The organism is Lentibacillus populi (genome assembly GCA_014642895.1).
Taxonomy (GTDB): domain Bacteria; phylum Bacillota; class Bacilli; order Bacillales; family Amphibacillaceae; genus Lentibacillus_C; species Lentibacillus_C populi.
In genome coordinates this window covers 1-115,343 of sequence record BMJD01000007.1, presented here as the reverse complement: position 1 = coordinate 115,343, position 115,343 = coordinate 1, and the positions used below count along the sequence as shown (strand labels likewise).

Annotated in this window: 107 protein-coding genes and 3 pseudogenes (1 of these 110 running past the window's edge); 80 read left to right on the top strand and 30 right to left on the bottom strand. The window is 40.2% G+C overall.

What is annotated here, in order from left to right; all coding sequences use genetic code 11:
* The 4 genes in view from IEX12_RS07080 to rfbA are tightly spaced (at most 6 nt apart) and all read right to left on the bottom strand, a layout consistent with a single transcriptional unit that may run on beyond the window.
* Positions 1-266 carry the 5' portion of an N-acetyltransferase gene (locus IEX12_RS07080; protein ID WP_102414832.1) on the bottom strand. 418 nt of this gene lie to the left of the window's left edge, so only the first 266 of its 684 coding nucleotides appear in the window; its start codon is at positions 264-266; its stop codon lies beyond the left edge, outside the window.
* A gap of 6 nt (positions 267-272) precedes the next feature.
* On the bottom strand, positions 273-1,226 hold the full coding sequence (locus IEX12_RS07075) for a glycosyltransferase family 2 protein (RefSeq protein ID WP_088052835.1): 954 nt from the start codon (positions 1,224-1,226) through the stop codon (positions 273-275).
* The gene (rfbB, locus tag IEX12_RS07070; protein ID WP_102414833.1) at positions 1,205-2,239 is read right to left on the bottom strand and encodes a dTDP-glucose 4,6-dehydratase; all 1,035 of its coding nucleotides are present in this window, start codon (positions 2,237-2,239) and stop codon (positions 1,205-1,207) included. The genes IEX12_RS07075 and rfbB overlap by 22 nt, the downstream gene beginning before the upstream one ends.
* Positions 2,232-3,164, bottom strand: a complete 933-nt coding sequence (rfbA, locus tag IEX12_RS07065; protein ID WP_102414834.1) for a glucose-1-phosphate thymidylyltransferase RfbA — start codon at positions 3,162-3,164, stop codon at positions 2,232-2,234. Before rfbA ends, rfbB begins: the two co-directional genes overlap by 8 nt.
* 951 nt (positions 3,165-4,115) lie before the next feature.
* Between rfbA and IEX12_RS07060 the strand changes: the two genes are divergently transcribed.
* From IEX12_RS07060 to IEX12_RS07000, 13 genes are all read left to right on the top strand, one after another.
* Complete coding sequence (locus IEX12_RS07060) at positions 4,116-4,589, top strand: hypothetical protein (RefSeq protein ID WP_088052838.1); 474 nt, start codon at positions 4,116-4,118, stop codon at positions 4,587-4,589.
* 64 nt (positions 4,590-4,653) lie between these two features.
* The gene (locus IEX12_RS07055) at positions 4,654-5,604 is read left to right on the top strand and encodes a threonine ammonia-lyase (RefSeq protein WP_102414835.1); all 951 of its coding nucleotides are present in this window, start codon (positions 4,654-4,656) and stop codon (positions 5,602-5,604) included.
* 142 nt (positions 5,605-5,746) lie between these two features.
* On the top strand, positions 5,747-6,601 hold the full coding sequence (locus IEX12_RS07050) for a glycosyltransferase family protein (RefSeq protein WP_102414836.1): 855 nt from the start codon (positions 5,747-5,749) through the stop codon (positions 6,599-6,601).
* A 107-nt stretch (positions 6,602-6,708) separates the two neighbouring features.
* Entirely contained in the window at positions 6,709-6,906 is a 198-nt protein-coding gene (locus IEX12_RS07045) for an alpha/beta-type small acid-soluble spore protein (RefSeq protein ID WP_286170974.1), read from the top strand.
* Positions 6,907-7,028: 122 nt separating this feature from the next.
* A complete protein-coding gene (locus IEX12_RS07040) occupies positions 7,029-7,778 on the top strand; it encodes an alpha/beta hydrolase (protein ID WP_102414837.1) in 750 nt (249 codons plus the stop codon).
* Positions 7,779-7,837: 59 nt separating this feature from the next.
* Positions 7,838-8,788 carry a dipeptidase gene (locus tag IEX12_RS07035; protein WP_102414838.1) on the top strand — a complete coding sequence of 317 codons (951 nt, stop codon included), beginning with the start codon at positions 7,838-7,840 and terminating at the stop codon, positions 8,786-8,788.
* Between the two features lie 98 nt (positions 8,789-8,886).
* Entirely contained in the window at positions 8,887-10,104 is a 1,218-nt protein-coding gene (fdhA, locus tag IEX12_RS07030) for a formaldehyde dehydrogenase, glutathione-independent (RefSeq protein ID WP_102414839.1), read from the top strand.
* Between the two features lie 615 nt (positions 10,105-10,719).
* The gene (locus IEX12_RS07025; RefSeq protein ID WP_088052844.1) at positions 10,720-11,550 is read left to right on the top strand and encodes an MIP/aquaporin family protein; all 831 of its coding nucleotides are present in this window, start codon (positions 10,720-10,722) and stop codon (positions 11,548-11,550) included.
* Positions 11,551-11,568: 18 nt separating this feature from the next.
* Positions 11,569-13,062, top strand: a complete 1,494-nt coding sequence (gene glpK / locus IEX12_RS07020) for a glycerol kinase GlpK (protein WP_088052845.1) — start codon at positions 11,569-11,571, stop codon at positions 13,060-13,062.
* 148 nt (positions 13,063-13,210) lie between these two features.
* The gene (gene dhaK / locus IEX12_RS07015; protein WP_102414840.1) at positions 13,211-14,203 is read left to right on the top strand and encodes a dihydroxyacetone kinase subunit DhaK; all 993 of its coding nucleotides are present in this window, start codon (positions 13,211-13,213) and stop codon (positions 14,201-14,203) included.
* An 18-nt stretch (positions 14,204-14,221) separates the two neighbouring features.
* A complete protein-coding gene (gene dhaL / locus IEX12_RS07010; RefSeq protein ID WP_230856227.1) occupies positions 14,222-14,842 on the top strand; it encodes a dihydroxyacetone kinase subunit DhaL in 621 nt (206 codons plus the stop codon).
* Positions 14,843-14,848: 6 nt separating this feature from the next.
* Positions 14,849-15,220, top strand: a complete 372-nt coding sequence (gene dhaM, locus IEX12_RS07005; RefSeq protein ID WP_088052847.1) for a dihydroxyacetone kinase phosphoryl donor subunit DhaM — start codon at positions 14,849-14,851, stop codon at positions 15,218-15,220.
* Positions 15,221-15,397: 177 nt separating this feature from the next.
* Positions 15,398-15,943 carry a glycerol-3-phosphate responsive antiterminator gene (locus tag IEX12_RS07000; protein WP_088053557.1) on the top strand — a complete coding sequence of 182 codons (546 nt, stop codon included), beginning with the start codon at positions 15,398-15,400 and terminating at the stop codon, positions 15,941-15,943.
* Positions 15,944-16,193: 250 nt separating this feature from the next.
* On the opposite strand, the gene IEX12_RS06995 is transcribed toward IEX12_RS07000, so the two are convergent.
* Positions 16,194-17,891 (bottom strand): M3 family oligoendopeptidase, encoded by a 1,698-nt coding sequence (locus IEX12_RS06995; protein ID WP_102414841.1) that lies wholly within the window; start codon positions 17,889-17,891, stop codon positions 16,194-16,196.
* 149 nt (positions 17,892-18,040) lie between these two features.
* Between IEX12_RS06995 and IEX12_RS06990 the strand changes: the two genes are divergently transcribed.
* Both IEX12_RS06990 and IEX12_RS06985 read left to right on the top strand, forming a co-directional pair.
* Positions 18,041-18,271, top strand: a complete 231-nt coding sequence (locus tag IEX12_RS06990; protein WP_102414842.1) for a DUF2164 domain-containing protein — start codon at positions 18,041-18,043, stop codon at positions 18,269-18,271.
* Between the two features lie 309 nt (positions 18,272-18,580).
* Positions 18,581-20,140 (top strand): FMN-binding glutamate synthase family protein, encoded by a 1,560-nt coding sequence (locus IEX12_RS06985; RefSeq protein ID WP_088052850.1) that lies wholly within the window; start codon positions 18,581-18,583, stop codon positions 20,138-20,140.
* 100 nt (positions 20,141-20,240) lie between these two features.
* On the opposite strand, the gene IEX12_RS06980 is transcribed toward IEX12_RS06985, so the two are convergent.
* From IEX12_RS06980 to IEX12_RS06970, 3 genes are all read right to left on the bottom strand, one after another.
* Entirely contained in the window at positions 20,241-21,452 is a 1,212-nt protein-coding gene (locus IEX12_RS06980; protein WP_102414843.1) for a dicarboxylate/amino acid:cation symporter, read from the bottom strand.
* Between the two features lie 277 nt (positions 21,453-21,729).
* Positions 21,730-22,584 carry a CvfB family protein gene (locus IEX12_RS06975; RefSeq protein ID WP_102414844.1) on the bottom strand — a complete coding sequence of 285 codons (855 nt, stop codon included), beginning with the start codon at positions 22,582-22,584 and terminating at the stop codon, positions 21,730-21,732.
* A 576-nt stretch (positions 22,585-23,160) separates the two neighbouring features.
* On the bottom strand, positions 23,161-23,358 hold the full coding sequence (locus IEX12_RS06970) for a DUF2188 domain-containing protein (protein ID WP_102414845.1): 198 nt from the start codon (positions 23,356-23,358) through the stop codon (positions 23,161-23,163).
* A gap of 80 nt (positions 23,359-23,438) precedes the next feature.
* Between IEX12_RS06970 and IEX12_RS06965 the strand changes: the two genes are divergently transcribed.
* The 4 genes from IEX12_RS06965 to IEX12_RS06955 all read left to right on the top strand — a co-directional run bounded on the left by IEX12_RS06965 (position 23,439) and on the right by IEX12_RS06955 (position 25,927).
* Positions 23,439-23,792 carry a CHY zinc finger protein gene (locus IEX12_RS06965; RefSeq protein ID WP_308777465.1) on the top strand — a complete coding sequence of 118 codons (354 nt, stop codon included), beginning with the start codon at positions 23,439-23,441 and terminating at the stop codon, positions 23,790-23,792.
* A 301-nt stretch (positions 23,793-24,093) separates the two neighbouring features.
* Positions 24,094-24,333, top strand: a complete 240-nt coding sequence (locus IEX12_RS06960) for a ferredoxin family protein (RefSeq protein ID WP_088052855.1) — start codon at positions 24,094-24,096, stop codon at positions 24,331-24,333.
* 149 nt (positions 24,334-24,482) lie between these two features.
* Complete coding sequence (locus IEX12_RS23675) at positions 24,483-24,881, top strand: Na+/H+ antiporter NhaC family protein (protein ID WP_308777464.1); 399 nt, start codon at positions 24,483-24,485, stop codon at positions 24,879-24,881.
* A gap of 38 nt (positions 24,882-24,919) precedes the next feature.
* Complete coding sequence (locus IEX12_RS06955; protein ID WP_308777471.1) at positions 24,920-25,927, top strand: Na+/H+ antiporter NhaC family protein; 1,008 nt, start codon at positions 24,920-24,922, stop codon at positions 25,925-25,927.
* A gap of 465 nt (positions 25,928-26,392) precedes the next feature.
* Here the strand turns inward: IEX12_RS06955 and ytaF are convergent, their stop codons facing one another.
* Entirely contained in the window at positions 26,393-27,016 is a 624-nt protein-coding gene (gene ytaF, locus IEX12_RS06950; protein WP_155555288.1) for a sporulation membrane protein YtaF, read from the bottom strand.
* 301 nt (positions 27,017-27,317) lie between these two features.
* Here ytaF and IEX12_RS06945 point away from each other — a divergent pair, with 301 nt between their 5' ends.
* Positions 27,318-28,133, top strand: coding sequence for a ZIP family metal transporter (locus IEX12_RS06945; protein WP_155555289.1), 816 nt, complete (start codon positions 27,318-27,320; stop codon positions 28,131-28,133).
* Between the two features lie 122 nt (positions 28,134-28,255).
* On the opposite strand, the gene IEX12_RS06940 is transcribed toward IEX12_RS06945, so the two are convergent.
* Positions 28,256-29,122: an alpha/beta hydrolase gene (locus IEX12_RS06940; RefSeq protein ID WP_188724847.1), complete on the bottom strand. Its 867-nt coding sequence runs from the start codon at positions 29,120-29,122 to the stop codon at positions 28,256-28,258.
* Positions 29,123-29,621: 499 nt separating this feature from the next.
* Here IEX12_RS06940 and allC point away from each other — a divergent pair, with 499 nt between their 5' ends.
* From allC to IEX12_RS06885, 11 genes and pseudogenes are all read left to right on the top strand, one after another.
* Positions 29,622-30,869 carry an allantoate deiminase gene (gene allC / locus IEX12_RS06935; RefSeq protein ID WP_155555291.1) on the top strand — a complete coding sequence of 416 codons (1,248 nt, stop codon included), beginning with the start codon at positions 29,622-29,624 and terminating at the stop codon, positions 30,867-30,869.
* 45 nt (positions 30,870-30,914) lie between these two features.
* Positions 30,915-32,645: an acyl-CoA synthetase FdrA gene (gene fdrA / locus IEX12_RS06930; protein WP_188724846.1), complete on the top strand. Its 1,731-nt coding sequence runs from the start codon at positions 30,915-30,917 to the stop codon at positions 32,643-32,645.
* A gap of 24 nt (positions 32,646-32,669) precedes the next feature.
* Entirely contained in the window at positions 32,670-33,935 is a 1,266-nt protein-coding gene (locus IEX12_RS06925; protein WP_188724845.1) for a YlbE family protein, read from the top strand.
* Between the two features lie 102 nt (positions 33,936-34,037).
* Positions 34,038-34,976 carry a carbamate kinase gene (gene arcC / locus IEX12_RS06920; RefSeq protein WP_188724844.1) on the top strand — a complete coding sequence of 313 codons (939 nt, stop codon included), beginning with the start codon at positions 34,038-34,040 and terminating at the stop codon, positions 34,974-34,976.
* A 51-nt stretch (positions 34,977-35,027) separates the two neighbouring features.
* Positions 35,028-35,792 carry a (S)-ureidoglycine aminohydrolase gene (allE, locus tag IEX12_RS06915; protein ID WP_188724843.1) on the top strand — a complete coding sequence of 255 codons (765 nt, stop codon included), beginning with the start codon at positions 35,028-35,030 and terminating at the stop codon, positions 35,790-35,792.
* A gap of 215 nt (positions 35,793-36,007) precedes the next feature.
* Positions 36,008-37,058, top strand: a pseudogene (allD, locus tag IEX12_RS06910) (ureidoglycolate dehydrogenase).
* 41 nt (positions 37,059-37,099) lie between these two features.
* A complete protein-coding gene (gene allD, locus IEX12_RS06905) occupies positions 37,100-38,149 on the top strand; it encodes an ureidoglycolate dehydrogenase (RefSeq protein ID WP_155555297.1) in 1,050 nt (349 codons plus the stop codon).
* A gap of 433 nt (positions 38,150-38,582) precedes the next feature.
* On the top strand, positions 38,583-39,986 hold the full coding sequence (locus IEX12_RS06900; RefSeq protein ID WP_188724842.1) for an NCS1 family transporter: 1,404 nt from the start codon (positions 38,583-38,585) through the stop codon (positions 39,984-39,986).
* 232 nt (positions 39,987-40,218) lie between these two features.
* Positions 40,219-41,574, top strand: a complete 1,356-nt coding sequence (gene allB / locus IEX12_RS06895; protein WP_188724841.1) for an allantoinase AllB — start codon at positions 40,219-40,221, stop codon at positions 41,572-41,574.
* Between the two features lie 50 nt (positions 41,575-41,624).
* Positions 41,625-42,959, top strand: a complete 1,335-nt coding sequence (locus IEX12_RS06890) for an allantoinase (RefSeq protein WP_188724840.1) — start codon at positions 41,625-41,627, stop codon at positions 42,957-42,959.
* Positions 42,960-43,187: 228 nt separating this feature from the next.
* On the top strand, positions 43,188-43,571 hold the full coding sequence (locus IEX12_RS06885) for a RidA family protein (RefSeq protein WP_188724839.1): 384 nt from the start codon (positions 43,188-43,190) through the stop codon (positions 43,569-43,571).
* A gap of 399 nt (positions 43,572-43,970) precedes the next feature.
* Here the strand turns inward: IEX12_RS06885 and IEX12_RS06880 are convergent, their stop codons facing one another.
* The gene (locus IEX12_RS06880) at positions 43,971-45,635 is read right to left on the bottom strand and encodes a PucR family transcriptional regulator (protein WP_188724838.1); all 1,665 of its coding nucleotides are present in this window, start codon (positions 45,633-45,635) and stop codon (positions 43,971-43,973) included.
* Positions 45,636-45,904: 269 nt separating this feature from the next.
* Between IEX12_RS06880 and IEX12_RS06875 the strand changes: the two genes are divergently transcribed.
* The 3 genes from IEX12_RS06875 to IEX12_RS06865 all read left to right on the top strand — a co-directional run bounded on the left by IEX12_RS06875 (position 45,905) and on the right by IEX12_RS06865 (position 51,166).
* Positions 45,905-46,849: an oxamate carbamoyltransferase subunit AllH family protein gene (locus tag IEX12_RS06875; RefSeq protein WP_188724837.1), complete on the top strand. Its 945-nt coding sequence runs from the start codon at positions 45,905-45,907 to the stop codon at positions 46,847-46,849.
* Between the two features lie 120 nt (positions 46,850-46,969).
* Complete coding sequence (locus tag IEX12_RS06870; protein WP_230856192.1) at positions 46,970-48,307, top strand: uracil/xanthine transporter; 1,338 nt, start codon at positions 46,970-46,972, stop codon at positions 48,305-48,307.
* Between the two features lie 687 nt (positions 48,308-48,994).
* Positions 48,995-51,166 carry a DNA topoisomerase III gene (locus tag IEX12_RS06865; protein WP_188724836.1) on the top strand — a complete coding sequence of 724 codons (2,172 nt, stop codon included), beginning with the start codon at positions 48,995-48,997 and terminating at the stop codon, positions 51,164-51,166.
* Between the two features lie 339 nt (positions 51,167-51,505).
* On the opposite strand, the gene IEX12_RS06860 is transcribed toward IEX12_RS06865, so the two are convergent.
* On the bottom strand, positions 51,506-52,072 hold the full coding sequence (locus tag IEX12_RS06860) for a DJ-1/PfpI family protein (RefSeq protein ID WP_102414849.1): 567 nt from the start codon (positions 52,070-52,072) through the stop codon (positions 51,506-51,508).
* Between the two features lie 527 nt (positions 52,073-52,599).
* Here IEX12_RS06860 and IEX12_RS06855 point away from each other — a divergent pair.
* The 7 genes from IEX12_RS06855 to IEX12_RS06820 all read left to right on the top strand — a co-directional run bounded on the left by IEX12_RS06855 (position 52,600) and on the right by IEX12_RS06820 (position 59,489).
* Positions 52,600-53,445, top strand: a complete 846-nt coding sequence (locus IEX12_RS06855; RefSeq protein WP_102414850.1) for a sugar phosphate isomerase/epimerase family protein — start codon at positions 52,600-52,602, stop codon at positions 53,443-53,445.
* Positions 53,446-53,677: 232 nt separating this feature from the next.
* Positions 53,678-54,916 carry a pyridoxal-phosphate-dependent aminotransferase family protein gene (locus IEX12_RS06850; RefSeq protein ID WP_102414851.1) on the top strand — a complete coding sequence of 413 codons (1,239 nt, stop codon included), beginning with the start codon at positions 53,678-53,680 and terminating at the stop codon, positions 54,914-54,916.
* Positions 54,917-55,448: 532 nt separating this feature from the next.
* On the top strand, positions 55,449-55,955 hold the full coding sequence (gene uraD / locus IEX12_RS06840) for a 2-oxo-4-hydroxy-4-carboxy-5-ureidoimidazoline decarboxylase (protein WP_102414852.1): 507 nt from the start codon (positions 55,449-55,451) through the stop codon (positions 55,953-55,955).
* 50 nt (positions 55,956-56,005) lie between these two features.
* Positions 56,006-56,974: a factor-independent urate hydroxylase gene (gene pucL / locus IEX12_RS06835; protein WP_102414853.1), complete on the top strand. Its 969-nt coding sequence runs from the start codon at positions 56,006-56,008 to the stop codon at positions 56,972-56,974.
* Positions 56,971-57,324 carry a hydroxyisourate hydrolase gene (gene uraH, locus IEX12_RS06830; RefSeq protein WP_102414854.1) on the top strand — a complete coding sequence of 118 codons (354 nt, stop codon included), beginning with the start codon at positions 56,971-56,973 and terminating at the stop codon, positions 57,322-57,324. The genes pucL and uraH overlap by 4 nt, the downstream gene beginning before the upstream one ends.
* Positions 57,325-57,696: 372 nt before the next feature.
* Positions 57,697-59,061, top strand: coding sequence for a nucleobase:cation symporter-2 family protein (locus tag IEX12_RS06825; RefSeq protein ID WP_188724834.1), 1,365 nt, complete (start codon positions 57,697-57,699; stop codon positions 59,059-59,061).
* Between the two features lie 98 nt (positions 59,062-59,159).
* Positions 59,160-59,489 carry a deaminase gene (locus IEX12_RS06820; protein WP_286170963.1) on the top strand — a complete coding sequence of 110 codons (330 nt, stop codon included), beginning with the start codon at positions 59,160-59,162 and terminating at the stop codon, positions 59,487-59,489.
* Positions 59,490-59,639: 150 nt separating this feature from the next.
* Here the strand turns inward: IEX12_RS06820 and IEX12_RS06815 are convergent, their stop codons facing one another.
* Both IEX12_RS06815 and IEX12_RS06810 read right to left on the bottom strand, forming a co-directional pair.
* Positions 59,640-61,283 carry a PucR family transcriptional regulator gene (locus tag IEX12_RS06815; protein WP_188724833.1) on the bottom strand — a complete coding sequence of 548 codons (1,644 nt, stop codon included), beginning with the start codon at positions 61,281-61,283 and terminating at the stop codon, positions 59,640-59,642.
* A 377-nt stretch (positions 61,284-61,660) separates the two neighbouring features.
* Complete coding sequence (locus tag IEX12_RS06810; protein WP_102414859.1) at positions 61,661-61,945, bottom strand: hypothetical protein; 285 nt, start codon at positions 61,943-61,945, stop codon at positions 61,661-61,663.
* A 173-nt stretch (positions 61,946-62,118) separates the two neighbouring features.
* Between IEX12_RS06810 and IEX12_RS06805 the strand changes: the two genes are divergently transcribed.
* The 6 genes from IEX12_RS06805 to IEX12_RS06780 all read left to right on the top strand — a co-directional run bounded on the left by IEX12_RS06805 (position 62,119) and on the right by IEX12_RS06780 (position 67,244).
* Complete coding sequence (locus IEX12_RS06805) at positions 62,119-62,910, top strand: MBL fold metallo-hydrolase (protein WP_188724832.1); 792 nt, start codon at positions 62,119-62,121, stop codon at positions 62,908-62,910.
* A 273-nt stretch (positions 62,911-63,183) separates the two neighbouring features.
* On the top strand, positions 63,184-63,528 hold the full coding sequence (locus IEX12_RS06800) for an SCP2 sterol-binding domain-containing protein (RefSeq protein ID WP_155554989.1): 345 nt from the start codon (positions 63,184-63,186) through the stop codon (positions 63,526-63,528).
* A 110-nt stretch (positions 63,529-63,638) separates the two neighbouring features.
* The gene (locus IEX12_RS06795; protein WP_188724831.1) at positions 63,639-64,691 is read left to right on the top strand and encodes an acyl-CoA dehydrogenase family protein; all 1,053 of its coding nucleotides are present in this window, start codon (positions 63,639-63,641) and stop codon (positions 64,689-64,691) included.
* Positions 64,663-64,992 carry a hypothetical protein gene (locus IEX12_RS06790; RefSeq protein ID WP_188724830.1) on the top strand — a complete coding sequence of 110 codons (330 nt, stop codon included), beginning with the start codon at positions 64,663-64,665 and terminating at the stop codon, positions 64,990-64,992. The genes IEX12_RS06795 and IEX12_RS06790 overlap by 29 nt, the downstream gene beginning before the upstream one ends.
* A 27-nt stretch (positions 64,993-65,019) precedes the next feature.
* A complete protein-coding gene (locus tag IEX12_RS06785; RefSeq protein ID WP_188724829.1) occupies positions 65,020-65,523 on the top strand; it encodes a DUF6114 domain-containing protein in 504 nt (167 codons plus the stop codon).
* Positions 65,524-65,603: 80 nt separating this feature from the next.
* Positions 65,604-67,244 carry a coiled-coil domain-containing protein gene (locus IEX12_RS06780; RefSeq protein WP_155554992.1) on the top strand — a complete coding sequence of 547 codons (1,641 nt, stop codon included), beginning with the start codon at positions 65,604-65,606 and terminating at the stop codon, positions 67,242-67,244.
* A gap of 38 nt (positions 67,245-67,282) precedes the next feature.
* On the opposite strand, the gene IEX12_RS06775 is transcribed toward IEX12_RS06780, so the two are convergent.
* The 5 genes and pseudogenes from IEX12_RS06775 to IEX12_RS06755 form a co-directional block, all read right to left on the bottom strand.
* Entirely contained in the window at positions 67,283-69,346 is a 2,064-nt protein-coding gene (locus tag IEX12_RS06775) for a thioredoxin domain-containing protein (protein ID WP_155554993.1), read from the bottom strand.
* Positions 69,347-69,595: 249 nt separating this feature from the next.
* Positions 69,596-70,201 carry an ATPase gene (locus IEX12_RS06770; RefSeq protein WP_102414874.1) on the bottom strand — a complete coding sequence of 202 codons (606 nt, stop codon included), beginning with the start codon at positions 70,199-70,201 and terminating at the stop codon, positions 69,596-69,598.
* Positions 70,201-70,395, bottom strand: a complete 195-nt coding sequence (locus tag IEX12_RS06765) for a hypothetical protein (protein WP_102414875.1) — start codon at positions 70,393-70,395, stop codon at positions 70,201-70,203. The genes IEX12_RS06770 and IEX12_RS06765 overlap by 1 nt, the downstream gene beginning before the upstream one ends.
* A gap of 214 nt (positions 70,396-70,609) precedes the next feature.
* Positions 70,610-70,777 (bottom strand): annotated as a pseudogene (locus IEX12_RS06760) (DUF255 domain-containing protein); the annotation flags it as partial.
* Positions 70,778-71,047: 270 nt separating this feature from the next.
* Positions 71,048-71,251, bottom strand: coding sequence for a hypothetical protein (locus IEX12_RS06755; RefSeq protein ID WP_102414877.1), 204 nt, complete (start codon positions 71,249-71,251; stop codon positions 71,048-71,050).
* A gap of 241 nt (positions 71,252-71,492) precedes the next feature.
* Here IEX12_RS06755 and IEX12_RS06750 point away from each other — a divergent pair, with 241 nt between their 5' ends.
* Positions 71,493-73,799, top strand: a complete 2,307-nt coding sequence (locus tag IEX12_RS06750; RefSeq protein WP_188724828.1) for a DEAD/DEAH box helicase — start codon at positions 71,493-71,495, stop codon at positions 73,797-73,799.
* A 445-nt stretch (positions 73,800-74,244) separates the two neighbouring features.
* Here IEX12_RS06750 and betA read toward each other — a convergent pair whose 3' ends face one another.
* Positions 74,245-75,930, bottom strand: a complete 1,686-nt coding sequence (betA, locus tag IEX12_RS06745; protein ID WP_188724827.1) for a choline dehydrogenase — start codon at positions 75,928-75,930, stop codon at positions 74,245-74,247.
* A gap of 208 nt (positions 75,931-76,138) precedes the next feature.
* Entirely contained in the window at positions 76,139-77,608 is a 1,470-nt protein-coding gene (betB, locus tag IEX12_RS06740; protein WP_155554995.1) for a betaine-aldehyde dehydrogenase, read from the bottom strand.
* A 258-nt stretch (positions 77,609-77,866) separates the two neighbouring features.
* Between betB and cudC the strand changes: the two genes are divergently transcribed.
* Together cudC and IEX12_RS06730 are read left to right on the top strand one after the other, a co-directional pair.
* Positions 77,867-78,430 (top strand): choline uptake/conversion transcriptional regulator CudC, encoded by a 564-nt coding sequence (gene cudC, locus IEX12_RS06735; protein WP_188724826.1) that lies wholly within the window; start codon positions 77,867-77,869, stop codon positions 78,428-78,430.
* 34 nt (positions 78,431-78,464) lie between these two features.
* Positions 78,465-79,361, top strand: a complete 897-nt coding sequence (locus IEX12_RS06730) for a glycine betaine ABC transporter substrate-binding protein (protein ID WP_088052875.1) — start codon at positions 78,465-78,467, stop codon at positions 79,359-79,361.
* Between the two features lie 223 nt (positions 79,362-79,584).
* On the opposite strand, the gene IEX12_RS06725 is transcribed toward IEX12_RS06730, so the two are convergent.
* Positions 79,585-80,106: a type 1 glutamine amidotransferase domain-containing protein gene (locus IEX12_RS06725; RefSeq protein WP_155554997.1), complete on the bottom strand. Its 522-nt coding sequence runs from the start codon at positions 80,104-80,106 to the stop codon at positions 79,585-79,587.
* A gap of 85 nt (positions 80,107-80,191) precedes the next feature.
* Here IEX12_RS06725 and IEX12_RS23325 point away from each other — a divergent pair.
* Positions 80,192-80,363, top strand: a pseudogene (locus IEX12_RS23325) (winged helix-turn-helix transcriptional regulator); the annotation flags it as partial.
* Between the two features lie 164 nt (positions 80,364-80,527).
* A complete protein-coding gene (locus tag IEX12_RS06715; protein ID WP_188724825.1) occupies positions 80,528-81,637 on the top strand; it encodes a glycerol dehydrogenase in 1,110 nt (369 codons plus the stop codon).
* 335 nt (positions 81,638-81,972) lie between these two features.
* Here IEX12_RS06715 and IEX12_RS06710 read toward each other — a convergent pair whose 3' ends face one another.
* On the bottom strand, positions 81,973-82,122 hold the full coding sequence (locus IEX12_RS06710) for a hypothetical protein (protein ID WP_188724824.1): 150 nt from the start codon (positions 82,120-82,122) through the stop codon (positions 81,973-81,975).
* A 159-nt stretch (positions 82,123-82,281) separates the two neighbouring features.
* Complete coding sequence (locus IEX12_RS06705) at positions 82,282-82,701, bottom strand: YmaF family protein (protein ID WP_188724823.1); 420 nt, start codon at positions 82,699-82,701, stop codon at positions 82,282-82,284.
* Between the two features lie 209 nt (positions 82,702-82,910).
* On the opposite strand from IEX12_RS06705, the gene IEX12_RS06700 reads away from it, so the two are divergent.
* A complete protein-coding gene (locus IEX12_RS06700) occupies positions 82,911-83,366 on the top strand; it encodes a flavodoxin domain-containing protein (protein ID WP_188724822.1) in 456 nt (151 codons plus the stop codon).
* A gap of 88 nt (positions 83,367-83,454) precedes the next feature.
* On the opposite strand, the gene IEX12_RS06695 is transcribed toward IEX12_RS06700, so the two are convergent.
* The gene (locus tag IEX12_RS06695) at positions 83,455-84,096 is read right to left on the bottom strand and encodes a C39 family peptidase (protein ID WP_188724821.1); all 642 of its coding nucleotides are present in this window, start codon (positions 84,094-84,096) and stop codon (positions 83,455-83,457) included.
* A gap of 514 nt (positions 84,097-84,610) precedes the next feature.
* Between IEX12_RS06695 and IEX12_RS06690 the strand changes: the two genes are divergently transcribed.
* The 10 genes from IEX12_RS06690 (at position 84,611) to IEX12_RS06645 (ending at position 89,703) form a co-directional block, all read left to right on the top strand.
* Complete coding sequence (locus tag IEX12_RS06690) at positions 84,611-84,916, top strand: DUF4176 domain-containing protein (RefSeq protein ID WP_188724820.1); 306 nt, start codon at positions 84,611-84,613, stop codon at positions 84,914-84,916.
* Positions 84,917-84,934: 18 nt separating this feature from the next.
* A complete protein-coding gene (locus tag IEX12_RS06685; RefSeq protein ID WP_188724817.1) occupies positions 84,935-85,306 on the top strand; it encodes a hypothetical protein in 372 nt (123 codons plus the stop codon).
* Positions 85,303-85,587, top strand: coding sequence for a hypothetical protein (locus IEX12_RS06680; RefSeq protein ID WP_188724819.1), 285 nt, complete (start codon positions 85,303-85,305; stop codon positions 85,585-85,587). The genes IEX12_RS06685 and IEX12_RS06680 overlap by 4 nt, the downstream gene beginning before the upstream one ends.
* The gene (locus IEX12_RS06675; protein ID WP_188724818.1) at positions 85,559-85,726 is read left to right on the top strand and encodes a hypothetical protein; all 168 of its coding nucleotides are present in this window, start codon (positions 85,559-85,561) and stop codon (positions 85,724-85,726) included. The genes IEX12_RS06680 and IEX12_RS06675 overlap by 29 nt, the downstream gene beginning before the upstream one ends.
* Positions 85,727-85,744: 18 nt before the next feature.
* Positions 85,745-86,116, top strand: coding sequence for a hypothetical protein (locus tag IEX12_RS06670; protein WP_188724817.1), 372 nt, complete (start codon positions 85,745-85,747; stop codon positions 86,114-86,116).
* Positions 86,113-86,439, top strand: a complete 327-nt coding sequence (locus tag IEX12_RS06665; RefSeq protein WP_188724816.1) for a hypothetical protein — start codon at positions 86,113-86,115, stop codon at positions 86,437-86,439. The genes IEX12_RS06670 and IEX12_RS06665 overlap by 4 nt, the downstream gene beginning before the upstream one ends.
* 4 nt (positions 86,440-86,443) lie before the next feature.
* Complete coding sequence (locus tag IEX12_RS06660; protein ID WP_188724815.1) at positions 86,444-86,797, top strand: hypothetical protein; 354 nt, start codon at positions 86,444-86,446, stop codon at positions 86,795-86,797.
* Between the two features lie 44 nt (positions 86,798-86,841).
* Positions 86,842-88,149 carry a pre-toxin TG domain-containing protein gene (locus tag IEX12_RS06655; protein ID WP_188724814.1) on the top strand — a complete coding sequence of 436 codons (1,308 nt, stop codon included), beginning with the start codon at positions 86,842-86,844 and terminating at the stop codon, positions 88,147-88,149.
* A 269-nt stretch (positions 88,150-88,418) separates the two neighbouring features.
* Positions 88,419-88,847, top strand: coding sequence for an SMI1/KNR4 family protein (locus IEX12_RS06650; RefSeq protein WP_188724813.1), 429 nt, complete (start codon positions 88,419-88,421; stop codon positions 88,845-88,847).
* A 688-nt stretch (positions 88,848-89,535) separates the two neighbouring features.
* Complete coding sequence (locus IEX12_RS06645) at positions 89,536-89,703, top strand: hypothetical protein (protein WP_188724812.1); 168 nt, start codon at positions 89,536-89,538, stop codon at positions 89,701-89,703.
* Between the two features lie 84 nt (positions 89,704-89,787).
* On the opposite strand, the gene IEX12_RS06640 is transcribed toward IEX12_RS06645, so the two are convergent.
* The 4 genes from IEX12_RS06640 to IEX12_RS06625 are packed head-to-tail and all read right to left on the bottom strand — an operon-like array spanning position 89,788 to position 94,118.
* Positions 89,788-90,648 carry a MurR/RpiR family transcriptional regulator gene (locus tag IEX12_RS06640; RefSeq protein WP_188724811.1) on the bottom strand — a complete coding sequence of 287 codons (861 nt, stop codon included), beginning with the start codon at positions 90,646-90,648 and terminating at the stop codon, positions 89,788-89,790.
* 13 nt (positions 90,649-90,661) lie between these two features.
* Complete coding sequence (locus IEX12_RS06635; protein ID WP_188724810.1) at positions 90,662-92,125, bottom strand: PTS transporter subunit EIIC; 1,464 nt, start codon at positions 92,123-92,125, stop codon at positions 90,662-90,664.
* A gap of 32 nt (positions 92,126-92,157) precedes the next feature.
* A complete protein-coding gene (murQ, locus tag IEX12_RS06630) occupies positions 92,158-93,057 on the bottom strand; it encodes an N-acetylmuramic acid 6-phosphate etherase (protein ID WP_188724809.1) in 900 nt (299 codons plus the stop codon).
* Complete coding sequence (locus tag IEX12_RS06625; protein WP_188724808.1) at positions 93,054-94,118, bottom strand: DUF871 domain-containing protein; 1,065 nt, start codon at positions 94,116-94,118, stop codon at positions 93,054-93,056. The genes murQ and IEX12_RS06625 overlap by 4 nt, the downstream gene beginning before the upstream one ends.
* Before the next feature lie 541 nt (positions 94,119-94,659).
* On the opposite strand from IEX12_RS06625, the gene IEX12_RS06620 reads away from it, so the two are divergent.
* The 12 genes from IEX12_RS06620 to IEX12_RS06565 all read left to right on the top strand — a co-directional run bounded on the left by IEX12_RS06620 (position 94,660) and on the right by IEX12_RS06565 (position 108,899).
* Positions 94,660-95,652 (top strand): N-acetylglucosamine kinase, encoded by a 993-nt coding sequence (locus IEX12_RS06620; protein ID WP_188724807.1) that lies wholly within the window; start codon positions 94,660-94,662, stop codon positions 95,650-95,652.
* Between the two features lie 548 nt (positions 95,653-96,200).
* A complete protein-coding gene (locus IEX12_RS06615) occupies positions 96,201-97,502 on the top strand; it encodes an ABC transporter substrate-binding protein (protein WP_188724851.1) in 1,302 nt (433 codons plus the stop codon).
* Positions 97,503-97,578: 76 nt separating this feature from the next.
* Positions 97,579-98,472 carry a carbohydrate ABC transporter permease gene (locus IEX12_RS06610; RefSeq protein WP_102414892.1) on the top strand — a complete coding sequence of 298 codons (894 nt, stop codon included), beginning with the start codon at positions 97,579-97,581 and terminating at the stop codon, positions 98,470-98,472.
* A gap of 37 nt (positions 98,473-98,509) precedes the next feature.
* Entirely contained in the window at positions 98,510-99,352 is an 843-nt protein-coding gene (locus IEX12_RS06605; RefSeq protein ID WP_088052892.1) for a carbohydrate ABC transporter permease, read from the top strand.
* Positions 99,353-99,900: 548 nt separating this feature from the next.
* Positions 99,901-101,637: a TcaA 3rd/4th domain-containing protein gene (locus tag IEX12_RS06600; protein ID WP_155555005.1), complete on the top strand. Its 1,737-nt coding sequence runs from the start codon at positions 99,901-99,903 to the stop codon at positions 101,635-101,637.
* A 218-nt stretch (positions 101,638-101,855) separates the two neighbouring features.
* The gene (locus tag IEX12_RS06595) at positions 101,856-103,442 is read left to right on the top strand and encodes an ATP-binding protein (protein WP_155555006.1); all 1,587 of its coding nucleotides are present in this window, start codon (positions 101,856-101,858) and stop codon (positions 103,440-103,442) included.
* Position 103,443: 1 nt separating this feature from the next.
* A complete protein-coding gene (locus tag IEX12_RS06590; protein WP_155555007.1) occupies positions 103,444-104,130 on the top strand; it encodes a response regulator in 687 nt (228 codons plus the stop codon).
* 218 nt (positions 104,131-104,348) lie between these two features.
* The gene (locus IEX12_RS06585) at positions 104,349-105,332 is read left to right on the top strand and encodes a tripartite tricarboxylate transporter substrate binding protein (RefSeq protein ID WP_155555012.1); all 984 of its coding nucleotides are present in this window, start codon (positions 104,349-104,351) and stop codon (positions 105,330-105,332) included.
* Positions 105,333-105,395: 63 nt separating this feature from the next.
* Entirely contained in the window at positions 105,396-105,848 is a 453-nt protein-coding gene (locus IEX12_RS06580) for a tripartite tricarboxylate transporter TctB family protein (protein ID WP_155555008.1), read from the top strand.
* A 36-nt stretch (positions 105,849-105,884) separates the two neighbouring features.
* Positions 105,885-107,396, top strand: a complete 1,512-nt coding sequence (locus IEX12_RS06575; protein WP_102414897.1) for a tripartite tricarboxylate transporter permease — start codon at positions 105,885-105,887, stop codon at positions 107,394-107,396.
* A gap of 231 nt (positions 107,397-107,627) precedes the next feature.
* A complete protein-coding gene (locus IEX12_RS06570; RefSeq protein WP_102414898.1) occupies positions 107,628-107,867 on the top strand; it encodes a hypothetical protein in 240 nt (79 codons plus the stop codon).
* A 108-nt stretch (positions 107,868-107,975) separates the two neighbouring features.
* Positions 107,976-108,899, top strand: a complete 924-nt coding sequence (locus IEX12_RS06565) for a DMT family transporter (RefSeq protein ID WP_102414899.1) — start codon at positions 107,976-107,978, stop codon at positions 108,897-108,899.
* A gap of 45 nt (positions 108,900-108,944) precedes the next feature.
* On the opposite strand, the gene IEX12_RS06560 is transcribed toward IEX12_RS06565, so the two are convergent.
* Positions 108,945-110,279: a short-chain fatty acid transporter gene (locus tag IEX12_RS06560; RefSeq protein WP_088052900.1), complete on the bottom strand. Its 1,335-nt coding sequence runs from the start codon at positions 110,277-110,279 to the stop codon at positions 108,945-108,947.
* A gap of 204 nt (positions 110,280-110,483) precedes the next feature.
* Here IEX12_RS06560 and IEX12_RS06555 point away from each other — a divergent pair, with 204 nt between their 5' ends.
* The 5 genes from IEX12_RS06555 to IEX12_RS06535 form a co-directional block, all read left to right on the top strand.
* Complete coding sequence (locus IEX12_RS06555) at positions 110,484-111,206, top strand: GntR family transcriptional regulator (RefSeq protein WP_102414900.1); 723 nt, start codon at positions 110,484-110,486, stop codon at positions 111,204-111,206.
* Between the two features lie 199 nt (positions 111,207-111,405).
* On the top strand, positions 111,406-112,542 hold the full coding sequence (gene ald / locus IEX12_RS06550) for an alanine dehydrogenase (protein WP_188724850.1): 1,137 nt from the start codon (positions 111,406-111,408) through the stop codon (positions 112,540-112,542).
* Positions 112,543-112,695: 153 nt separating this feature from the next.
* Positions 112,696-114,051, top strand: coding sequence for an aminotransferase (locus IEX12_RS06545; protein ID WP_188724849.1), 1,356 nt, complete (start codon positions 112,696-112,698; stop codon positions 114,049-114,051).
* 65 nt (positions 114,052-114,116) lie between these two features.
* Complete coding sequence (locus IEX12_RS06540; RefSeq protein ID WP_188724806.1) at positions 114,117-115,058, top strand: selenium metabolism-associated LysR family transcriptional regulator; 942 nt, start codon at positions 114,117-114,119, stop codon at positions 115,056-115,058.
* 32 nt (positions 115,059-115,090) lie between these two features.
* Positions 115,091-115,343, top strand: a 253-nt coding sequence (locus IEX12_RS06535; protein ID WP_286170958.1) for a thiamine pyrophosphate-binding protein, incomplete at its 3' end; no start/stop codon positions are given.

Here is a 115,343-nt window from a genome sequence, read left to right as displayed (position 1 = left end):
TTTGCATAATCTTTGGAAATGGATGTGCCTTCCCGGTCAAAAGCGACCAAATTTTCCTTTTCGCAAACTGGCTCAATTAATGTGTCCATATAATAAAAGTCATGCTTTAAAATTTGTTCCGGGTTCTCCATTGGATTTACTTTAATCGTGTAATGCCCCTCATATTGATCAGTTTCCTTTAGCGCTTCCTCCGACACGGAAGTAACCTCATACGTTGGGATCCGAAAATTCCGTTCATCCCACGGGGTCGGGCGTAAGTATTCCATTAGTGATCAGCTCCGTTCGTTATGTAATTCATCTGTCGTTTCACGAATAAGATAAAGTGGTCTGCCTTTTGTTTCATTAAATACTTTTCCAATATACAACCCAAGCACACCGATATTGAAAAAAATCAGTCCGCCGATGAAAAAAATCGATACCATCACACTGGTCCAGCCCTGGACAGGTTTAGCAAGAAAAAAATATCGGGCAAATAAATACACTCCGTACAAAAACGAAACAAACGAAATCAAAAAACCAAATTGAATGGATAGTCGGAGCGGTTTATTGGATTGGGATATGATCGCATCTGTTCCAAGTGTGATTAACTTTTTAATGTTATAAGATGATTTCCCCTCTTTTCTGGCATTATGTTCGACCTCTACAGATCCCGTTTTATAGCCCATCCATTGGATAAATAATGGAAAGAACCGATTCTGTTCCCTCATGCACCGAAAGCCTTCCACTACTTTTTTCGAACTGATGCTGAAATTGGCGATGGTATGATCCGAATTTCGTCCGGTAAAAAAATCGTAAATACGATAAAAAAGCTGGGATGATTTACGCTTAATCCATTTATCCTTCCTTACTGTACGATTGCCAAAAACGACTTCATACCCCTCAAGTGCCTTGTGGTATAAGGTTGCTATTTCCTCTGGCCGATCCTGTAAATCACAATCCATCACCACAACCCAGTCACCATTCGTATGATCGAGTCCAGCCGTGATGGCATGATGCTGACCAAAGTTACGAGCCAGATCAATTCCTTTAATCCGGTCATCGTTTACGCTGAGCTGTTTGATCGTTTCCCATGCATGATCGGGACTTGCGTCATTGACTAAAATAATCTCAAGTCGGGCTGGTATGGCTTCAATTGTTTTTTTGATGCGATTACATAGTTCAATTAAACAGGCCCTGCAGCCATAAACAGGGATGACAACGGAAATTAGTGGGTTACTTTTTCCCATTTGTTCACATACCATTCTACTGTTTGTCTGATTCCCTGCTCGAACGTCATTACTGGTTTCCAGCCCAATGTTTTTCTTGTTTTCGTGTCATCAACAGCATACCTGCGATCATGTCCGGGGCGGTCCTCTGTATACGTAATTAAATCGGCAAAGTACTCAATCGATGCACGTGCCTTGATGTCGGGTTTCAGTTGATCAAGAATTTGACAAATCTTTATTGCAACTTCAATATTCGTCAACTCGTTCCCGCCACCAATATTATACGTTTCCATCGTGTTCCCATGATGGTAGACAAAATCAAGTGCCTGGCAGTGATCGGTCACATAAAGCCAATCACGAATATTTTTCCCATCACCGTAAATTGGGATGGACTCCAGGGAGAGTGCTTTTGCGATGATGGTCGGGATCAGTTTTTCCTCGTGTTGTCTTGGCCCGTAATTGTTGGAACTGCTTGAAATGACAATGTTCATCCCATACGTATAGCCAAAGCTTTTGACAAGCAAATTGGCACTGGCCTTTGACGCGCTGTATGGATTGCGCGGATTATATGGTGTTTGTTCATTAAATTTCCCGGTTTCATCAAGTGATCCATATATCTCGTCGGTCGAAATTTGGTGAAAACGTCGCTCATGAAGTACGCCTAGTCTCTCCCAGGCATTTCGGGCAGCTTGCAGAAGTACCGTTGTTCCAACAACATTTGCTTCAACAAATTGTTTGGCATCCTGAATAGATCTGTCAACATGTGATTCCGCAGCAAAATGGATAACACCTGAAATAGGGAAATCTGAAAAAATAGACTTTACTAATTGCTCATCTGCAATATCACCATTGATAAAATGATAATTTGGCAGATCTTTTATCTCATTAAGGTTTTCCGTCGATCCGGCGTATGTCAGCTTATCAATATTGACGAGCTGATATTCCGAATGTTCTTGTAAAAAATACGTAATGAAATTGGATCCAATAAATCCTGCTCCACCAGTAATGAGGATAGTTGGTTTTTGGTTATTCATTTTCGACCAGTCCTAACATTGGGTTACGGTCGATGGCTTCCCAATATTGCTGTGTATGCTTGCGGTTAGCAATTTCCAGCAAATATTTACCATAATCGTTTTTTTCCATCGACTTCCCTTTTTGGTATAATATTTCTTTTGGTATATATCCCATATAATAAGCGATTTCTTCAAGGCAAGCCAACTTAAATCCTTGACGTTGCTGAATATTTCTTACAAAAGCTGCGGCCTCAAATAGTGATTCATGTGTCCCGGCATCCATCCAAGCAAAGCCTCTTCCTAACAATTGAACGTTAAGCTGTCCGCGTTTCAAGTATTCCCTGTTCAAATCGGTAATTTCTAATTCACCGCGGTTAGAGAACCGAAGTTTACGAGCTAGGTCAACCGCACGATGATCATAAAGATATAATCCGGTGACAGCGAAATCGGATTTCGGTTCCGCAGGTTTCTCTTCAAGAGAAAGTACCTTTTGCTGATGGTCAAATTCAACGACGCCAAACCGCTCCGGATCCTTTACCCGATAACCGAAAACCGTTGCATGCTGATGATGTTTGATTGCATTCCGAAGCATTGTTGTAAACCCTTGACCGTAAAAAATGTTATCGCCAAGAATTAGTGCGACATTGTCTTTTCCAATGAAATCCTCCGCTATCATGAATGCTTCGGGAATGCCATTTGGTTCCTCCTGTTCCTGATAGGTAAGTGAAATGCCCAATGTTGAGCCGTCTCCGAGCAGTTCCTCAAATCTGGGGCGGTCACATGGCGTACTGATAATCATGATGTCTTTTATGCTGCCTAACATTAATACCGATAATGGATAATAAATCATTGGTTTATCAAAAACTGCCAAAAGATGTTTATTGATACTGTTTGTAGTTGGCGATAATCGGCTTCCACTTCCACCAGCCAGTATAATGCCCTTCATGGATACCATCCCTTTGCTTTTTTAATACGTGCGTATAGTCCATACCTCTTAACAAGCTATTACCTTTTTCATCGAAAGTTAATCTTACAATTTTGTTTCAATTTGATTAGCTCAAGTTTCAGCTAGAATGCCTATGGCAATATTTCATTTTTTATTTGGTTACTACATCCTTGTTTGGCTTAATTAAAAAAATGTGTTATTTCCTTATAGCGCGTTTCAAAAAGTCGCTAATGAGAAGATCGACTAAAAACGCCACCTCAATAGCCAACGGATACTAGCATTTCGCGTAGGTTATCAGAAAGTCGAGGCGCAGCGCAGCTCGAGCATTGGGCTTGTTATAGGAGGTGCTGATTTCTGCGCTTGGCGAAAGAGGGCGGTTTTAGCAGAAGAATCTATATCGCCAGCGCCCGAGTTCGCCACCTGCCATTTGGTGACTTTTGAGTATCCTTTTTATACTACTTATGTAAACCCTGCCAGCAATTATCTATTTCAGACTAAACAGTAGAGGGAAAATTGAAAAATGTCAACTAAAACAGCATATTTCAGTAGGTTACTACATTTCCAAATTGAAAATTAAATCCGTTATATCAACGGTTACGGGGCGTTATATACCTTGCTTTGGACCGATCACAAGATTTATTTGGAATTAAGGTAGCGTAAAAATACCAAAAATTTAGAGGGGAAAAATAAGTCATCATTTTCATTTATAGTTGAAATTATAAGAAAAAAATGATGGCCGATTTGGCCGATTTAGGTTTAATAGGCTAACAGGTACAGTAGTGTTTGGAACTAAAGGTGGTGGTTTTGCATAGTTTTTTCATACTGTGTTCCAATGTTTGGGAAGTAATAATCCAGCATTTTTGCGGTAACCGTTTCAGGCATAACGTTATACTATTTGCTTCGGTAGTTGAATAAGAATATAGAGGACATATGATGAGGAGACGATTGGGTATGAACAAACATCGTCAGGGCATGGGACTGGTTATTCTGCTGCTTGCTATTGTTGTTATTTGGATTACAGCATATTTTTACCTCCACAAGTCTCCAGAAGACATGGCGGTTGCAGCAGTTGATACATTTTATACATACGAAAAGAATGGGGCATTCTCCGATTCATGGGCAATGTTTCATCCGCAAATGAAGGAGAAGTTTGATAAAGTACAATACTTGCAAATTCGCCCACACGTGTTCATGAATGACTTCGGTGTTACAACGTTTACATATACACTTGGGGAACCGGAAGAAGTGAAGGATTGGCAAATGGAGGAGGGAGCGGAACCGATTGACCTTGCATATAAGGTAACGGTAACACAGTCATTCGGTGGAAAGTTCGGCAACTTTAGTATTATTCAGGATGTATATGTGACGGCCGTCGATGAAGAGTGGGTAGTGCTTTGGGATTATCGGGACAGTCCTGGCAAATAAATTGCTCAACCAAGACAAAATATTCTAAACTAAATATTATAGTAAAAACAGGAGGCTGGAAAACATGATAACGATAACCGAAATCCACCAGGCACGCGGACAAATTTCAGATATCATCAATGAAACACCTATCATCACTTCCAAACAATTATCTTCGTTATGTGGAAATAACGTGTATCTTAAGGGAGAACATTTGCAGAAAACGGGTGCTTTTAAAATCAGAGGAGCGACAAACAAAGTGAAGCAAGCTGTTAAAGCTGGAGCAACCTTTGTGACGGCTGCTTCATCCGGAAATCATGGCCAGGCAGTAGCATACATTGCTGATATTCTTGGCATTGATGCAACCATTGTTGTACCCGAGGATGCAACTAAAAGTAAAATTGCTGCCATTCAAGGATACAACGGAAAGATTGAAAAATGTGGTTTTACATCAGCAGAACGACTGCCCCGGGCTCAGGAATTAGCACGGCTCGCAAATGGTGTTTTTGTTCCACCATATGATGATCCATTAATTATTGCCGGACAAGGAACGATTGGACTGGAAATACTGGAACAATTGGATGATGTAGATGTAGTTGTCGTTCCGATCGGAGGAGGTGGATTGATTTCCGGTATCTTAACCGCGATAAAAGAAACGAGGCCGCAAGTAACAGTAATTGGAGTCGAACCGGAAATGGCAAATGATACATATTTATCGCTGGAAAAAGGAGAGATTACTGCTATTCCGGAAACAAGAACGATTGCAGACGGTCTCAGAACAAGTCAGCCAGGTGATAGGACGTTTCCGATTGTACAAAAGTATTTGGATGAATTAGTGCTTGTCAGCGAACATGAAATACGGCAGGCCATGTTCTTTGTGCTGGAAAGAATGAAGCAGCTAATCGAGCCATCAAGTGCGGTCTCTGTCGCTGCTGCAATGTTTAATAAATTACATACACAGGGGAAAAACGTTGTATGTGTACTTTCGGGGGGAAATGTAGATGTCGGTAAATTGAGCAGAATTTTACCTCAATGAGGATTATCCAGTTTCAACATTTTTTATGAAATAGCTAAAAATAGGACAATCTTATCTGTCAGCGTAAACTATCGCAGAGTATAATGATAATAATTCTAAATATTGTAATTCGGGTAATAACTATATTTTGGGGAGTGATCCAATGTCCCAGAAACTTGCCGTGGCAATCCTTCATGGAGCAGGAACACCCGAAACAGATTTTGCGGAAGAAATGATGCGTCTAATTGCCAAAGATTTTACGAAAAAGCTTCATCTGGACAATGCCGAACAAGAGCTGGAGTTTGAACCTGTGTTTTGGTCGGTTGTATTTGCGGATGAACAGGCCGCCCTTTGGAAGCAAGTACAAGAAAATGCCAATTTACATTATGATCGGTTGAGACGGTTTACAATTGAATTCCTTGGTGATGCGATTGCCTATCAGCCAACTGTCAGCGGCGATCAAAACTATGATAAGGTGCACGCGATATTCGCGGAATCCCTTTCACGTCTGAAAAACAGGGCGGGCTCAACTGCACCGTTATGTGTGATCAGTCATAGTCTTGGCAGTATCGTTGCAAGTAATTATTTTGCTGACCTGCAGTTCAGACAAGAGAAAATCGGCATGCGGACGAAGCAGCGGATGAATAATACCCCTTTGGAAAAAGGGGAAACGCTGTCACTCTTCTATACAATGGGAAGTCCGCTGGCGTTATGGTCAGTACGTTATGTTGATTTCGGATCACCAATTCATGTACCTTCCCCTTTATTAAAACAGTATCATGCTAATGTCCAAGGGGAATGGCTTAACTTTTACGATAAAGATGATGTGCTGGCATATCCTTTGAAATCAATAAATGAAATGTATGATACGAATGTAACGAAGGATGTAGCAGTAAATGTCGGGGGGATGTTTACAAGCTGGAATCCTCTATCACATAGCCGCTATAACGAAGACGATGATGTGATTACGCCGATTGTTGATGGACTTGTTAAGACGTGGAAAAAAGTAAATGAATAGCAGTAAGCGTCATGAACCATCTTTTGACAGGGATAGACAAGTACGGAGAACCAAAATATACAAGTGAACAGGTAAATCTGTTCGAAAACCCACAAGGAGTGATCAGTGTGGCAAGAAACAATAATGAATTGTTGGTGCCTGGTGCGGAAAATGCAATAGACCAAATGAAAGAGGAAATTGCAAATGAATTAGGTGTCAAGCCTGGAGCAGACACGACTGCACGTGAAAACGGATCGGTGGGTGGCGAAATGGTCAAACGAATGATCAAAATCGCCGAACAAAGTATGCAAAATGGCAAACGATAGCTAATGTGCTGTAGGTCAGTAAGCATACCGAAAGAGGACTCTTGTTAGGGTCCTCTTTTGATACCGTTTTTATTATGATAAAATATTTTTAAAATAAATAATTTTTTAGAAGGGTGAAGAATATGGCTGAATTTCATATTATGAAAGATGCGGAGGAATTTTACTACCCAGGAAATAATACAGGTGTCCTTGTCATTCACGGGTTTACAGGTTCAACGCAAAGTATGCGGTTTTTGGGGGAGCAGCTGGCTGAAGCGGGTTTTACGATTTATGGGCCAAGATTAACGGGTCACGGAACCGCTCCGGAGGATATGGAAAAGTCAACCTATCAGGAATGGATCCAAACGGTTGAGGATGGACTTGAAAAATTAAAAGCAACCTGTTCAGCCGTTTTTGTCACAGGACTATCAATGGGCGGTACCTTAACATTGTACTTAGCGGAAAATCATCCGGAAATTAAAGGCATCGTGCCAATTAACGCAGCAATAGAGATGCCTGAACTGATCGAAACGTATGAACAGCACCGTTCCACTGACACGAAGTTTGTTGACGGCATCGGTTCCGACATCAAAAAGGAGGGCGTCGAGGAACTTGCCTATCCGAAGACGCCTGTGAAGTCAATGGGTGAGCTAATCAATTTGTCCAAACTAGTCAGAAGTAATTTAGCAAAAATAAATGTACCCGCACTCATTTTTTCATCAACGGTTGACCATGTTGTGCCACCAGAAAATTCACAGGAAATCTATGAATCCATCATATCCGAAAATCGTTCGATCATTAAGTTGGAAAATAGTTTCCATGTAGCAACATTGGATAACGATAAGGAATTGATCGCGGAGAAAAGTATTGAATTTATTAAATCAATCATGTAGTTTGATAGAGAAGAGCGTGTTCAGTGACACGCTCTATACTACTTAAAGGGGTCTTAGACGTGAACATAATTGATACACATTGTGATGTTCTGCTGAAACTGCAAATGGCAAAACGGGGGGAAATGTTTGGACTTGAGCCTATTCATTTTCAGGATTCAGCTCAATTGGACAGTAGTTTACATAATTTAAAAGAAGGCAGTGTTAAGGTCCAATTCTTTGCCATATTTATTCATCCCGATGTACCTTCAGATGAAAAATGGCAGCACGCGCTCGAACAGATCGATTTATTTTATACAGAGGTAGTTGGCAAAAATCCACAGGTGAAGCATATTAAAGATTGGGCAGACTTTGATACATTGCAGGACGGGGAGATGGGCGCTGTTTTGACGCTGGAGGGTGCGGATGCATTCGGAAATGATCTAATGAAATTGCGCCATTTGTACCGGCTTGGTGTTTTATCGATTGGTTTGACATGGAATAATGTCAATCTTTGTGCTGACGGAGCAGAGGAACCGCGTGGTGGTGGCTTAACGGTTTTAGGTAAGGAAGTCGTCAAGCTGAATAATCAGCATCATGTTTTTACCGATGTCTCACATGCCACTGTGAATGGATTTTGGGATATTTTGGAGCTGGCGGATTACCCGATTGCAAGTCATTCCAATGCGCGTACGATTTGTAACCACCCACGGAATTTGTATGATGACCAAATTAAGCAGATGTTCGCGAGTAACGGGCTGATCCATGTCGTGTTTCATCCACTCTTTACAACTGGTGACGAACAGAACGCCAAGATTGCTGATTTGCTCAAACATATCGACCACTTATGTGCACTTGGCGGAGTACATCAGATTGGTTTTGGTTCTGACTTTGATGGAATCAGCCACTACATTAGTGATCTGGAAAATGCAGCGAAATATCATAACCTGATTAATGCGCTGTTGAAACATTATAAAGAGGAAGAGGTAAAGGGCTTTGCATACCGTAATTTTTTACGCCATCGACCTTTATAGGTAAAAGGTTTGATAAAAGAAGCATGTTTAAATACTCCAGATCATAGAATGATAGCGTGTACATGTGTACAACTATCTGATGTAAAGGAGTGGTTCATATGGCTGGTAATCGTGGGGTTGCCTATGTACGGCCAGGAGAGGTTGAGGTTCAGGATATTGGCTATCCGGATTTAGTATTGCATGATGGACCTGGGGTAAATCCACTTAACGTCGGCAGAAAATGCAATCATGGTGTCATTCTTAAAGTTGTTACCACGAACATTTGTGGCAGTGACCAGCATATGGTCAGAGGTCGGACAACGGCGCCAAGTGGGTTGATTTTGGGGCACGAAATTACGGGTGAAGTAATCGAAGTTGGCAGTGATGTCGAGTTTATCAAAAAAGGGGATTTGGTTTCTGTTCCATTTAATATTGCTTGCGGCCGTTGTCCAAGCTGCCGGAGACAGGATACCCATATTTGTGAGAATGTAAATCCGGATCGGTCAGGATCGGCATATGGTTACGTTGACATGGGCGGCTGGGTTGGTGGCCAGTCGGAATATGTCATGGTTCCTTATGCCGATTTCCAGCTTTTAAAATTTCCTGATAAAGACAAGGCTATGGAAAAAATTCTTGATCTAACCATGCTTTCGGATATTTTCCCAACCGGATATCATGGGGCAGTCAGTGCAGGTGTCAAAACCGGATCAACTGTTTACGTTGCCGGAGCAGGTCCTGTTGGATTAGCAGCGGCGCATTCCGCACAGCTTCTTGGTGCATCGGTTGTCATTGTTGGTGACATGATTGAAGAACGGTTAGCACAGGCAAGAAGTTTCGGATGTGAGACAATCAACTTGCGGGCACACGACAATGTTGGGGAACAGATTGAGCAAATCCTAGGTATTCCTGAAGTGGATTGTGCAATTGATGCGGTTGGTTTTGAAGCAAGTGGTCATGGTGAGGGGGCAGTGGAAGCGCCAGCAACCGTACTAAACACAGTTATGGATATTACAAAGGCAGGTGGGAAACTTGGCATCCCTGGACTTTATGTAACGGGTGATCCAGGTGCAGTTGAGGCCGATGCGAAAGAGGGGACGTTAAGAATCAGACTTGGGTTAGGCTGGGCCAAGGCACATACATTTGTTACGGGACAAACACCGGTAATGAAATACCATCGTGATTTAATGAAGTCGATTTTAAGCGGAAAAGCGCAAATTGCCAAAGCGGTAAACGCAACATTAATTTCGCTTGATGAAGCTCCAAGCGGATATAAAGAATTTGATGGCGGTGCATCGAAGAAATTTGTCATTGATCCGCATGGACTGGTGAGAAATTAATCTATAAATCTATAAAAACTGATAAAACTCATGAAACCACTACTGATTTCGTGAGTTTTTTATTTTTGGATTAGCCGAGTCGATTTTAGGGAAAAGAAGTTTATAACAAACCAGGGCGTTGCCTGGGAATGAAGGATTTGCCAATAAAAGTGTAAATTAACTGACAAGCGGTGGAGGTTGTTATAACCGCCCGAAAACCACCGTTAAGTGTCCAAGCCATGGTTGACAGGAGCAAACCAGTGGCTACTTTAGCATATATTCGTAACTATTTCCTAATAATATATTTCATATAAGCTAGCGGGATTTTTATGATTCGAGAATGAAACATGCATAAACTGCATATATTTTTGTAATCTGATCCTTTTGATAAACCAACTTGGGACATGGAATAATGCGGAACTCTCCAATGAAAATCCGGACAACCATTGACAACGGTTACAATAAAAATTATAATTATCGTAACAAGTTAATCATGTGGTGGAGATATGGAGACCCGCATTTCAGTAGTACCTTCGTTGGAAAAGGTATGTCTATTGAAGTGTGGGTCTTTTTCTTCATTATTTTTTTCTTGTTATGAAACCGGTTGTATTAGAAATTTATAAAGGGGTGTAAAGTATGTCTGAGTTTTTAGCTGAATTAATTGGTACGATGATCCTGATTATTTTAGGGGGAGGTGTTGTTGGCGGTGTTGTTCTGAAGGCTACAAAAGCAGAAGGTTCCGACTGGATTGTTGTTACAGTTGGCTGGGGTCTTGCAGTAGCAATGGGTGTTTATGCAGTCGGAAACTTTACTGGTGCACATATAAATCCTGCTGTGACATTAGGATTTGCAGCTGCAGGAGAATTTCCTTGGTCAAAAGTTCCAATGTATATTAGCGCGCAAATGATTGGTGCAATCATTGGTGCCTGTATTGTATTTCTAAACTATTTGCCACATTGGAAGGAAACAAAAGATCAGGCAGCAAAACTTGGGGTATTTGCAACGGATCCTGCTATTCGCAGCCCTTTCTCCAATCTGGTCAGTGAGATTATCGGGACATTTGTCTTGTTGCTGGGATTGATGTTTATCGGTGCTAATGAAATTACGGAAGGATTAAATCCGCTTATTGTAGGTGCTTTAATCTTGGCAATTGGTGTATCGCTAGGTGGGGCAACCGGATATGCGATTAACCCGGCACGAGACCTGGGTCCAAGAATTGCCCATGCACTTTTGCCAATACCAGGAAAAGGTGGTTCAGATTGGAGTTACTCCTGGATTCCAGTCGTGGGTCCGATTATCGGTGGTATTTACGGTGCGGTTTTCTACAATGCCATGTTTTTAAGTGAATTTTCAGCGTTTTTTTGGGTGATGAGTGTCATTGTTGTAGCAATTTTAATTGGTGCTGCAAGTTCTGAATTGAAGAAAGGGAGAACAGCTAATAAACTGGAGGAAACAATAAAAAATTAATTAGGGAAGGAAATGATTATGAGTAAACAGTATATTTTATCCTTGGATCAAGGTACCACAAGTTCAAGGGCCATTCTTTTTGACCAGAGTGGTACCATAATCGAAACAGCACAAAAAGAATTTGAGCAATTTTTCCCACATCCCGGCTGGGTTGAACATGATGCGAATGAAATCTGGAATTCGGTGCTTGCCTGCGTGGCCGAAGTGTTGCGAAAGGCTGATGTTGAGCCAACTCAAATAGCTGGAATCGGTATTACAAATCAACGGGAAACGACGGTCGTTTGGGACAAAAACACTGGGAAGCCTATCTATAAAGCAATCGTCTGGCAATCCCGGCAAACGGATGGCATTTGTAAAGAATTGCGTGAAGCTGGTTACAACGAAATATTTAGAGAGAAAACCGGTTTACTGATTGATCCGTATTTTTCCGGAACAAAGGTGAAATGGATTCTTGATAATGTCGAAGGTGCAAGGGAAAAAGCAGATAAAGGTGACTTATTGTTTGGAACAATGGATTCATGGCTTGTTTATAAACTATCCGGCGGGAAAACCCATATTACGGATTACTCCAATGCTTCCAGGACACTGATGTTTAATATTTATGATCTGAAATGGGATGATAAACTACTAGATATACTAAACGTACCGAAAAGCATGCTGCCGGAAGTTCGTCAGTCGTCTGAAGTATATGCCAATACAGTTGACTATCATTTCTTTGGTCATGAGGTACCAATTGCTGGTATCGCCGGGGATCAGCAGGCGGCATTGTTTGGTCAAGCATGTTTTGATAAAGGAATGGCTAAAAACACTTATGGAACGGGCTGCTTCATGTTAATGAATACAGGAGAAGAAGGCGTTCAATCGGAAAATGGATTACTGACAACATTAGCGTGGGGCGTTGATGGGAAGGTAGAGTACGCGTTAGAGGGAAGTATTTTTGTTGCTGGATCTGCTATCCAATGGTTGCGTGATGGATTGAAGGTTATTGAAGACGCTCCACAAAGTGAAGATTTCGCTACAAAGGTCGATTCGACGGATGGTGTTTACATGGTTCCTGCTTTTGTTGGACTGGGGACACCGTACTGGGATAGTGAAGCGAGAGGTGCAGTCTTTGGCTTAACCCGCGGGACAACGAAGGCACACTTTATTCGGGCAACCCTTGAATCACTGGCATATCAGACAAAAGATGTGTTAGATGCGATGATCGCCGATTCCGGTATTGATTTGAAAACCTTACGTGTTGACGGTGGGGCTGTGAAAAATAATTTCTTAATGCAGTTCCAAAGCGATATTTTAGGTGTACCAGTGGAGCGGCCGGTTGTGCAGGAAACAACCGCCTTAGGTGCAGCATATTTGGCAGGTCTTGCTGTCGGGTATTGGAAAGATAAAGACGAAATTTCCAAGCAATGGCAAAACGAAAAAACATTTACAAATGAGCTGGAGGAAGAAAAACGCACCAAGCTTTATGATGGATGGAAAAAAGCTGTACGAGCAACAAGAGAATTTAAATAAGCCGTAAAGGGACCAACTACTGGGGTTGGTCTCTCTTTTCAGGTATTCTTAAATCAGGTAAGGAAATACTAGCAATAGGGGATGTTCAAACAGTCACCAAATGATAAGTGGCGACTTTTTGAACACACACTAACAGGGAGTGAATTGGATGAAGAAAATAGTGAATGACCCGGAGCGAGTCGTACAAGATATGATTCAGGGACTTGTTACTGCACATCCAGGTAGTGTAAAACAGTTACCTGATACAACCGTCATTACCAGGAAGGATGCGCCCGTTTCCGGAAAAGTTGGACTCGTCAGCGGTGGTGGTAGCGGTCATGAACCTGCCCATGCTGGATATGTTGGCAAAGGAATGTTGGATGCTGCGGTGGCTGGGGAAGTTTTTACCTCGCCAACGCCAGATCAAGTTTTGGAAGCAATTAAAGCAGTTGACAGTGGTGCAGGTGTATTGCTGATTATAAAAAATTACACTGGTGACGTCATGAATTTTGAAATGGCAGCGGAAATGGCGGAAGCAGAGGGAATTCAAGTGGAAAAAGTGGTTGTCAATGACGATGTTGCAGTAGAGGATAGTTCATTTACCTCTGGCCGCCGTGGAATTGCGGGAACTGTATTTGTACATAAAATTGCCGGGGCAATGGCAGAAAAAGGCGGTTCTTTGCAAGAGGTTAAGGCTGTGGCGGAAAAGGTTATCCGTAATGTACGTTCGATGGGAGTGGCGACAAGTCCGTGTACGGTTCCAGCGGCAGGAAAACCTAGCTTTGAACTTGCGGATGATGAGATGGAGGTTGGTATCGGGATTCACGGGGAGCCTGGAATTGAGCGGAAAAAAGTTGCAACAGCAGATGAAATCGCTGGTGAATTAACGGACAAAATTTTTACTGACTTAGATTTTGCTAATAGTGATGTTGCTGTTATGATTAATGGGCTTGGAGCCACACCGGAAATGGAATTGTATATTGTCAACGGAAAGGTACAAGCAATCTTGGCGGATCAAGGAATGAATGTCTACAAAACGTTTGTCGGTGAATTCATGACATCGTTAGAAATGGCCGGCTGTTCGGTGACATTATTAAAATTGGACAATCAGTTGAAAGAATTATTGGACGCACCGTCAACTGCTCCGGCTTTTTATAGTTAATGGAAGGGGGTAAGACTTGTGGAAATTTTTCAAGTTGAACATGCACGTAAATGGATGAAAGCTACGAATGAAAGAATACAGGAAAAAAAGCAGGAGCTAACGGAGCTTGACCAGGCAATTGGTGATGGGGACCACGGCATTAATATGGCTCGCGGATTTCGGGAAGTAATGACCAAGCTTGATGGCGAAACCTATCAGCATGTTGCAGATGTAATGAAGGACGTGGCAATGACATTGATGTCCAAGGTAGGCGGTGCTGCGGGTCCATTGTATGGGACGGCATTTCTGAAACTATCAATGGCTTTCAAAGGGCAGGATGTCGATTACCCTCTATTCACCAAAGGAATGGAAGATGCAGTAGCTGGGGTGAAGCAACGTGGAAAGTCGGAGGTTGGCGAAAAAACCCTTGTCGACGTCTGGTCAGCTGTCTTAGAAAAGCTCCAGGAAAACGATCATTTTGATGGGAGTCTGATGCTTGATACAGCAAAAGCAGCGATGGAGAACACAAAAGAAACAATGGCAACTAAAGGACGAGCTGCCTACTTGAAAGAGCGATCAATTGGGCATCTTGATCCAGGATCTGTTTCATCATTTTATTTGTTTGAATCTCTTGCTGGTGTTATTCGTGAAGGAGTGTGATAGAGAATGGCTTACGCAGGTATTGTCCTGATTTCCCATAGTCCAAAGGTAGTTGAGGGAATTAAAGACATCATCAGGCAAGTAAACCAGGATGTGGCGATTGAACTTGCCGGCGGGACAGATGATAATCAAATTGGCACAAGCATTGACAAAATACTAAAAGCAATCGAGCGAGCCGATGAAGGTAAAGGTGTGTTGCTGGTCTATGATTTGGGAAGTGCTAAAATGAATGCGGAAATGGCAGTGGAAATGACTGATCGAGAACATATTAAGATTGTTGAAGCTCCACTGATTGAAGGGGCCTACGTTGCGTCAGTTGAAGCAGGAATGGGAAAATCGGTTGATGAAATTATTGCAACACTTGAGCGCGAATTTTAATGCTAAAATGGCTGTTTCAGTGTAGTTAATTGGGACAGCCAATTTTGTTTAAGACAAGCTTTGCGAAAGAGAATATAGCTAAGATATAACACGCAGGAATTTAAATTGACCATTTTCCTATGGGAATTTAAACAATTATGATATTCTCAGAACAATAATTTTTTTGAGGTGATCATTATCGCAGAACTTAATGGAATACTACCAGCTGTGAGGGATATGAAAGACTTTGAGAAATTGCTTACCAGCGATCATGAATACATCATTTTTTTGGAATCAAGACTTTCGCAAATTAAATCCCTTGTCAACTATTCCAAGCGCAACAATAAAAAAGTACTTGTACATGCGGATTTAATTCAAGGATTAAAGACAGATGACTATGGTGTTGAATTTATTTTCCGGGAAATAAAACCTGATGGGATTGTATCAACAAGAGGAAATGTCATTTCACTGGCAAAGCAGCATGATATTTTGGCCGTACAGCGAATGTTTGCTGTGGATTCCCATGCGCTGGAGAACACTATCCAGATCATCAATCGGGTAAAGCCTGACTATATCGAAATTATGCCTGGCATCATTCCAGCTTTAATTACGGAGGTGTCAGATCGGACAGGTATACCGGTGATTGCTGGCGGGCTAATTAGAACAGATGCAGAAGTACAACGTGCGTACGATTCCGGTGCCAAGGCGATTTCGACGTCTGACAAAGCACTATGGGGGCTTTGATTGCCCTGCCTTTGTGCGTTTGTTTTAACTTATCCAAACCATGTTAGCGACTGGTGTATATCAGGCTGAGAAGAGAAACCTTAACGGGAGCAGGGAACCATCAACCCGAGAGAAAGAATATAGATTGGAGCGTTAGAGCATTAACTCGAGCGGAAACATCAGCGTTATCGGAGAAAATAGATCACATATCACTACTATCTCTAAAGCCGAAACAAAAAACTGCCCGAATTAAATCAGGCAGTTCCATTCATTATAATGCTTTATCGTCAACAGATTCCAGCCATTCCTCAATCGTGTCAACAACCGACTCCACGCAACCTTCCTTAAACGGGGAGCGTAAATTTGCAGCTTCGACAAGTCCTAAGAATGATTTAGATCCGCCTAGTTTACATAAATGTAAATAATCCTTCCATGCTTCTTCGTGGCTTTCACGGGATCGCTTCCAGAATTGAAATGCACAAATTTGCGCTAGTGTATAATCGATGTAATAAAATGGCACCTCATAAATATGTCCTTGACGCTGCCAAAAGCCACCCGCTTCCAAATAATCATTTCCGTCATAGTCACGATGCGGAAGATAAATTTCTTCCAATTTCCGCCAAGCCTGTTTACGTTCCTCGGTTGACCATTCTGGATTTTCGTAAACAAGGTGCTGGAATTCATCGACCGCAACCCCGTATGGCAGAAACTCTAATCCGCCGGCAAGGTGTGAGTACTTATATTTATCGGTATCTTCTTTGAAAAATAGCTCCATCCATGGCCATGTAAAAAATTCCATACTCATCGAATGAATTTCTGCTGCCTCCGAGGTTGGAATTAAATATTCCGGAATACCGATGTTACGACTAGAGTAAAATTGAAAAGCATGACCTGCCTCATGTGTAAGCACATCAATATCCCCGGAGGTTCCGTTAAAGTTTGCGAAAATAAATGGGGATTGGTAGTCTTCGATGAACGTGCAGTATCCACCAGCCTCTTTCCCTTTTTTAGCTTCCAGGTCCAGCAAATGCCGATCAAGCATAAAGTCAAAAAATTCTTTTGTTTCCGTAGATAGTTCTTCGTACATTATCTTGCCGTTTTCGATAATCCATTCCGGAGAACCCTTTGGCTCGGCATTTCCACTTTTGAATTCAAATGGTTCATCATAAAACTTCAAGGAATCTACCCCGATTCGCTCCGCCTGTTTTGCGTAGAGCTTTGTCACAAGTGGAACGATTGAATCGCGTACCTGTTTGCGGAACACTTTAACCATTTCCGCATTATAGTCTACGCGCTGCATCCGTAAATAGCCAACATCAACAAAATTTTCGAAGCCGAGTGTTGTGGCAATTCCATGTCGTACTTTAACTAGTTGATCGTATATGGAATCAAATTTTTCAGCATTTTCCGCGATAAAGTTGGCACTTGCTTTGGCCGCCTGTTTCCGTATGGCACGATCCTTACTTTGTGTGAGTGGACCAAGCTGTGCTAATGTATATGTTTTCCCATTAAGTTCAATCTGAGCCGAAGCAACCAGTTTTGAATACTCTGATGTCAGTTTATTTTCCTTTTGCAATAAAGGTATGATCTCCTGTGAAAATGATTTAATTTCACAATCAGCTAGTTGAAAAAGCTGGCTTCCCCACTGGTTTTCCAGCTCTTCACGATATGGCGATTGAACCAATTCCTTATAGAAATCGGTGCTTAGACCCCTAATTTCCGGCTCCATTTCATCAAAAAAATCACGTTCTTCTTGGTAAAACGCATCATTGGTGTCAATTGATGCCCGAATATACACCAAATTGAATAAAGTTGATAGTCTGTCTCGAAACGCGTTGATTTCCTTAATAGCTTTTGTTGCCTCATCAACGGAAGCAGCGGTTATAAAATTATCAAGCAACTCGTTGAAAGACGCTTTTTCTTTTTCCAGGTTTGGCCGTTCATATGTATAATTTTCAAATGTCTGCATAATGTGCCCCCTTTTTAGTTAGATACTATTTCGACAAAGAGAAAAGAATTCCTGCTCTTTTACGAAATTTGCCGGCAATATATCGATGGAAAAGTAACATTGTTATAATGGTGACAAGAAGTATTGTTTTGAAATGGAAGGAGAATAAAATGAAAGCGAAATTCGAACTAACGAAGGAACAAAAGAATGAAATGGCAAAACGAATCAAGGGATATTTTGAGCGGGAACGGGACGAGCAAATTGGTGATTTGGCTGCACAATTGATACTTGAATTTTTCATCGAAGAGCTTGGCCCGATGTTCTATAATATTGCGGTCGAGGATTGTCATACTTATATGACGGAAAAGTTGGAGGATATGTTTGAAATTCAAAAGCGTTGAAATGTCGTTATCGGAAAATCCCTAGTACATTGGGATCTCATAAAACTTCGATTATGATGATAAGTAGAATTACTATATTCAACTGAGGGAGCCTGAAAGTGAATAAAAACATCACTTGCTAGTGTCGGCGTTGCAACAGGACTCCCGAGAACTTAGCCGGCCTCGGTCCTTTTTATCCTCCTTTTTGAACACGCTCTTTAATCGTGGCATTTAATGGCTGTCATTCTTTTTTACGCCCTTAAGACGGATACTTTTCCTAAGTTGATACATTCTAAACCTATAAGATCATGTTTAAAGGAAGGGTATTGGATGAATATAGCAAATGTGATGACAATTATCGGGTTTGTAGCAGTTGTTATCGTATTACTTGTGTTAATTATTATTGGGATATATTTATTTTTTGTTGACCGTACGCAAAAGCAGCACCCGGTACTAAGAAACTATCCAGTTTTAGGACGCGTGCGATACTTTTTTGAAAAAATTGGCCCGGAACTGCGTCAGTATTTCTTTAACAATGACAATGAAGGGAAACCATTTTCGCGCCGGGATTATCAGCATATTGTCAAAACAGCAAAATATAAGCGTGATGTAATCGGGTTTGGATCACAGCGGGATTTTGAGTCAGCAGGATTTTACGTACGCAACTCCATGTTTCCGAAACTTACGGAAGAGCTGAAAATGGACAGGGACACAAAGGTGACGACACAACGGTACTTGTTACTAAAAGACCCCCTGTTTACAGAACGAGAAGAAAAACTGGAAGAAAATGAATCCCTTGCCTATTTGCTTGAGGAGGATGATGCAATCGTCATTGGAGAGAATACGCGACAGCCTTTTATTGCCAAGGGACAAATCGGTATGTCTGCGATGAGCTATGGTGCGCTTGGAAAAAAGGCAATAACAGCACTGTCGGAAGGGTTGGGAATTGCCAAAGGTACATGGATGAATACCGGTGAAGGCGGCTTATCCGAACACCATTTAAAGGGTGGCGTTGACATTATCATGCAAATTGGCCCCGGGTTATTCGGAGTTCGGGATAAAGATGGCAGCTTTGACTGGGATGAATTGCTTGAGAAAAGTAAAATTCCTCAAATAAAAGCGTTTGAATTGAAACTGGCACAGGGGGCTAAAACACGTGGCGGTCATATCGATGGTGAAAAGGTAACCGAAGAAATAGCGAGAATCCGCAAAGTAGAACCATTTAAATCCGTCGATAGTCCGAATCGCTTTACTGAATATAGTGATATACCGTCCTTATTTCATTTTATTGAACGCATTCGTGAACATACCGGAAAACCTGTTGGTATGAAAATTGTGATTGGCAGTCCGGACGAAGCCGAAGAATTAGCCAAGCATATAAAAGATCTGGGAAAGAACCCGGATTTTATTACAATCGATGGTGGCGAAGGCGGGACTGGTGCATCATATCAGGAGCTGACTGACAGTGTTGGGCTGCCAATCAAATCATCACTCCCACTGGTGCATGAGGCATTAGTTAAATACGGCGTTCGTGACCGGGTAAAGATCATTGCTTCAGGTAAATTATTTTCTCCAGACAGGGTTGCAATTGCGCTGGGAATGGGCGCTGATCTTGTTAACGTAGCACGCGGGTTTATGATTACGGTCGGCTGTATTCAAACATTAAAATGTCAATCCAATGTCTGTCCGGTCGGTGTTGCAACAACAGATCCGGAGCTGCAAAAAGCTCTTGTTATTGATGAGAAAAAATGGCGAACAGCAAACTATGTAATTACGCTCCGAAAAGGATTATTCCGGATCGCTGCAGCAGCAGGACTTGATTCCCCGGTTAAATTTGCCAAGGAGCATGTTGTATACAAGGATGAAAAAGGTAATATTCAGCCATGGTAAAGCGCATTGAAACACGGGCGGTGAAGAGTAAGCATAAACGCTTCAAACATAACTTGAGTGCGCAAAAAAAGTATTTTGCACACCCAAGTTTATATTTAGATTATGCAGAGGCTGCTTCGCCAACAACTCGTTTTCTCTCCGATTCTTCAATCACAACACTTGCGGACGCATCACCGATAATATTTACTGACGTCCGAAACATATCCAGAATCCGGTCAACACCTGCAACAAGTGCAATCCCCTCCAAAGGCAGGTTAACAACTGCAAGTGTCATTGTTAACATAATTAACCCTGCACCAGGTACCCCTGCAGCACCAATCGAAGCAAGGGTGCCAATTAGTGCTACCGTCAGAATTTGCGTAAAGGAAAGATTTATGCCAAAATACTGGGCGACAAAGACGACAGTAATTCCTTGATATATTGCTGTTCCGTCCATGTTTATTGTTGCACCTAATGGTAAAATAAAGCTTGATGTCTCTTTTGACACGCCAAGGTTATCTTCCGTGTTTTTCATTGTAATCGGTAATGTTCCAGAACTGCTGCACGTGCTGAACGCCACCGCTGCAGCCGGAAAGATTCCTTTAAAAAACAGCAGCGGATTCATTTTGCCAAGTGATTTTACTGCAACTGAATAAACCACTGCAACATGGACGATACATGCAACAATTAGTGCAAGTATTAATTTTATCAATGGCAATAGAACGGTGAGGCCGTATTCCCCAACAACCGGTGCCAGTAAACCAAAGATTCCGATGGGTACCAGTTTCATAATTACACCGGTTATTTTATACATAACTTCGGCAAATCCGTCAAAAAACTGTTGAACCGTTGCTGCTTTTTCCCCAACAAGTTTAATGCCAATGCCGGTAAAGAGAGCGAAAAAGATAATTTGCAGCACATTAGCGGAAGCCAGTGCTTCGATGGGGTTTAGTGGGATAATGTTTAAGATTGTTTGCACAACACCGTCCGTTTCGCTTGGTTCAACAGCCGTTTCACTTACTTGCAGATCCATACCGCTTCCGGGTGAAAAGGTAAATCCGGCGATAAGACCGATTGAGATAGCTATAAAGCTTGTGATTAGATAGTAGGATATCGTTTTGCCACCTAAACGCCCTAATCTTTTAATATCTCCAGCGTTTGTGACCCCAACAATGATGGTTGACAGGATCAATGGTACGATAATGAATTTAATTAACCGGAGAAAGAAATCACCAAGCGGCTGAATATACGTGGTTTTATCGCCAAAAATCAAGCCGACGATAATTGCCAAAACAAAAGCCCCGACAATTTGCCAGATAAATCCTTTTTTCATCGAATCCCCCTTTAAAAGAATAGTTAAGTTTACATAATTACCTCCTTCCAGATCAGTCGTATTGCCAATGTAGCTGTCGTTGTCCTGACCCACACACGCCAGATCCGTTTGTAAAAAGGCGAGCAGCTATTAAAGAGGATAAAGGATAGCTAAGTACCTTGCTTGCCTTATTATCATTGTATTCATATAGGAGATGGAAAATTCAAATTTCTATGAAGCTAAAAAAGCAGCCTGAGGTAATCGCTGCTTTCATCATTCGCTATTAATAGGTATATTTTTACTTTAGGTAGGTGTTCCCGTCATATTGTTCAATTTTTCCATCCTTCATAAGTTTGCCTAGTGCACGTTTGAATGCCGCTTTGCTGATTTGAAATGTACTACGTATATCTTCAGGATCACTCTTGTCACTAAACGGTATAATGCCACCTTTTTCTTCCAAGTGGGATAAAATTGCTTCAGCATCTTCGCTAATACTGTCTTGTTTTAGTGGGCGGAGCGAAATATTTAGTGTACCATCATCTTTTACTTCAATTACACGTCCGTTTACCCATTCTCCAAGACGTGGTTCCCTTTTTCGTTCTGTGTGATGGATGAACCCGCGATAGCCCTCATTCGTAATAACTGCCGTTCCTTCTTTGCTGGTTCGGTATACACGTCCGCTAATTGGTGTATTTAACACATTTTCCGGAGCTAATTCCCATTCCCTGGCAAAGACACCCTCAGTCGCTGGAATTGCGAGTAAACGTCCTTTGCGATCTTTCCCTAACGTAACGTACAGCATATCACCGGTTTTGGGCCATACAGTTTCAAATAACGGCAGCTCATCCTTCGAGACAAGTATTTCTTTTGCAATGCCAATGTTGACAAATGCACCTAAATTCGGAATTACTTCTACGACCTCTGCCCAATCATATGTATCCATTCGGATTGATGGGAGATGTGTCGTTGCAACCGTTTGTCCTTTTTTATCCAGATATAAAAATACCTCAACAGGCTGACCCTGCTCCAGTTCATGTTCTGTTTCATTATGATGCATGAGCACCTCATTTGTATTTTTTTGTAATACATAACCGGTCTCGATTTTGCGCAGGACGGTCATGGTTTGAATAGTTCCGATTGGTAAAGTGTTCATCGTACAACCTACTTTCACTTATAAAGTTATGTAATTGGAAAAGGGGCACCTTCATGATTAAGGTACCCCTTTGATTACTAAAGTAACACATAAGCTTTACATTTTATTTTTTGCCCGAAAATGATCGGGTGGGAATTCTTGTTATTGTTAATCAATTGATGCTAATTTACGTCGTGAGAAATCTTAGTTTTGTTCAGGAATTCACTCATGCCGCGGTCTTGTTCCACTGGGTGTTTTCTAACTTAAGCAACGTCAGCCCTACCTGCTCTGACGTCCTTGCGACCCCTTAGTCGCGCCAGTGTGAATAAGCATGGTCAAAAACATTACGTAGAATGCCAGTTTATCTTAGTTGTTACTTCTTATTTATAATCATCCCATATGTGTACTAGTATGTCAATAGATTAGTCATTTTTCTTGGCCATAGGTTAAATAACTGTTCTGCTGTATGAACTGCTATACTAATGTTTCGACTAAAAATTCTGCGTGTTGGTATATCATGGTGGTGTTAAGGTGTAAAAAGGATATAAATGCCGGTATGGAGCGATCATACCGACAGCGTATTCGTTTGATGCACGATTAAAATATTTTCTCCTCCACAACCTGATGATATTTATCCAGGATGGTCACTTTACTTGGTTTATTTTCCTTTGCTATTTGTTCTGCTTTTTCAATTGCATCATCTTTTGTAGCATACTCATTTGTTGGTGCTACATCTTCAAGCTTTACATACCAGGCAGTAACATCCTTATTTGGTGTGACACTATATTTATACATTTGCAACACTCCTTGTAACTTCTTGGTTAGTTTTCTATTCCCGAAGGCTGGTATAATAAAACTACCAAGGGGGGAATATGATGCATGAAGTACATGGCGCAATTGATACGGAAACCAGATGTCGTCATTATCACGGAGAAAATGATCGGATAGCAATAAAATTTTACTGTTGCGGGGAATATTTTGCTTGCTACAAATGCCATGTGGAAAAAGGCTGTGGATATACGAAGGTATGGCCGCAAGCTGAATTTGGTCGGCGGGCTGTTCTTTGTGGAGCATGTGGAACGGAACTGACAATTCAAGCATACTTGGATAGTGGTGCCTTATGCCCTGAATGTGGTGCAGGCTTTAATCCGGGATGTGCGCTGCATCAGCATTTATATTTTGAGACAGGTTGTAACATGCAAAATCGATCGGGAGCACTTCGGGATTAATCGAGAAGCAAACAAAATCGATCGAGCAATACATGAAATCGATCAGGAACATCCCGAAATTGATCAAGAACAACGTAAAACCGATCGAGCAACAAGGAAAGAAAAAGAAGGCATAAGTTTTTCCAGATCAAGAAATTAACACACAAAATACAATGAAATTATCAAAAAGCGCAAAACGCTGTCTGTCATTCCTGAAATCCTTATAAATGGAGTGCTATAATAAGCGAAACACTTGAAAAATGCAGGGAATATAGTATTAAATTAACTTGGAACCTTATTTTAAACGGGGAGGGAAAAAGTAGTGGCTTTTGTAATACTGGAACCATGTGGCAAAGAGAAAGCAGCAGAATGTGTCAGCGTTTGCCCTGTTGATTGTATAGAGGAAGGTCCAGATCAGTTTTATATTGATCCGGATGTTTGTATAGATTGTGCAGCATGTAAGGCGGTTTGTCCCGTGAGTGCAATTGAAGAGGAATATGATCTATCGTCTGATCAAGAAATTTATTTGGAAAAGGCTGAGAATTTTTTCAGAGATCGGTAGCAAAAAGCGAACGGCTCAGATCCCATCACAGGAATCTGAGCCTATTTTGCTTTTCTTATTTTTATGATAAGGTTAGTAAGAGAGTGGGCAAACGCTTATAAATTGCGGTTGCCAATATTATATTTTAGGGAAAGATGGGGGAGAGAAAGATGGCAAGTAACCAAAAGGAGCTGGCTCAGGTTACCGGAAGTAAGCGCATACAGAGGCTGGATTTTCGTTTTGGAGCATTTGGGGCAGCAGTTCCCCTGATATTTTTCGTTGTCTGGGCAATAACGATAAGCGTGTTAAAGCTTTCGTCGGAAATCGGACTCGTGATGGGGGCGCTTATTGGACTGACACTCGGTTTGTTTTTTAGTAAAAGCAAATTGGCTGACTATGCGCAAGGTATATTTGATGGATTAGCACAGCCGGTTGGGGTTGTCGCAATTGTTGCCTGGTTTTACGCAGGGATGTTTGCGCAAATTTTACAAGTAGGAGGTTTAGTTGAAGGGCTTGTCTGGCTTGGTGGCGTTTCAGGAGTTGAGCTTCGATTTTTTCCACCGCTGTAGGAACTGGCTATGGTACAACGGTTGCGTTTTGTACCTTGATGTATCCTGCCGGTGTTGCGGTTGGCGGGGATCCGACCATGTTATTTGCAGCGATCCTGGCTGGCGCGGTGTTTGGTGATAACCTGGCACCTGTTTCCGATACAACCATCGTTTCCGCGACAACACAGGATGCCGATGTTCCGGGCGTTGTTCGCAGCAGGTTCAAGTATTCGATAATGGCAGCAATTCCTACTATTATTTTATTTGCCATATTTGGCGGTGGTGGAGATGTAGCCAATGCAAATCAGGAAGCACTAAATAAAATGATGGATTCAACTAACCCGACTGGATTGGTTATGCTGATTCCATTTGCACTCGTTCTTCTATTAGCATTAACCGGACAGCATCTGGTAACTTCGCTGACTTGGGGAATTATTGTTTCAATACCATTGATTGTTTTTATGAATTTGGGATCACTCGCAGATATTATTAGCTTTAATAAAGATTCCGATAATGTTATTTCAGGAGCTTTAGTGGACGGCATAATGGGCTATATGAATATGGCGATTCTGATTTTGCTTATCGTTGCCGCAGCACATTTAATGAAGCTTGGCGGCACAATGGCTGCAGTAACTGGTGCAATGGTAAAGTGGATTAGAAATTCAATTCGCCGTGCAGAACTTGCCATTTGGGGAATTGTTGCTCTCTTAAATAGTGCGATTACGATCAATACAGCTGCTGAAATTGCAGCTGCACCATTTGTCAAAGAGTTGGGTGAAAAGTATAAAATTCACCGTTATCGCCGGTCAAACATGCTTGATGCGGTAACATTAGCACTAGGATATATTTTTCCATGGGGGGCACCGGTATTACTTGGCTGGTCAACGATCAAACTAATGCAGGAAACGTATGACTGGCTGCCGGTTGTAACACCAACATCGGTTTTCCCGTTTGTTTTTCAAGGCTGGCTCCTGGTGATCGTCATGCTGGTTGCGGCAATTACAAGCTGGGGACTACGGTTTGAAGGCAAAAATGGGGAAGAATTAAAAGAACGGCCACGAGATTAAATACTTTCCGGCTAGTCCGAGGGGGGAACATGTTTCGTTCTCGCTCGGGTTTTTTAATGTCGAAATCTGCTTAAATACATAATTTTGCATGTGTTTTTTCTCATCTTTTAGGGTATTCATTCATATATACCAATGAAAGGATGGAAAACATGATACGAACCATATTAATGATAATTGGTGCAATTGTAGTGATTGGCTGGATCATTTCCCTGTTGTAATGTAATGGCGGCTGCCGGATAGGTTATATTAGCCTTTTTGGCAGTTCTCTTATGGTTAGAATGATCATGAAACTGCTTTAATGTAAAGGATTATATAGTAATGAAGCACAACATCGCCAGGGGTGCGGCGATGTTAATTAACAATTTATTGGTTAAGGGGCGTGGTCCCTTAAGTGAAGCGTGCAATCTCCAAGTATGGGAATCGCTAACTTTTACAAGAATCAATTTATACACGATCCTTTGCAGACTATATCATATTATAAATCCCCAGTGCTATTAATAAAAATGGTGGCAGCAGGGTCATTTTTTTCATCCATTTGCTATCGGATAAAAATATACCCATATGGATGCCGCCAAAAACCATTAATCCGCTCATGAATGCTACAAGGCTTGCCGTTAATAATGGTGAATAACCAAGCATTGCTGCACCTAATCCGGCTCCAAATGCATCTAGCGCGAGTGCAAACCCAAGTAAAATGGCTTCCTGGATCGAGATAACTCCCGATTGGTCCAGATCCGCCTGCTGTGGTTCTTTCAGTACCGATTTAAATTGGTTGAGCTGGGAAACACTATTTTCTGATGGATGAACAGTATCATCTGTTTTTGATCTTATCACATTCCACAAACAAAAAATTCCAATTGAGACTAAGATTAACCCGCCAATTATTTTTGCGGTATAAGCAGAAATATAAGAAGTTATCATGCTTCCAATTGTCATCGAAGTTAAAACGATAACACCGGAGCAAAGCATGATAATGAATAGGGCGATAAGCGGTACACGAATCCGGCGCATTCCATAAGCTATTCCAACGCCAAATCCATCCAAGCTAACCGCGATAACTAAGAAGAATAATCCTGTATAAAACAGCATATTTATCATATCCTTTATCAGCTTCTAAAAATATTGTATGGAAAACCGGCTTCATTGTGAGGCTTGCAGAAAGCCCATTTCCACAAACAAGTTAATGCTGAAATTTAGCTAAATTTTACACTCAGTCCATTTCACGGAGCTGCTTGGTTATATTATTGACAAGAAATACAGAGTGCCTTAAATTTGATTTATCCAAGAAAACATTTAATGTATAAGGGGATAAACGGGAACGTTTTAAACATGCACTATAAAGTGAATATACAAATGAGATGAACATACAAAAGGGATGTGAAGTGACATCATGATCGATTATTTTCTGGATCTAAATATTCTGATTCAGGTAACCATCGCCACATTGTTTACCTGGGGGATGACTGCTCTCGGTGCTGCGGTTGTTTTTACAAGCAAAAATATGAATCAAAAATTTCTTGATAGTATGTTAGGCTTCGCTGGTGGGGTTATGATCGCAGCGAGTTTTTGGTCCTTACTATCACCAGCGCTGGAAATGGCAGAAGATGGACCATTGCCAGGCTGGATTCCTGCAGCGATTGGTTTTTTGCTTGGCGGTTTTTTTCTATGGAGCGTTGACAAAATATTGCCCCATTTGCACCCGCGCGAACCTATGGAAAGTGCAGAGGGGATCCATCCTGAGAAAAAGAAACGGAGCACATTGCTTGTTTTTGCGATTACTTTGCATAATATTCCAGAGGGTCTTGCTGTCGGGGTTGCCTTTGGTGCGGTCATGGCTGGGTACGATTCGGCCTCATTAGCCAGTGCTGTGGCGTTAACGATAGGGATTGGTATTCAGAACTTCCCGGAAGGTGTCGCGGTTTCGATGCCATTACGCCGGGATGGGATGTCCCGGAGGAAAAGCTTCATGTATGGACAGTTTTCCGGTATGGTTGAACCGATATCTGCGATTATTGGTGTATTGGCCGTATCGTTTGTTCAACCACTGCTGCCATACGCACTAAGCTTTGCAGCCGGTGCAATGATTTTCGTTGTTGCGGAAGAAGTAATCCCAGGCTCCCAAGAAGAAGGAAATAAAGATTTAGCGTCAATAGCACTAATGATCGGCTTTACGGTAATGATGATTTTGGATGTAGCGTTGGGGTAGTCCTCCTTATTAATTATCGCCTTTTTACAGGCGATTTTTTTATTGCAGCTAAATAAGCTTATCAACAACTAAACAGAGTATAATACCCCGAACTTCAATACCGGCGGCAAGTTTGTCTCATATTACAGATTTTCTTTTAAAAACGCAATGACCTGCCTAAAAGCATCAACTACTACAGGCTTCTGCATATTCTGGTCAAAAGAGTGTTCGCCGTTAGGAATTGTAATCAATGTATTCTTTACACCAAAGCTGGTAAGTGCTTCACTCATTTTTACTGATTCCTTATATGGGACATCCTTATCCTTATCACCGTGCAGGAGCAGTGTTGCCGGATAATTAGCATCAATATTCTTGACTGGACAATAGGGGCGTAATTTTTCGCCTGCAATCAGCGGGTTGAAACCAGATACATACTCATTCCATTTTCCTTGCTGGCGGCAATACAAATAAATCGCATATCGTCGTTCAATTGGTACTTCAGACACGGGCTTACTTTGAATCAATTGCTTTGCCAGCGTTTCGGGAACTTGCTTCATTTTCATGAAATGCATAGATGGTTTCGTATACCAGTCGGCTATAATATCTCCATACCCATAAAAAGAAACGATTACTTTCGGTCTAACTTGAAATGTGCCAGACAATAGTGCTAGAAAACCACCCGCTGAACTGCCAATTACAGCGATTCTATCCTGGTCAAAATCGTATTCATCTTTTCCTCTTTCTTTTAACCAAATGAGCGCATCTCTAATATCCTCGGCAATTTGCGGTAATTTTGCTTCTGGTGCAAGCCTGTAGTCGACGGAACAGACATTAAATCCACCCTGATTATATAATGAAACTTGCTCTTCCATAATATCGTTTCTGCTTCCCCAGATTAGTCCACCACCATGTATATAGACAACAAGCGGGGCTTGCTTTTCTTCAACAGGATAGAAGTCCCCTTTGATTTCGCAACTGGTTGTGCTCTTATATATAAATGTCGTTTTCATTTTTCTATCACCTTTGGAATTGATTTTTATCAAACAGGATTTAGTATATCTATTTTTCAATTGATCGTCCAGTATTGACATTTGCTGCATTTTGCTTCAAAAGAATTATATTGGGAAGCTATTCCTATTGTGAACGTCAGGAACAAAATATGTGTTTTACCAACCACTTGACAGTATAGTCCACGTTCGTATTGGGAAAACAGAAGATTGTTCAACGTACTCAAAAACAAATAACAAATTTGTTCAAATCGAACAATTACTTTCAAACTGTAATTAGGTATAATGAAGGGCGGTAAATGCTATGTTTAGCCTTAGCATCTAGTACTAATATAAATCTCTTTCATAATAATGAGAAAATTTATATGATTTGTCTCATGCCATTAAATAAATAGAGTATAGAAAGGCCCTTACCGAGTAGCTTTGACACTAGTGGGAGAAAATTGGGGAAAAACAGCGGTATTTTAAGAAAATCTAAATTTCTAGAGGGAGGAAGAATTGCATGGAGTCTAAAATAGCTGCATATTCAGGGAAGGCTGTTCAGGAAAGGCTGGAATGGTTAGGGCAATTTGGCAGTGAGCCTAATGGCGGAGTTTCTCGCTTACTATACAGCAAGGAATGGATGGAAGCACAACAATCATTAAAAAAACTTTTTGCAGACGAAGGGCTTACAGTACAGTTTGATGAGATCGGCAACTTGTTCGGAAGGCTGGAAGGAACAACTTATCAAGATGAGACAATACTGACAGGCTCACATGTTGATACCGTTAAAAATGGTGGGTTATATGATGGACAATACGGTATTATCGCCGGCTTTCTTGCGCTAAAGTATTTGCAAGAAAAATACGGTGCCCCACTTCGTAATTTAGAAGTAGTATCGATGGCAGAGGAAGAAGGAAGCCGTTTTCCGTATTCTTTTTGGGGATCTAAAAATATTATAGGACAAGCGAATCCTGAAGATGTGAAGGGTATAAAAGATTTTGATGGTGTCTCTTTCAATGATGCTATCCATCAAGCCGGTTTTGATTATAAGGAAAATCCAATGAAAGTTCGTGATGATGTAAAGTCGTTTATCGAAATTCACGTAGAACAGGGAAATGTATTGGAAACAGAAGGGAAATCGGTTGGGATCGTTCAACATATTGTCGGCCAGCGACGCTATACAGTTACCGTGAATGGTCAAGCAAACCATGCTGGTACCACTCCGATGGGATATCGAAAAGATGCGATGAATGCTGCTTCCCGGATGGTTTGTGCAATTAATGATCTGGCGGTAGCTGAAGGCGATCCATTGGTAGCCACAGTCGGGAAAATGATCCTTGAACCGAACACCGTTAATGTTGTACCGGGAAAAGCGACTTTCACGATTGACATCAGACATACGGAGAAAGATGCACTTGTCAATTTCACAAATGAGGTCGAAGCGAAGTTACGTGAAATTGCTGAACGTACTGGTGTTGTCATCGACATCGCCATGTGGATGGATGAAGATCCTGTTCCGATGGATCCAAACATAGTAAGGGTTATACAGGAACAGTGTGAGAAAAATAACCTTGATTATAAAATGATGCATAGTGGTGCGGGGCATGATTCGCAAATTATTGCACCAGCCATACCAACAGCAATGATTTTTGTACCAAGCCATAATGGGATTAGCCACTCACCTGATGAGTATACAAATCCTGAACATCTGGCTGAAGGAGTTAACGCTCTGATTTGTGCGCTCTATGAATTAGGTTATAAGGAATAACCAGTTTTTCAAATTAATAATAACAATAAGCTTGGAGTGAAAAATGTGCTATATACTGTGATTAAAAAGAATTTATACCAGGATTCCGTCAGCTTGATGTTATTGACGAATCATCTGTCTTCAATCAATGGTGTCAATCAGATTCAAGTTATGATGGGGACACCAGCCAACAAAGATATTTTCAAAGGTTCCGGCCTATACACAGATGAGCTGGAAGAGGCAAACCCTAGCGATCTTTGTATTGTAGTAAATACGGAAGATGAAGGTACGGTTGATCAGGTAGTTGAGGAAACCGATAATTACTTGTCAAATCAATCCCAAGAATCGCAACAAAGCTCCATCCCGGTTGTTCGTACTTGGGAAATGGCAGAAAACAAATTACCAACCGCTGACGTTGCCTTGATTTCTATTGCGGGTGAGCATGCGCCGGCAGAAGCAAATAAAGCGCTTGATCGTGGCCTGAACGTATTTATGTTTAGTGATAATGTCAGCTTTGAGGATGAACTGCAGCTGAAGCAACGGGCACAGGAGAAAGGGCTGATTGTGATGGGCCCTGACTGTGGGACGGGAATTCTTGATGGCGTTCCAATGGCGTTTGCTAATGTTGTTGAAAAAGGAAATATTGGTATTGTCGGTGCATCTGGTACAGGTATTCAAGAAGTCTCGACAATTATTGGTCGAAATGGCGGTGGTGTTTCACAAGCTATAGGTACCGGTGGTCGTGATCTCTCATCGGAAATTGGCGCGATTACAACCATTAGAGGATTAAGAGTGCTAGATCAAGATCCGGAAACGGACGTGATAACGTATATTTCGAAACCGCCAGCTCCAGAAGTGCGGGAGAAGGTTGCCGAAGTATTTAATACATTATCGAAACCAGTTGTAGCTATTTTTATGGGTGATAAACCGAAAGAAGCACATGGTAATGTTCATTACACGTGGACATTAGAAGATACCGCGTTAAAAGCATTGGAATTAGCTAAAAAATCAACAACGATTGATTTTGCAGCGAATGAAGACCTGGCTAAAATGAAAGAGAATAATAAGCAGCGTTATATTAAAGGATACTTTTGCGGTGGAACATTGGCGCATGAAGCTGCAATGATCGTAGAAGATGCCTTTAATCTTGAAGGAGAGACAGAGCACACGGATGGAATGATGCTTCATTATGAAGGGCATGAAGTCATTGACCTTGGTGACGACGCTTATACAGAAGGCCGTGCTCATCCAATGATTGATCCAACTTTGCGTGTAGAAAAAGTAAAAGAAGCTGCTAAGGATCCGGAAACCGCCGTTATTTTACTCGATAATGTAATTGGTTATGGTGCACATGAAGATATGGCTGGCGTGTTTGCACCAGTTGTTCAGGAAGCGAGAGAAACAGCTGCCAAAGATGGCAGAGCATTTGTGGCAATAGCTTCGGTAACCGGTACTGCAGATGATCCGCAAGTATATCAGGATCAAGTCGATAAACTGGAAGCTGCTGGAGTTATCGTCACAGAAAGTAATGCACAAGCAACAAAGCTGGCTGTTGAGGTCGTCAACTACTTAAATGGTGAACAGTCAACTTCAACCTCTATCACTCAAAATAGTAAAGCAGATGAAAATGATAAGGTTGCGGAATTAATTGCAAGTAAGCCGCGTGTGATTAATGTTGGGATGAAAAGTTTTGCTGAAGCCATTTTGGAACATGGTGGCGAAGTTGTCCAATACCAATGGGCACCGATTGCAGGCGGAAATAAACGTTTAGCTAAAATTTTAGAAAAACTTAAGTAAGTAAATGCGAATAGGAGGATTATCATGAAGTATCAATCAATTCAAGAAGCGAATGAAGCAGTTATCCAACAAGTATTGGAATCTCAACCATTTTTATTAGATGTCGTCCCAGCAAAATCAGTTATCCCAGAATTGAACGGAAAAGTTTTAATGCATGCTGGACCGCCAATTAAATGGGGAAATATGACAGACCCAATGCAAGGCTCGTGTATCGGTGCAACATTGTTCGAAGGTTGGGCTGATAATGAAGATGACGCAAAAAAAATGCTGGAAGCCGGGGATATCAAATTTATTCCATGCCATTCCGTAGATGCTGTTGGCCCAATGGGCGGGATTACGTCAGCCAATATGCCAGTTGTAGTCGTTGAAAATAAAGTGAATGGAAAACAAGCATACTGTAATCTGAACGAAGGTATTGGTGCAGTACTTCGTTTTGGTGCATACAACAGTGAGGTTATTAATCGTCTGAAATGGATCAAGGATGTTCTTGGACCTGCACTTTCTAAAGCATTGAAACAAATTGACGGTGGCATGAATGTGAACGTACTTGTAGCGAAAGCTATTACAATGGGGGATGAATTCCACCAGCGCAACATTGCAGCTTCAGCACTATTCTTGAAAGATATTGTTCCATACCTGTTAACTGCAGACTTGCCAGAAAAAGAATTACAAGAAGTTACTAAATTCTTGGCTGATACGGACCAGTTCTTCCTGAACATCATGATGGCGACAGCTAAGGTTACGATGGATTCTGCAGCTACGATTGAAGAGGGAAGTATCGTAACAGCTCTATCCCGCAACGGTTATGAATTCGGAATTAAAGTAAGTGGTTTAGGTGATCAATGGTTCACTGCCCCAGTAAATACTCCAGATGGATTGTACTTTAGTGGTTACAGTGCTGAAGATGCAAACCCTGACATGGGTGACAGTGCTATTACCGAAACTTATGGTGTTGGTGGTATGGCAATGATTGCTGCACCGGGTGTTACGCGTTTCGTAGGTACAGGCGGGTTTAATGATGCCATTCAAACAAGCGATGAAATGCGTGAAATTTGTATTGCTAATAACCCGAATCTTTCCATTCCAACTTGGGATTTCCAAGGGGCTTGTCTGGGGATTGACATTCGTAAAGTTGTGGAAACTGGCATTACTCCAGTTATTAACACTGGTATTGCTCATAAAACAGCAGGAATTGGTCAAATTGGTGCAGGAACGGTACGTGTTCCACTGGGATGTTTTGAAAAAGCGTTAGAAGCTCTAGCAGAAAAATATGGCGTTGAAGCAGACTGAACGAGTATATAAAATACTAGGTTTCGTTGTGTGCAGCCGTATCAATAGTACCGTACACAGCAGCTTATTATGTTGAGTTGTATATAGAAAGAGGTTTGGGGAATGAGTAAAACAATTGTTGTTGCATTAGGTGGTAATGCCATTTTGCAACCAAAACAAAAAGGCACATATGAGAATCAATTAGAAAATGTAAGAACGAGCAGCAAGTTTTTAGCTAAATTGATCAAAGATGGCTACAAGCTTGTTGTGACACATGGTAATGGGCCACAAGTTGGTAACATTCTTCGGCAAAATGAGGAAGCGGAGGACGTTGTTCCACCAATGCCTTTAGATGTATTGAACGGGGAATCACAAGGTTTTATTGGTTATATGATGATCCAATGTCTGCAAAGTGAGTTAAGAGCACTTGGCATTGATACACCAGTTGTCAACCTGATAACTCGTGTTGAGGTTTCTAAAGACGATGAGGACTTCAATGATCCTTCTAAGCCAATTGGTACATTCTATACAGAAGAAGAAGCAAAAAAACTGATGGATGAAAAAAACTGGAAAATGAAAGCCGATTCCAATCGTGGCTGGCGTCGAGTTGTTCCATCACCTCAACCAATTAATATTTTGGAAGCAAATGCAGTGAAACAACTTGCTGAAGCAGGTAATGTTGTTGTTGCCAGTGGTGGCGGCGGAATCCCGGTTATCAAAACAGAAAATGGGGATTATGAAGGTATTGAAGCGGTTATCGATAAAGATCGCAGCGGTTATAAACTTGCCGAGGAAGTTAATGCTGACATATTCATGATTTTGACCGATGTGGAACATGTATTTGTGAACTTTGGTTCGCCAGAGCAAAAAGCATTGAAGGAAACTTCGGTTAATGAACTTGAAAAATATGTGGCAGAAGGACAATTCAGTAAAGGCAGCATGGGTCCAAAGGTAGAATCTGCGCTAAAATTTGCTAGAAAAGCTGGTACTTCTATCATCTGCTCATTAGAAAAAGTAGATGAAGCCGTTCGTAGTGAAAGTGGTACAATTATTTCCAAGTAGTTAAAAGCTAATGAAGTATAACATGATACTATTGAGAGGGAGCGATTTTTAATGGGTTATCCAAATGATATTTTAACATCAAGAGCTGTAGTAAAACCTGGCAAATATATGATTTTACCACCAGAAGGCTTGGTAAATAACGTTGTCCCAGGGTTTGAAAATGTATCGATGAGCATTTTGTCATCCCCTAAAACCGGTGCCAAGTTTGTTGACTATGTGGGAACCTTCCATAAAGACGGCAAAAATAAACAAGGTTTTGGCGGACAAGACGATGTTGAAACATTTATTTATGTACTGGGAGGTAAGCTGAAAGCATGGGCTGACGAAGAGGAATTCACACTTGAACAAGGTGGATATTTATACTGCCCGCCATCTGTAACCATGTATTTGGAAAACCTGCGAGATGGAGATTCAAGATTCTTCCTTTATAAGCAAAAATATACCCCGTTAGAAGGTCATACGCCATGGGTATATGCTGGGAATTCAAATGAGAATGAAGAAGTAATTTATGACGATATGGAAAATGTTCATATTCAAGATCTGCTTCCAACCGATATTGCTTTCGATATGAACTTCCATATTCTTACTTTTGATCCGGCGGCAAGTCATCCATTTGTTGAAACACATTATCAGCAACATGGAGCATACCTGTTATCCGGAGAAGGCATGTACAATCTTGATAACGAATGGATCCCAGTGAAAAAAGATGATTACATTTTCATGGGTACCTACTGCTTGCAGGCTGCTTATGCAGTAGGCAGAGAAAAATTATCATACGTTTATTCCAAGGATTGCAACCGAGATGCGTCTCTTTAATAGAGTTCAAAATGAAGATAAAAGGCACTGAGAAGTTGAAGGTGGAGAAACAAGTCAACTACCAAACTTTGATGTATCACTTTTACCAAACTTTTTGAGGAGTCCTATATAATAAATGCTATGAAAAATGGTAAAAGGCAGCTTGCTTTTTACCATTCCTTTTACTCACACCCAACATACATGTGTGTACGATAAAAAATAAGAGGTGTTCCATAGTGAGAGTAGCAAAACAGGATTTAAAAGAACTAATTAAAAAGAAATTAAACAAGGCTGGTCTGTCCGAAGAGCATGCTAGTATTTGTTGCCAATGTACTAGTCTTTGCCGATGCCAGAGGACTTCATTCCCATGGAGCAATGCGAGCTGAATATTACGCCGAAAGAATTGCTAAGGAAGGAATTAACCATCATCCAGATTTTCATTTTGAGAGAACGGGAGCAAGCTCCGGTATTTTCCACGCTGATAATGGGGCTGGCCATGTTGCTGCACAGTTTGCGATGGATGAAGCGATTAAAATGGCCAAGGAAAATGGCGTTGCTGTTGTAGGCGTAAAAAAAATGGGTCATAGTGGAGCACTTTCCTATTACACGGAACGCGCTGCAAAACATGATCTTATCGGATTTTCCGTCTGTCTGTCAGATCCAATGGTCGTTCCATTTGGCGGGGCTGAACCCTACTACGGTACGAACCCGATTGCATTTGCAGTACCTGGTAACGAAGGAAAATTAATTAGCTTTGACATGGCAACAACCGTTCAAGCATGGGGGAAGATTCTCCACGCACGATCAAAAAATCAATTGATTCCAGACACTTGGGCTGTGGATGAAAATGGTGAACCGACAACTGATCCATTTAAAGTACAAGCATTATTGCCTATCTCCGGTCCAAAAGGATATGGACTTGGGATGATGGTTGACGTATTATCGGGCATACTTTTAGGACTGCCTTTTGGCAATAAAGTGTCGTCTATGTATCACGATTTAAGTGAAGGACGGAATTTAGGCCAATTACATCTTGTAATCAATCCAGAACTATTTACAACAATTAACAAATTTAAAGATGACATTGCTACTACGATGCGTGATTTGAATGCAATTAAACCAGCACCAGGATTTAATCAAGTTTATTATCCAGGCCAAAACCTGGAAGTAATTCAAAAGGAATACGAAGAAAAAGGAATCGAAATCGTGGACGATATTTATGCGTATTTAGTTTCTGATGTTATTCATAACAATTCCTATGACCATAAAGACCCGTTTGTTGAATAGATCATGCAGACAAAAAATATTTTTTGAAGAGGTGAATTTGTTTGAGAGTAGCGAAAGATGAATTAAAAGATTTAATGAAAAAGAAACTCCATAAAGCAGGTTTGACCGAAGAACATGCGGATGGTGTTGCGGATGTTCTCGTCCATGCGGATGCACGAGGAATTCATTCTCATGGAGCAATGCGTGTAGAATACTATGCAGAGCGAATTGCGAAGGGTGGTATTAATACAAATCCAAATTTTCAATTCAAAAAAACAGGTCTGAGCACTGCCGTTTTTGACGGGGATAATGGGGTAGGACATTTTGCAGCAAAAAAGGCTATGGATGAAGCAATCAAAATGTCCAAGGAAAATGGAATTGCCGTTGTTGGTGTAAAACGAATCAGTCATAGTGGCTCGCTTTCATATTTCGTACAACAGGCTGCAAGAGAAGACCTGATTGGGCTATCTGTTTGCCAGTCAGATCCGATGGTCGTTCCATTCGGTGGGGCTGAACCCTATTACGGAACAAATCCGATTGCTTTCGCCGCACCAGGAAATAATGGTGAAATGATTACCTTTGATATGGCGACAACCGTACAGGCATGGGGGAAAATACTGCACGCACGTTCTAAAAATGAATCTATACCGAACGATTGGGCAGTCGATAAAAATGGCGAGCCAACGACAAATCCATTCGATGTCAACGCATTATTGCCGATAGCAGGTCCAAAAGGATACGGACTAATGATGATGGTCGATGTATTATCCGGAATTCTCCTTGGGTTGCCTTTTGGAAATAAGGTATCTTCTATGTATCATGACTTGACGGAAGGAAGAAATCTCGGACAACTTCACATCGTTATTAATCCCGAATACTTTACGAGCATAAATGAATTCAAACAAAACATATCGAAAACAATGGCTGATTTAAATAATATTAAACCAGCTCCAGGATTTGATCATGTTTCCTATCCAGGGCAAAGAAGCGCTGAAAGAGAACAGAAATATAGTGAAGAAGGCATTGCGATTGTCGATGATATTTATGAATATTTAATTTCGGATACGATCCATAACGATCAATATGATAACAAGGATCCGTTTGCAAAGTAAATAAGTGAGAGCCACAAAAGTATAAATTGCATGTGGCTCTTTTTTGCGAGCGCGTTACCTCAATAGATACTTTTCGAATTTTGTTGAATGTCGCTATGTAGTTATTTGATTGTACTGTTTAAACATAAAATATAAAAATACAGTGGTTATTTGTTTATTTTAAACATTTATATGTTCATGTAGTTCAAAAACTGCTACATCCTTATGCAGAATATACAACCTTTGTTAGTTATTTTGTCCAATGGATATAAAGACCTGTCCTGCAATGTATTATATAATCTTTTAGGAGGGCGCAAGCTAGTCTGGCGATTTCTAAATGATTTGAAACCGATTACGATATGCTAAATGGAGCTACCATTCGCTATAGGATAATCGTTAAATAAATCAAAGTAATTTCGGCGTGCTTAATAGAATAAGAGGGGTAAAGAATAAAATGGCTAAAAATTCAGAAAACACGGTCAAAATAGATAATGATATAGAGCCACAGCATTTGAAGGAAGTAGAAGGGTCTCTTAAACCGAATACAGAAAAAGATCGAACGGTTGGCAAAATCCCTTATATGTTTATGTGGGTTGGGGATGGTGTCAATATGGGTAATATGACACTAGGCGCGAGTGTAGTTGTAGCGGGAGTTGCCACATTAAACATCTTTCAGACATTACTCGCGGCGTTCATAGCCATCCTGATTATTTCCAGCATATTTGCTTTAAATGATCGAATCAGATATAAAGAAGGGGTTCCATATGTTATTCAATTAAGAATGTCTTTTGGTATTAAAGGAACAATCATATCATCGCTTTTGCGAGGGATACCTGCCGTTATTTGGTACGGTGTTCAAAGCTGGATTGGTGGTACAGCACTGAATGAAATTATGAAAATAGCGACAAATGAATCCTTCAATAATGTCACTATTTGTTTTATTGCATTGGTTTTGGTGCAGATTGTACTTTCATGGTATGGTTTTAAAGCTATTAAATGGGTAGAAACGCTGGCATCAATTGTTATTATGGTAGCAATGATTTATGTATTTATTATTCTTGTTACATCTCATGGTAATGAACTGATGGAAAATTGGGTTCAGATTGATGGATCATGGGGATTGCCGTTTTTTGGATATATTATGGTGTTTCTTGGGAATTACGCAGCTATCTTTTTGAATGCATCAGACTATTCCAGAGAACTTGAGCCGGGTATTAGTGATGGGAAACGCGGAATGATGTATTTTTCACCAATTGTCATATCGTATGGCTTCATACTTATTGTTGGTGCGATGATGGCCAGTGTTACCGGTGTGACGAACCCACCAACCGCGCTTGCCATCGTAATTGATAACCAATATGTTACATTCGGCGTCTCAGCGTTTATTGTAATAGCTACGATAGCTACCAACATGGTTGCAAATATTATCCCGCCAACTTATATTATCACCTTGATTACAAAGGCGAAATATAAAGTTGCCGTCACCATTACAGGACTGCTGGCGATGGGAGCTTTTCCCTGGTTACTTGTTCAGGAAAGCAATTCAAAAGGTCTCGACATGTTCATTAAGATCTACTCTGCATTTTTAGGGCCGATTGTTGCGATCCTGCTAATTGAGTATTACATTTTACGTAAACAAAAGGTGCATGTGGAGAATCTGTATAAAGAAGATGGACCTTTTGCCGGGTATAACCCTGCCGCGATGATCGCCATGCTTGTTGGTGCAGCTGTTGCCTTTACTAATGTCGATCTAGCCTGGATTATTGGCTTCGTAGTAGCAAGTATCGTCTTTATACTTTTATCAAAATTTGCCTTTAAAGATTCAAAGTTTAAAAAAGATACCATATTTGAGAACTAACGGAATAGCCGTGGAATGGTCAAAACTGATTTGGTGTTACGACTCTATATATAGTCTTTGAACCATTTCAAATCAACAAGACCGTTCACTTGAATCAAAATCCCGAATCTTTTGATGAGTCGGGATTTCATTATTTCATGATTTGCCGGTTTAGTTCGGCTTGTATTATTGCCCTGGAAATATTACCAGCAGGTGATTAATACGCATTTACGATGAAAGGGGTATGTGTAAGATGAACTATGATTTACTAATTAAAGGTGGGTACGTTGTTTTGCATAACGGTGTATATCAAGTAGATATCGGTATAAAAAATGGTAAAATCGCATGCATTGCTGAGCGTATTGAAGATAGCGCAAAAGAAATCGTTAACGCCAGCGGACAGTATGTAATGCCAGGTATGATTGATACACATGTTCATATCTCAGAACCAGGCCGTACCGAGTGGGAAGGCTTTGAAACGGGATCAAAGGCGTTGGCAGCAGGCGGTACAACGAGTTATGTCGAAATGCCGCTTAATGCGTTACCGGCAACAACTTCCAAAGAAGCGCTTAATCTGAAACTGGAAGCTGCTAAATACCAAAATTATGTGGATTATGCCTTTTATGGAGGTCTTGTTCCTAATAATTTGGAAAAGCTTAAGGAATTGGATGATGCTGGAGTACTGGCATTTAAATGCTTCATTTCTAACTGTGGCAGTGACGTTCCTGGTGATTTCACCAACGTGGATGATTACACCTTATACAAAGGAATGCAAAAATTAGCAGAGCTCGATCAATTACTTTGCATTCATGCCGAAAACCCGGTCATCACGGATAAATTAGCTGAGGAAATGGTTAAAGAGGGCAGAACAACGGCAATGGATTATGTTGATTCCCGTCCGATTTTTACGGAAGTGGAGGCTGTCGGGCGTGCATTGTTATTTGCAAAAGAGACCGGCTGTAAATTGCATTTGGTGCATATTAGTACATCGGAAGCAGTTCAGGCGATCTTACAGGCTCGCAAAGAAGGGGTAGACGTAACGGTTGAATCATGTACACACTATTTTGCCTTGACTGCTGAAGATGTAGCAGAAATTGGTCCAAGAGCAAAATGCCAGCCACCACTAAGAAAAGCGAAGGACCAGGCAAAACTGTGGGATGAGTTGATGGATGGCAATATTGACTGGCTAACATCTGATCATTCTCCATGCACGGAGGATTTAAAAGAAGGGAATATTTTTGAAGCGTGGGGCGGTATCAGCGGTGCGCAAAACAATGTCGATATTATGTTTGACCTGGCAGTAAAACAGCGTAGCTTACCGATTGAAAGGTTTGTTGAATTGATTGCAACTACTCCAGCGAAGCGGTTTAATCTACCACGAAAAGGTGAAATTTCCGTTTCTAAAGACGCTGACATCATATTGGTAGACCCGAACCGTTCTTATATAGTGAATCGGGAAGATTTATATTATAAAAATCAACACAGTGCATATGAAGGCATGAAAATTGATTGCCGTGTTACAAAAACGATTCTCCGTGGAAATATTGTTTATGATTTAGATAAAGGCATTGTCGGTGATCCTAAAGGGCAGCTTATTACAAAAAAATAAACATAATTCAGCAATAACCAGAAAATCAATATGTTTGGAGGGATAAGCAGATGTCTGCGTATGATTTAATTATTAAAAATGGAACGGTCGTAACAGCGGATTCGCTGGTTCAAGGTGATATCGCAATCAAAAACGGTAAAATTAAACAATTGTCGACCGAAAAGCCTCTCGATAGTAATGCAGATAGGGTGATTAATGCAAAAGGGCTGCATGTCCTGCCAGGGTTAATTGATTCACATGTCCACTTTAACGAACCAGGGAGAACGGAATGGGAAGGCCTGGAAACAGGTAGTAAAAGCCTGGCAGCCGGTGGAGCAACAACATTTTTTGACATGCCGTTAAATAGCACTCCTCCGGTTATTGACAAACCAAATTTGGATATAAAAAAGGCTTGTGCCAACGATAAGTCAGTTGTTAATGCGAGATTCTGGGGTGGGCTTGTACCGGGTAATATTCAAAAACTTAAGGAACTGCATGAAGGTGGCGTTATCGGTTTTAAAGCCTTCATGTCTCCAAGTGGCATTAAAGACTTTAATAATGCTGATGACGTAACGCTGTTTAAAGGAATGAAAGAGGTTGCTTCCTTAGGCTCAATACTTGCTGTCCATGCTGAAAGTACAGTGATTTGTGAACAACTGGCAGAAGAAAAACAACGCCAGGGGAAAACTTCCGCACGAGATTTTGTTGAATCGCGGCCAATTATTTCAGAAATTGAAGCAGTTCAGAGGGTTATTTCCTATGCTGAAGCAACAGGATGCAAACTGCACATTGTCCATGCCAGCAGTCGCAAAGTAGTAGAAGTTATCCGCGAAGCACAACAAAGAGGTGTAGATGTAACAGTTGAGACATGTCCGCATTACTTAGCTTTGACGGTCAACGATTTGGAAGAAAAAGGCGGAATAGCAAAATGTATGCCACCACTTAGGGATGAAGAGGAAGTGGAAGATTTATGGGCTGCCGTGGCAAATGGCGAAATTAATGTTATCGGGTCAGACCATTCTCCTGCGCCGGCAGATATGAAAGTAATTACCGACAATTACTTCGAGGGCTGGGGCGGTATTTCGGGTGCCCAATCAACCTTGAATATCCTTTTGACAGAGGGACACTTCAAACGAGGCCTTACATTGGAAAAAATTGTTGAATTAACTGCTGTAAATCCGGCAAAACGCTTTGGACTTACAACGAAAGGAGTTATTGCTGCAGGTTTTGATGCTGACATTACATTGGTTGACTTAACTAAGAGCTTTGAATTAAAGAACGAAGACTTATTCTATCGTCATCAACATTCCCCTTATATTGGCAAAACTTATCAAGGGAAAGTAACAACAACAATCGTTAATGGTGAAGTAGTTTTCGAAAATGATCGCGTTAACGCTGATAAATAGCGATAGATAAACGTTAAATACATGTGATAGTGCGTGTGCAAAGAGTTACCGCTTATCGTTTGGCGGCCTTTTGAACATCCTCTAATAGAATATAAGGTCATAAGGTGACTTTATAAGTACAAAGAAGACGATCCACCGTCCTTTATAACAAAAACCTATACTGTGGTTATGGGGGATGAGGGATCTTTTCTATTAAGAGCTATTTTAATTTTCAAAGGAGAATGCATAATGACTAGAAAGGAATATGAAGCAAAAAGCATGGTGGTATCTGGACCATACGCACATGCTGTTGATGCAGGTGAGTTTGTATATTTTTCAGGACAGACGGCGAAGAACAGCCTGACTGCAGAAGATATGACAGGTGACATTGCCGCGCAAACAAAGCAATGCTTTATTAATTTGTTTAAAGTTTTGGAAGCAGCGAACCTTACCCAAGATGATGTTGTAAAAGTAAATGTATACCTGACAACGATGAAGAACTTTACTGCAATGAATGAAGTATATGAAACTCAATTTAGCAAACCTTACCCGGCAAGAACATGCGTAGCTGTTGCGGAGCTGCCACTTGGCGCGGAGGTGGAAATTGAAATGATCGCTAGAAAACAAGGCTAATAGCAACAAGTTCTTAGATAGAAGAAGACGGATCAAGACAATAGAGGCATTTGGTGATGCTTCTTGGGGGATACGGATAGTATGTTAACCATTACAGAAATCTATTTTAAAGCAGCAAAAACCATTTAGCCAGGTACATTAACTTGCTAAATGGTTTTTGACATTCTATTCCCGCTGCGAGAGAATGCGATGTTTTTTCAATATTTCTTATTTTTTTCGTTTACAATCAAATACATATCAAAAATGGATTCGCTTTTTCTTCCCATTGTTCTTTGTGTTTGCATTAATATCACTGGTTTCCCTTATCATTGCTCAAATTATTCAATGGAGTTAATATATGTTTTCTAAGGCAAAATTAAAACTGCCCGCTAGTGGGCAGTTTTAATGAAATGGTTAGAGTTAATTTGCTGTCCGTACTTGCTCATCTTCCTCCAGAATTGAACCGATGACTAAAGCAACACGAACTTTTAATGAATCAGCGGGATCACGGAAGGAACAGTTCAATAATTCTTCCGTTTTCTTAACCCGGTATTTAACCGTATTCCGATGGATATATAGCATCCTTGACGTATCGGAAATTTCACATTGGCTGTTCAAATAGACTTCGATTGTTTTGACTAGCTCAACATCCTCTTTGGCCTTCGGATATGCAAGTGATTTTAGCGTATTTTCATATAGTGCTTTTAGATCTTTTCTAGGTAGCGTGTTTAGCAATTCCTTAATTTCTCTTGCTTTATAAAAATTAATGAATCCCGTCATTTTTAGGTCGTATCCATTCATTATTGCTTCGACTGCTTCCTTGTATGCAGTGGAGACATCTGTTACGGACTGGATTGGATTGCTGATCCCAAACGATACGGAATAATCTCCCTCTATATTTCTTTGGGCACGTTCGATAAATTTGGTAACGTTATCTATTTCCGCTTCCGTGTAATTAGGAAATTGCAGAATCATAACAAAATATTTTTCTTTCGTAAACAATGTTGCTTCCATGTTTCCATTAATTATTTCATCTTCGAGTTGATCATAAATATTATGATGCAATTCCCCAATCTTTTTTTCGTACAATTGCAATGTTTCATAGCTATCACCTGCTGCATCAATTGCACAAACAATACAGATACTTTCCATGTCAGCTTTTAGTCCGTAATAATTTGCTCTGCTTAAAATCTCTTCTTCAGCGTGTATCCTCATTTCAATTAAATCGGCAAAAAAGTTATTTTTTAATAGCCTTGAATTTTCTTCAATGGATTGTTCCTTTATAAGTGTAAATGAAATGACGTTGCCAGCTTGTTCAATTGCCATTTGCGAAGAAGGATACGGCAGTGTTAATGCGTCCATAATCACCAGCATACTTGGATATTGCCGTTTTGTTTTTACCGGAAAGGTTGTAATGGATTGACTATCCCGTGATGGAATAGCAAACGTACCTCCTTCCCTGGCGGTATCTAAATCGTCTTTTATCTTTTTAATAATCTCCGGCTCCGCCAGTTTCATCGAATCCATACGGAAATCGTGACTTTGGGCGATTTTTTCACCCCGGTGATTTAATAATAATGTCGGACGTTGTAAAAAGTGGCCTAGTTGTTCTACAAGTGAATTCAGACTATGTCCTTTGATCATCATATCGGAAAACTCTTTTTGCACATGAAGGGCATAATATAGCTGTTCTGCTTCATGATCATTCAAATAATTAAGGATGTGACGGGATAAATTGCCCAATGTTTGATTTGTAGGCAAATCGATAATTGGAAATGCCAAATCATCTGCAAGTAGTTTGACCTTTTCAGGTAATTGTTTTAGGAAACGGTTAATTTTGATAATCATCCCGGCACAATTTAAGGTGTGCATTTCCCTGATTACTTCACACATTTCTTGCGGATCATCTTGAAATGCATAGCCTGTTGTAAGCAGTAAATGATTTTTATCCAAAAATTGGATGACATCAGGTGTATCAGAAATATTCACAGATTGCACGTTTCGAGTTAGACCTCTATGCCCCGCTAGTACATTACATTCCTTCATGTTTTCTAATATAAACAAATCATTTAGTGTTTTCATCATTTCACACTCTCTTGTAAAAATAGTAAACGGTTGGGGCTCAAATAGCTATTACTAGTATAAGTTAAAAATAAACAAAAATCAAAGTTAATTTTAGTTACTTTAAACAATGACTTATTCTGTTATTCCTTTTAAACTAGAAGGGTTAAAATAAACTTGTGGATTAAAATTTCCGATATAAAAACATGCTAAAATAGTTTACACCGATTTGAAAAGGTTTGTTTGAATACATTCGTGTACGCTGGGGCTTTCCCAGCAAAGGAGTGTGGATGTTGGGCTATTCTTTAAAGGACAGAGGCTTTCACGAAAAAAATAGTGAAATAACGGCGCGCGCTGCAAGTATAGCTGTTGAGCAGATTCTTAACAAATACCACAAAGGAAAAGTTCACAGTGTTTTTAACAATAGCCTTAATTTGCAAATTGGCGAAAGGCTTGTCCATATTGGCCCACTTGATAATGGCCTTGCTCCATTCGGGGTCGGGCTCAGTCAAAACGATGCACAGAAGCTGCTCGGAATTGCCAGGAGAGAGCAGCAAGTAACGTGGAATGCATCTGCAAAATGTTTTGTTTTTACCGGTGGACGAACCGTCTCCCTAAAGCAAGTTAAATGGACGAACCATCTCCTTCAAAAGAGTCGATTTGACGCCGTAATACTAACAAACAATAGAAAGCTTTTAGCGAACAGGATGAACGAAACAAAATGGGAAACAGGCCTGGCTCAAACGGCTGATGATCAAAAGAGGATAATGGACTATTTGTCAGAATCCTCTCAGAAATGGAACCATCCTATAATAAATAAGATGGCTGAACTAATATCACTAACAAGGGATGAAAAGCAGATCATCTCTGAAGCTGTTTTTAATTATTGGATTGGCCGCGGGATTGGGCTAACACCAAGTGGCGACGATGTGCTCACGGGAATGTGTGCGGCGTTGTCGGTTCTTGGTGGTTTAACTACTTGCTTTCAGGAGCAGTTGAAAACCTATTTGTTGGAAAAGGGCTTAAAACGAACAACCCCGATCGGTTATGAGTATTTATACTATGCGGTGGAAAAGCATTATCATACCCATCTGCTGGAGATGTGTATGGCACTAATCAAACGGCAAAAAACGGATCTGCTGACGGCACTAGAGGCAATGAAAAAAATTGGACATACATCTGGCGCGGATACAATGATTGGTGTATTGTTGGGAATAAAGGCCATGAATTCTGAATGAATAACCTCGTATTTGAGAATATCGCCCTGAGCAGTTCTAACATCATGTGAAGCAGTGGAAATATCCTGGCCGGGTTCTGCCGTTGAATAGTTCCACGGATTTTATAGGAAAAGATTGTAGGTGAATGACGTGAAAGGATTACTTAAATCAAGCAATTGGCTATCGGGCTTACAGTGGCTCTTTTTTATTTTTACGAATATCGTAGTCATACCAATAACAGTTGGGGCGGCCTTTGAGCTTCCACAAGGAAAAATTGCCGGATTACTGCAGCTATCGTTTATCATGACAGGAATCGCCTGTATGATTCAAGGTTTATTCGGACATAAAAGGGCCATTATGGAAGGAAATTCAGGTCTTTGGTGGGGAGTTATTTTAACCCTTTGTTCCACTGCAGTTGCCCAGGGCATGCCGTTAACCATATTAGGTGGCAGTTTGACAGTTGGTGTAATCATTTCTGGCGTACTCACTATTATTATTGGCGTAACAGGACTTGGACCCCATCTTGCTAAATTATTTAATCCGGGCGTAATGGGTGTATTTATGTTTCTATTTGGCGTTAAATTAATCGGGATATTTTTAAAAGGAATGCTTGGCATCCCGTTTGGTAATGATGCACAGTCAGCAACCATTGATTTATCCATTTCCCTGCTATCAATTATCATCGCGATTATGGTAATTATTATTAGTATTAAAGCACCGCCAGGCGTTAGACGGTACGGGTTATTAATTGGGATCATTATCGGCTGGATTGCCTTTAATATTACGTTTGGGCAACAGGAAACAGTCGAACAAACAGCATCGTCAGGCATTGAATTATTTCCACTTGGGAAACCGGCGTTTGATATTGGTGTCATTATTACGGCGGTCATTGCTGGTTTATTAAATACTGCGAATACATTTGGTGCGCTAAAAGGAACCGACAGTATGTATGGGGAAGAGACAACAAAAGGGCAATACCGCAGATCGTTCACGATTACTGGTATTTTTACTGGGATTGCCGGCGTGTTTGGTCTTGTTCCATATGCACCATACGTGTCGTCGATTGGTTTTCTTAGCCAGACAGGGATTATTAAACGATTGCCATTTATTCTCGGTGGGTTTATGTTTTTTATAATGGGGGTTATTCCACCGATCGGACACTTTTTTTCTCTGTTACCGTTAAGCATTGGTAGTGCGGTATTATTTGTATCTTATTTACAATTGTTGAATTCATCCTGGTATTTCTTCAAGCAGGTTGAATTTAATACACTCAATGTATACCGTTCTGCCATTCCGCTATTTGTTGGGATCATTATTATGACACTGCCTCTATCCTATTTTGCAACACTCCCGGATTTCATACGTCCGGTAATTAGCAGCGGGTTATTAGTAGGAATTATTTTGGCGCTTGTGCTGGAAAATGTATTTGACTGGGACCAATATGGTGTAAAGAAAGAAAAAGCGGAAAGTCAAGCTTAGAAAAAGGCGACTCTGATGTATAGTAGTCTGCTTGAGAACTACGGTGTGAAAAAAATTTTGTTAATTCACGCAGTACTTTGTTTCTCAACTGGAACTCGTTATCGATGAAACTAACGGGCTCCCTATAAAGTGCAAAATACTTAATTAATATACTGAATAGCATGTGAAATCGAAAAGAATTTCACATGCTATTTTTGTTGATTTATTTATTGGTTGTTGGGTCTTATAGTATAATCATCCCAAACTTGACATTTGAAATCGCAAAATGAAAGCCATTATTCATGTAATCTGACTCGAATTGGTCACTCATACATTGGATGAAGAACTTTTTAGATAAAATCCTGCTAGGTTTGGTCGCTCATCCCTTGTATGAAAGACTATTTTCATGTAATCTGGCTGAGATTGGTCACTCACACCTTGAATGAAAGCCTTTTTTCATATAATCTGTCCAAGTTTGGTCACTCACACTCCTTCTATCTCACAAAACTAGCGGAAGAATTATTTGCAGATTACCTTTCCATATTTAAGCCGAATTTAATGCCGCACTCTATGTGATCTGCAATTTTTTTCTTGCTTGCACCCAAAAAGGGAACCGCTTATGAATGAAACAGGTAGTCGTTTCTCTGCTTTTACGGCTGCTGTATGCTAAAATAGCACTAGAGATTTTTATTAGAGAGGATTTTTTACATGAGTAAAACGGTTGTACTAGCAGAAAAACCGTCTGTAGGGAGAGATATTGCCCGTGTATTGCATTGTACAAAAAAAGGGAATGGCTATCTGGAAGGATCAAACTACATCGTCACATGGGCGCTTGGGCATTTGGTAACCTTGGCCGATCCAGAGGTTTATGATGATAAATATAAAACATGGAAGCTTGATGATCTACCGATGCTTCCTCCGCATTTGAAATTGGTTGTGATGAAAAAAACAGGCAAACAGTTTAGCGCAGTAAAGACACAACTGAACCGCAAAGATGTCGGCGAAGTTGTTATTGCAACGGATGCTGGACGTGAGGGAGAACTCGTTGCCCGCTGGATTATTGAAAAAGCACGTGTCCATAAGCCTGTGAAACGTCTCTGGATTTCATCTGTAACCGATAAAGCGATTCGTGATGGATTTAAACAGTTGAAGCCTGGGAGTAAGTATGAAAATTTGTATGCTTCTGCCGTTGCCCGTTCGGAAGCGGATTGGTATGTTGGCCTGAACGCGACCCGCGCATTGACAACAAAATTTAACGCCCAATTGTCGGGTGGCCGGGTACAGACACCAACACTTGCGATGATTGCAGCAAGGGAAAAGGAAATTCAGTCATTTAAGCCGGAAAAGTTTTACGGAATCGAGGCAAAAACGACAAAAGGCTTTAAACTAACGTGGCGTGATGCAAAAAACAATAGCAGGATTTTTTCCAAAGAGCGAGCAGAAAAATTATTGCAAACGGTAAAAAATAAATCGGCAGCAGTTGTTAGTGTCGATAAAGCTTTTAAAAAGAAATTTGCACCACAGTTATACGATTTAACCGAACTACAGCGCGATGCAAACCGGATTTTTAACTTTTCCGGAAAACAAACACTATCACTAATGCAAAAGCTGTATGAGCAGCATAAAGTACTGACCTATCCACGAACAGATTCGCGGGTGATCACAACCGATATTGTTCCGACATTGAAAGACCGTGTGAAAGCATGTGGTGTCGATCAATATGCACGTATTGCCGGCAAGGTGGTAAAACGGGACTGGAAGCTGCCGAAATCGGTTGTCGATAATGCGAAAGTTTCCGATCACCATGCGATTATTCCAACTGAACAACCGGTAAATTTGGCGGATTTAACAGAGCAGGAACGCAAAATCTATGATCTGGTTGTCAAACGTTTTTTGGCCGTATTGTCCGTACCATACGAATATGAACAAACCACCATTGTAGCGGAGATTGGCAATGAACGCTTTACAGCAAAAGGAAAAATTGTCAAGCAGCAGGGCTGGAAGGAAATTTACGATCGAAATGGTACCGATGAAGAGGATGCAGACGATCAGCGTTTACCAGCAATTGAAAAGGGAAACACGTTTGCGAATTTGCGAGTAATGATGACTAGCGGGGAAACGAAGCCACCGGAACGTTTTACGGAAGGGGCATTACTGCAAGCAATGGAAAACCCGGTTCGCTACATGGCCAAGGATGAAAAACATTTGGCCGGAACGATTAATAAAACCGGCGGACTCGGGACCGTAGCAACCCGTGCAGATATTATTGAAAAGCTGTTCAATAGCCAGTATATGGAAATCAAAGGAAAACATATTTTCATTACGTCAAAGGGACGACAGCTGCTTGACCTGGTTCCGGAAAAATTGCGTTCCCCTGCCTTAACAGCAGAATGGGAACAAAAACTTGGTGCTATTGCTGATGGTAAGCTGAAGAAAGAACGTTTTATCGCGGAAATGAAGGATTATGCCAGCGAGGTTGTTCATGAGATCAAGACGAGCGATACCAAGTTCAAACATGATAATATGACAGGAACGAAATGTCCGAAATGCGGCAAACTAATGCTTGAGGTTAAAAATAAACATGGACGCATGCTTGTCTGTCAGGATCGCTCATGCGGCCATAAGAAAAATATTGCGAAGAATACGAATGCACGCTGCCCAAATTGCCATAAGCGTATGGAACTACGCGGTGAAGGTGAAGGTCAAATGTTCATTTGCAAATGTGGACACAGGGAAAAACTGTCAACATTTAATGAACGGAAACAGCGGGAGAAAAAGAACCACGTATCGAAAAAAGACGTCAACAAGTATTTAAAAAAACAGGATGATGGCTTTAAGAATAATGCTTTAGCCGAGCAGCTGGCCAAGCTGAAGAAATAAGCTTTAAATTGGTTAACCGTTAGAAAACTTGGCATTCGCCAAGCCTTTGGGCGAATGCCTTAGTTGCACTTATGCGGGATAAGAAAGTATATAAATTTAGGCTCTATTCTGCTCTCAGCAGGGTAAGCCACGTCCGGCTCCAGCGCCCAGCGACTAGTGGACTTCCCTCACCTCCGTACGATAAGTCAACATCGGTTCGGGGAAGGAGGAAGGCCGACTAAGAACGGACTTTGCGTCCAACGTCGGCATACCCCTTTTGCAGGGGCATGTTTCCTTTATCTCCTACGGCTCAGTCCAGTCCATACGTCGCTAAACGGGCGCTTGCGCCTTTGTTCAAAATTACACCTCTACACTAGCCTGGTTTACCTGTTTGATAAATTCCTTCATCAACCCAGGCAGATCTGGCCAAGCGTGTCCGGATACAAGGTTGCCGTCCGTATGCAGAGGTTTCTCAACATAACTGCCACCAGCCGCTTCTACCTCTGGTTTACAAGCAATATACGCGGTCATTTCCCGACCTTTCAGATGTTCTTTTACCGTTGTAAGCACAAGACTTGCATGGCAGACGGCAGCGATCGGTTTATTCGCCTCAAAAAAATGGCTGACAATTTTCGGGACATGTTTGTTTAGCCGAATATGTTCAGGAGCACGGCCACCAGGGATAATCAGTCCGTCATATTTTATTGGATTGACATCCTCGAATGTTGCTGTTGCTTCGATTAGGTACCCCTCTTTCTCCGTGTATGTCTCCCACCCGATAAAATCATGGACAACCGTTTGGACTTTTTTTGCACTGGAAGCAACTATCGTTGTTTCGTATCCCTCCTCCAGACAGCGGAAGTATGGGTAGTAAATTTCCAACGCTTCTACTGCATCACCAGCAAGAATCAAAATCCTTTTCGCCATCGATAATACCTCCTTAGAGTTTTGTTACATTAACTATTCTATTTTAGAACGGGAAAATCCTTCATCAAAATGCAGTGGGATAGTTGGCTGGCGTTTACTATAATAACGGATTTGCTGATCGAACACGGAAATTCGCCAATTAGACGCAGAAGACCGCCGATCACGAGCGGGAAGTCGCTGATCGAAGTCGAAAAGTTGCCGATCGAAACGGAAATTCCACTGCTTTACATTAAATTCTTCGGTAGTATACCCCTCTGTTTTGTGGAATTCTAATAAAAATTAATTTAAAATTTAGCCAATTTAGATAATGACACCGGTTTATTGGGCATCTATACTGCAATAAAGGAGGGTAAATCGAAAATGGAATAAACAAGATTTTTAACTTTTATTTTCGGAAAAGTCGGATTTGCCCCATGCGCTAAAGTACATAAACCTTAATATGTACAAATATGGGTCCTATCTGAAGAAACAAGGAAGATGCCAAATAAGACAAAATAACCAACTGTGAAAAACGAGGTGTATTTTTAATGAGAAAAGGTTTAAGCGATGCTAGCTTTATCCCTAATTGGGGTACGGAAAGATTTCTTAAGGCCGCAAAAAAGGCGGGGTTCGAAGGGGTTGAGCTCAACTTGCGTGAAATGGAGGGGGAGCTTACTACTGAAACGTCCGCAGCTGAAGCTAGAAGGCTGGTGCAACTTGCAGAGCATTGTGAAATAGAGATAGCCACCTTATCGACAGCATTACTAAATACCTATCCGCTCTCTTCCGGTGATACAAGAATTCGTGAAAAAGGGCTGGATATAGGAGGACAGTTAATCGATTTTGCTGCAGAAATGGGTGCGAAAATAGTACAAATAGTACCTGGTGCAGCCTTTGCTGAGACCCCATATCAAGTTTCATATGAATTGGCTGTAGAATCATTATTCCAATTGGGTGAAAGAGCCGCATCTTCCGGAGTAATAATCGGAATTGAGAATGTTTGTAACAAATTTTTGCCAAGTCCTCTGGAATTTGTCAGATTCCTGGATGATGTAAACCATCCTTGTGTGAAGGCATATTTTGACAACGGGAACGCTCTTGCAACAGGATATCCGGAACATTTCGTAAATCTTTTGAAAGATCGTATTGTGGCTGTCCATGTAAAAGATTATTGGCAGGCTGCAGGAGATTTTGTCTCCATTCTGGAAGGGAATACAAATTGGCCTGCAGTAATGTGTGCTCTGGATGAAATTCCTTTCAAGGGTTATCTTATTGCTACTCCTCATTATCCATACGCCTATTGTCATGACCGTCATATTGAAAAATACTCACAGGATTTAACGTCTGTCCTTAATCTGATCAAGTCAAATAAAAAAGTAAACAAAACGTATTAAATCACTGCTTTTTAGCTAGTCTGTGTTTGAAATGTACAAACATAAATCTTAATTTTGTGTAAACTAAACAATGACTTTTATGGCGGTTCTATTTTAAAGTAGAACTAATTCCTGAATCTCGGAAATAGTACACGCTAAAATATCAGATGATTTGGAAATGTGGTACTCCATAGCAGGAGAGTAACAAATCTGTACCACATGACGGAAAAAGTTCAAAGGAGGAAAATTAAAAATGGAATACAAAGAATTAAACTTACCATCTCGAACTATTATGACACCTGGTCCGGTAGAGGCAGATCCACGTGTTTTAAGGGCGTTGTCTACACCAATCATTGGACAGTTTGATCCACAGTTCTTGAATATAATGGATGAAACTTCTGATCTTCTGCATTATGTTTTCCAAACGGAGAATAAGCGGGCTTTTCCAGTCGATGGGACGTCGCGCTCCGGAATAGAGGCTGTGCTGACGAGTATCATTGAACCGGGGGATAAAGTTGTCGTCCCAGTATTTGGGCGTTTCGGTTATTTACTGACAGAAATGGTTGATCGTGCAGGAGGGGAAACGTACCTAATGGAAGCGGAGTGGGGTAATGTGTTTGACCCGCAGGACGTAATTACAAAGATTAAACAGGTAAACCCTAAAGTAGTCGCTGTTGTTCATGGTGAAACTTCAACAGGGCGTTTGCAACCACTGAAAGAAATTGGTGAGTTTTGCAGGGAAAATGATATTTTATTAGTTGTTGATGCGGTTGCAACACTTGGCGGGGTTGAATTTAAAACAGACGAATGGAATGTGGATGCTGTTATCACGGGTACACAAAAATGTCTCGCTGTCCCGACTGGTATGGCTCCATTAACGTATAACGACCGCATCGAAAGAATCTTGCTGAAGCGCAAAAAGATTGAGCGTGGTCTTTCGATGGAAGCGCAAAATGACAGGAAAATTCAAAGTAATTATTTTGATTTGAGTCAGATTCAGGATTACTGGTCTCCCGATCGTTTAAATCATCACACAGAATCGACTACAATGCTGTATGCTTTGCGTGAAGGCTTGCGTGTGATTAAAGAAGAAGGAATAGAAAACCGCATCAAACGCCATACAAAACATGGCAAGGCGTTGTCAATAGGGCTTAAGGCGATGGGTGTTGAATTATTCGGGGAAGAACAAAACAAAATGCCGGTTGTGACCATTGTCAAGGTTCCAGAAGGGATAAGTGAACAAGCTGTCCGACAAATAATGTTAAATGAATTTGGTATTGAAATTGCTGGAGCTTTTGGGCCGCTAAAGGGTAAAGTATGGCGAATTGGTTCGATGGGTTATAGCAGCAGAAAAAATAATATCCTTCATGTTCTTGGTGCACTGGAATCAACACTAACATATTTTGGGGTTAAGGTAAACAAAGGAGATGCTGCACAAGCCGCATTGGAATATTACTTAGAAGTGGACAATCCTGTAGTGCGAACGAGTTAATTATTAATTTTCAAGGCAGCGTTTAATTGCAAATCAGCAATCAAACGTAATAAATAGCCCGTACGATCAGAAAATCGAAGGGATTTATCACGCATTAAGGCCATGCTAGTATCGGTGGCTGTTGAAGGTGGCATTCTTGGCCGACCTTATCATTTGAACAAGCACTTACATTAATACAGGAACTGCTATAACAATCACCTTGAAAGTAAGCGTTATAAATAAATCTGTATGATCGTAACTAAGTCAATTATTGGCCAGGTTGCATATATTACTTGTTTAAAATAAACAAATCGCATTGTCGATTGTCTAAAAAGAACAATGAAAGTCTTTTCATTTTGTTTATATGCCACAGTGACTTGGGCTATGTTATCCTATATGCTAATATTATAAATTATTCGGAATGGTAGTTAGATATAGATTATTTATAAACTAGCTATCATTCTGTAAAATGATTGCCAGTTCCGAAAGGGGTTGTTGTAAACTAATTTTCCGGATTTTAATAGACAGTTACCGTACTTGTTTTTGGAAAGGAATGATAGCGCTGTCACCAAAGCTGCAAGACCTAAACAAATTAGATAAAAATGACTTTGTGAAAGAAACTGGATTTGTTTTTGAGGATTCACCATGGATTGCAGAAATCGCATGGAGTTCCCGTCCTTTTTCATCCATAACCGAACTCCATCAAACAATGGTAAATATTGTGGAGGGTGCTGACAGGAACAAAAAGCTTGCCCTCGTAAGAGCACATCCTGACCTGGCAGCAAAAGTTAACATGACGCCAGAATCGGTAAAAGAGCAAAGTGAAGCTGGTCTTGATCAGCTTTCACCGCAGGAGAGACAAGAATTCCTGGCGTTTAATCAAGCGTATACGCACAAGTTCGAATTTCCCTTTATTGTAGCTGTAAAAGAAAATACGAAAGATGATATTAAGACTGCAATGCGAGAACGGATAGCTAACGATCGTGAAACTGAATTGAAAACAGCACTTCAGGAAATATACAAAATTGCTCGTTATAGATTGGAAGCAATATCAATTTGACGCTTAAGATTATATAACAAATTTTTCCAAATTAACAGGAGGTTATTTTCATGACGAATGAAAGAACAATGTATTACGGAAAAAAGGATGTATTCGTGTACCGTACGTATGCAAAACCATTGATTGCAGAAACAATCCCGGAATCCAATTTTACAAAAAGGGAAAATATCATTTTTGGTGTAGATGTTCAAGTAGCTTTACACGGGGACTTTCTGCACAATTACATTGATGGTGATAACAGTAACCTTGTAGCAACCGACTCTATGAAAAATTTTATTCAACGCCAAGCTGGTGAATTCGAGTATTCTACAATTGACGGCTTTCTTACGGAAGTGGCAAAACGGTTTATTGCCAAGTATCCACAAGTTGACCAAGTTGAGATAAGTGGTCAGGAAGTTCCATATGGCCCGGTAAAAGTGGCGAAAGGGAATGCTATTGAGGAAAGTGGCATTGTATTACGCCCTTCCCATACAGAGCGTGCCAGGGCGTCTGTTACTGTGAAACGAGCAGACAATGGGACAGAAATCATGAACTATACAAGCGGTATTCAGGATATCCATCTTATCAAAATAACCGGAAATTCATTTTATGGATTTGTTCATGATGAATATACGCAGCTTCCTGAAGAAAAGGACCGAAATTTGTTTATCTATGTAGATATCGACTGGACTTATAATGATGTGAACGATGGAATTGATCTTAAGGCGGCAAATCATGTACCAGCAGAGCAGGTAAGAGATATTGCTGCAACTGTCTTTCATGAACTGCAAAATAATTCGATCCAGCATTTAGTCTATCACATTGGAATTCGAATTCTTGAACGGTTTTCACAGCTAAAGGATGTTAAATTTTATACAAATAACCGAACATGGTTGAAAGTAGTAGAAAATATTAGTAATTCTGAAGGCAAGGTTTATACCGAACCACCTCTTCCGTATGGGTACCAAGCTTTCTCTGTTACTCGTGAAGACCTTGACAAGGCGCAAACAGATTCCAAGCAAAGTGGTGTGCATGCATGAGTTTAAGTACACATGTGCTTGACACAGTTCAAGGCAGCCCAGCTAAGGGGATGAAAATTGAATTGTGGCATCTTGGAATAAACAACCATCGTACACTTATACGGCAAGTTGAAACTAATAATGATGGACGTGTTGATACTCCCTTATTAACAGAGGGGGATGCAAAACCAGGAGAATATGAGCTGATATTTTATGTAGCTGAATACTTTCTGGGAAGAGGAGAAAAGCTTTCTGAACCACCTTTTTTGGATAAAGTCCCGATTCGCTTTGGCATAGCCGATCCTGGCAGCCATTATCATGTCCCTTTGTTAATTACACCATGGAGTTATAGTACTTACCGTGGCAGCTGATATAATTTTAAAGGACATTCTTCGCCTGTTGGAAGCGGTTGCTAAGCCTTTTTAGATTAAGGGAAGAATGTCCTTGATTAAAACATCATGTAACGAAAAAATGGATCATTTCTTTTGTTAAAAAAGAAGGTTTTAGAAAATGAAAGCGCTTAATGATGAGGGGCTAATCCTAAAGAAAATGGTATTTGTACAAAAAATGTCTTCACTGTCGGTAGAATAGGAACTCCGCCGGTTCTCTAGAATTTTGAACAATACAGATTGGAAGTTGTTAAGAGGACAGTATATTTATCTATTCGCCCGAAATGACTTTGAATAAAGAGAGACAGCTACATTCAAATCGATTGATCATGCTAGGTAATGAGGAGCGTTAAAATGGGAAATGTTAATGAAAAACTAGGATTTGGAAAATCGGCTATTTTAGGATTTCAGCATGTCGCGGTTATGTATGGAGGTGCTGTTGTCGTGCCAATTTTGATTGGTTCGGCAATTGGCCTGACACAAGATCAATTAGTCTATTTGATATCGTTTGATTTGTTTGCATGTGGTATTGCAACATTGATACAAGCATTAGGGTTTGGCAGACATGTTGGTATAAAACTTCCAGCGTTAATGGCAATTTCGTTTATTGTAGTCGGTCCAGCAATTTCAATAGGTGAAATATATAGTATAACCGGTGTATTTGGTGCCGTAATTGTATCCGGTGTCGTTGTAACCATTATATCGCAATTTTCTGGGAAACTTGTCCGCTATTTTCCACCGATTGTGACGGGCGCAGTTGTGTTAATCATTGGGGTAACACTGATGCCGGTTGCAATGGAAAATGCGGCTGGTGGAGCTGGAGCAGCAGATTTTGGAAGCGTTAAAAATATTGGGATCGCAACATTCACATTTTTGAGTTTCTTAATGATTAATCAGTTTTGTAAAGGGTTTATTAAATCAATTGCAATCTTGCTCTCTTTACTGCTGGGATCCATTGTTGCCTATTTTCTTGGAATGGTAGATACTTCTGTTTTATGGGAAGCCTCGTGGATTAATGCTATCCAGCCATTTTACTTTGGATTTCCTACCTTCCATCTATCGGCAATCATCACTATGACATTAATTGCGATTATTATTATGGTTGAGAGTACCGGTGTATTTTTTGCACTTGGTGATGTATCCGAAAAGAAAATAGATGGAGAAGACGTTAAACTTGGCCTCAGGGCTGAAGGGATTGGTACGATCATTAGCGGTATTTTTAATTCCTTTAACCATTCCACTTTTTCACAAAATGTGGGACTAGTCTTCCTGACAAAGGTTACCAGCAGATATGTAGTTGCTGCCGGCGGAATCATTTTAATTATTATTGGTCTTGTGCCAAAAGTAGCAGCTATCACTACTATGATTCCATCCCCTGTACTAGGCGGTGCAATGATACCGATGTTTGGCATGCTCATATCTGCTGCGCTGAAAATGATGGCTAAGGATGACCTTGCGAAGGCGTCCAATCAATTGATTGTCGGTGTTGGAGTTGGAATAGGAATTGCTGTAGACGGCGCAGCAAAGGCATTTGCCCATTTTCCAGAAACGATTAGCCTGCTTTTGGAAACCGGACCAGCGATGGGCGCAATTGCCTGTTTCCTTTTAAACTGGTGGCTTAATGGACCAACTGATAACCATACGAAAAATGAACAGCCAGTAAAAAATACGGCCGAAACGCCAGCTGTTTCAGTTGGAATTCATGCACGGAGGTTTTAAATTGGTAAGGTATATGAAGCGAGCGGTGGAGTTAGCGACAGCCATTTGGGGCAGTGCTTGTAAAAGATAAGAGAATAGCTGCCGAAGGTGTGAACACATTGCACAAAACGTTTGATATTAGTGGTCATGCAGAACTGCAGGCCATTCGTAAAGCACAAGCTAAGTTAAAAACGAATGATCTGTCAGATTGCAGCATATATGCCAGTGGTGAGCCCTGTGCGATGTGCTTAACAGCCATGTATTTTACGGGGATTAGAAAAATCTATTATAGCTCATCACTTGCTGAAGCGGTTGCAAATGGATTTGAAAAATCAGAAGTCATGACTGATCAAAACTTAAAACAGCTGAAGGATTCCATGATTTATCTGCCGCTAGCAGGTACAGTTGACGATCCAGTCAGACTTTGGGCTGAGGGAGTAAATAAGTAGCTTGTATAGTGTATGTTCAAAAAGCCGCCAAATCAAAAATCAAAAGTGAGGAAGCATCTGAATTAACCGATTACCATTTAGTGGCTTTTTGAACATCCTCTTCATCGAAGGCGGAAAGAAAAACCGGTATTGTTATTTGCTGCTAGTGTTTTATGTATCCTCCTCAAGGATAGTTCCAATTATTAAGGAAACGCGAATACGCAAAGAGTCAATCGGATCACGGAAAGAACAATTAAGTATTTCCTCCGCTTTTTTAATCCGGTATTTAATCGTATTTCGATGGACAAAAAGTTTCCTGGACGCTTCAGAAATCTCGCATTGACAATCCAAATACACTTCGATAGTTTTAACTAATTCCAGATCATCTTTCGTTTTTGGATATGCAAGTTTTTTTAACGTATTTTCATAAAGACCTCTTAAATCCTTCCTGGTGATGGTGTTTAATAATTCTTTCACTTCCTTTGTTTTATAAAAGTTAATGAAGCCTCTGTTTCTTGAATTATACCCGCTTTTTATCGATTCAACGGCTTCCTGGTATGCTGTTGGAATATCTGTAAGCTGTTGGATTTGATTACTGATTCCAAATGAAATTGTAAATCCTTCTTGAATGTTGTACTGGGCTGTTTCTATAAATTCCCTAACCTTGCTCATTTCAATTTCCGTATATTCAGGGAATTGCAGGATGATAACAAAATATTTTTCCTTGGTAAATAAGGTTGCATCCATTTCAGCATTCATTAGTTCATCCTCCAACTGATCATAGATACTATTATGAAGCTCCACAACATTTTTCTTATACAATTGAAGTGATTCGTAATTTTCACCTTCTGCATCAATTGCACAGACAATGCAAATACTTTCCATATCTGATTTTAGCCCATAGTAATTGGCACGACTTACAATTTCTTTCTCCGAGCGAATTCTCAATTCTATTAAATCGGCAAAAAAGTTATTTTTCAATAGTCTTGAATTCTCGTTAATTGCCTGTTCCTTGATGATGGTAAAAGAAATAACGTTACCCGCCTGTTCAATTGCCATCTGCGAAGAAGGATAGGGTAAAGTTAAATAATCAATAATGATCAGCATGCTTGGATATTGTCGTTTCGTTTGTACCGGGAAGGATGTAATCGACTGTTCTCCTAAAGCGGGTATTGTAAACGTGATTCCTTTACGTACATTACTAATATCCTGTTTAACTATTTGTATAATTTCCTTCTCGGCCATCTTCATCGAATCCTTTTGGAAATCATAGCTATGGGCAATCATATCTCCCCTATGGTTTAGCAGTATAACAGGACGTTCCAGAAAGTGTCCTAGCTGACCGGTTAATGCTGCAAGATTGTATTCTTTAATCATCATATTGGAAAATTCCTTTTGAATATAAAGTGCATAATACAGTTGCTCTGCTTCATGGTCATTTAAATAGTTTAAAATATGACGTGAAACATTTCCCAAGGTATATTGCATTGGTAAATCAATAATCGGAAATGAAAGATTGTCAGCAAGCAGCTTCACTTCATCAGGTAATTCTTTCAGAAATCGATTAACCTTGATTACAATACCGGTACAATTTAAAGCATGCATTTGTTTGATTAATTCACACAGTTTCCGGGTGTTATTTTTAAATGGGTATGCGGTTGTCAGCAGTAAATGGTTTTTGTCCAGAAATTGAATGATATCGGGCGTATCTGAAATATTTACAAATTGTACATGCCGGGTAAGCCCCCGATGTCCTGCCAGAACGGTACTATCTTTCATCCCTTCCAAAATGAATAGGTCATTAAGCGCTTTCATTTTTACCCTCCATTAATAAAACTAGTTAAACTAATATGAATTTTACTTTTACTATACCGTTAAAATAGTGAAAAGTAAACAAATGGTGGAAAACATTTTATCCGTTATGGCCAATGACTTAAGGGAACAGTCTGAACAACCAATGGGAAAAAGTGTTACCAGGTGGTATGTGGACAACCTGTTTTGAAAATAACAGAGTAAGCTTGCGTTCTTGTCAGATTGAAGCAGAAGAAGAGTAACGATTGATCGCAAAAAAATATCCCCGCTGCAAATGGATGCTCATTTTAGAGAGTAAGTACAAGCGGGGATAATCTATATACATAATGAGAAAAATAAAAGAATGGCAGCTTACGAGGTTAGAAAAATTTTACTGTAGCTTAAAACCCATGTTGTGTTTTAAATTTCGCAAACTCTCGTTCATTCTGTGCAGCCTTATTCCAAATATGATCCTGGTCAGCTTCTATGGACGTGAATCGCTCCATAATTTCCTGATGACGGGTTTCATTTTCCTTGCGCATAGCTTCTTGATCCTTACGCATAGCTTCTTGATCTTTACGCATAGCAGCCAGTTCATTTTTCATGACGGTTTGATCTTCCATGATCCCCCCAATTATCTCAATAATGTGATCCAATTTTTTTTCAATACCTTTTTGCCCACTCATATTTTCACCTCCCCCTCTATCAGTATAGCTAACTTTATTCAATCTTACTAGATTATAATTTGTGACAAAATAATCGACATCAAACCTTCAACCCAACCGTCAATAAAAGGGATAGCATTTTTACTTTTTATCGTGTTAAATAAAGGATAGACCTAAGAAAAGGGATGAAAAAAATGGAGTGGAAGCAATACGAAGATATAAAAGTAGTGAAAATTGCGGTTAACCCCCTTTTTCCGCTCATGTCTGTTTACCTGTATTTCGTTGATGGGATGCTTGTTGATACCGGCCCACGTATTCAAAAACGAAACCTGAAGGGCATTTTTCCATCATGGGATATCAAGCAGGTAGCACTAACTCATTCCCATGAGGATCATACGGGAATGGCCTCGTGGATTGCGAAACATACGGATGCAGAAATATTTTGTCACGAAGAAATGGTAAGAGAGGCGAACGAAAAAGCCCGTATCCCTTGGTACCGGGAGCTGTTTGTAGGACCGCGGTTTGCTTTTTCACCCAAGCCCTTCCCCGATAGCATTCGGACACAAGCTCATACCTTTTATCCAATTCATACGCCAGGGCATACAAAGGATCATGTCTGTTTATTGGAACCAAACAAAGGATGGCTCTTCACAGGAGATTTGTACATTACACCATATCCTAAAGTATTTATGAAGGAAGAGTCCATTTCAGGATATATTGAGTCGATTAAAAAGCTGAACACCTATGATTATCAAACCGTGTTTTGCGGTCATGAGGGGATTATCCGTAATGGGAAAGAAATGATGACCCGAAAATTGGCTTATTTGCAAAAGACAAGAAACGAGATTATTCGCATGAATCGTTTGGGATATACAGAACGGGAAATTAGTAAACAAATGTTTCCCGAGAATGTCAGGTTGGAAAAAATCACATTTGGTTCTTTTTCACGAATGAATCTTATTCGCTCATGTTTAAGAAATAATTAGGTGATAACTTGCTCTAAATACTGGTAAACCGAATCAATCGCTACATGATCGAATAAACTTGTATCATGCAAAATCAATAAAATAATTATCATTTACAAGCACAGTTCTTAGATGTGGGAAAACTGTACTTCTTTTGGTTTACCAAAGCAATGATATACAAAGATAGGGTAATAGTCCGGTTAACAGATAAAAACCCGACATATTACGGAATATGTTTTTACAGCTTCAGAATGTACGATAGCTCTAATGAGGGACGAAGGAGGAAAAATAAACATGGCAGAAATAAAAGATATTTTCCGTGAGATTGATGCCGCATTAAAAGAAGATCCAAGCCGCACAAAGGGAGTAGAAGCAATTTACCAGTTTGATTTGGACGGAGGAGAGGCAGGAGTGTACCAGCTTATTCTGCGTGGTGACGATAGTTATGCTGTTAAAGGTGAAAAAGAAAAGCCGGATTGTACATTGAAAATCGCTTCAGAGGATTTTGAAAAAATGGTTGAAGGAAACCTTAACGGAACACAAGCATTTATGAGTGGCCGGCTTAAGATTAAGGGGAATATGGGGCTTGCCTTAAAGCTTCAGGATATATTATCCTCCTATAATTCAGCAACACAATAATTTGTTTCCATCTGCCCTGTAAGGACACCATCTGCAGGGCTCTCTTGAAATAGTCCAGGATCGATAACATTCAGAAAGAAGCTTTACGCGATCAACGGGGAGGAATAGATATGATAGCGTTTCAGCCGACAGAAGACGAATCAGCTTTTATTGACGTTGCCGCTTCTTTTGCAGCTGATAAGCTCCGTCCTGCAGCAAGAACTTGTGAAGAAAATAAAAAGGTAGAAGCGACCCTTTTTCAAGAAGCAGCAGAATTAGGTTTTTTATCGTTAGAATTAACGGAAAATTGGGATGGTTTGGAACTGCCACTAATCTCTCAGACGCAAATTTTGAAAGCGCTTAGTTATGGCGATTTAGGAATTATCCAGGGGTTTTCAGGTGCGGGGGATGCTGCATCATTCATTCGACTAGCATTAGATAACCCACTATTATCCATATACAAAACGAATCTCACGAATGGACATACGGTGGCGCTGATAGATATAGAGGAAGGTTGGCGAGGGAGCCTTACCGTAACGAATAATCGATTAAACGGGACGTCAAAACCGGTTCGGCTGGCAAAGGATGCCCAATATGTGATGGTCACGGCAATGAATTCCGCTGAAGAGCCAATCATAGTTTGGCTTGATAAAGATTTGGGCAACTGGTATGTGGAAGAAGGCGATTACCGTTTGGGTTTATTAGCCTCCAGGATTGCCCGACTGCAGTTTGATAATGTAGCGTTTGCTGAAAACAATGTGATCGCTAGAGGTGAGAAGGCTGCAGAATTAATAAAGCAGGCATGGACACGTATCCGTATTTTACAAGCTGCCAAGGAAGTTGGTTTAATGGAGGCGGCTCTTGACTATGCGACGGAATACACTGCTGGACGAAAGGCATTTGGTCAGGAAATCGCCAAATTCCAAGGTGTATCATTCCGGATTGCGACGATGGCAATGGAAACGAGGCTTGCTAATCATCTCGTCTGGCAGGCTGCTTTAGCGGCTGATGAAGGAGATCAGGCTGCAGCTGGTTATTCGTTGCGTGCACTTCATCGTGCCCACCGATCGTTACGCTATGTGACTGATTCTGCTGTGCAAATGCTTGGAGGACACGGATTTGTGCAAGACTTTCCCGTAGAAAAATGGATGCGCGGTGCACAAGCACAGGTTTCCCTTTTATAAAGACTTGAAACTACCTACTGGAAACTGGGTAAGGTTCCATGTTAAGGCAACAGGTAAAACAACAATTGAAGGTTTAATTCAGGATGCCCGTTTTATTGATGCTGATTTAAGTTTTAATGAATTGAATATTAGAGAAAAAAATACGGATGATTTCTCTAAAAACTGGAGTCAGGATGCGAAGACAATTACGATTAAGGACGCTAAAATTGTAACGGACTATTTGTTCCAGAACATGGTCAGCCTGGAAGGTGCCAAAATCTCTGTGGAAAGCATCAAGGAACCAAAGATGACGGGAAAATAATCCTCACACTAAAAAGGAGGATAACAAATGGATAGAAAAGAAAAGAAAGTACTAAAAAGAGAGGAAAAACTGCAAAGAAAGTATCAAAAAGTTGCAGATGGAGGTAAATTTAAACAATGGCGGAATAAGCGGCCGTTTTGGGGGGCGACATTAACTGTCTTGACTGGACTGCTAATTTTATATATCCCATTACACCTATATGCGATTGCCTTTATTCCAGGCAGTTTAGTATTTGTCGGGTTTTTGTTCGGCGGGCTAATATTAATAGATGGGATTTTTGCCTTCATCTACCCTCAGTTTTCAACCGTATTCGGTGTTGTGACAATGTTTCTTTCCATACTTTCAATCATGGGAGCACTAGGTGGGTTCATTATTGGAACGATCCTGGGGCTCATTGCAGGTTCCTTATGCATTGCATGGGAAAAAGAAGAAGTGATCATGAACCATAAACAAAATAAGAAACAGAACAGAACAAAGAAAAAATCCAAAAATAGTGGTGAGAGTGAAAATATCAAGGCTGCACAAGCATAGAAGCTTTTTATTACAAATTACTTATAGCCAACATTCAGTGGTAAAGCGATACCGCTGATTATAGTTTGGGGAGAATTCATATGAAAAACAATCAACAATTTTATAAGCCTGTGTTTCTAGGTATAATATTCCTCTTCATGTGTGGATGTTTCATTACAACGATTGGGATTCCGGACGTTTTTGCAGAAGAAGGAGATGGGACAGAGGACTCTGGTAATAGCGGAGGCTTTATGATTGAGTCAGAAAAAGTTGAAGGTGAAATGGATGTATTAGGTTCTTTGCAGGGAAAGATCAATATTGAAGAAGGCAAAATTTACGGATTAACCATTACGAAGAAGCTTGACATGGGTAAGAACCAGAATGCAATGATAATTAAAATCAAATCACCCGGTCCTGTACCTGTTAAAGAATTGGAATCAGAAACGATTGGAGGTGGACCACCGTCATTTAGCGGTCTATGTGCACCTAGTAAAATAGGCTGGGCTTGTTTGCAGGATGTTAAAATGACGGTGCCGTCACAATCTGTTTCTGATATTAGCTTACCTGATGCAAAGATTGAAACCTGTTATGAAAGTGAATGTGATGCTTTACCTGATGAAAGTGCAGTAAGTAAAAAGGATATGCAAAATATGCTTGAGGAGATGGAAGAACAGCAATTAACTTTACAAGAAATTAAAGATGGATTGGAAGAAGATAAAGAGCAGCTGAAAACAATTAAAGAACTTCTGGATCAAGCAACGACAGCCTATAAGCAAATGAAAGAGGATGGACAGCCAGAGAAATTGGAGCAATCGGTTGATGATATTAGCAAGCTGCTGAATGAGCAAATATCTGCTGAGGAAGAAAACAAAGAAGAATTAGACGAGGAGTTTGTTGAGCAATTTGTTGTATTAACTGAGCAAACAGGGAAAGATTATACTTCCCTTAATGAGACAACAACGGAATTTGTAAAAACATTGGATGAGGCCTCCAAGTTGGTAAAGGAATTGGAAGAGCACATAAAACTGAAAGAGAATTCACTCGCAAAAATAGAGGAAGAGGCTAAGAAACAAGCGAAGGATAAAGATCGTAAACAGGCTGAAGACTATGCTGCGTTAAAAGAAAAAGCAGAAGAAAGCTCCGCTTCGAATGAAGCTGATAAAAAAGCGAAGAAAACGGATGGTAAGGAAACGAAAGCATCAGAGGAAAAAGAGGAAGCGATCGTTATTCCAGATTTGAAAGAACAATTGAAGGCATTTAAGGAAGAAGTACAGGCAGAAAATAAACGTTTACGTGAGTTAAAAGTGAAGCAAGAGGAATTAATACAATGGGTGGATACCATTACAAAAAGCCTGACAGAATTAAAAACAACGATTGTGAAGGTTGAGGAGAATTTTCCGGATGAAGTATTTGAAAAGATAATGGAACATCTAAAAGCCATTGAAATTGACGAGAAAGAATTAGAAAATAAAGATAGTCCAGACAATGACAATAAGGAAAAGCAACCAAAAGAAAACGGTGATAATGATAAAACAGGGAATACAAATAAAAAAGGCGACGAAGATGAAGATAAGGCTGAGAATGACGATCCCGACAAAAAAGGGAATCAGAAACCAGAACCAGCCGCAAAAGAAAATTCATTTGGAAAAGAAGCTGACAAGGAAAAGGACAAAGAGGAAAATGGCGTGTTGCTGAATGAGGTAACAGATCTTACCGATAAATTGTTTGATAATACGTCGTAACAGGTTAAAAATGGAGGGGTTTAAGCGCCCCTCCATTTTTAACGGATGCTAATATTATGCAGCGCTTCATTTACATCCGTAGTCGGCTGCTTGCAAGCAAAATTCTCACAAACATATACAGTTGTTTTATCCCCGATTTTCTTATATTCTGCTGCAAACGATGCAACACCAGCAAAATCTTCAGCAGATTCACTGGCGAGTATTGTTACATGCGGTAAAAATTGTTCCTTAAGCCGGCTAAGCAGTTTTTCCCTGTCCGGATCAATTTCATCGCCAAGTATGACCACTTCTTTTGTCGGGTTTTCCGTTAGCAATAGACTTTGCAGAAAATGGGTGCTTGCATGTGCATACTGGTGCAGATCTTGATAGAAAGCGGAATACATCTCCTCCGCTTTATCACGATATTTCGCTTCCCCGGTTAAGAATCCTAAACGGACAAGTTGAACCGCCGCAACGCTATTTCCAGATGGCAGGGCACCATCATAAACTTCTTTCTCCCTTGAAATCAGTTCTTCACTGTCATTTCCATTAAAGTAAAATCCACCATGATCGTTATCCCAGAATAAGTCGATCATGCTGTCAGCAAGCCTCCTTCCCTTTTTCAGGTGATCGAGTGAAAATGTTGTATCGTACAGTTCCAGATATGCCCATAGCAGATAAGCATAATCATCAATGTAGGCATTGTATTTTATCTCGCCATCCCGGTAGCGAGCCTTTAAACGATCGTCTTGGAAAAGCGTATCCTCGATAAATGCCAGTGCTTTTTCGGCTGCAATCAGATAATGTTTTTTATTAAAAACCTTCCCCGCTTTTGCCAGAGCTGCAATCATAAGGGCATTCCAAGAGGTCAATATTTTATCATCCACATGCGGGTATACTCGTTTTTTCCGCGCAGCTAATAAAGCATGGCGAGCTTGTTCCAATTTAGCTTGTAAGCCTTCAGGTGTAAGCTGAAATTCTTCGGCAACCTCTTGGACATTTGTATTGATCAGATTTGGGATATTTTTCTCTTCAAAATTGCCATATGGCGTCATATTGTATACCGTTGTATATAAATCTCCAAGCTCTTCACCCAGTACGTCAAAAATTTCTTCGTACTCCCAAACATAATATTTCCCTTCTACACCCTCTGAATCAGCATCGATCGCAGAAAAAAAGGCGCTGTCTGGACTTGTCATCTCCCGCATCACAAACTCAACAATTTGTTCAGCAATCTTTTTGTAAAATGGCTTTTTCGTCACTTGATAACATTCCGTAAAAGCCATTAGCAAAAGTGCGTTATCATAAAGCATTTTTTCAAAGTGGGGTACCAGCCAGGCCCTGTCTGTGGAATAACGGGAAAAGCCAAAACCTACATGATCATAAATCCCGCCGTCAGCCATGGATTGTAACGTTTTTTCAACCATAGCAAGTGCTGCGGTATCTCCGGTAAAGTGATACTGTCGCATCAAAAACAGTAAGTTCTGTGGGGCGGGGAATTTTGGCGCTGCTCCAAATCCGCCATATTCCACATCGAACGTATCGCGCAGCCGGTCGAATGCTTCATTAGCGCTTTCCAATGTCAGACGTTCCGTACTTTTAGCCGTCACAGTTTTTTGCAGTGCCTCTGTCACACTTTTTGTTACCTTATTAATATGCCCCGGATCGTTTGTGTATTTTTTATGGAGTTGTGTTAGTGCCTCAACAAGACCAGGTCTGCCGTATTTGCTTTCTTTCGGAAAATACGTACCGGCATAGAAAGGGATTTTATCCGGTGTCATAAAAATCGTAAGCGGCCACCCGCCCTGACCTGTCATCATCTGGCAAACCTTCATGTAAACGGCATCCACATCTGGACGTTCTTCCCGATCGACTTTGATGGCAATATAATGTTCGTTTAAAAGGTTTGCAACTTGCTTGTCCTCAAATGATTCGTGAGCCATGACGTGGCACCAATGGCAAGTTGAGTAGCCAATGGAAAGGAAGATGGGTTTGTTTTCTTGTTTTGCTTTATTAAATGCCTCCTTACCCCATGGGTACCAATCAACTTCGTTGTGAGCGTGTTGGAGTAGGTAGGGAGATTTTTCATGGATCAATCGGTTGGAGTTACTGTAAGATTGCATGGATCCACCTTCTATCTTTTTTTAGAAATCAGCATCTTTAATAATTTTTCCCTAATTAACGAAAAAGACACTTAAACGGGGAAAACTTTTTGAAAGATATATAATAGATTACTTTACCACAATTCGCCAAATTAATTCTAAAGATTAATGATAAAAGTAAATAATTAACATTTCTTTCTTATGCATCTCCATTAACGAAGAAGAGATTTAGACAATAAAAAACCGATCTTCTAAAAAAATCGGTTTTGATCAAATTTCTGGAGGTAAATCTCCTTTAAATTGTTTCCATATAGGAATTGACCAATCAGGTAAGGTTTTTGACTCAAAGGTAATCTTATCATTATTTATCTCTAACACAATTTCTCCGTCATCTGTACTGTTGTCAATCAAAACTAGATTATCAATGATGTGTGCATATTCACAAAGATGTTTAAATGAAGTTTGGTTTCTTCTAAGGATGTCTTCAGTGGGAATATGATGACCACCATTTTTTACTCTCATTGCGACTCGTTCTATATTTTGATTTACATTACTTAATGCAACGTAAAACATAGTCACTTCATAGCCCATCCTTTTGGCTTTTTGTATTTGCCTGATTGCATTCTTTCCAGCAAGTGTAGTTTCAATGGAAAAATCTTTACCTTTTTTAATATATTCATCGACAGATTTTATGACTTCTTTTCCAGCGGTTATCCTTTTTGATTCAGGATTTTGTGGATCTATCCTTCTTGCAATAGCATCCGGATCAATGTTGATATCAACAGCAATTTTGTCGATAATTAAATTGCGAAAAGTGCTTTTTCCACTACCATTATTACCTGCAAATATAAAAAACATAGGACTATGCAAGTGCATTAAGAACCACCCTCTTTATGCAAGGGTATAATTATACCATTCGGAAATTCTTTAACGAGCTTTCCTTCTTTTTCGTATACAATATATGTGTTATTTGCCTTAGCATCAATTCTTGCCCTTTCACCGGTCATCTTAGCCCACTTTTCAACCCAACCATATTTTCGTTTAGATTCATTGTTTGGCTGTTTTAACATAAACACCACCACCTTTATTAGATTATATCAGATAGCCGGATTAATTATAATATCCAAAATGATACCTATGAAGTTCATTTTAGGACTTTATGTTAATGGGATAACAGCGTCCAACTGTATTCGAGGAGTTCTATAAAATTTAGAGCTGGTGTCGAAAAAGGTGTTTTATAATATAATACAATTTTTATCGGGATGATTATAAAACGTGCTATTAGTGACAAGTCAAGTAGCCAATGGAAAGAAAGTTTGGCTTGTTTTCTTGTTTTGCTTTTTGGAATGCTTCGTCACCCCAATGGCACCAGTCTACCGGATTGTATGCGTATTGGAGCAGGTATGGGGATTTTGTATTTAATAAATTGTTGGGATTATTATCTGTATGCAATATTAACAGCTCCTAATTTAATTTAGATGAATAATCATTTCCTAGTGATTACTTGACAGTCACAGTTGATCCGTTGAATATTTTATTGCCTTTGTTTTTATATTACCCATTAAAAAAGAAAAAGACACTCAAATGAGTATCCTTCATTACAAAACCTTATCTTTCGGTGTTGCCTCAATTTCTACTTCCAGTTCTCCTGACGCAACTTGATCAAGGTGCCACACCATTCCTTATGTGGCTCCATGGAACTTGAAAAATTGTAAATCCTTTCTATATATTGAACACCATACGGTCTACATTTTTAAGTAGTTGCAGGTAGTATTCCATTAGAAGAATACGTTCTTTTAACGTCATATTGTGAGATTCGCTATTTAAACGGCTACGGAGATGTAACATATCAATTGTTTCAAAAGAACTTACTTCAAAGTCAGTAACGTCTTGACCATATTGCTCGATATCTTTTAGGTAATTCATTTTATGTACACCTCCTTGATTTTTCTCCACCCCATTTTCTATATTATACATGCAAAATAATAATCGTAGTGAAAACTAATTGAACGATTAAATGATAATATGGTTATAAAACAGACAAAGGTGAAAAATAACTTCCTCTTGTCCACATGACGTCTCATAAATGTTATGATAATTTTGTTTAAAACATTCATTAAAGGACGACGATGAATTATAACAAAAACATGTCCAAATGAGGGTAATTATGAAAAACTTTGAAAATGAACTTCAGAATGCATATAAAGAAATCGAGCGGTTAAAGGTAGAGAATGATCAATTAAGACAGCTTCTGCAGCAACATCAGATAAAAATTCCAAATCGCAATGATCAAAAGTATGGACAATCCGATGCAAAGGAAGCAAAACTTAGGAAAAGAATAGCTATTTTCAAAAGCCTATTCAAAGGAAGAAATGATGTTTTTGCATACCGCTGGAAATTGAAAAATGGAAAAGTTGGATACTCTCCGGCGAAAAAATCCGGTAGTGGATATCATATCCCGCTGACAGATCAGCAAATATACGATCATTTGTCTGGTGAGAAGACAATTGGGCTTTATCCGCTTTTGCTGGATAATACTTGCTGGTTTTTGACGGTAGATTTTGATAAAAAAGATTGGAAGAAAGATGTGAAAGCATTTATTCACACGTGCAAAATGATGAAAATACCGTTTAGCACGGAAAGATCACGCTCTGGGAATGGAGCACATATCTGGATCTTTTTCAGCGAACCTGTTCTTGCAAGGGTGGCTAGAAAACTTGGTAAAATACTTTTAGCAAAAACAAAAGAAACGTTTGGAAATAACGGATTGAATTCCTATGACCGATTTTTTCCAAATCAGGATACAATGCCAGAGGGTAAACTGGGAAATTTGATTGCACTTCCATTGCAAGGCGTTCCCAGAAAACAAGGAAATAGTATTTTTATAGACGAAAACTTTCAGCCATATTCAAACCAGTGGTTATATTTATCCAAAGTTGAAAAGATGAGCAAGCATGAAGTCGAGTCGATCGTAAAACGTTTTGATACAGAAGAAAAAACGCTTCGTGTTCATGAAAGTATGCCTCGTACAGAAGAGATACCTGAAAAAATCAATGTCATCTGCAAAAACGGAATTTATATTCGTAAACAGGGTATTCCTGGTTATTTACTGCAAGAAATAGCGCAGCTTGCGAAATTCAGTAATCCAGCATTTTACAAGGCCGAAAAGAAGCGGTTGTCCACAAAGCAAATTCCGCGAATCATTGACTGCTCAGAAGAGATGTCGGATAAACTGCTTTTGCCGCGAGGATGTATGGATGAACTGGCGAAGATGCTGAAGAATAAATCAATCGAAATCGTAATGGAGGATGAAACCAATTATGGGAAACCCATCGGTCTTGAATTCCAGGGAAAATTATCTGTGCAACAGGGGGATTGTCTTCAACAAATGCTGGCCCATAATATTGGTATTTTATCAGCAACAACCGGCTTTGGAAAAACCGTTGTTGCAGCGTCTATGATCGCCAAACGCAATGTCAATACATTAGTGATTGTCCACCGCAATCAATTAATGGAGCAATGGAAAGAACGTCTAACAGCGTTTCTCGATATAGATTCAAAGTCAATTGGGATAGTCGGAGGAGGTAAAAATACAGCGAAAGGAATAGTTGATATTGCCACCATTCAGAGTTTGAGCAATAAAGGTGCCGTAAAAGATATTATCCGGAAATACGGGCAGATTATCGTCGATGAGTGCCACCACTTTTCTTCATTCACCTATGAAAAAGTGCTGAAGGAAACCGATGCTGCATTTATTTATGGATTGACTGCAACACCGAAGCGAAAAGATGGACATGAATTGATAATGAAAATGCAACTTGGCCCAATTCGCTACAAGGTAAATGCCAAAGACCAGGCAAAGGTACATCCTTTTAAACATATTTTAATACTAAGGTTCACTTCATTTAAAAGTGCTGATAATGAAAAAGATGTTCAGGAGCTATATTCGGAACTGGTGCATCATGAAGCCCGTAATAATATGATCTTTAACGATGTGTTAAAAGAATTGGATCATGGCTCATTTCCTATTGTTCTAACGGAGAGAATCGAACATATTAAGGAACTCAACAAAAAGTTTCAACGATTTGTAAAAAATATTATTGTGCTAACTGGCGAACTAAGTAAAAAGGAAAAGGAGCAGCGATTGAATATCCTGGAGACATTGCCGGATAACGAGGAACGATTGGTCATTGCAACCGGAAAATATATTGGCGAGGGTTTTGATAACACCCGCTTGGATACGATGTTTTTAACTATACCGATATCCTGGCAAGGCACACTGCAGCAATATGTTGGCAGATTGCACCGCCTGCATGCAGATAAAACGGTTGTGAAAGTCTATGATTATGTGGATGTAAAGGAAGCAATGTTTGAGAAGATGTATAAAAATAGAAGAAAGGGCGATAAATCGTTGGGGTATGTAGTTGAGGGAACGGAGACTGGCAGTGTGACACAGCAAATGAATTTGTTTTGATTGAATGATGCCTGGATTTTGCCAGTAAATCGGTGTATTCAGCGAAAGAGAGAAAAAGGGGAGTGATAGGCAACTCTTAATAATAATTTTCAAAACTCAAATTAGTTAACTTATTAAGCATTCACTACTAATAGCGTTTTTGTTTATTTTTAAATGGAACACTGAAATTTCTTCAAATCAAATAAAATAGAAGAGATAGACTTGGATATCAACGGCCAATTCATCGATGGTAAATGGGTGCTGGCAGTTCAAATAAAAAGAAAGAGTATCCACTAAATGAAAATGATTCGAGATGGTGGATTGAAAAATGTCTGAACTCCCATACCACCCAACAGACCAAACTACTGGAAATTAATTGATCCAGTAGTTCAGCTGTAAGTGATATCACAATCATTTTTTCTGACCATGATTTTCTATTCTATTGGTAAATAGGTTTATAGTTAACTTACCCTACTACTGTGCCTGCGTCTACCGGATGAACGCTATGACGGTAATAGTCCATATACTCAGGCTTCATCGGTTTTTGTCCACGAATGATGTCCGCTGCCTTTTCGGCCAACATCAACACCGGTGCATGGATATTTCCGTTCGTCGTATGAGGCATAGCAGAGGCATCAACCACCCGTACGTTGTCCAGGCCATGAACCTTCATGGTGAGCGGATCTACAACAGACATCGGATCTGAATCGGGACCCATTTTTGCCGTGCAGGACGGATGGAGTGCCGTTTCGGCGTCATTCGCTACCCACTCCAGAATTTCCTCATCCGTTTGAACAGAAGGCCCAGGTGAAATTTCGCCCGAATTATAAGGTGCTAACGCCGGCTGCGAAAGGATTTCCCGTGAAACTCGTACTGCTTCAATCCACTCACGCCGATCCTCTTCGGTAGACAGATAGTTAAATACGATACTTGGATGCTGAAAAGGATCACGTGAACGGATCTTCAGGCTTCCTCTGGAGTTGGAATACATTGGTCCAACGTGTACCTGGAATCCATGCTTCGCGTCCGCTTTTTGTCCGTCATATCGAACCGCAAGCGGGAGAAAATGAAACATTAAATTCGGATATTCAACATTTTCATTCGAACGGACGAAACCGCCACCTTCAAAATGATTAGATGCTGCCGGTCCGGTGCGCCCGAGTAGCCATTGTAAGCCGATCCAAGGCATTTTTGCTTTATTTAAGCTAGGCATTTCCGAAACAGGTTGCGGACAAGCATGCTGAATATATACTTCGAGATGATCCTCCAGATTTTTACCGACACCTGGCAGGTCAACGATCGGTTTAATGCCAAGCGAGTGTAAATGGTCAGCGTCTCCCACACCTGACAACTGAAGGAGCTGCGGCGTGTTGAATGCACCACCGGAAAGGATAACTTCTCCTGCATTAACGTGATAAGTTTTCCCATTTTTTTGGTATGTCACACTGTTGGCTCGCGTACCATCAAAATTGATATTGGTAACAAAAGCGCGCGTTTCCACAGTTAAGTTTTTGCGTCGCATAGCAGGCCGCAAATACGCACGTGAAGCGGACACTCGTCTGCCATTATGGACATGACTATCGAATGGACCAAACCCTTCCTGGCGATAACCATTTACATCGGGGGTTCTCGAGTAACCAGCCTCAACAGCTGCATCAAAAAAGGCTTGAAATAAAGGATTCGTGGCAGGTCCGCGCTTTAATTTAAGTGGACCGTGGTGACCTCGATATTCATCAGATGGATCTGCTCCATGGGCTGTTTCTAGTCGCTTAAAATATGGCAGACAATGTGCATAGTCCCAAGTTTCCATACCTGGGGCAGCCCCCCACCGTTCATAGTCCATCGGGTTGCCACGCTGGTAAATCATGCCGTTGATGGAACTCGATCCCCCGAGTACTTTCCCTCGGGCATGCGCAACGTGCCGTCCATTCATATAAGGCTCAGGGTCAGAAGCATATAACCAGTCATAAAAACGATTACCTGACGGGAACATCAAAGCTGCTGGCATTTGAATAAATAGATCCCATGGATAATCACTACGCCCCGCTTCCAGGACAAGCACACTGCTCGATTTATCTGCACTTAGACGGTTGCCGAGTACACAACCCGCACTACCGCCACCAACGATGACATAGTCGTATGTTTTTTTCATCTGTAAGACCTCCTTGAAGATTATAAATGCAAAGTGTGTAAAATAACGTATAAAATGTTCATCCAAAACTTCTTCCGCTGCTGACATTAATTGGAATAATATTGAACTTTATGAAAGATTTACGTAACCAACATAATAGATTAGGATTGAGATTCCGATGAATATGCTTTCTTCATTCAGGAAGCAACAACCTTTTAGGAAACAATCATTAAAACCAATTAATCGGCTCCGGGTTCAGGTTATGGAAAACATGTTTCGTTTCCTGGTATTCTTCCAGCCCGGTTTTTCCCAATTCGCGGCCAATACCGGATTGTTTAAAGCCGCCCCATGGTGCATGGGGGAAGTATAGGTTAAAGTCATTGATCCAGACCGTTCCCATCCGCATTTTGGCTACACAGCGTTCGGCTTTGGCTATATCTTTTGTCCAAACTCCGCCGGACAGTCCGTAAATCGAGTCATTTGCTAGGTTGATAGCCTCGTCTTCAGTGGTAAACTTCTCAACCGTGATGACCGGGCCAAACCCTTCGTTTTGAACAACGCCCATGTCAGTTTTACAATTAGTAAGAATGGTAGGTAAATAGAAAAAGCCATTTTGTAATTCAGGATCTTCTGGACGTTTGGCACCGATGGCAACCGTTGCCCCTTCCTTGATTCCCATTTCTACATAGTTGATTACTTTATTTAAATGTTCTTGGGAAATAAGTGGCCCCATTTGCGTCGTTTCATCAAAGCCATTACCAAGTTTGATGTTTCTTACGCGTTCTACCAACTTCTGAACAAATTCATCATGGATGCTTTCTTCCAAAATTAATCTTGTACCAGCAGAACAAATTTGCCCAGCATGGAAAAAAACCGCATTCATCGCCTGGTCAATCGCTGTTTCAAAATCGGCATCGGCAAAAATAACGTTGGGGTTTTTGCCACCAAGCTCCAAAGCCAGCTTTTTCACGTTAACACTAGCAGCCTGCATGATCTTTTTCCCAGTTTGAATGCCGCCAGTAAACGAAATAAGATCAACATCCACATTGTTGGATAGTTCGGCCCCAACCGTATCTCCCGGACCAAGGACAAGATTGGCCACACCAGCTGGTACACCCGCTTCTTCGATTAATTGAAAAACTTTTACATGGGTTAGTGGGGTGATTTCGCTTGGTTTGATCACTAATGTGTTGCCGGCAGCAAGTGCAGGTGCTAATTTCCATGATGCCTGTAATAACGGATAATTCCATGGTGTGATTTGCCCGCAAACACCAACAGGCTCCTTAACAACCTTACTAACGGAATTTGGAATAGGCGAATCAATGATTTCTCCACCATCTTTATCGGCCAGTTCTGCATAGTAACGGAAAACGCCAGCAATATCATCCATATCCCCGCGGCTTTCTTCTACCGTTTTACCGGTATCAAGCGATTCCAGTTCCGCTAACGCTTCTTTATCGCGTTCAATTAAATCTGCAATTTTACCTACAATTCGCCCGCGAACTGTCGCAGGTGTTGTTGGCCATGGTCCATAATCAAACGCATTTCTTGCAGCGGCAATGGCTTTTTGTGCATCTGCTATATCACCTTCAGCTGCAACTGCAACGACTTCTTGATTAAATGGATTGATAATTTTTCTTGTTTTATTCGAGATGGAATCGACCCATTTCCCATCGATGTACTGTTGTTTAATGGCCAAATCTATCCCTCCTTGTAATCTTATGTTAATTTTGTTAAGAAAAAATTTAACGTTTTGAACAAAACAAATCTAACATGAACTTTTTTATTTGTCAAAAAGAAAAAACTTAAAATAGTTGCGGAATCCAGGGATCTTAATAGATTTAACAGGGGTACATTTTATAATATGATTTGACAATAAATTTTAAGACGTTAACATTAAGTTTGTAAAAAAATAATTTAACAAATTAAATTTTTTTAATGGAATGGAGGTGGGATGATGGAAAATGAAAGGAATAATCAAGCTAGAAACAAGCTTGATGAGGCAAAAGATCAAGTAATTGGTGCTATCTCCGAAACGATGGATTTATATGGTGTAACGCCCTCTGCAGGGAAGTTGTATGCGATGATGTATTTTAAAGAACAAATGAATCTGGATGAGATGCGCCAGGAGCTTGGGATGAGTAAACCAAGCATGAGTACAAGTGTCCGTAAACTGCAGGATAATGGCATGGTGAAAAAGAAATTCCAGCGTGGTTCCAGAAAACATATGTACGTAGCGGAAAAAGACTTCTTCCGTTCCTTCATGTCGTTCTATTGCCAAATGTGGGATCGAGAAGTAACGATGAACATGGAAGCTATTAAACAAGCAGAGATAGATTTACAGGAAATTTATCAAGATGATACAATCGCTGCCGATATTCGTGATGAGGCAAAAGCGGATTATGAACTGCTGGAATCATCAAAAGTATATTACCGCTGGCTGGGCCGGTTAACGGACAGCATTCGCAGCGGGAAAATTTTTGAGTTTTTACCGAAAAATCCAGAAGAAGAAAACAAATAATTTTAAACAAACATGAAAAGGGGTATGTAATTTAATGTTTTTTAAAAAAAGTTATGTGTTAATTCTATTCGTTGCTTTAGTAGCAGGACTTGCTGCATGTGGAAGTAATAGCAGTAGTGGAACATCCAAGGATTCAGGTGAAGAGACAGATGGAAAGAAAAAGATTGTGATGGGGCAGACAAATTGGGCAGAAAACATTGCTGTTACTAACATGTGGGACGTTATTCTGGAAGATAAAGGCTACGATCTGGAATTAAAGATGCTTGATATGGGCACCCAAATGGCGGCTGTTGCCAGTGGTGATCTGGATGTCAGCCTTGAAGTATGGCTGCCGGTGCAGGATGCAAGTTATCTGGAGCAATATCAGGATCAGGTGAATTTTTCCGAGGAGACGTGGTATGACACGGCAAAGGTTGGGTTGGTCGTACCAACGTATATGGAAGATATTAATAGTATTGAGGATTTGAATGCACATAAGGACGAATTTGAAGGTGAGATTACTGGTTTTGAACCTGGCGCAGGGACAATGGAAGTTACCGAACAATTGATCAAGGAATACGCCCTTGATTTTGAACTTGTTCCTAGTTCCGAACCCGCAATGATCACGTCAATTGGTGAAGCAATCAAAAATAAAGAGGCAGTCGTTGCCCCATTGTGGAGTCCGCATCGTGTGTTTTCGGAAATGGATTTAAAATACTTGGAGGATCCGAAAAAAGTTTATGGTGATGTGGAAAAAATTCACCATGCAACCCGGCACGGCTTCGCGGACGATTTTCCGAAAGTGGATCAATGGCTGAAAAATTGGAAGATGGATGATGAAGCCATTGGCCAGCTAATGAGCTATGTCAATGATGCAAATAGTCCAAAAGAAGGTGCGGCAAAATGGGTGGAAGAGAATCAGGATTTGGTTAATGAATGGCTGGGAGAATAGGATAAGAAAATAAATAAATATTTTGCCTGATAAATGTCAATTCCTTAATAAGAGGAATTGACATTTTTTAAATCAAGCTGTCGTTAATTAGGCTGAAGTCCGATCGATATTAAAATACAATTTAAGATCACTTTGCCTAAAGTGAAAAGACCCTATACCAAACTAACATAAGGAGCTCTTTTTTTATGTGAAACTGTTCAGGACGCTACTTTTACCTGATATCTTATATTTTTTCAAGTAAAGCAAGCGATTCACGATTGAATGCAGGAATGTCTTCGGGTTGACGGCTCGTTATTAATTGATCGCCACAGACAACGACTTCCTCGTCAATAAAGTCCACTCCGGCATTTACAAGATCAACCTGAATGGATTTATATCCCGTCGCTTTACGGCCGTTAAGTGCTTTAGCAGTAATGAGTAGCTGCGGTCCATGACAAATAGCTAAAACTGGCTTTTTCTCATCCATAAAGGCCTTGCTGAACTTCACGAAGCGTTCATCTGCACGTAATATGTCCGGTGAAAAACCGCCAGGAATCAGCAAAGCATCAAAATCATCAGGTTTCACATCATTAATCGATGCATCCACCGTAACCTTGGCATCACCATTTTTACCTGTAACAGTGTTGCCTTTTTCATTTTCGATAACAGTTAGTTCGTGACCCGCATCTTCCAATGCCTGAGCAGGATCTGTATATTCTACATCTTCAAACATATCTGTAAGTACAACTGCTATTTTTTTGCCCATTTCAATCTCTCCTTTTATTATTTTTTGGTCGGATGTTCGCCATTTTTATATTCCCCGGTTATAAAATTTCGTATTCACATAAGAGGAATTGCAAAGGTTGTTTCTAAAAACTTCTCATAAGGTATTGCTCAACAGCTGCAGGACTAATGGAGGATGGAATTATTAATCGCAAGGTGTATCCCGAGGTTCCTCCCAAGGTTGAATATTTCATGACAGAACTTGGTATGACATTATTGCCCATTGTTGAAATGATGTAAGAATGGGGGAAAAAAACGGATTAACGAAATTAATCTTTAAGAATGAACGTTTGAAGAATTTTTCTATACAAGGGTTTATTTGTCAAAATTGAAGCATCCTATTAGAAAGGGTATAATTCCTAAACGAATCCCATACTACAATATCAAAAGAAAGGATGTTTCGAATGTCGGAAAGAGTCTTTATTAGCCCATCAAAATATGTCCAAGGTAAAAATGTGATTGAAAAAATAGGATCTTACTTGAGAGGTATTGGCACTCAAACTGTTGTAATCGCGGATGAAACAGTATGGAACATAGCCGGCCATAAGGTTGTGAGTGAATTAAAGCAAGCGAATTTTTCTGCTAAAGAGATCGTTTTTAATGGTGAGGCTTCCAAGGAAGAAATTAAAAGAATTACGCAGGCTGCTAAAAATGAACACGCGACAATTGTGATAGGTGTTGGGGGCGGAAAAACACTTGATACAGCAAAAGCCGTGTCTGATGAATTGGACGCTTATACGGTTATCATACCAACTGCTGCATCGGCAGACGCACCGACAAGTGCACTTTCTGTTGTTTATTCTGATGATGGGATTTTTGAAAATTATCGATTTTATAACCATAACCCAAATTTGATTCTTGTGGATACAAAGATTATAGCAGAGGCTCCACCCCGTTTGCTAGCATCTGGCATAGCAGATGCATTGGCCACATGGGTAGAGGCAAGAGCTGTTATAGCCTATGGAGGTAAGACGATGGCCGGAGGTATTACAACCATTGCAGCTGAAGCAATTGCTGAAAAATGTGAACAAACTTTGTTTCAATATGGCCATCTTGCTTATGAATCTGCAAAGGCAAAAGTTGTCACACCAGCTTTGGAAGCTATTGTGGAAGCCAATACGCTTCTAAGCGGTTTAGGGTTTGAAAGTGGGGGATTAGCTGCAGCGCACGCCATTCATAACGGCTTCACTGCACTTGAAGGAGAGATTCATCATTTAACTCATGGTGAAAAAGTAGCGTTTGGAACCCTTGTCCAATTGGTTTTAGAAAAACATTCATTAGCAGAAATCGAACGGTATATTCAATTTTATATCAGCTTAGATCTCCCTGTTACATTGGAAGATATAAAATTAAAAGATGCCACAAAGGAAGATATTCTGAAAGTCGCCAAGGCAGCAACAGTTGAAGGGGAAACCATTCATAACGCATTTAATGTGACAGCTGACGAGGTTGCGGATGCCATCATTGCCGCAGACCAATATGCGACAGCGTACAAAAAAAGCTATCGGTTATGAAAACTGATAGAAGTTATGAATCTAAATGAGATTACCACGTCTTTTAGCAAAATACTGGGACGTGGTATTTACTTATATGAGTTAGTGCGGGCTGTATAGCATCTGTAATTGTTTCATTCGACCGTTGAACGGGAAATTTAAGGACGATATAAGAAAAGCAACAGGTAATTAAGACTTTTGGATCTCAAGAAGTGTACTAATGGAAAATCAAGCCATTATAAAACCTAAAAAGCATCGTAAAATGCTCAAGCAACAAGAAGTTCAAAGTTTTACGTTTGTTGTTAAAAGATCAATAAGAATAATTTCCGCTTAACTACCTTTATGTATGTTTTAAATTATGAAAGATCTTTCTCGTCATCAACCGTTTCAGCAATTTTACTTGCTACCCAACGTTTTGCGGTTTCCTCATCAATTTCATATTCTTTGCCCGCCCGCAGTAAATCACCATGATAGGCAGTTTGCACGTTCATTTTAACTTTGATCATTTGAATGGCTCCTTTAAAAATAGTACCAAGAAGAGGTTATCTGCTTAAAAAGTTTCCAAATTAAACCTCGTACAATGACTATTATACCTATTTTTACGAAGGTTGACTATAGGGAAACAGAGTAAGAGCAAGTCAACTCTCACTCCAAAAAATATCCTGTCAGCCCTTTGATGCTCTGGTAAATCCTTTAATCGTGTGTGTATGGCCATCATTTTCAGTTGTTTTTATTTCCACATAATGGGTGTGATAACCGTTTGGTAAAGAAATTGGTGGACTGGTATGGGCTTCATAATAATGAATATGTCCATCGTCAAAAGTAGTATTTCCCCATATTTTGTGGACGTGGCCTTCCTGTGTTTCAATTGGGGTACTTGTTACACCTGGATGTAAATGGGTGTGTTTGTCATTACACGTTGTTGCGCCATAATGAGCATGTGTATGTCCTTGCCGTTTACCGCTTCCTGTTTGGGCTTGTATCATTTCACTTCGCTGCTCGGGAAATTTTACCTGCTGCCAGTTTGGATGAACCGGGTGATATGGATCATACCCGGGAAATTGTCTCATGTCATGATGATACAATGCACTACAGCTCCTTTTTAATTTATTATCATAAATAGGCTATGTTTGGGCGACTTGTAAGGTTACAGTTGACAGGATAGTAAAAGCGACACAAGATTGTCACATTATTTTTTGCTTTTATGTGAAAACTAGTTGTATTAATTGAAAACAATTCTCATTATCAAGTAAAATATAGTTTGGAATAATCAAGGTTTGGGGGATGATTTTGAATGGCTAAAATTATCATGATGGATGCCAGTATGACAGGAAGCACCGAGATGATGGCAGACGCGATTGGTGATTATATAAAAGGAGCAGGACATGAATTAGTGCGCAAGTCATTTGATTTTGACGCGATTGATGTCCAGGAATTATTGGACTACGATGGGATTCTGATTGGTTCTTATACATGGGATGACGATTTGCCGTATGAAGTGGAGGATTTTTATGAAGAATTAGACGAGGTTGATCTGACGGGAAAACTTGTTGGGGTTTTCGGTTCATGTGATTCGTTTTATGATTCTTATGGTGCCGCGCTAGAGACAATTGCCGCCAGAATACCAACAATTGGCGGAACCATGTACGGGGAAAAGTTAAAAGTTGAGCTTGAACCAAATGATGAAGATATTGAGCATTGTAAGCAATTTGCAGCCGGATTTTTAGAACAGCTTAGTAAGATGGAATGAGTGGATTGCCTGCTAGCCATTATATAATTTTAAAAAATCAATTCCCCCTCTTATCGGTTGAGGGGGATTTACATAGACTGCGTTATTTTTACTTAGCTTCCGATTCCTTAAGTGTTGATTTATCAATGTCCAACGTCACAGCACGCTTCCCCATTGATGCCCAATTACGCTCAAATAAATTACGGTTATATTGCTCCTCTTTTCCAGTATAAGGATCATTTACAATGATATGTTCTCCATCGATTCCGGTAATGACAACCGCGTGTTCATAACGGTACCAATTAATAACAACCCCATTTGCATCTTGCCATGTTTTACTGTGAAACGTCTCATTCTGGTCAATCGTCGTCCATGCCATGACAGGGTTTCCTGAGCGTACAATATCCAGCAATGATTCAAATTCCTGCCCCGTTAAATTAATTCCTTTACCAGGCAGAAACATTTCGATCGTTGCTAAAATCGGTTTATCAAAAACACCAAAGCTGCCATCATCTGAATACGGATCACCAACGAATTGCTCGTGCGGATTTGCCCCATACCACTTACCATTTGTCAATCTCACTTTTTCCCCTTTAGGGAGTTTTTCTACTACGTCATATTTGCTTACGGAGAGACCTGCCCATCCTAGGAGCATCGCTAATGATGTAGCCTCGCAGCCGGTAGGAAGATCGGGATATTGGTTGTAGACCGGAACACCTGAGATTTTGACCGATGCATGTTGTTGTGCCATAAAAAAACTCCTCTCTGCGACGCTTGATTTATGTTTACTATACTATATTCCTGTAGTGATTAACATATTTGTATACCGAATTTTTCCTGAACACGAGGAGAGAAGTAATTCCATTATGTTTTGACTTCTAGCAGCAAGGGCGTTCTCTGTAATTGGGTTGAAGATTAGGCTAACCCAAAAAAGCTTATGCAAAATTCTGCCCATCCTATTTGTTATAGTTATCATATAGAATAATTATGTAATTGCAAAAGTTAGAGAATATATCCGTAACAAGGTTTTGTCTTTTTTAAGTCATGGCTTTTATACTACTTTTGCGAAAATAACCAATTATTGTTTTACAACGCCTGGAAAATTTAATAAAATTTTAATAAATGAAACACTGTTATTTTTTCTTAGATAAGATTAACACAAACTAGATCCTTTTTCTTACAAGTTATAAATCAAATTAACCAACATGACCCTTACAGACGATAATCTCTGTGGCCATTTTAAAAAAATACCGAGGTGAAAAAACATGTTGCCAATTGGAAGTATCGTTCTCCTGCACGACGGGGAACAAAAATTAATGATTACAGGCAGGAAACCAATCGTGGAAAATATTCGTAAAGAGGAAGTGTATATGGATTACATTGCCTGTACCTATCCATCCGGTGTGCTGGATGAGGATGTGTATTTTTTTAATCAAGAGGATATCGCGGAGGTCGTTTTTACCGGTTATGCCGCTGAAGAGGAAGCAGAAATCGCCCGTTTTATCAAAGACTGGGAAGAACTGACCCCATTAAAAAAGGGGAGAATTAACGATGAATTACTTGTCGAGTGAAAGTAGGAGGATGATGTCATGGATTTTGATACGCGAATCAGCTGGATAGAAAACGTCATTCAGCAGCTGTCCAGTGCCGAATCAATTAACAGTGTCTGCCCGGCGCCAGCACCTTCGGAAGACTGGAACAACAGCAAAGCTCGGGATGCGGCTGAAGATTTGTTCACGACGCTGGATACGTTTTTGGTTGATTACAGTGATAAATATGCTGCTTTACTGGCAAAATTACAGTCATTAAAACTAGCAATTGAATTCGAAAAAATGGCGTCTTACAACATCCACCGGGTTGCGTTGCTTGCATTGCCAGAGGAAAAACATGCGCAATACATGAATCATACGGAAATGGATCCAAGTGTAAAACGGATGCTCACAGGAGGTGGATATGTATGATGGTTGCTAGTGGCGGGGGCGGAAAAGGTACTGCCAACATTGAATACGATTCGGTCAAGACAATGGAAGGGATTTCGAGCGTTCAGGAACAAGTAGCTAAATTCGCCGATTCTACCAACAATATTGCCTCCAAATTTAACTGTATATTTTCCGAGTTGTCTGGTAAGTCCATTGACAGTTATCAAGAGGTGGCTGATTTTTATATTGATAGTGCAAAGCTGGCAGAAGAATATATTCGAATATTGGTAGACATTGTACAACAGGCAGATCAGGAAATTTAATCAAGAGGATATCGCGGAGGTCGTTTTTACCGGTTATGCCGCTGAAGAGGAAGCAGAAATCGCCCGTTTTATCAAAGACTGGGAAGAACTGACCCCATTAAAAAAGGGGAGAATTAACGATGAATTACTTGTCGAGTGAAAGTAGGAGGATGATGTCATGGATTTTGATACGCGAATCAGCTGGATAGAAAACGTCATTCAGCAGCTGTCCAGTGCCGAATCAATTAACAGTGTCTGCCCGGCGCCAGCACCTTCGGAAGACTGGAACAACAGCAAAGCTCGGGATGCGGCTGAAGATTTGTTCACGACGCTGGATACGTTTTTGGTTGATTACAGTGATAAATATGCTGCTTTACTGGCAAAATTACAGTCATTAAAACTAGCAATTGAATTCGAAAAAATGGCGTCTTACAACATCCACCGGGTTGCGTTGCTTGCATTGCCAGAGGAAAAACATGCGCAATACATGAATCATACGGAAATGGATCCAAGTGTAAAACGGATGCTCACAGGAGGTGGATATGTATGATGGTTGCTAGTGGCGGGGGCGGAAAAGGTACTGCCAACATTGAATACGATTCGGTCAAGACAATGGAAGGGATTTCGAGCGTTCAGGAACAAGTAGCTAAATTCGCCGATTCTACCAATATTGCCTCCAAATTTAACTGTATATTTTCCGAGTTGTCTGGTAAGTCCATTGACAGTTATCAAGAGGTGGCTGATTTTTATATTGATAGTGCAAAGCTGGCAGAAGAATATATTCGAATATTGGTAGACATTGTACAACAGGCAGATCAGGAAATTGCGGATGCAGAAACGAAAAGTCGCAATATGTTTGATGATATGGGGTGATGGAATGCCGGAAGTAAAGATTGATCCGGATCGTATCGAGGAGTTATATGCAACACTTTACGAAGAGGAACTTAGCGCTGAGGCGATGGCGCAGAAATTAATCCTATTTAAGCGAACGCTGGAGGAACAGGGGATAGACAACTCCAGCCTATCGGGCATTCATTATTATTTGGATACATTGATTAATCTGATGGAAGTTTTATGCAGTAACATCACAACGCTCCAAGATAATGCAACAGCGATCGCTGAACAATTCAGCAATACGGACAGGAATCTCGCGGCCATGTATGGTGGGACAACGGAAAGCTATCGATCGTATAAATATAACCGGATTACCAGCGATTATGGATCTGATTAATGCAGTGCGTCAGGCAAAGCATCCATAGAGAGGGAGGGGAAGCAGTGGGAAAATTATCCGTACATACGGAAGAAATGGCCGATTATCTGATGCGCATGCATCGTCATTATGAAGATCAGGAAGCGATCGTTAGAAGGCATTTAACCATCCTGGACGAAGCAGCAGGTCTCCTTGCTCCGGAGGACTTGGCCGCCGCAGGGTATGAATACGATGCGTTGCAGCAAAAAGGAACCACCTACGTCAACAAGAAAATGCCACCCCTTCATGATACGCTTCCAGCGGCGAAACCGGTAAATCCATATATCGAAGCGGTAACAACGATTAATCGTCTCTTGGATAAAAATGAAATCCATGAATTTAACCAAAGGATTCGCCATATCCAGCCATTTAACCGCACAACCGAGACAAAAGATGTCGTCACAATGGAAGACTTACTTGCGGGCGCCGGAGAAATTGTCGGTGTAAATGATCTGTACCGGGTTTTCAATGGAAAAGATCCGTTCACAGGAGAGGAGTTAACACTTGGTGAGTGGGCAGAGGCAGTTGGCTGGAGTGCATTGACATTGGTACCAGTTGCCAAAGCCGGAAAAGTGGGCAAGGTAGCTAAAGGAACGAAAAAGATCAAAGGTGTTAAAGGGCTACACCCTTCAGAAAAGCTTGCAAAACTTGGCGAAATTTCCAAGGGCACATTGCAAACTGTGAAGCAAAAAGGGCAGGACCTTACCACAGAAGGGAAAAGGCAAATTCAATATTTTGTGGATCGGTATTCCAATATGTTTGGGAATCAACTGAGTCCTGCAATGGCTGGAACAGGTACTAAAGGGGTTAGGTTGGTAGATGACGGGCAAATTTACATGTATAATAGTAGTGGAGTAACTATTAAAAATTCCGAATCTGTAAAAGGAACTTACAGATATCTAAAGGATTATGAGAATAATAAATATTTCACGAGAAGTGTAGAGTATTATGCAGGTAAGGATGGAACAGGCTTCACGTATAAGATCTATCAAAGAAGTGATATTAACTGGGATATGGTTCGAACAAGCGGGGCAAAAAAAGGACGTGGATTAACGAACGCAGAAGCTTCCACGAAGTATGGATTAGCTCCTATACTTGATGATGCAGGTAGTGTTGCAACTTTGCACCACTCTCAACAAAAAGGTGTGGGGCCATTATTTGAAGCTTCTACGAGATATCATAATATTAGTAATGCAAAAAAAGCCCCATTACATCCTTATAAGGGAAATTTGAACCCATTTTATCCTATGGATGACCCCACAAGAAAGGCATTTCAAAAAGTAGATTCAATTAATTACTGGAAAATGAGGGGACAAGAAGCATTAGGTAAATAGATTTAAAAGAAGTCAAATACGCTATAATTAAAAAAATGCATAGCAATGCAAACGCACTTGAAAAAATTATAAACTCACAAATATTAAACATGCATGCTTATAATCTAGTGTTTGTAAGCACATACCCTCTAAGTCCTTAGAGGGTGAGACGGACGTTGCCAGCTTGCTATTGATAAATTGAATTGTTAATATAAAGAGAGTTTATTTACACTATGTTACTTTTATTACATTTTTGTACCTTGAGCACTGCGAAAGGAATGATACTTAAAATGAATGTCTTACCAAAGAAATTAGATCAGGTTATCGGAGAAGAAATTTATAAACGTGATAATATAAATAAAGTGAATGATGCTTTAGCTAGTTTAGAGGTAGATGTATCGGATACATTCCGTGAGTTTTATAATCGATTTGCTGGACCTTTTTGGGAAGAACACGTTCCCTTTGAGTTATTGGATATTGTAGATGAGGAAAGTAATATAAAATCATATACACTTATTTCCAGAAAGGAACACGGTTTTCCAAAAAAGTTTCTGGTTTTAAGCGAAATGTCAGCAAATGCAGTACTAGTACTTGATACTGTAACGGATAAAGTTTATTCAGTTAATTTTGAGGGTGGAGATGAGTTGCTTTTAAAAGGTGAGCTAAAGGAAACTTGGTCAACATTCTATGAATTTCTGAAGGATTATTTCAACTGTTAATATAATTTACTGCAGGAAGAATTGATTTTAGTTTTCGTGACTATCTTTTTTGTTTAATCCCGAGTTTAGTTGCATAATTTTCCAAATGCTGTAATAGCAAGGGCTCGGAGCATTACTCTTAAACTATGTAGTCCCAAATCGTAAAATCACATTTTATAAGCCCATTGTGGCAGGTTTTTTAAAGTCTTTTTTATTAGAGACTACAAAGCTTATCCACAAACCAAAAACCTTGCTATTGCAACTATTGGAAAAAGTTAACGCTAAACTTGGGTTTAATAAAAATAATATATGTATGTTTGAAAAAGCCTGTCATCTCTGATGCTGGCTTTTTTCTAACAAATTATCAACATGTATAAACTTCAGCACGTAACAAGGATTTGGGTGACTCTAGGCCTAACTTCATAACTGCAGCAGCAATATCAGTAAATACTAGAAGAACTAACAATATTAACCAATTTTTATACAAAAATGAAATACATGAATTTAACCAAAAAATCCGTCCAATCCAGTGATTTAACCGTACAACTAAGACAAATGATGGCGTGACAATGGAAGATTTACTGTAAGGTCAGGAGAAATTGTTGGGGTAAATGATCTGTATCGGGTTTTCAACAGATAGGATTCGTTCACCGGGGAGGAGTTAACCCTCGCTGAGTGGGCAGAAGCGGTTGGCTGGAGTGCCTTGACATTGGTGCCGGTTACGAAAGCCGGTAAGGTAGGCAAGGCAGCAAAAGAAACGAAAAAGATTAAAGGGATCAAAGGGCTGAATCCAACGGGAAAGCTCGCAAAACTTGTGGAGTTTTCCAAGACATCATTACGAACGGTGAAGCAAAAAGGAAAAGACCTCACCGCATAAGGGCGGGAAAAATATATCTTTTTTTCCGATCACCAAAAATTAAAGTGCCAGACACCATATGGTATCTGGCACTCCAAATTTGTATTAGCTGTTTTCCTTATGAAAAAAAGTTTGAATGCTTATTTTTGATTCCTTTAACATATTCATGATTTTCTTGGAGTTTTTATTTACATAGGCATAATAAAGCATGTCGATTGTAAATAATTGTGAAATTAATGATGTTGTTGCCGCACTTCTTAGCATAACCGCTTCACCTCCATGATGAATGATTGGATAGTCCACCAGTTTTGCCAATGTGCTATTTTCATATTGAGAAATGCCAATTGTGTGCAACTTTCTTTGTTTAGCAATCTGTGTTAATTTAATGATTTCATTAGTTTCACCCGAATTAGATATTGCGATAAACAAACTTTGCTCACCAGCATTAATTAAAGAAGAACTTAATAAATGATGATCAAGCATATTTACCACTGTCTTACCGATTCTGGAAAACTTTTGTGTAAAGTCTTCCGCAACGACATGTGACGCACCTATACCGTATACATAGATAGTTGGGCAACTATCCAATAATTTTGTAACTTCTTCAATACGGGTTTTATTTAAGTGATTTGCTGTTTGTGAAATGGATTGATTAAATCTTAAAGCTAATTTTTCAGCAATCAGTGATACATCCTCATTAGGCGTGATATCTGTATACAAGTCTTCATCGACACCAGAAGCATCGGCGTATAATCGGATTTTTAATTGAGAGAAACCCGACAATCCAATAGAACGGCAAAAACGGACAATGGTTGCCGGACTAACTCCAGCTTTTTGCGCTAGTTCATTTGTATTATAATTTACCGTTTCCACAGAATGTAGCAGAATATATTCACCTATCTTTTTTTCCGCCTTTGAAAGATCATTTAATTTTGATTTTATTTGTAGTATGATATTTTCTTCCAAAACAGTTCCCAACCTAGTCTATTTTAGTTTCCTTCCGAATATCTTTAGGTACGCCAAAGAGATAAGTCGCAATAAATCCACCAATATACCCTGCTACTAATCCGATTACATATCCCATCCAATGTCCATTAGCGATAAGCGGAATAAGCGGAATACCACTTGGACCAATGGCAATCGATCCAATATTGCCAATTCCGGCAATCACAGCACCACCAATACCACCACCGATACATGCCGTAATGAATGGACGACCTAATGGCAATGTAACACCGTAGATTAACGGTTCACCAATTCCAAGAATTCCAACTGGCAAAGCTCCTTTAATTAATTGAGTTATTTTTTTGTTTTTTCTACATCTAACCCATAGGGCAAATGCTGCGCCAACTTGACCTGCCCCAGCCATAGCCAAAATAGGTAACAGAAGCGTAAACCCTGATGAATTAATCATTTCAATATGAATAGGTGTTAAAATTTGGTGTAATCCAAACATAACCATCGGTAAGAAGAACAGACCTAAGATGAATCCTGCAAACATACCGCCTACATTTAGAACCCAGGTGATCGATCCTACAAGTGCATTTGATACGACACCTGCAATAGGCATGACAATGAATATTGTGAATAGCCCAACTACCAATAATGCAATTGTAGGTGTTATAATGATATCGACAGCATTTGGAATGATTTTGTGCAATCTTTTCTCAACCAAAGATAGAACCCATACAGCAAAAATAACACCAATAATACCACCTTGACCAGCCAACAACTCATGGCCGTTAAAAATATTTGTAAGTGGAGCCTCAGGGTTCATTCCGGGTAGCATCGTTATCGCACCGATGATACCACCTAGCCCTGGTGTAGCACCAAATTCATTGGCGCTGTTAATCCCGACATAAATGACTAAATACATAAATAGTCCATTTTTAATGATATTCAATGTAGCAACAATGGATTCCCAATCTTGGCTGATGCTTCCGGCGGTCATCAGATTGGAAAAAATCGCTGCAATACCGCCGATAATACCAGCACCAACAAAGGCAGGTATTAATGGAACAAATATGTTTGCAATTGATTTTAATACACGCTTGAATGCCGAGTTGTTGTTATGTTTTGCTTTCTCCCTTGCTTTTCTTTCAGCAGCTTTCGCCTCAACCATTTGTCGATCGGTTAATGCTTGTTCAGTTTGATCGGAAGGGTTGTCAGGGAAAGCTTCACCGAGCTTTACGCCAGCATCAGCAACCATGATATTTGCAACCTTGTTGACAATCCCTGGTCCGACAATGACCTGTAATGTATCATCCTCAACAACACCAAGAACTCCATCAACAGATTTAAGACCGTCCATGTCTACTTTACTATAATCTTTAATTGTCATACGGACCCTGGTCATACAATGGATCAGTTTTTCTACATTCCCTATACCGCCAACTTTGTTATAAATCTCTCTAGCTAATCGTTGTTCCTTTGATTCAGTCATCTTGATCACTCCCCTTAAATTATGAAAATTGGTTAGACTTCAGACTCAATGACATTTCTAACAAATCCTTTACTATCATTTAACCTCTGTTTTGCCTCTTCTTTGGAAAGGTTGGTTAAAATCATAACGATCGCTAACTTAACGTTATTGTCGGCTTCATGGAAGAACTGGTCTGCTACTTCATAACTACAGTCAGTTGCTTGTCTAATAATCGATTTTGAACGTTCTACTAATTTATCGTTCGTTGGCTTAACATCAACCATTAAATTTTTATAAACTTTTCCTATACTAATCATGGAAGCTGTTGAAATCATATTTAATACTAATTTTTGCGCTGTACCTGACTTTAATCTTGTTGAACCGGTCAGTACTTCCGGACCAACCTGAACTTCTATATTTATATCAGCATGCTTACTTATTTCAGCATTATTGTTACAAGCAAGGCTAGCTGTTGTTGCACCAACCTTTTTCGCATATTCCAGAGCGCCAATAACATAAGGTGTTCTGCCACTGGCAGCAATACCGAGGACGGTATCTTTATCCGTTAAATGTATATTTTTTAGATCCTCTTCACCCAAATTGCGGGAATCCTCTGCACCCTCGACTGCAACGGTCATAGCAGAAATACCGCCAGCAATTAATCCTTGCACCATGGACGGATCGGCATTAAATGTTGGTACACATTCAGCAGCATCTAGTATTCCTAATCGGCCACTCGTACCTGCACCGACATAAATCAAATGTCCGCCCTGATTAAATGATTGCTTGACTGCTTCTACAACTTTCTCAATTTGCGGCAATTCTTTTCTTACACTTGTTGGAACACGCTTATCTTCATCATTCATTAATCGCAAAATATCAATTGTTGATAACGTGTCCAAGTTCATTGTGTTTTTGTTCCGTTGTTCTGTAGTAAGTCTATCTAAGTTCATCGTGTTATCTCCTTAATCCTAAATTTTGTACCACTCTTTATAAAATCAAGTAATGGCAAATCTTTATCGATAATTTGTCCAATCACGTTTACTTTTGTATCAGATGAAAGTACCCGTTTTACTACTTGTAGTTCTCCCTTGTATCTTTTATACAGATTATTATCGATCGTAATACTTCCCTTTTTTCTGAGTACAGTGTTTTCGGGCTCTAAACAATCATTTTTATGAAGAATTCTTGATTGGTCACTACGGATAACATCCCTGGAGACATCCAATCGATTTTGATGATCTTTGTAAACGTATGAAATCCATTTATCGTTAATAGTAGTTGCATGAAAAAGCAAGATCATATGATGAAGGTATTCTCTAAATTGTTGACAGGTTTCATTTGATAAACCTGGATCACCAATATATACGTCATCGATCATATAATCCCGCAGAAGAGATAACGACGAATAAAAGGGATTTTGATATCGATGGATTTCCAGAGTAGGGAGTGTCTCATACAACGGTAAACGTAAACTGCTATCACCCGGAACGAATGCACTTAATTTAAAACGCATACTTTTTAACCAAGAATTTTTTTCATAAAACCATTTTTCATCCAAACCTGTATTCGGTCTCGGATAATAATTATGCCAAGCCTCGATATTACTAAAGTCTGCATTGTGTTGAACAAGTTTTTCATAATCGTCTTCCAATAATGTACTGGCATTTAAGCCGACGGTAAGATAGTGTGATAAATTCGCGATTATCTCAACATCTATTCCGTCATCCATTCTTAAACCAGTGATTCCGCTTTCAACAATTGCTTTAGGATCATCCAAAGAGAGTCCAATATTCTTCAAAGCGTTATTTGAAATATCGATCATCAGTTTTAATTTTCTAGCCTTAATCATTTCTAACAAGAATTTCAGGCGCTCACTGTATTTTGAAACATCATCTTCCGGGATATGCAGTGAGGTAAAAACACCTTCAAATCCGATATCAGCCATTTTATTCACATAGTTTTCCTTTTCTTTTGACCAATCTTCATTGAGAAATACAGAAAATCCAATCAATAGATTTATCCCCCTCTCTATTTTAATGTTCGTTCTTTGACTAATAGATCTTTATCTATCTTTATATTTTTATTTTAAAACAAATGAAACAAGATTTCAATAATAAACTGAAAAATATGTCGAAGTAGAATCATTTTTTCATTTTACACTGTGTTAAAACTATTAATGGAACCAATATTACATAATCCATCAATAGTTCAAATAGCGAAGGGAGAATTTACGATGGTAAAACTTGAACAGTTATTTTATCCAGCACTTGTGATTGAGAAATGATGCATGCCGCCACGTGTTGAAGCAAAACTGGGCAGTCTAGCATCTGTTTATGATGAATTTATTTCGAGAAGGGATACCATGTGGAGGGATACATGCGAAGATCAACACGTTTGAGAGGCGTAGTCCAGTAATAGTTTTGTCTACTCGATTATAAAAAGAGTCCTTTTATTAGACCATGTAACATATCCTATTGTGAAAATAATAAGCTTTTGATAAGGACTGAACAAGAAAAGTAGAAGAAATTCTAAAAGATAAGGATGATACCGAAATGACCTATATTATTGGAGTTGATGGTGGTGGAACAAAAACGATGGCAGTTTTGGCCGATCATGAAGGGACTATTTATGCACATGCCAATGCGGGACCATCAAATCCTAATACTATTTCTGATGAAATAATAAATAATACATTCAGATTCCTTTTCCGTGAACTAAAGAAACAATCTTTAGAGGAGTTTCAAAAAGTTACTGCCGTATTTGCAGGTGTTGCCGGGGCCAGCAGCAAAGCAAATGCTGATAAATTGTCTTTCATTATTAAACGCTATTCTCCTAACAAAGCTTTTGTCACAGTGGATATGGATGCAATAAATGCCTTGTATTCTGGTACATACGGCAGACCCGGAATAGTGCAAATCTCAGGAACAGGATCCATTTCTTACGGAATAAATCGGCACAAGAAGCAGGATAGAGTCGGTGGTTGGGGATATTTGCTTGGTGATGAAGGAAGTGGTTATTATATTGGGCAACAAGGTATCATTGCTGCATTAAAGGCCTATGATGGACGTGGGGAAAAGACGATTCTGTTGGATATGGTTTACGACCACTTTAAAGTGAAAAATGGCGAGGAATTAATTTCCAGAGTTTATTCTGCAAAAATACCCAAAAATGAAATATCTACAGTATCAAAGCTTGTATTTCAAGCATATAACAAGAAGGATTCAGTTGCCAAAGGAATAATTATTCAGGCATCCCGGGAGTTAAGTTTCAGTATTTTTACATTGTATAAAAAAATTTTTAACGAAAATGAGAAAATCAAAATAGTTTTATGCGGAGGTATCTTTACCGATTCCGGAATAGTACCACCGCTTATTAGAAGTGAACTAAGAATACAAGCAAAAAAAGTTAAAGTCGTGTTACCTAAGATTCCACCTGTTGGCGGGTCGATAGTTGGAGCCTTAATTACAAATGAGAAAGAAGTTAATGAAAAAGTAATAAAAAATTTAAAAACAGAGTTTGAAAAATATAAATTATGGAGCGGATAAAGGCAACTTAATTAGCATTTAAGTAAAACAGGACAGACAATCTTTCTACAAGGAACCCTCAATAAAATGGAAGAAACAAAACCGCTGGAAATTAGTACGAACTGTTTTTAATATTGAACACAAATAATGAATAGAAAGAATGGAAGTGCTCAACTAAACATTAGTACAGCACTTTTTAATGAACAATTTATACCGTAATGAGAGACAGGTAAGACCCCTTAATTTCCTACAAAAAACTGGTAAGTAATGGAGCGCCCTCTAAGATAAATTCCGTTGACCCAAACCTTCTTCGTTAGAAAGACTACCCCACAGAATGAAGTTTCATTTACAAGGAATGTCCCAAACAATCCATACATATAGTGTAAAGACAAAGATATTATCGTGACATAAGAACTATAAATGAATCCATTATTAATGAATTTTGAAACAACATGGATGGTTCGATTGCCATCTATGTGTTTCACATAAATTTTTTAAAAATAAAGGGGGCAAACAAGTTGAAGAAGTCAAGATATGGCCGTTTCTGGTTTCTGGCTCTGGCAGTTCTCATGCTCATATTGAATGCGGCCTGTTCATCAGATGACGAGAAAGCAAGCGGAGGAGAAAAGTCAAACGATGGTGGCAGCAGCGATGGTGAAATTTCCGGTGACCTTGAAATTCAATACTTCGTCGGTGGCTACGGTGATTCTTGGTGGAAGGAAGTGATTGGTGACTTCAAGGAGAAATATCCGGATGTAAACATTAAGGAGCATGCAGGACCGAACATTAACGAAGAAATGCGCTCGCGCTGGGTTTCGGGAGGTCCGCCCGATGTCGTATATATTGACGGTGCCGGGTCAAGCGAAACGCAAATGGTGGAAGATGGTCAGCTGATGGATTTATCAGATTGGGTTAAAGACATAAAGCTTGAGGACGGAACGCCATTGATGGACAGTTTTATTGTTGATCCTGCAACATATGACGACGGGAAAATCTATAGTTTACCACTTGTGTTTGATACATGGGGAACCTGGTATGATAAAGCATTATTTGAGGAAAAAGGATATGAGGTTCCGACTGATTTTGAAAGCTTTATGAATTCGATGGGTGAGATTAAAGATGGGGAAGGCATTTCGCCATTTGTTACAACAGGACAGCATCCATATTACTTCTTGCGTGGGGTGTTATACCCGGCATTTGCGGCAGCAGGTGGAGAAGAATTGCTTGCTGATGTGATTGATGGTGCTGAAGGTGCGTGGACAAGTGAACCTGTTTTAGAGGTCATGAAAAAAGTAGAAGAAATGCAGAAAGCCGGATATATTGATTCAGGATTTGGTGCATTGAATCATACCCAATCGCAAATGAATTTCTTGCTGCATGATAACGCATATATTCCAGTAGGTTTCTGGCTGCCAAATGAAATGGTAAACGATACACCGGAAGATTTTGAATACGGATTCGTTCCATCACCAATGAATGATAAAGGGGAGCCAGGTGTGGTTGTTCCAGATTTACGACCGCTTGCAATCGCGAAAGAAGCGGAAAATCCGGAAGCAGCAAAAGCATTTGTTGAATTTGTCTTTACGAAAGAATATGCAACCTTATTCTCTGAGCATACGGGGGCAATTATGAACTTAAAGGGTGTTGATCTTTCAACCAACGAAAATGTTCCACAGTATTTGATTGATGCGAATGCCATGATTAATGACCCGGAAAAAGTACAAATTTATAATAAACCACATCCAATGAGTGCCGATTTGGAAACGCCGATTAGCGATTCACTCGTTTCCTTAATGCTTGGTAATATTTCCGCAGAAGAATTTGTTAAAGAAGCGGAGAAGGCTGCGGAGAATTACCGAAATAGTAAATAGGTGTTACGGTATGGGATATAGAGGAATAGTCCTTCATATCCCATACTGTTCATTTTCTGGGAGGGCAGGTGATGAAATGGTACAGTCGAAAAAGCAAAAATATCTGTTTCTGGCTTTTTGTTTAGTTCCGACCTTTATTATGTTTGCTATTTTTACGTTATATCCTTTATTTAGTGGTTTGTACTATTCTTTTTTTGATTGGTCGGGATCAGCAGATAATAAGGAATTCACTGGCTTTGCCAATTATATAAAATTATTCCATGATGCGATTATCCCTGATACGATCATTCATGACTATTTCCTTGTTGTGACAAAGGTTATCGGGATTATGGTTCTAGCTTTGTTCTTTGCTGTTGCCTTGACCCAATTAAAAATAAAAGAAGCACCTTTCTATCGGATTATCTTTTTCTTTCCTAATATTATGTCAGTTGTAGTTATCGGGATCTTATGGACATTCATTTACAATCCGACGATGGGATTTGTTAATTCCGGGTTGGAGTTTCTTGGCTTGGAAGAGTGGGTAAGGCCGTGGCTAGGTGATGAAAAGTGGGCTTTACCAAGTTTGGTATTACCATCAATTTGGGCAGGTATCGGTTTGTTTATGCTTATGCTAATGGGAGGAATCACCAATGTTTCCAAGAGCTATTACGAAGCGGCAGAAATGGACGGGGCGAATGAATGGCAGCAATTTTGGAAAGTAACACTACCGCTTGTCTGGCCACAAATTAAAATTTCAATTCTTTATATTGTTATAACCACGTTAAATGGTTCGTTCATCATTGTTCAAATTATGACAGGCGGGGGACCGAACAATGCTACACATGTGATGGGATCGTATCTGTATCAGCAAGCATTTAAACAATATAACTTTGGCTACGGGGCAACCATTGGTGTAATGATTTTAATTCTATCATTAGTGACGGTATTAATTCTGCAGTTTTTTATGCGAAGGGACAAAGTGGAATATTAGTCCATTGTTATAGTGAATCAGGGAGGGGGAAATATACGTGAAGCGAAGTGTCGGTCAAATTCTTGGACGAACAGGGATCCGAATTCCATTGATTCTTTGGACAATTGCGGTGTTGTATCCGATTTTCTGGATGTTTATCGGTTCGTTTAAATCGAATGCCGAGATATATCGGAATCCTTGGGGGTTTCCAGAGACATGGAATTTCCAAAACTTTGTCGATGCCTGGACAAATTATAATATTGATACGAGTGTGTTTAATAGTTTACTTGTAACATTAATCGGTGCTGTACTTACATTGGTATTGGCTATTCCAACTGCCTATGCCATTGAACGGATTAACTTCCGAGGCAGTAAAGTACTATTTACAGTATATGTTTCGGCAATGATGATTCCAATGGTACTGGGCTGGATCCCGTTGTTCTTTTTACTGTCAGATTTAAACTTACTGGATAATATTTTCGGCTTAGCGATCGTCTATGCTGTAAGCCAATTACCATTCAGTATTTTTGTATTAACAAGTTTTATGAGTACGATTCCTAAATCATTAGAGGAATCAGCAGCGATGGACGGTATTACCCCATATGGTACCTTGTGGAAAATTATTACCCCGCTTACCATGTCGGGGATTATCACGGTAACGATTATGAATGCCATCCAGTTTTGGAATGAGTATTTCATGGCGCTAATCTTTTTACAATCACAGGAAAACTATACATTAGCCTTGGCAATTGACTATATCAGTAATGAGGCCCAATATTCGAATGCTTGGGGTACGCTGTTTGCTGGATTGGTGATTGCAATTGTTCCGGTGATTATTTTGTACGCAATCTTCCAGCGGCGCATTGCAAAAGGCATGACAGAAGGCGCTATTAAAGGATAAATAAAGCGGCAACCGGTTTGTGCGGGTGTCGCTTTTTTTCAGTAATTATTTATGCAGTTGGGGTCGGACAGTATTTTGTCCAATTTGGATAGTATTTACTTGATTTTTGGACAGTATTCCCCCAGATTTGGACAGAAATAGTTCCGCTGTGGATGGTTTTTCTGCGCCTTGGATAGAAGCTTGTTCAAGGGTGCTATCTTGCTGATACCATTCTTCTCAGTGATAAACAAAGAATGGCCGGAATCTATGCTGCCTGTAATTCTTCCAGGGTATTTGCTTCCGTATTTCTAATTAAAGCGTCTCCTCCGCATACAAGAAACAGTTTACTTTAATGCTTCCTCAGTTAAAACTACATCCAAAACATTCCGTTTCAGGCTTAAATGCCAAATAAACCCTCTTCCTCACGAACAAACCTAATTCAGCACCGTTTTCAGGTCTTAAGCATCATTTGACTTTTTATCAAAATATTACAACCAATTCATTCCGTAATATAGTATAATTGCACTATCGCATTTTTTTATATAAAGGAAAAAGCAAGGAGGAATTTTATGAAGTTTTGTAAGCATTGTGGAGGGGAGATTTCTGATAATGCGAAGTTTTGCAAGCACTGCGGACAGGATTTAACAAATGGCAGTCAGCCTAATAAGGAAGTCCCTGAGGGTAACGAAGAGCAAAAGGAAAAGGATTCGTACATACCGGATTCTGAAAAACAAACAAATCAGGAAACACCTCAGCATAATGGGCAATCTGCTATAGAAAACGTTCAGGAAGTAAACGAAAAGCAAGGTGGTCTTGGGCAAAAGCCAGTCCAGCAGCCTGAACAACCGGATCAGCCAAACCAGTCACTTGAACAACCGGCACAGCAGTCTAATCAACCAGCGCAGTCCAACCAGTCAAAATCAGGTGGTCTGGGTGCTTCCAAAAAAACAACTGGCCAACCATCAGGTAAAAAGTTGTCCAAAAAATCCAAGATCTTAATGGCCGTCGCGGGGGCAGTTATTGTATTATTAATTGTTACTTACCAGGTAGGGGCATCCATGACTTCCAAAGAAAAGATGGTTGAGAAATTTGAAGAGGCCATCACGAAGAAAGATGCGGAAACCGTTGCCGATCTTTTAAAGGCAGACAGTAAAAAGATCAAAATCAATAAAAAATCGGTTGAAGGTTTCATTAATTACTATTCAGAAAATCCGAGTGAATTTGCTTACACGATGGATCATTTGAAAGGTCAGGTAAAGCAATTCGATAAAAATTCGAAACTGGCCAAGGCTAGTGATGACGGATACACTTACGCCCTTAATCTAGTGGAAGATGGCAAGAAGTTCTTGATCTATGATAATTACAGTATACAAGTAAGTCCCGTTTACTTTGAGGTTTCTACAAACTACAAGCATACCGATATTATGTTAAATGGAGAGGTTATTGCGACATCGGATAAGGATGATTTCAAGAAGGAAGTGGGTCCGTTTCTTCCAGGTACGTATAAGTTTACCGCCAAATACAAAGGTGAATTTGTTGAGTTGACTGCTGAAGCAGAAAGCACCAACTTCGACCCGAATTATTCTGACAATGTAGAGCTTTATATTGAAGGGGACGACGTTACATTCTATTTACCGTACGATATGGAGCTTGATAATGTAAAACTTTACATTAATGGCGAAGATACGGGAGTGAACATAGTTGAAGAGAGTACGTTCGGCCCCGTGCTGGCGGATGGTTCTATGACGGCATCATTTGAAGCAAAATTTCCTTGGGGCACAATGAAAACGGAGGATATACCGATTGAATCGAGTTCTCTTGATGTTGAATTTAAGACAAGTGATGAACTGAAAGAAACAATGAAGGACACGATCATCAAGTTTAATCAAGAATATTTAGCAGCGACTACAACTGCCGATAAAAAGAAATTAACAACTGTAACCGCAGATCTGGCAACTAATATTGTTGATGATGCCAAGAATGCAAAAGAAGCCGATCAGTATTATAAAGGCAAATTTATCGGCGTTGACTTCGATACGGATTCATTTAAGCTGACAAACTTTGGAGACGGATGGACCGCAAAAGTTGATACGGTTACGATTTTTGAAGAGGATACCTGGTATGGAGACGATAAACCTAAACTTGAGAAAGTTTCCGAGGAATATGGTTATGAATTAGTATATGACAAGGACAGTGAGCAATGGAAAGTGAACAACATCGGATGGGCTGGATCAATGAAAGCCGATAAAATGGTCGAATATCGGGAGAAAGCTCCAAAAGTTTTTACATCTGCATGGCTGAAATAGGTTCATTGTCTGGCATCCTACGCTCAGGCTATTAATTTGGCTTGGGCGTTTTTTGCATTATCGATTATCTGCCAAAGCGAAGTAAGATTGCTTTTCCTGAAAGAAAAATAAGGCACAGGTACTTGTTTCGCTCGTGTTTTTAGTATCATCATCTTATAATTAACAAACTACTATGATAAGTTTTAAATGATAGTTTCAGAGAGAGGTCATATACAACAATGAAACGGGTTAGTTTGCAAACGAAAATTTTAGGGTTAATTACATCACTGATTTTGTTTGTCACCATTTTGCTGGCAGGTATCATTTCCTATATAGAATCGGAAGAAACAGAAGAAAATATCGGCAAACGAGCATTAAATGTTGCGACAGCTGTTTCATTTATGCCTACCGTGAGAGAAGCATTTGAATTAGATGATCCCGCGGCAGTCATTCAGCCATTAGTGGAAAAAATCAGGAAGAAAGTGGGTGCTGAATATATTGTAGTCGGAAATGCAGACAGTATTCGGTACGCACATCCAGATGAAAGTAAGCTAGGAAAACATATGGTGGGCGGGGACAATGCGAAAGCCCTGGTGCATGGCCAATATTACACATCAAAAGCGACAGGGAGTTTAGGTCCCGCTTTACGTGGAAAGGCACCGATTTTCAATGGTCAAGGTAACATTATCGGGATTGTTTCGGTTGGCTTTATGGTAGAAGATATTAAAGTGATCGTTTTGAAGAAACTGCTGAAAATTAGTAGTGTAGCATTGCTTGTATTGGTTTTTGGCATTATTGGCGGAGTGCTGTTGGCTCGCAATATCCGAAAAGATACACTCGGCCTTGAACCATATGAAATCGCTTCATTATATAGGGACCGGAATGCGATTTTACAATCGATCAAAGAAGGTATAATTGCTATTGATAAGGATGGCTACATTTCCATGATGAATCCATCGGCAAGGAAGATTCTTTCCTTACATCACGACATTAAGTTTAAGAAAATAGAGGAGATCATTCCGAATACGGAAATGTACCAAGTATTGCAGACCGGGGAATTAAAAAAGGACGAAGAAATGGCTTTGAAAGATAGAGAGATTATAGTTAATCGAACTCCTATTATTGAGAATGGTAAAGTGGTGGGCGTTGTTGCCAGTTTCCGTGATAAAACGGAAGTAAACGAAATGTTGAATGCTTTATCAGATGTCCGGAAATATTCGGAGGATTTGCGGGCACAGACACATGAATTTACCAATAAATTATATGTTTTATCCGGGCTTTTGCAGTTAGGACATTATGCCGAAGCAATCGAACTCATCCAAAAAGAATCAGCATTGCATTTAAATCAGAATAAAGTAGTTTTTGAACAAATCCAGGACAAAACGGTTCAGGCTATTCTTTTAGGAAAAATCAGCAAAGCTTCTGAGAAGAAAATAAGCTTTACCATTGACGATAACAGCTCGTTAGATATAGTTCCAAAACAGATTGATATGGTAAAGTTAATTACAATTTTAGGGAATTTAATCGATAATGCGATGGAGGCAGTGGAAGCTAACGAAACAAAACATGTTACCTTTTTTACAACAGATTTGGGAGAAGACATCATTTTTGAAATAGCTGATAATGGAAGAGGAATTCCGGAAGACACCATTGCAAACATTTTCGAGACAGGTTTCTCGACAAAGGGAAAATTTGATCGGGGTTATGGATTGGCATCTGTCAAGGAAATTGTGGACGAATTGAAAGGATCCATTGTTGTTCATAACCAGCCTGATGGTGGGGCAGTTTTCTCTGTTTTTATACCTAAAAAAGTGGGGGGAAGGTAAAATGATAAATGTTATTATAGCAGAAGACGATTACCGTGTAGCGGGGATCCATGAGGAATTTCTTGCTAAACTGACTGGACTTCATGTTGTCGGTAAAGCATTAACCGGAAAAGAAACGCTACAACTTATACGTAAAAAAACGGTTGATTTGGTACTTTTAGATATATATATGCCTGATAAATTAGGGACAAACCTTATTCGTGATATTCGTAATGTCAATCCAGAGGTTGATATTATCATGATTTCTGCTGCAACAGATAAACAAATAGTTGAAGATGCAATTCGGAGTGGCGTGTTTGATTACATTATCAAACCAGTAAAAATGGATCGATTCATGGAAACAATTGAAAAATACAAACAGACAAAAAGAAGATTGGATGCAAGTTCGGAGGTAGATCAATCCTTTTTGGATGATTATTTTGGACATGCTTCCTTAGAGAATCCAAATGTGAAAAAAACCCCAAAAGGAATTGATCCATTGACATTAAACAAGATTCAAGAGATATTACCAAAGCTGAATGGCGGAATTACTGCTGAGGAAATGGGAATGGAAGTAGGTGTGTCCCGAACGACAGCCAGACGGTATTTGGAATACTTAATTTCGATTGGCACATGCACTGCTGAACTGGAATATGGAATTGTTGGCAGGCCAGAGCGAAGGTATCATATGGCTTCAAAAACATCTTGATAGTATATCAAGATGTTTTTTTGTGCATTTTTGCGCGTGAACAAAATAAACAAAATACGCAAAAAATTCTTATTGTCCATTATTTTGAAAACGATTACATGATAGGGGGATTGGATTAAAATTAATGGGACTAGCAATGATCTGAATCATTGTAAAAATAGAACAAGGGGGAATTTGTAGTGAAAAAGCGATTATCTTTATTTATCCTAATCTTGTTAATGGTCGTCGCTACCGCATGTTCAAGTGGAGACAAAAATGCTAGCGGCTCATCAGATGACCAGGGTGACTCCGGTGAGTGGAAACCAGAAAAGCCGATTGAAATTGTCGCTCCATCCGGGGCAGGCGGCGGCTGGGATACAACCGCCAGAATGACAGCTAAAATATTTAATGAAGCTGGTATTATCGACCAGGATATTGGCGTAGTGAATAAAGAAGGCGGTGGTGGTGCAGTAGGCTGGGCTTACACTGCCGGGAAAGATGGCAGTCCATATAATTTATTTGTTTCTTCACCACCGATCTTATTAGTACCTTTAAATGGACAATCCGAATATGGGCATGAAGATTTTACACCGCTTGCCAACGTAATTGCTGACTATGCTGCATTTGCAGTTGCGGCTGATGCGAAATGGGATAACTTGAATGAGTTATTCGATGATATGAAAAAGGATCCATCAAGTATTACCGTCGTTGGGGCATCATCTCCAGGCAGCATGGATCATATTCAGTTCATTAAAATTGCCAAAGCTGCCGGAGTTGATATAACAAAAATCAAATACGTATCTGATCAGGATGGTGGAGCATTAACTGCTTTATTAAATGGCAGTGTGGATGTTTATTCAACTGGCGTTGCAGAGACGGTAGAACAAGTGAAAGCCGGCAAAATTAAAGTTTTGGGCGTTACTTCCGAAGAACGCCTGGAGGGAGATGTTCTCTCTGACTTCCCTACAGCGAAGGAACAGGGAATAGACGCTACATTCGTTAACTGGCGTGGATTCTTTGGACCGCCAAATATGGATCAAGCAGCAGTAAAATATTATGAAGAAAAATTCAAGGAATTAAGTGATTCTGATGAATTCTCCGAAGTCCGCGAGAAATATGGATGGGACGAAATGTATATGGACAGTGAAGAATACAAGACATTTTTAGATGAACAAAAAGAAGACATTAAAGGATTGCTTGATGAGTTAGGACTTGCAAAGTAGGAATAAGATGGTAAGCCAATGATTTTGGTCATTGGCTCTGCCTTTTAGAAAGGGCGTGTATGTATGTTTCAAACAATGAATAAAAAGGTTTCTATTATTTTAATTCTCATAGCTATTTTTTATCTTGTATTAAGCTTCCGGCTGCCGGCTTATGCCTACGTTCCGATTGATAGTGATATTGTACCAATCGGACTTGGCGTTATTTTATTGTTATTGTCCGGAATGCTCTATTTTATAAAAGATCAGGAACAACAAGAAAATAAAGAACATATCCTGAAAAGTGAACTGCCAGTCATTCTGGGGGTAATCTGTTTTATCATTCTTTATATTGCTTTGCTGGAAGTTATTGGTTTTATTATTATGACCGTATTATTTCTCTTTCTCTGTTCCTGGTTTCTTGGTTATAAAAAACATACGGTTAATGCGATTGTTTCCATTATACTTCCTACATTAATATTCTTGCTGTTTGATAAGTTTTTGCAGATTCAGCTGCCGATGGGAATTTTACCACTATAATGAAAATTTTGGATTTGCACTAGAGGAGGTTACAACATGGACGTATTTAGCGGACTTGCCCAAGGATTTCAAATAGCTTTAAGCTTACAAGGATTAACGTTTGTCTTAATCGGCGTCATTGTTGGTACGGTTATCGGTATGATACCAGGACTTGGTCCGATTACCGCAATTGCCGTCATGATCCCGATAACATATGGAATGGATCCTGCAATTGCCCTGTTGTTAATGGCTGGGGTCTATTACGGTGCCGCATACGGTGGGGCGGCATCGTCGATTTTGCTGAATGCACCCGGTGTTTCTGAAGCCGTAGCGACAACATTCGACGGCTATCCACTGGCAAAACAAGGACATGCAGGGAAAGCACTTGCGATTGCCGCAATCGGATCATTCGTAGGTGGAACGATCAGTATCATTTTTTTGACATTTTTAGCTCCACTTTTATCCAAGGTAGCGGTTTCGTTTGGACCGCCGGAATATTTCGCCTTGATGCTTTTAGGGTTAACTGCGATAGCCAGTCTTTCCGAAGGGTCAACGATTAAAGCGTTAATTTCGGGTACCATCGGTCTCATGATTGCCACAATTGGTATTGATGCACAAACCGGCACACCTCGTTTTACATTTGGTAACCCGCATTTGCTAGAAGGAATTGACTTTCTTGTGATCGCACTTGGTTTGTTCGCTCTTGCCGAAGTAGCATCGCTTATTAAAAATAGAAAAGAGAAAGCAAGCGACATGCATAACATTGGGAGTTTAAAACTTTCAAAAAAGGAAGCGAAAGAATTGACTCCTACAATGGGGAGGCAATCTGTTCTAGGATTCCTTGTTGGTGTTTTACCCGGTGCGGGAGGTACAATTTCTTCCTTTCTCGCCTATATAACGGAAAAGAAACTTTCTAAAAATCCCGAGGAATTTGGAAAAGGTGCAATTAGAGGGGTTGCAGCTCCAGAATCAGCTAATAATGCTGCATCAAGTGGTGCGTTCGTTCCATTGCTAAGCCTCGGCATTCCTGGTTCGGGGACAACTGCTGTTATGCTCGGTGCTTTGATTGTACTAGGTATTCAGCCAGGGCCGTTGTTGATGACCGATCATCCAGATATTTTCTGGGGGGTTATTGCGAGTATGTATATCGGCAACATTCTATTACTTATCCTGAACCTGCCGCTAATTCCGTACATTTCCCGGATTCTGCTTGTACCTAGACAGTTGTTGATTTCACTGGTGATTGTATTTTGTATTATTGGGGTTTATGCCATCAGCTTTAGCACGTTTGATCTTTACCTTCTGTTGGCATTTGGCATTCTTGGCTATGTCATGAGGCTGATTCAATTTCCAGCTGCACCACTGTTACTTGCATTTATACTAGGAGGCATGATGGAACAGGCTTTCAGGCAATCATTGACCATTTCCAATGGAAGTCTTTCCATTTTTGTAACCAGTCCGATTGCAGCTGTCATGCTGCTTGTTGCTTTCTTGGCGTTTTTGGTGCCAATTATGAAAAGTCGAAAACCAAAGAAGAAAGCGCCAGCAGAAAATGACCAAAGTGCCTAGGGATCCGATTGGATAAAGTACAAATCTTTTATCACGCAGTAACGGACTGTAATCCCCCACCTCTAAGCGTAAGTAAACCAAAAACGTGAAAGGCGGGGGATAAACAACTCGTAAATTCCTGAACGTTCAACTAGACAAATATACCCACCCGAAAAAATGGGATTCGTTCCAAAGGCACTTGTGAGGCACATGCCTGAATGTTACGATAACCACGGATAAGGGAGGGATTCGTTGAATAAGGAAATGATTGACAGTTTGCTGAAGACGATTACTGATATGTCGGACGAAGTGAAAGATATCCAAACAAGCGGATATCGTTTAGATGAACATGTTACGGATATAGAAATGAGAATAAATGATATAGGACTCGGTTTAAGCGGTTTACAGCGTGACATTCGCAATATTGACCGGGACGTTACCACCGTCATCGATAAACTTTTGGAAAAGAATAGCCAAACCAATCAGTCGTAAAGCAATTAACTAAAGCGTGTCATGGGCAGGCTTATTTTTTTTGGTCAATTAATTTGCTATCCTTAAATTGATAACATGCATAAAAATTACCATCAAGGGAGGACCAACATGCAACATCAAACCAATTCATTTACCGCTATATTGCAAAAAAACAAAGCCATCCTGTGGGGACTGATTCTAACTGTCACGATTCTTTGGGGATATGCATGGATTCTAATGAAGGAAGTGCTTGCCTATATGGGTCCGTTTACCTTTTCAGCATTCCGGTTTGGCACTGGTTCCATTGTGTTATTGATGATCGTTTGGCTGTCCAAAAAGGGTTTTCCGCTTAAACAATATTGGAAACAGCTTATTATTCTGGGGATTTTACAGACATCCATCGTTTTTCTTTTTGTTATGTACGGGCTTCGGTTTGTTGATGCGGGTAAATCGTCCGTATTATTGTACTCAATGCCGATGTGGAGCAGCCTGTTAGCCGCGAAATTCCTTAGTGAAAAATTAACATCAGCAAAATTTATCGGGTTATTGATTGGGATGATTGGACTCCTAACCATATTAGGCTGGGATATTTGGATCGGACAGGATATAAGTGTCATCTTTGGAGAATTACTTATTATTATTGCGGCAGTTTCATGGGCGGTTTCCAATGTGTATTACCGGATTAAGCTTCAGCATTTGCCCAAGGTTGAGACCAATGCCTATCAAATGCTTTTCGGCACAATCGGAATAATTATTGCAACCGTATTTACAGAATGGAACCACCCAGTGGATTTAAACGTACATAGTATCTACTATATTTTATTTACGGGAATACTAGCTTCGGCACTATGTTTTACGGTTTGGTTTCTTATTTTAAGTTTGATCGATATGGTAACAGCCACAATCTCAACATTGCTCGTCCCGATATTTGGCCTGTTGTTTAGCAGTCTCATTATCGATGAAACAATGTCCGTTGGCGTTATAACTGGATCGGTTTTGATAATCGTTGGGATCATCATTGCTCAAGTGACAAGCAAATGGAACGTGAAATAGTGTAAAAAATCCCCGCAAGCAATTGCTTCCGAGGACTTTTTTCTGTTAAAAGAATAATAGACCGATAGCGATCGGGATAAAACTGTAAATCAAAATCATCACACAAAATCCCATGATATCGCGCACTTTTAAACCAGCGATGGCAAGCAGTGGTAACGCCCAGAATGGCTGAATCATATTCGTCCAGGCATCCCCCCAAGCAACCGCCATGGCTGTTTTTGCAGTGTCGGCGCCGATTTCAAGTGCAGCTGGAATCATAATAGGCCCCTGAACTGCCCATTGTCCACCGCCTGATGGAACGAAAAAGTTGACGATACCTGCACTGATAAAGGTGAACAGTGGCAAGGTCGTTTCATTGGAAATACTAACAAACCATAGTGACATTTGTTCTGATAATCCGGAGGTGACCATCATACCCATAATACCGGCATAAAACGGGAATTGAACAATGATCCCGCCAGCATTTTTCACCGCACCTGTCACACTGTTTAAAAAGCGGCGCGGTGTTTTGTGAAAAATAATCCCTAAAAATAGAAAGATAAAATTGACAATGTTAATATTTAGATCAAATCCGTTCTCTACAAAATAATAGATCACAAAGCATAGCCCGAGTATCCCGGTAATGATAGAAATGGTTTGGCTGTTTTCCAAGCGTTCAGCGGGTGTCAGCTTTTCCTTTTCTATTACATCTTCTGACTCATTTTCCGTAACTGCTTCAGGCTGCCAAAGAGATGCATCCGTATTTTGGAGTGGATCTCTGGATTTCATCAAAAACCGGTTCAAAAACGGCAAGGTGAATAGAAGGACCAATACAATGAAGATGTTGAAGCCACTGAATAACGTCTCCGAAACGGGAATGACTCCCATTGTGTCCTCTAAAAAATGCCCAGGTGTTGCAATTAACAATGGAATCGAACCGGATAGACCGCCATGCCACAGCAAAAACCCACTGTACGAGCTAGCCATCAATACCCGATAATCCACCGTCGGAACCCGCTTGGCAACATGAATGGCGTACAATGCCCCAACAACAAGTCCAAACCCATAATTGATCAAACAAGCAATAGATGCAATGAACGTAACTGCTAAAATTGCTTGCTCCGGTGTGTTTGCCAGACGGCTTAATTTGGACAGGAAATTTTTAATAATAGGTGTATTTGCCAAAATATAACCGGTCACGACGATTAACGACATCTGCATCGCAAAAGCCAGTAAATCCCAGAAGCCCGTTCCCCAATATTCAACCATATCGATGGGTGAGTTGTCCGTAAAGAAAATACCCAATAAAAACACAACAAACGTTAAAATGATGGCAAACAAAAATGCATCAGGTAAAAAGCGCTGCACCAACCGGTCAAAAAAAGATGTGATTGCTTTCAAAAGCTTTCTCCCCCTTCTCCGTAGATGTGAAAATGATTATGAAAAATATAATAGCAAAGGATTCATTAAATTGGAATATATTTTTAGTGTATGCTTGTCAGTGGGGAGAAAGAAATAGTATATTAAAACAAAACTGTTCCCCTTTACTTTCCCGTCGTCTTTGCTATCCTGTAATAAAAACCTTAAGAAAAGAGGAAGTCTAACGTGCAACTTGACCACACAAATTCGATACCACTACATATCCAGCTAAAAGAAATCATTGAAAACCAAGTAGCTGAAGGAATCCTTTCTGACCAGATTCCAAGTGAGCGCCAATTTATGGAGGAATATAGCATTAGCCGCAGTACCGTCCGTGAAGCTATCAACCTTTTAGTCCGAGAGGGGATATTGGAAAAGCGACACGGGAAGGGGACGTTTGTCTCATTGAAGCCAATTCATGATTGGCTGGGAAATTTAAGCAGTACAACCGAAACGATTCGCTATATGGGAATGAAACCCGGGGCAAGGCTTATTACGCATTATCTTACAACACCATCGGCGTATATTCAGCAGCAGACTGGTTTTAAGGAGGCTTATTTCATCAAACGAATCCGATATGCCGATGATATTGCAATCGGAGTGGAACGGCATTATTATCCAATTGTAATAGGGAAAAAATTAATTAAGTATGACCTGGATAACGCAACACTTTATGATTTGGTTGAAAATGAATTGGGAATTCAGTTTGCTGAGGCAGACCAGACGATTACGAGCGGACAACTATTACCGGAGGATCAAGATTACTTGGACGTTCCCGCAAATAAAAATGTACTGATCGCCGAGCGGATTATAAAAGATCAGGGAGGCAATGTGATTGAGATGGAAGAAGCATATTATCGGAGTGATATGTACAGATTTAAAATTAATTTATCACGCAAATTCGGCTAGATCAATAGTGGAACCCCATTTATAAGTTATTCCAATAAGACTCATTTAATTTCTGAATATCAGAATTAAATAAAAACGTTTGAAATTTATTTACGTTCTGGAATATACTTAATATAAACCTGCTACAACTGGTACGGACGTCGCGATCTGTATGTAGCTTGTTGTAGTGGTTATTTTTGGGGAGAATGGAGTGATGATTATGATAATTGGGGTTCCTCGTGAAGTTAAAAACAATGAAAATCGAGTTGCGCTAACCCCATCAGGCGTGACAGCGTTTGTTGACGCGGGACATCGTGTATTAGTGGAGACCCTGGCAGGTAATGAAAGCGGTTTCGTTGATGAAGAATACAAGGCGGTGGGTGCAGAAATTGTTGCAAAAGCACGTGATGCTTGGGCTGCAGAGATGGTAATGAAGGTGAAGGAGCCACAGCCGGAAGAATATGCATATTTACGAGAAGGGTTGATTTTATTCACATATCTGCATTTGGCAGCTGAACCGGAATTAACCCGTCGGCTTGTCGAGAAGAAAGTGACGGCGATTGCCTATGAAACAATCCAGAATAAAGATGGTTCCCTGCCGCTTTTAGCACCGATGAGTGAGGTTGCCGGACGGATGGCCATACAAATTGGTGCACAATTTTTAGAAAAAAATCAAGGTGGAAAAGGCATTTTGCTTAGTGGGGTTCCAGGTGTTAGGCCGGCTCATGTAGTGATTGTCGGTGGTGGTATGGTAGGGACAAATGCTGCAAAAATGGCGATCGGACTGCGGGCTAATGTGACGATCATTGATATTAATGCAAAACGGCTAAGAGAACTTGATGACTTATTTGGCGGAGCTGTCGCAACCGTTATGTCCAATCCATTGAATATAAGAGAAGCAGTCAGACAGGCGGATTTATTAGTTGGTGCAGTATTGATACCGGGGGCTAAAGCACCACAACTCGTCTCAGAAGATATGGTGAAAGAAATGTCCAATGGATCGGTCATTATTGATGTTGCGGTAGACCAGGGCGGATCGATTGAGACAGTTGATCGCATTACCACACATGATGAACCAGTCTATTTGAAACATGGTGTACTGCATTACGCTGTAGCGAATATGCCTGGCGCTGTGTCACGGACATCGACCTTATCCCTGACAAATAATACAAGTCAGTACGGTGTTTTTCTAGCTAATCATGGGTTACAGAAGGCGGCTGAAACGAATGAAGCTTTTGCCAAAGGTGTGAACACGTATAACGGTTATGTAACGCATGAAAAAGTTAGTGATACACACAAATTACCATATCGGTCATTGACTTCTGTTTTAACGGAAAAGCCGGTTTCTACTTATTAGATTCAGTAGATTGCAACCTGTCCATGGAAGGGTTGCATCAAATGAGGATAACATCGTCCAATGGTAGACAGCAATCCAATTCTGGGAGACGCTTCACAAGGATTACCAGCTTCAAAGGGGTTTTTTTAATAAATGAAATGGGGGCAGATAATGATGAAGGCAGAAGTTGAAATGAGTCATGTTGCGGAGAAAACAACATCCCATTTATGGAATGCTATGCATCGTTATAATCCGGATGCACAGGACATGATGGCAGTATCTGGTGAAGGATCATGGTTTGTTGATGCGGATGGCAAAAAATATCTTGATGGTGTATCCGGGCTATGGTGTTTGAATCTAGGTTACGGGCGGCAGGAAATTGCGGATGCGGCGGCCGAGCAAATGAGGAAGCTAACCTATTTTCCGTTGACGATGAACCATCCGCCCGCAGTTGAGCTAGCAGGAAAGATTAGTCAGTTATTAGGGGGCGATTATCAAACGTTTTTCTCCAATAGTGGGTCGGAGGCAAATGAAACAGCGTTTAAAATTGTCCGGCAATATCATAATCAAACCGGAAATCAGGGTAAATACAAATTCATCTCGCGTTATCGGGCTTACCATGGATCAACGCTTGGAGCTTTAAGTGCAACAGCACAGGCGAATCGTCGCGTCAAATATGATCCAGGGGCACCAGGGTTTTTACACGTTTACCCGCCGTACAGCTATCGCTCTATTTTTGGCGGGGATCCGGAAGAGTCAGATTTAAAAGCTGCGCAAATGCTGGAGGAAATGATTAATTGGGAAGGGGAAGAAACTGTAGCTGCATTTATTATGGAACCATTCATCTCCGGCGGCGGTGTTATTATCCCATTCCCAAAGTATATCCAGCGTGTAGCGGAGATTTGTAAAAAACACAATGTCCTGTTGATTATGGATGAAGTTGTTTCCGGGTACGGCAGAACAGGGAAAATGTTCGGATTCATGCATGCTGAAGGGGTTCAGCCTGATATTGTGACGATGGCCAAAGGGTTAACGAGTGGTTACCTGCCGTTAGGCGCAACAGCAGTTAAATCGGAAATCTATGATGTGTTCAAACAAACTGGAAAAGATAATCATTTCCGCCACGTTTCAACATATGGTGGACACCCAGCTGCATGTGCCGTTGCACTAAAAAATATCGAGATTATCGAAAAGGAAAATATAGTCGAGCGGGTTCATGAATTAGGGAAAGCAAAACTCGGAAAACTTCATGCATTAATGGATCATGAAAATGTTGGGGAAGTTAGGCAGGTCGGTTTTTTACTAGGTTTGGAAATGGTAACGGATAAGCAATCGAAAGTACCACTTGACGAGGCGAAAATGGGGGAAATCGTCGGCAAGTGTAAAGAAAAAGGCTTAATCATCGGTAAAAATGGCGATACGGTGCCAGGGCAAAATAATGTTCTCATTATCGCGCCACCGCTGACAAGTACGGAAGCGGATTTGAATTTTGTTGTGGAAACAGTTGAGTCGGTGATTCGCAGTATCTAGATTAAAACCTGATTCACATGCTGCCAAGCTGGAGTAAACAGGAGTTGGATGGGAAGGTAATAGATATGAATTACGAACGGTTAAAGACATTTATTGCCGTAGCCGAAAAGAAGAGCTTTTCTGAAGCAGCAAAGATATTGTATGTTACACAACCAACGATTACCTCACAAGTAAAGGCACTGGAGGAAGAACTAAACACGAAATTATTTGAACGCACGACAAAGAAGGTAGCAATGACACAGTCGGCACACGTTTTATTAAAATACGCCAAAGAGATCATTCTTCTAAGTGATTCAGCACAGAAGGAAATTTTACAGATGGAGAAAACGGTTAGCGGTGATTTACGAATGGGGTGCAGTTTAACAGTTGGGGAGTATATACTTCCGGAGTTTTTAAAACGATTTAAAGAGACGCACCCATTGATTCAAATGAGTGTAGAGATCACCAATTCTCATAACATTGTTACTAACATTAAGGATCAACGAATCGATGTAGGTCTAATCGAAACGCCAATTGAGGATCCACATATTAATATGGAACCTATTTTAGAGGATGAACTCGTTTTGATAGCGGCACCGGATTACTTTCCCAATCATGAACTGAAAATTTCACCCGATAAATTAAAGGGAATACCGCTTATTGTTCGAGAAAAAGGATCCGGGACGCGTGAAGTTGTACAGCATTATTTGCAAAAAGCGGGGCTTAAGCTTGATGAATTAACGATTGTCATGGAGTTAGGCAGTACCGAAGCGATAAAGGCGGCGGTAGAATCTGGGCTTGGTGTCTCCTTTATTTCCAAAAATGCGATTAAGAAAGAGGAAAAGTTAAAACTGCTGAAGGCTCATCATGTCAAAAGCATAAATTTCTACCGTTATTTTTATATCGCATTTCGTAAAGGACATGTTTTAAAGTCAACTACTGAGCTTTTTATAGAAGAAATGCGGATGATTATTCAGGAAAAGGAGGAGGTTGGCACATTAATCCATCTGCCAACAAGTAATTGGTGATAGATTCATAAATTTGAGGGAGGAATGTTATCATGGTAAAACAACAAGTAGAAGTAAAAAATGCAACAAGGCAAAAAGTAAAAATGACACCAAGTGAGGCAATCGTCGAAACGCTTGTCGCAGAAAATGTCAAAGAGGTGTATGGAATTGTTGGCTCTGCCTTTATGGATATGTTGGACCTATTCCCAACAGCTGGAATTCGCTTTATCCCTGTTCGTCATGAACAAAGTGCCGGTCATATGGCAGATGCGTATGAACGTGTTTCCGGAACTGCCGGGGTCATTG

What these genes read in the sequence shown, in the direction of transcription:
- IEX12_RS06750 (WP_188724828.1), top strand. Translation starts at nt 71,493, where the DNA reads ATGAAAAACTTTGAAAATGAACTTCAGAATGCATATAAAGAAATCGAG.
- IEX12_RS07050 (WP_102414836.1), top strand. Translation starts at nt 5,747, where the DNA reads ATGTCCCAGAAACTTGCCGTGGCAATCCTTCATGGAGCAGGAACACCC.
- arcC (WP_188724844.1), top strand. Translation starts at nt 34,038, where the DNA reads ATGAGTAAAACAATTGTTGTTGCATTAGGTGGTAATGCCATTTTGCAA.
- IEX12_RS06780 (WP_155554992.1), top strand. Translation starts at nt 65,604, where the DNA reads ATGAAAAACAATCAACAATTTTATAAGCCTGTGTTTCTAGGTATAATA.
- IEX12_RS06890 (WP_188724840.1), top strand. Translation starts at nt 41,625, where the DNA reads ATGTCTGCGTATGATTTAATTATTAAAAATGGAACGGTCGTAACAGCG.
- IEX12_RS06865 (WP_188724836.1), top strand. Translation starts at nt 48,995, where the DNA reads ATGAGTAAAACGGTTGTACTAGCAGAAAAACCGTCTGTAGGGAGAGAT.
- IEX12_RS06885 (WP_188724839.1), top strand. Translation starts at nt 43,188, where the DNA reads ATGACTAGAAAGGAATATGAAGCAAAAAGCATGGTGGTATCTGGACCA.
- IEX12_RS06665 (WP_188724816.1), top strand. Translation starts at nt 86,113, where the DNA reads ATGATGGTTGCTAGTGGCGGGGGCGGAAAAGGTACTGCCAACATTGAA.
- IEX12_RS06650 (WP_188724813.1), top strand. Translation starts at nt 88,419, where the DNA reads ATGAATGTCTTACCAAAGAAATTAGATCAGGTTATCGGAGAAGAAATT.
- ytaF (WP_155555288.1), bottom strand. Translation starts at nt 27,016, where the DNA reads ATGCTGTTTTATACAGGATTATTCTTCTTAGTTATCGCGGTTAGCTTG.
- IEX12_RS06710 (WP_188724824.1), bottom strand. Translation starts at nt 82,122, where the DNA reads ATGATCAAAGTTAAAATGAACGTGCAAACTGCCTATCATGGTGATTTA.
- IEX12_RS06620 (WP_188724807.1), top strand. Translation starts at nt 94,660, where the DNA reads ATGACCTATATTATTGGAGTTGATGGTGGTGGAACAAAAACGATGGCA.
- IEX12_RS06995 (WP_102414841.1), bottom strand. Translation starts at nt 17,891, where the DNA reads ATGCAGACATTTGAAAATTATACATATGAACGGCCAAACCTGGAAAAA.
- IEX12_RS06715 (WP_188724825.1), top strand. Translation starts at nt 80,528, where the DNA reads ATGTCGGAAAGAGTCTTTATTAGCCCATCAAAATATGTCCAAGGTAAA.
- IEX12_RS06980 (WP_102414843.1), bottom strand. Translation starts at nt 21,452, where the DNA reads ATGAAAAAAGGATTTATCTGGCAAATTGTCGGGGCTTTTGTTTTGGCA.
- IEX12_RS07075 (WP_088052835.1), bottom strand. Translation starts at nt 1,226, where the DNA reads ATGGGAAAAAGTAACCCACTAATTTCCGTTGTCATCCCTGTTTATGGC.
- IEX12_RS06850 (WP_102414851.1), top strand. Translation starts at nt 53,678, where the DNA reads ATGGAATACAAAGAATTAAACTTACCATCTCGAACTATTATGACACCT.
- IEX12_RS06725 (WP_155554997.1), bottom strand. Translation starts at nt 80,106, where the DNA reads ATGGGCAAAAAAATAGCAGTTGTACTTACAGATATGTTTGAAGATGTA.
- IEX12_RS06955 (WP_308777471.1), top strand. Translation starts at nt 24,920, where the DNA reads ATGTATCCTGCCGGTGTTGCGGTTGGCGGGGATCCGACCATGTTATTT.
- IEX12_RS06775 (WP_155554993.1), bottom strand. Translation starts at nt 69,346, where the DNA reads ATGCAATCTTACAGTAACTCCAACCGATTGATCCATGAAAAATCTCCC.
- IEX12_RS06755 (WP_102414877.1), bottom strand. Translation starts at nt 71,251, where the DNA reads ATGAATTACCTAAAAGATATCGAGCAATATGGTCAAGACGTTACTGAC.
- IEX12_RS06695 (WP_188724821.1), bottom strand. Translation starts at nt 84,096, where the DNA reads ATGGCACAACAACATGCATCGGTCAAAATCTCAGGTGTTCCGGTCTAC.
- dhaK (WP_102414840.1), top strand. Translation starts at nt 13,211, where the DNA reads ATGAAGAAAATAGTGAATGACCCGGAGCGAGTCGTACAAGATATGATT.
- IEX12_RS06635 (WP_188724810.1), bottom strand. Translation starts at nt 92,125, where the DNA reads ATGACTGAATCAAAGGAACAACGATTAGCTAGAGAGATTTATAACAAA.
- IEX12_RS06800 (WP_155554989.1), top strand. Translation starts at nt 63,184, where the DNA reads ATGGCAGAAATAAAAGATATTTTCCGTGAGATTGATGCCGCATTAAAA.
- pucL (WP_102414853.1), top strand. Translation starts at nt 56,006, where the DNA reads ATGACGAATGAAAGAACAATGTATTACGGAAAAAAGGATGTATTCGTG.
- IEX12_RS06765 (WP_102414875.1), bottom strand. Translation starts at nt 70,395, where the DNA reads ATGTTAAAACAGCCAAACAATGAATCTAAACGAAAATATGGTTGGGTT.
- IEX12_RS06700 (WP_188724822.1), top strand. Translation starts at nt 82,911, where the DNA reads ATGGCTAAAATTATCATGATGGATGCCAGTATGACAGGAAGCACCGAG.
- IEX12_RS06770 (WP_102414874.1), bottom strand. Translation starts at nt 70,201, where the DNA reads ATGCACTTGCATAGTCCTATGTTTTTTATATTTGCAGGTAATAATGGT.
- IEX12_RS06615 (WP_188724851.1), top strand. Translation starts at nt 96,201, where the DNA reads ATGCTCATATTGAATGCGGCCTGTTCATCAGATGACGAGAAAGCAAGC.
- IEX12_RS06685 (WP_188724817.1), top strand. Translation starts at nt 84,935, where the DNA reads ATGGATTTTGATACGCGAATCAGCTGGATAGAAAACGTCATTCAGCAG.
- IEX12_RS06565 (WP_102414899.1), top strand. Translation starts at nt 107,976, where the DNA reads ATGCAACATCAAACCAATTCATTTACCGCTATATTGCAAAAAAACAAA.
- IEX12_RS06985 (WP_088052850.1), top strand. Translation starts at nt 18,581, where the DNA reads ATGAATATAGCAAATGTGATGACAATTATCGGGTTTGTAGCAGTTGTT.
- IEX12_RS06990 (WP_102414842.1), top strand. Translation starts at nt 18,041, where the DNA reads ATGAAAGCGAAATTCGAACTAACGAAGGAACAAAAGAATGAAATGGCA.
- ald (WP_188724850.1), top strand. Translation starts at nt 111,406, where the DNA reads ATGATAATTGGGGTTCCTCGTGAAGTTAAAAACAATGAAAATCGAGTT.
- IEX12_RS06795 (WP_188724831.1), top strand. Translation starts at nt 63,639, where the DNA reads ATGATAGCGTTTCAGCCGACAGAAGACGAATCAGCTTTTATTGACGTT.
- IEX12_RS06880 (WP_188724838.1), bottom strand. Translation starts at nt 45,635, where the DNA reads ATGATGAAAACACTAAATGATTTGTTTATATTAGAAAACATGAAGGAA.
- uraD (WP_102414852.1), top strand. Translation starts at nt 55,449, where the DNA reads ATGATAGCGCTGTCACCAAAGCTGCAAGACCTAAACAAATTAGATAAA.
- cudC (WP_188724826.1), top strand. Translation starts at nt 77,867, where the DNA reads ATGGAAAATGAAAGGAATAATCAAGCTAGAAACAAGCTTGATGAGGCA.
- IEX12_RS06825 (WP_188724834.1), top strand. Translation starts at nt 57,697, where the DNA reads ATGGGAAATGTTAATGAAAAACTAGGATTTGGAAAATCGGCTATTTTA.
- IEX12_RS06600 (WP_155555005.1), top strand. Translation starts at nt 99,901, where the DNA reads ATGAAGTTTTGTAAGCATTGTGGAGGGGAGATTTCTGATAATGCGAAG.
- glpK (WP_088052845.1), top strand. Translation starts at nt 11,569, where the DNA reads ATGAGTAAACAGTATATTTTATCCTTGGATCAAGGTACCACAAGTTCA.
- allE (WP_188724843.1), top strand. Translation starts at nt 35,028, where the DNA reads ATGGGTTATCCAAATGATATTTTAACATCAAGAGCTGTAGTAAAACCT.
- IEX12_RS06660 (WP_188724815.1), top strand. Translation starts at nt 86,444, where the DNA reads ATGCCGGAAGTAAAGATTGATCCGGATCGTATCGAGGAGTTATATGCA.
- IEX12_RS06945 (WP_155555289.1), top strand. Translation starts at nt 27,318, where the DNA reads ATGATCGATTATTTTCTGGATCTAAATATTCTGATTCAGGTAACCATC.
- betA (WP_188724827.1), bottom strand. Translation starts at nt 75,930, where the DNA reads ATGAAAAAAACATACGACTATGTCATCGTTGGTGGCGGTAGTGCGGGT.
- IEX12_RS06810 (WP_102414859.1), bottom strand. Translation starts at nt 61,945, where the DNA reads ATGAGTGGGCAAAAAGGTATTGAAAAAAAATTGGATCACATTATTGAG.
- IEX12_RS07060 (WP_088052838.1), top strand. Translation starts at nt 4,116, where the DNA reads ATGAACAAACATCGTCAGGGCATGGGACTGGTTATTCTGCTGCTTGCT.
- IEX12_RS06855 (WP_102414850.1), top strand. Translation starts at nt 52,600, where the DNA reads ATGAGAAAAGGTTTAAGCGATGCTAGCTTTATCCCTAATTGGGGTACG.
- murQ (WP_188724809.1), bottom strand. Translation starts at nt 93,057, where the DNA reads ATGAACTTAGATAGACTTACTACAGAACAACGGAACAAAAACACAATG.
- IEX12_RS06575 (WP_102414897.1), top strand. Translation starts at nt 105,885, where the DNA reads ATGGACGTATTTAGCGGACTTGCCCAAGGATTTCAAATAGCTTTAAGC.
- allB (WP_188724841.1), top strand. Translation starts at nt 40,219, where the DNA reads ATGAACTATGATTTACTAATTAAAGGTGGGTACGTTGTTTTGCATAAC.
- IEX12_RS06545 (WP_188724849.1), top strand. Translation starts at nt 112,696, where the DNA reads ATGAAGGCAGAAGTTGAAATGAGTCATGTTGCGGAGAAAACAACATCC.
- IEX12_RS07025 (WP_088052844.1), top strand. Translation starts at nt 10,720, where the DNA reads ATGTCTGAGTTTTTAGCTGAATTAATTGGTACGATGATCCTGATTATT.
- IEX12_RS06815 (WP_188724833.1), bottom strand. Translation starts at nt 61,283, where the DNA reads ATGAAAGCGCTTAATGACCTATTCATTTTGGAAGGGATGAAAGATAGT.
- IEX12_RS07055 (WP_102414835.1), top strand. Translation starts at nt 4,654, where the DNA reads ATGATAACGATAACCGAAATCCACCAGGCACGCGGACAAATTTCAGAT.
- IEX12_RS23675 (WP_308777464.1), top strand. Translation starts at nt 24,483, where the DNA reads ATGGCAAGTAACCAAAAGGAGCTGGCTCAGGTTACCGGAAGTAAGCGC.
- IEX12_RS06940 (WP_188724847.1), bottom strand. Translation starts at nt 29,122, where the DNA reads ATGAAAACGACATTTATATATAAGAGCACAACCAGTTGCGAAATCAAA.
- IEX12_RS06585 (WP_155555012.1), top strand. Translation starts at nt 104,349, where the DNA reads ATGGTCGTCGCTACCGCATGTTCAAGTGGAGACAAAAATGCTAGCGGC.
- allC (WP_155555291.1), top strand. Translation starts at nt 29,622, where the DNA reads ATGGAGTCTAAAATAGCTGCATATTCAGGGAAGGCTGTTCAGGAAAGG.
- uraH (WP_102414854.1), top strand. Translation starts at nt 56,971, where the DNA reads ATGAGTTTAAGTACACATGTGCTTGACACAGTTCAAGGCAGCCCAGCT.
- IEX12_RS06690 (WP_188724820.1), top strand. Translation starts at nt 84,611, where the DNA reads ATGTTGCCAATTGGAAGTATCGTTCTCCTGCACGACGGGGAACAAAAA.
- IEX12_RS07040 (WP_102414837.1), top strand. Translation starts at nt 7,029, where the DNA reads ATGGCTGAATTTCATATTATGAAAGATGCGGAGGAATTTTACTACCCA.
- IEX12_RS06785 (WP_188724829.1), top strand. Translation starts at nt 65,020, where the DNA reads ATGGATAGAAAAGAAAAGAAAGTACTAAAAAGAGAGGAAAAACTGCAA.
- IEX12_RS06610 (WP_102414892.1), top strand. Translation starts at nt 97,579, where the DNA reads ATGGTACAGTCGAAAAAGCAAAAATATCTGTTTCTGGCTTTTTGTTTA.
- IEX12_RS06925 (WP_188724845.1), top strand. Translation starts at nt 32,670, where the DNA reads ATGAAGTATCAATCAATTCAAGAAGCGAATGAAGCAGTTATCCAACAA.
- IEX12_RS06965 (WP_308777465.1), top strand. Translation starts at nt 23,439, where the DNA reads ATGCATGAAGTACATGGCGCAATTGATACGGAAACCAGATGTCGTCAT.
- IEX12_RS06805 (WP_188724832.1), top strand. Translation starts at nt 62,119, where the DNA reads ATGGAGTGGAAGCAATACGAAGATATAAAAGTAGTGAAAATTGCGGTT.
- IEX12_RS06975 (WP_102414844.1), bottom strand. Translation starts at nt 22,584, where the DNA reads ATGAACACTTTACCAATCGGAACTATTCAAACCATGACCGTCCTGCGC.
- rfbA (WP_102414834.1), bottom strand. Translation starts at nt 3,164, where the DNA reads ATGAAGGGCATTATACTGGCTGGTGGAAGTGGAAGCCGATTATCGCCA.
- IEX12_RS06580 (WP_155555008.1), top strand. Translation starts at nt 105,396, where the DNA reads ATGTTTCAAACAATGAATAAAAAGGTTTCTATTATTTTAATTCTCATA.
- IEX12_RS06590 (WP_155555007.1), top strand. Translation starts at nt 103,444, where the DNA reads ATGATAAATGTTATTATAGCAGAAGACGATTACCGTGTAGCGGGGATC.
- rfbB (WP_102414833.1), bottom strand. Translation starts at nt 2,239, where the DNA reads ATGAATAACCAAAAACCAACTATCCTCATTACTGGTGGAGCAGGATTT.
- fdhA (WP_102414839.1), top strand. Translation starts at nt 8,887, where the DNA reads ATGGCTGGTAATCGTGGGGTTGCCTATGTACGGCCAGGAGAGGTTGAG.
- IEX12_RS06680 (WP_188724819.1), top strand. Translation starts at nt 85,303, where the DNA reads ATGATGGTTGCTAGTGGCGGGGGCGGAAAAGGTACTGCCAACATTGAA.
- dhaM (WP_088052847.1), top strand. Translation starts at nt 14,849, where the DNA reads ATGGCTTACGCAGGTATTGTCCTGATTTCCCATAGTCCAAAGGTAGTT.
- IEX12_RS06670 (WP_188724817.1), top strand. Translation starts at nt 85,745, where the DNA reads ATGGATTTTGATACGCGAATCAGCTGGATAGAAAACGTCATTCAGCAG.
- IEX12_RS06540 (WP_188724806.1), top strand. Translation starts at nt 114,117, where the DNA reads ATGAATTACGAACGGTTAAAGACATTTATTGCCGTAGCCGAAAAGAAG.
- IEX12_RS06730 (WP_088052875.1), top strand. Translation starts at nt 78,465, where the DNA reads ATGTTTTTTAAAAAAAGTTATGTGTTAATTCTATTCGTTGCTTTAGTA.
- IEX12_RS06595 (WP_155555006.1), top strand. Translation starts at nt 101,856, where the DNA reads ATGAAACGGGTTAGTTTGCAAACGAAAATTTTAGGGTTAATTACATCA.
- IEX12_RS06970 (WP_102414845.1), bottom strand. Translation starts at nt 23,358, where the DNA reads ATGTATAAATATAGTGTCACACCAAATAAGGATGTTACTGCCTGGTAT.
- IEX12_RS06860 (WP_102414849.1), bottom strand. Translation starts at nt 52,072, where the DNA reads ATGGCGAAAAGGATTTTGATTCTTGCTGGTGATGCAGTAGAAGCGTTG.
- IEX12_RS06900 (WP_188724842.1), top strand. Translation starts at nt 38,583, where the DNA reads ATGGCTAAAAATTCAGAAAACACGGTCAAAATAGATAATGATATAGAG.